Origin of the sequence: Paraburkholderia mimosarum LMG 23256 = NBRC 106338 (assembly GCF_000739815.1) — a bacterium.
Classification (GTDB): domain Bacteria; phylum Pseudomonadota; class Gammaproteobacteria; order Burkholderiales; family Burkholderiaceae; genus Paraburkholderia; species Paraburkholderia mimosarum.
Window position 1 is genome coordinate 113,013 of record NZ_BBJJ01000006.1, and the last position, 111,941, is coordinate 224,953.

108 protein-coding genes and 2 tRNA genes (2 of these 110 cut by a window edge) are annotated in these 111,941 nt (G+C 65.0%); 44 read left to right on the forward strand and 66 right to left on the reverse strand.

What is annotated here, in order from left to right:
• Positions 1–224, forward strand: the 3' end of a protein-coding gene (locus tag BMI01S_RS06905) for a hypothetical protein (RefSeq protein WP_028230503.1). The gene continues 277 nt to the left of window position 1, outside the view; only the last 224 of its 501 coding nucleotides appear in the window; the start codon falls outside the window, past its left edge; it ends in the stop codon at positions 222–224.
• Positions 225–252: 28 nt separating this feature from the next.
• Here the strand turns inward: BMI01S_RS06905 and BMI01S_RS38035 are convergent, their stop codons facing one another.
• Complete coding sequence (locus BMI01S_RS38035) at positions 253–984, reverse strand: HNH endonuclease (protein WP_051381366.1); 732 nt, start codon at positions 982–984, stop codon at positions 253–255.
• A gap of 736 nt (positions 985–1,720) precedes the next feature.
• Between BMI01S_RS38035 and BMI01S_RS06915 the strand changes: the two genes are divergently transcribed.
• The gene (locus tag BMI01S_RS06915) at positions 1,721–2,176 is read left to right on the forward strand and encodes a hypothetical protein (RefSeq protein WP_028230502.1); all 456 of its coding nucleotides are present in this window, start codon (positions 1,721–1,723) and stop codon (positions 2,174–2,176) included.
• 32 nt (positions 2,177–2,208) lie between these two features.
• Here BMI01S_RS06915 and BMI01S_RS06920 read toward each other — a convergent pair whose 3' ends face one another.
• Complete coding sequence (locus BMI01S_RS06920) at positions 2,209–3,372, reverse strand: DUF4062 domain-containing protein (RefSeq protein ID WP_028230501.1); 1,164 nt, start codon at positions 3,370–3,372, stop codon at positions 2,209–2,211.
• Between the two features lie 80 nt (positions 3,373–3,452).
• Between BMI01S_RS06920 and BMI01S_RS06925 the strand changes: the two genes are divergently transcribed.
• Positions 3,453–3,761, forward strand: a complete 309-nt coding sequence (locus BMI01S_RS06925) for a hypothetical protein (RefSeq protein ID WP_154671181.1) — start codon at positions 3,453–3,455, stop codon at positions 3,759–3,761.
• Positions 3,762–4,005: 244 nt separating this feature from the next.
• Here the strand turns inward: BMI01S_RS06925 and BMI01S_RS06930 are convergent, their stop codons facing one another.
• The 19 genes from BMI01S_RS06930 to mnmE all read right to left on the reverse strand — a co-directional run bounded on the left by BMI01S_RS06930 (position 4,006) and on the right by mnmE (position 17,832).
• The gene (locus BMI01S_RS06930) at positions 4,006–4,317 is read right to left on the reverse strand and encodes a DUF4148 domain-containing protein (RefSeq protein WP_028230499.1); all 312 of its coding nucleotides are present in this window, start codon (positions 4,315–4,317) and stop codon (positions 4,006–4,008) included.
• 236 nt (positions 4,318–4,553) lie between these two features.
• Positions 4,554–6,650 carry a hypothetical protein gene (locus tag BMI01S_RS06935; RefSeq protein ID WP_028230498.1) on the reverse strand — a complete coding sequence of 699 codons (2,097 nt, stop codon included), beginning with the start codon at positions 6,648–6,650 and terminating at the stop codon, positions 4,554–4,556.
• 9 nt (positions 6,651–6,659) lie between these two features.
• Positions 6,660–6,893 carry a hypothetical protein gene (locus tag BMI01S_RS06940; RefSeq protein ID WP_156123870.1) on the reverse strand — a complete coding sequence of 78 codons (234 nt, stop codon included), beginning with the start codon at positions 6,891–6,893 and terminating at the stop codon, positions 6,660–6,662.
• A 68-nt stretch (positions 6,894–6,961) separates the two neighbouring features.
• Positions 6,962–7,264, reverse strand: a complete 303-nt coding sequence (locus tag BMI01S_RS06945) for a hypothetical protein (RefSeq protein WP_154671180.1) — start codon at positions 7,262–7,264, stop codon at positions 6,962–6,964.
• Positions 7,265–7,281: 17 nt separating this feature from the next.
• The gene (locus tag BMI01S_RS06950) at positions 7,282–8,115 is read right to left on the reverse strand and encodes a phosphoadenosine phosphosulfate reductase domain-containing protein (RefSeq protein ID WP_028230495.1); all 834 of its coding nucleotides are present in this window, start codon (positions 8,113–8,115) and stop codon (positions 7,282–7,284) included.
• Positions 8,112–8,375 carry a hypothetical protein gene (locus BMI01S_RS06955; protein ID WP_154671179.1) on the reverse strand — a complete coding sequence of 88 codons (264 nt, stop codon included), beginning with the start codon at positions 8,373–8,375 and terminating at the stop codon, positions 8,112–8,114. The genes BMI01S_RS06950 and BMI01S_RS06955 overlap by 4 nt, the downstream gene beginning before the upstream one ends.
• Entirely contained in the window at positions 8,344–8,766 is a 423-nt protein-coding gene (locus tag BMI01S_RS06960) for a DUF5681 domain-containing protein (RefSeq protein WP_042288715.1), read from the reverse strand. The genes BMI01S_RS06955 and BMI01S_RS06960 overlap by 32 nt, the downstream gene beginning before the upstream one ends.
• A 38-nt stretch (positions 8,767–8,804) precedes the next feature.
• Entirely contained in the window at positions 8,805–9,197 is a 393-nt protein-coding gene (locus BMI01S_RS06965; protein ID WP_036044559.1) for a single-stranded DNA-binding protein, read from the reverse strand.
• Positions 9,194–9,700 (reverse strand): hypothetical protein, encoded by a 507-nt coding sequence (locus BMI01S_RS40690; RefSeq protein ID WP_154671178.1) that lies wholly within the window; start codon positions 9,698–9,700, stop codon positions 9,194–9,196. Before BMI01S_RS40690 ends, BMI01S_RS06965 begins: the two co-directional genes overlap by 4 nt.
• Entirely contained in the window at positions 9,697–10,821 is a 1,125-nt protein-coding gene (locus BMI01S_RS06975) for a helicase RepA family protein (RefSeq protein ID WP_028230493.1), read from the reverse strand. The genes BMI01S_RS40690 and BMI01S_RS06975 overlap by 4 nt, the downstream gene beginning before the upstream one ends.
• Positions 10,811–11,710 carry a PriCT-2 domain-containing protein gene (locus BMI01S_RS38040; protein WP_244145324.1) on the reverse strand — a complete coding sequence of 300 codons (900 nt, stop codon included), beginning with the start codon at positions 11,708–11,710 and terminating at the stop codon, positions 10,811–10,813. The genes BMI01S_RS06975 and BMI01S_RS38040 overlap by 11 nt, the downstream gene beginning before the upstream one ends.
• Entirely contained in the window at positions 11,710–12,006 is a 297-nt protein-coding gene (locus tag BMI01S_RS06985) for a helix-turn-helix domain-containing protein (RefSeq protein ID WP_081723352.1), read from the reverse strand. The genes BMI01S_RS38040 and BMI01S_RS06985 overlap by 1 nt, the downstream gene beginning before the upstream one ends.
• 9 nt (positions 12,007–12,015) lie before the next feature.
• Complete coding sequence (locus BMI01S_RS06990; protein ID WP_028230492.1) at positions 12,016–12,225, reverse strand: helix-turn-helix transcriptional regulator; 210 nt, start codon at positions 12,223–12,225, stop codon at positions 12,016–12,018.
• A 97-nt stretch (positions 12,226–12,322) separates the two neighbouring features.
• Positions 12,323–12,712, reverse strand: a complete 390-nt coding sequence (locus tag BMI01S_RS40695; RefSeq protein WP_154671177.1) for a hypothetical protein — start codon at positions 12,710–12,712, stop codon at positions 12,323–12,325.
• A 394-nt stretch (positions 12,713–13,106) separates the two neighbouring features.
• A complete protein-coding gene (locus tag BMI01S_RS07000) occupies positions 13,107–13,577 on the reverse strand; it encodes a hypothetical protein (RefSeq protein ID WP_244145323.1) in 471 nt (156 codons plus the stop codon).
• A 357-nt stretch (positions 13,578–13,934) separates the two neighbouring features.
• A complete protein-coding gene (locus BMI01S_RS40700; protein ID WP_154671176.1) occupies positions 13,935–14,495 on the reverse strand; it encodes a hypothetical protein in 561 nt (186 codons plus the stop codon).
• 92 nt (positions 14,496–14,587) lie between these two features.
• Positions 14,588–14,923: a S24 family peptidase gene (locus BMI01S_RS07005; RefSeq protein ID WP_081723351.1), complete on the reverse strand. Its 336-nt coding sequence runs from the start codon at positions 14,921–14,923 to the stop codon at positions 14,588–14,590.
• Between the two features lie 104 nt (positions 14,924–15,027).
• Positions 15,028–16,263 carry a tyrosine-type recombinase/integrase gene (locus tag BMI01S_RS07010; RefSeq protein WP_028230488.1) on the reverse strand — a complete coding sequence of 412 codons (1,236 nt, stop codon included), beginning with the start codon at positions 16,261–16,263 and terminating at the stop codon, positions 15,028–15,030.
• A gap of 168 nt (positions 16,264–16,431) precedes the next feature.
• A complete protein-coding gene (gene mnmE / locus BMI01S_RS07015) occupies positions 16,432–17,832 on the reverse strand; it encodes a tRNA uridine-5-carboxymethylaminomethyl(34) synthesis GTPase MnmE (protein WP_028211947.1) in 1,401 nt (466 codons plus the stop codon).
• Between the two features lie 350 nt (positions 17,833–18,182).
• On the opposite strand from mnmE, the gene BMI01S_RS07020 reads away from it, so the two are divergent.
• Positions 18,183–18,602 (forward strand): transcriptional regulator, encoded by a 420-nt coding sequence (locus BMI01S_RS07020; protein ID WP_028211946.1) that lies wholly within the window; start codon positions 18,183–18,185, stop codon positions 18,600–18,602.
• A 130-nt stretch (positions 18,603–18,732) separates the two neighbouring features.
• Here the strand turns inward: BMI01S_RS07020 and yidC are convergent, their stop codons facing one another.
• From yidC to rpmH, 4 genes are all read right to left on the reverse strand, one after another.
• Entirely contained in the window at positions 18,733–20,409 is a 1,677-nt protein-coding gene (gene yidC, locus BMI01S_RS07025) for a membrane protein insertase YidC (RefSeq protein WP_028211945.1), read from the reverse strand.
• A gap of 30 nt (positions 20,410–20,439) precedes the next feature.
• Positions 20,440–20,670: a membrane protein insertion efficiency factor YidD gene (yidD, locus tag BMI01S_RS07030; RefSeq protein ID WP_028211944.1), complete on the reverse strand. Its 231-nt coding sequence runs from the start codon at positions 20,668–20,670 to the stop codon at positions 20,440–20,442.
• A gap of 92 nt (positions 20,671–20,762) precedes the next feature.
• Complete coding sequence (gene rnpA, locus BMI01S_RS07035) at positions 20,763–21,311, reverse strand: ribonuclease P protein component (protein ID WP_081715989.1); 549 nt, start codon at positions 21,309–21,311, stop codon at positions 20,763–20,765.
• Between the two features lie 91 nt (positions 21,312–21,402).
• The gene (gene rpmH / locus BMI01S_RS38830; RefSeq protein ID WP_026120950.1) at positions 21,403–21,537 is read right to left on the reverse strand and encodes a 50S ribosomal protein L34; all 135 of its coding nucleotides are present in this window, start codon (positions 21,535–21,537) and stop codon (positions 21,403–21,405) included.
• 456 nt (positions 21,538–21,993) lie between these two features.
• Between rpmH and dnaA the strand changes: the two genes are divergently transcribed.
• From dnaA to gyrB, 3 genes are all read left to right on the forward strand, one after another.
• Complete coding sequence (dnaA, locus tag BMI01S_RS07045; protein WP_028211943.1) at positions 21,994–23,553, forward strand: chromosomal replication initiator protein DnaA; 1,560 nt, start codon at positions 21,994–21,996, stop codon at positions 23,551–23,553.
• Positions 23,554–23,841: 288 nt separating this feature from the next.
• On the forward strand, positions 23,842–24,945 hold the full coding sequence (dnaN, locus tag BMI01S_RS07050; RefSeq protein WP_028211942.1) for a DNA polymerase III subunit beta: 1,104 nt from the start codon (positions 23,842–23,844) through the stop codon (positions 24,943–24,945).
• 113 nt (positions 24,946–25,058) lie between these two features.
• The gene (gyrB, locus tag BMI01S_RS07055; RefSeq protein WP_028211941.1) at positions 25,059–27,533 is read left to right on the forward strand and encodes a DNA topoisomerase (ATP-hydrolyzing) subunit B; all 2,475 of its coding nucleotides are present in this window, start codon (positions 25,059–25,061) and stop codon (positions 27,531–27,533) included.
• 402 nt (positions 27,534–27,935) lie between these two features.
• Here gyrB and BMI01S_RS07060 read toward each other — a convergent pair whose 3' ends face one another.
• The 3 genes from BMI01S_RS07060 to adh form a co-directional block, all read right to left on the reverse strand.
• Positions 27,936–28,415, reverse strand: a complete 480-nt coding sequence (locus BMI01S_RS07060) for an AraC family transcriptional regulator (protein ID WP_028211940.1) — start codon at positions 28,413–28,415, stop codon at positions 27,936–27,938.
• Between the two features lie 99 nt (positions 28,416–28,514).
• The gene (locus BMI01S_RS07065) at positions 28,515–28,895 is read right to left on the reverse strand and encodes a DUF779 domain-containing protein (protein ID WP_028211939.1); all 381 of its coding nucleotides are present in this window, start codon (positions 28,893–28,895) and stop codon (positions 28,515–28,517) included.
• A 78-nt stretch (positions 28,896–28,973) separates the two neighbouring features.
• Positions 28,974–30,494, reverse strand: a complete 1,521-nt coding sequence (gene adh, locus BMI01S_RS07070) for an aldehyde dehydrogenase (RefSeq protein WP_028211938.1) — start codon at positions 30,492–30,494, stop codon at positions 28,974–28,976.
• Positions 30,495–30,823: 329 nt separating this feature from the next.
• On the opposite strand from adh, the gene BMI01S_RS07075 reads away from it, so the two are divergent.
• Together BMI01S_RS07075 and BMI01S_RS07080 are read left to right on the forward strand one after the other, a co-directional pair.
• The gene (locus BMI01S_RS07075) at positions 30,824–31,021 is read left to right on the forward strand and encodes a hypothetical protein (RefSeq protein ID WP_028211937.1); all 198 of its coding nucleotides are present in this window, start codon (positions 30,824–30,826) and stop codon (positions 31,019–31,021) included.
• Positions 31,022–31,456: 435 nt separating this feature from the next.
• Entirely contained in the window at positions 31,457–31,714 is a 258-nt protein-coding gene (locus BMI01S_RS07080) for a hypothetical protein (protein WP_042288721.1), read from the forward strand.
• 83 nt (positions 31,715–31,797) lie between these two features.
• Here BMI01S_RS07080 and BMI01S_RS07085 read toward each other — a convergent pair.
• Positions 31,798–31,873: transfer RNA gene (locus BMI01S_RS07085), tRNA-Lys, on the reverse strand.
• 265 nt (positions 31,874–32,138) lie between these two features.
• On the opposite strand from BMI01S_RS07085, the gene BMI01S_RS07090 reads away from it, so the two are divergent.
• Together BMI01S_RS07090 and BMI01S_RS07095 are read left to right on the forward strand one after the other, a co-directional pair.
• A complete protein-coding gene (locus BMI01S_RS07090; protein WP_028211935.1) occupies positions 32,139–32,543 on the forward strand; it encodes a PaaI family thioesterase in 405 nt (134 codons plus the stop codon).
• Positions 32,544–32,591: 48 nt separating this feature from the next.
• Complete coding sequence (locus BMI01S_RS07095) at positions 32,592–33,470, forward strand: patatin-like phospholipase family protein (protein ID WP_028211934.1); 879 nt, start codon at positions 32,592–32,594, stop codon at positions 33,468–33,470.
• Positions 33,471–33,536: 66 nt separating this feature from the next.
• On the opposite strand, the gene BMI01S_RS07100 is transcribed toward BMI01S_RS07095, so the two are convergent.
• A complete protein-coding gene (locus BMI01S_RS07100) occupies positions 33,537–34,550 on the reverse strand; it encodes a D-2-hydroxyacid dehydrogenase family protein (RefSeq protein ID WP_028211933.1) in 1,014 nt (337 codons plus the stop codon).
• A 428-nt stretch (positions 34,551–34,978) separates the two neighbouring features.
• Here BMI01S_RS07100 and BMI01S_RS07105 point away from each other — a divergent pair, with 428 nt between their 5' ends.
• Positions 34,979–36,829, forward strand: a complete 1,851-nt coding sequence (locus BMI01S_RS07105; RefSeq protein WP_028211932.1) for a phosphoenolpyruvate carboxykinase (GTP) — start codon at positions 34,979–34,981, stop codon at positions 36,827–36,829.
• A 314-nt stretch (positions 36,830–37,143) separates the two neighbouring features.
• A complete protein-coding gene (locus BMI01S_RS07110; protein ID WP_028211931.1) occupies positions 37,144–38,262 on the forward strand; it encodes a LysR family transcriptional regulator in 1,119 nt (372 codons plus the stop codon).
• A gap of 110 nt (positions 38,263–38,372) precedes the next feature.
• Here BMI01S_RS07110 and BMI01S_RS07115 read toward each other — a convergent pair whose 3' ends face one another.
• From BMI01S_RS07115 to dprA, 3 genes are all read right to left on the reverse strand, one after another.
• Positions 38,373–41,027: a DNA topoisomerase III gene (locus tag BMI01S_RS07115; protein ID WP_028211930.1), complete on the reverse strand. Its 2,655-nt coding sequence runs from the start codon at positions 41,025–41,027 to the stop codon at positions 38,373–38,375.
• Positions 41,028–41,306: 279 nt separating this feature from the next.
• Positions 41,307–41,684 carry a thioredoxin family protein gene (locus BMI01S_RS07120; RefSeq protein WP_028211929.1) on the reverse strand — a complete coding sequence of 126 codons (378 nt, stop codon included), beginning with the start codon at positions 41,682–41,684 and terminating at the stop codon, positions 41,307–41,309.
• A 92-nt stretch (positions 41,685–41,776) separates the two neighbouring features.
• A complete protein-coding gene (dprA, locus tag BMI01S_RS07125; RefSeq protein ID WP_028211928.1) occupies positions 41,777–43,045 on the reverse strand; it encodes a DNA-processing protein DprA in 1,269 nt (422 codons plus the stop codon).
• A gap of 285 nt (positions 43,046–43,330) precedes the next feature.
• Between dprA and def the strand changes: the two genes are divergently transcribed.
• From def to BMI01S_RS07195, 14 genes are all read left to right on the forward strand, one after another.
• Positions 43,331–43,834 carry a peptide deformylase gene (gene def / locus BMI01S_RS07130; RefSeq protein ID WP_028230487.1) on the forward strand — a complete coding sequence of 168 codons (504 nt, stop codon included), beginning with the start codon at positions 43,331–43,333 and terminating at the stop codon, positions 43,832–43,834.
• A 67-nt stretch (positions 43,835–43,901) separates the two neighbouring features.
• Entirely contained in the window at positions 43,902–44,897 is a 996-nt protein-coding gene (fmt, locus tag BMI01S_RS07135; protein ID WP_028211926.1) for a methionyl-tRNA formyltransferase, read from the forward strand.
• A 114-nt stretch (positions 44,898–45,011) separates the two neighbouring features.
• Positions 45,012–45,662 (forward strand): LysE family translocator, encoded by a 651-nt coding sequence (locus BMI01S_RS07140; protein WP_028211925.1) that lies wholly within the window; start codon positions 45,012–45,014, stop codon positions 45,660–45,662.
• Between the two features lie 142 nt (positions 45,663–45,804).
• Positions 45,805–46,656 carry a zinc metalloprotease HtpX gene (htpX, locus tag BMI01S_RS07145; protein ID WP_028211924.1) on the forward strand — a complete coding sequence of 284 codons (852 nt, stop codon included), beginning with the start codon at positions 45,805–45,807 and terminating at the stop codon, positions 46,654–46,656.
• A gap of 377 nt (positions 46,657–47,033) precedes the next feature.
• Complete coding sequence (gene rsmB, locus BMI01S_RS07150; protein ID WP_028230486.1) at positions 47,034–48,566, forward strand: 16S rRNA (cytosine(967)-C(5))-methyltransferase RsmB; 1,533 nt, start codon at positions 47,034–47,036, stop codon at positions 48,564–48,566.
• Entirely contained in the window at positions 48,563–49,156 is a 594-nt protein-coding gene (locus tag BMI01S_RS07155; protein ID WP_028211922.1) for a DUF4390 domain-containing protein, read from the forward strand. Before rsmB ends, BMI01S_RS07155 begins: the two co-directional genes overlap by 4 nt.
• A complete protein-coding gene (locus tag BMI01S_RS07160; RefSeq protein ID WP_028211921.1) occupies positions 49,146–51,584 on the forward strand; it encodes a sensor histidine kinase in 2,439 nt (812 codons plus the stop codon). Before BMI01S_RS07155 ends, BMI01S_RS07160 begins: the two co-directional genes overlap by 11 nt.
• Positions 51,585–52,289 carry a response regulator transcription factor EsaR gene (esaR, locus tag BMI01S_RS07165; protein WP_028211920.1) on the forward strand — a complete coding sequence of 235 codons (705 nt, stop codon included), beginning with the start codon at positions 51,585–51,587 and terminating at the stop codon, positions 52,287–52,289.
• A 96-nt stretch (positions 52,290–52,385) separates the two neighbouring features.
• Positions 52,386–52,461, forward strand: a tRNA-Phe gene (locus BMI01S_RS07170).
• Between the two features lie 269 nt (positions 52,462–52,730).
• Positions 52,731–53,462, forward strand: coding sequence for a 7-cyano-7-deazaguanine synthase QueC (gene queC, locus BMI01S_RS07175; protein ID WP_028211919.1), 732 nt, complete (start codon positions 52,731–52,733; stop codon positions 53,460–53,462).
• 177 nt (positions 53,463–53,639) lie between these two features.
• Positions 53,640–54,272, forward strand: coding sequence for a 7-carboxy-7-deazaguanine synthase (queE, locus tag BMI01S_RS07180; protein ID WP_028211918.1), 633 nt, complete (start codon positions 53,640–53,642; stop codon positions 54,270–54,272).
• A 9-nt stretch (positions 54,273–54,281) separates the two neighbouring features.
• On the forward strand, positions 54,282–54,725 hold the full coding sequence (queD, locus tag BMI01S_RS07185; RefSeq protein ID WP_028211917.1) for a 6-carboxytetrahydropterin synthase QueD: 444 nt from the start codon (positions 54,282–54,284) through the stop codon (positions 54,723–54,725).
• A gap of 268 nt (positions 54,726–54,993) precedes the next feature.
• Positions 54,994–55,776: an HpcH/HpaI aldolase family protein gene (locus BMI01S_RS07190; RefSeq protein WP_028211916.1), complete on the forward strand. Its 783-nt coding sequence runs from the start codon at positions 54,994–54,996 to the stop codon at positions 55,774–55,776.
• Positions 55,773–56,546 carry a tetratricopeptide repeat protein gene (locus BMI01S_RS07195; RefSeq protein WP_238327806.1) on the forward strand — a complete coding sequence of 258 codons (774 nt, stop codon included), beginning with the start codon at positions 55,773–55,775 and terminating at the stop codon, positions 56,544–56,546. Before BMI01S_RS07190 ends, BMI01S_RS07195 begins: the two co-directional genes overlap by 4 nt.
• Positions 56,547–56,662: 116 nt before the next feature.
• Here the strand turns inward: BMI01S_RS07195 and rodA are convergent, their stop codons facing one another.
• From rodA to BMI01S_RS07220, 5 genes are all read right to left on the reverse strand, one after another.
• Positions 56,663–57,829: a rod shape-determining protein RodA gene (rodA, locus tag BMI01S_RS07200; protein WP_036018947.1), complete on the reverse strand. Its 1,167-nt coding sequence runs from the start codon at positions 57,827–57,829 to the stop codon at positions 56,663–56,665.
• A gap of 9 nt (positions 57,830–57,838) precedes the next feature.
• Entirely contained in the window at positions 57,839–60,331 is a 2,493-nt protein-coding gene (gene mrdA, locus BMI01S_RS07205; RefSeq protein WP_028230485.1) for a penicillin-binding protein 2, read from the reverse strand.
• A 103-nt stretch (positions 60,332–60,434) separates the two neighbouring features.
• Positions 60,435–60,947 carry a rod shape-determining protein MreD gene (mreD, locus tag BMI01S_RS07210; protein ID WP_028211913.1) on the reverse strand — a complete coding sequence of 171 codons (513 nt, stop codon included), beginning with the start codon at positions 60,945–60,947 and terminating at the stop codon, positions 60,435–60,437.
• On the reverse strand, positions 60,947–62,083 hold the full coding sequence (gene mreC, locus BMI01S_RS07215) for a rod shape-determining protein MreC (protein ID WP_028211912.1): 1,137 nt from the start codon (positions 62,081–62,083) through the stop codon (positions 60,947–60,949). Before mreC ends, mreD begins: the two co-directional genes overlap by 1 nt.
• 167 nt (positions 62,084–62,250) lie before the next feature.
• The gene (locus tag BMI01S_RS07220) at positions 62,251–63,294 is read right to left on the reverse strand and encodes a rod shape-determining protein (RefSeq protein ID WP_004189550.1); all 1,044 of its coding nucleotides are present in this window, start codon (positions 63,292–63,294) and stop codon (positions 62,251–62,253) included.
• Between the two features lie 447 nt (positions 63,295–63,741).
• On the opposite strand from BMI01S_RS07220, the gene gatC reads away from it, so the two are divergent.
• The 5 genes from gatC (at position 63,742) to BMI01S_RS07245 (ending at position 69,033) form a co-directional block, all read left to right on the forward strand.
• Positions 63,742–64,041, forward strand: a complete 300-nt coding sequence (gene gatC, locus BMI01S_RS07225; protein ID WP_028211911.1) for an Asp-tRNA(Asn)/Glu-tRNA(Gln) amidotransferase subunit GatC — start codon at positions 63,742–63,744, stop codon at positions 64,039–64,041.
• Positions 64,042–64,212: 171 nt separating this feature from the next.
• Complete coding sequence (gene gatA / locus BMI01S_RS07230; RefSeq protein ID WP_028211910.1) at positions 64,213–65,703, forward strand: Asp-tRNA(Asn)/Glu-tRNA(Gln) amidotransferase subunit GatA; 1,491 nt, start codon at positions 64,213–64,215, stop codon at positions 65,701–65,703.
• 2 nt (positions 65,704–65,705) lie between these two features.
• Positions 65,706–67,181: an Asp-tRNA(Asn)/Glu-tRNA(Gln) amidotransferase subunit GatB gene (gene gatB, locus BMI01S_RS07235; protein ID WP_028211909.1), complete on the forward strand. Its 1,476-nt coding sequence runs from the start codon at positions 65,706–65,708 to the stop codon at positions 67,179–67,181.
• A gap of 144 nt (positions 67,182–67,325) precedes the next feature.
• A complete protein-coding gene (locus tag BMI01S_RS07240; protein ID WP_028211908.1) occupies positions 67,326–68,162 on the forward strand; it encodes a PPK2 family polyphosphate kinase in 837 nt (278 codons plus the stop codon).
• A gap of 91 nt (positions 68,163–68,253) precedes the next feature.
• On the forward strand, positions 68,254–69,033 hold the full coding sequence (locus BMI01S_RS07245; RefSeq protein WP_028230484.1) for an exodeoxyribonuclease III: 780 nt from the start codon (positions 68,254–68,256) through the stop codon (positions 69,031–69,033).
• Positions 69,034–69,060: 27 nt separating this feature from the next.
• Here BMI01S_RS07245 and BMI01S_RS07250 read toward each other — a convergent pair whose 3' ends face one another.
• The 8 genes from BMI01S_RS07250 to argB form a co-directional block, all read right to left on the reverse strand.
• Positions 69,061–70,170: a M48 family metallopeptidase gene (locus tag BMI01S_RS07250; protein WP_238327805.1), complete on the reverse strand. Its 1,110-nt coding sequence runs from the start codon at positions 70,168–70,170 to the stop codon at positions 69,061–69,063.
• Positions 70,167–71,561 carry an AmpG family muropeptide MFS transporter gene (locus tag BMI01S_RS07255; RefSeq protein WP_028211905.1) on the reverse strand — a complete coding sequence of 465 codons (1,395 nt, stop codon included), beginning with the start codon at positions 71,559–71,561 and terminating at the stop codon, positions 70,167–70,169. Before BMI01S_RS07255 ends, BMI01S_RS07250 begins: the two co-directional genes overlap by 4 nt.
• Positions 71,562–71,666: 105 nt before the next feature.
• Complete coding sequence (gene metW, locus BMI01S_RS07260) at positions 71,667–72,275, reverse strand: methionine biosynthesis protein MetW (protein WP_028211904.1); 609 nt, start codon at positions 72,273–72,275, stop codon at positions 71,667–71,669.
• Complete coding sequence (metX, locus tag BMI01S_RS07265) at positions 72,272–73,417, reverse strand: homoserine O-succinyltransferase MetX (RefSeq protein ID WP_028211903.1); 1,146 nt, start codon at positions 73,415–73,417, stop codon at positions 72,272–72,274. The genes metW and metX overlap by 4 nt, the downstream gene beginning before the upstream one ends.
• Before the next feature lie 276 nt (positions 73,418–73,693).
• The gene (locus tag BMI01S_RS07270; protein WP_042288731.1) at positions 73,694–74,275 is read right to left on the reverse strand and encodes an HdeD family acid-resistance protein; all 582 of its coding nucleotides are present in this window, start codon (positions 74,273–74,275) and stop codon (positions 73,694–73,696) included.
• A 51-nt stretch (positions 74,276–74,326) separates the two neighbouring features.
• The gene (slmA, locus tag BMI01S_RS07275; RefSeq protein WP_028211901.1) at positions 74,327–75,013 is read right to left on the reverse strand and encodes a nucleoid occlusion factor SlmA; all 687 of its coding nucleotides are present in this window, start codon (positions 75,011–75,013) and stop codon (positions 74,327–74,329) included.
• A gap of 45 nt (positions 75,014–75,058) precedes the next feature.
• Complete coding sequence (locus BMI01S_RS07280) at positions 75,059–75,802, reverse strand: pyrimidine 5'-nucleotidase (protein ID WP_028211900.1); 744 nt, start codon at positions 75,800–75,802, stop codon at positions 75,059–75,061.
• Between the two features lie 53 nt (positions 75,803–75,855).
• Positions 75,856–76,755: an acetylglutamate kinase gene (argB, locus tag BMI01S_RS07285; protein WP_028211899.1), complete on the reverse strand. Its 900-nt coding sequence runs from the start codon at positions 76,753–76,755 to the stop codon at positions 75,856–75,858.
• Between the two features lie 354 nt (positions 76,756–77,109).
• Here argB and BMI01S_RS07290 point away from each other — a divergent pair, with 354 nt between their 5' ends.
• The 5 genes from BMI01S_RS07290 (at position 77,110) to BMI01S_RS07310 (ending at position 80,684) form a co-directional block, all read left to right on the forward strand.
• Positions 77,110–77,346, forward strand: a complete 237-nt coding sequence (locus BMI01S_RS07290) for a cysteine-rich CWC family protein (RefSeq protein WP_028211898.1) — start codon at positions 77,110–77,112, stop codon at positions 77,344–77,346.
• Positions 77,347–77,943: 597 nt separating this feature from the next.
• A complete protein-coding gene (locus BMI01S_RS07295; protein WP_042288735.1) occupies positions 77,944–79,386 on the forward strand; it encodes an ATP-binding protein in 1,443 nt (480 codons plus the stop codon).
• An 18-nt stretch (positions 79,387–79,404) separates the two neighbouring features.
• Positions 79,405–79,947: a response regulator transcription factor gene (locus tag BMI01S_RS07300; RefSeq protein ID WP_028211897.1), complete on the forward strand. Its 543-nt coding sequence runs from the start codon at positions 79,405–79,407 to the stop codon at positions 79,945–79,947.
• A gap of 168 nt (positions 79,948–80,115) precedes the next feature.
• On the forward strand, positions 80,116–80,367 hold the full coding sequence (locus BMI01S_RS07305) for a type II toxin-antitoxin system Phd/YefM family antitoxin (protein WP_028211896.1): 252 nt from the start codon (positions 80,116–80,118) through the stop codon (positions 80,365–80,367).
• Entirely contained in the window at positions 80,367–80,684 is a 318-nt protein-coding gene (locus tag BMI01S_RS07310; protein WP_028211895.1) for a type II toxin-antitoxin system RelE family toxin, read from the forward strand. Before BMI01S_RS07305 ends, BMI01S_RS07310 begins: the two co-directional genes overlap by 1 nt.
• Positions 80,685–80,933: 249 nt before the next feature.
• Here BMI01S_RS07310 and hslU read toward each other — a convergent pair whose 3' ends face one another.
• From hslU to BMI01S_RS07355, 9 genes are all read right to left on the reverse strand, one after another.
• Complete coding sequence (gene hslU / locus BMI01S_RS07315; RefSeq protein ID WP_028211894.1) at positions 80,934–82,283, reverse strand: ATP-dependent protease ATPase subunit HslU; 1,350 nt, start codon at positions 82,281–82,283, stop codon at positions 80,934–80,936.
• 28 nt (positions 82,284–82,311) lie between these two features.
• Positions 82,312–82,848, reverse strand: a complete 537-nt coding sequence (gene hslV, locus BMI01S_RS07320; RefSeq protein ID WP_028211893.1) for an ATP-dependent protease subunit HslV — start codon at positions 82,846–82,848, stop codon at positions 82,312–82,314.
• A 365-nt stretch (positions 82,849–83,213) separates the two neighbouring features.
• Positions 83,214–83,633: an RNA polymerase-binding protein DksA gene (gene dksA / locus BMI01S_RS07325; protein ID WP_028211892.1), complete on the reverse strand. Its 420-nt coding sequence runs from the start codon at positions 83,631–83,633 to the stop codon at positions 83,214–83,216.
• A gap of 607 nt (positions 83,634–84,240) precedes the next feature.
• Positions 84,241–85,329, reverse strand: coding sequence for a CobW family GTP-binding protein (locus BMI01S_RS07330; RefSeq protein ID WP_028211891.1), 1,089 nt, complete (start codon positions 85,327–85,329; stop codon positions 84,241–84,243).
• Positions 85,330–85,586: 257 nt separating this feature from the next.
• Positions 85,587–86,789 (reverse strand): class I SAM-dependent rRNA methyltransferase, encoded by a 1,203-nt coding sequence (locus BMI01S_RS07335; protein ID WP_028211890.1) that lies wholly within the window; start codon positions 86,787–86,789, stop codon positions 85,587–85,589.
• A gap of 76 nt (positions 86,790–86,865) precedes the next feature.
• Positions 86,866–87,804 carry a tyrosine recombinase XerC gene (xerC, locus tag BMI01S_RS07340; protein WP_028211889.1) on the reverse strand — a complete coding sequence of 313 codons (939 nt, stop codon included), beginning with the start codon at positions 87,802–87,804 and terminating at the stop codon, positions 86,866–86,868.
• A 34-nt stretch (positions 87,805–87,838) separates the two neighbouring features.
• Positions 87,839–88,522: a DUF484 family protein gene (locus BMI01S_RS07345; protein WP_028211888.1), complete on the reverse strand. Its 684-nt coding sequence runs from the start codon at positions 88,520–88,522 to the stop codon at positions 87,839–87,841.
• Positions 88,523–88,653: 131 nt separating this feature from the next.
• Entirely contained in the window at positions 88,654–89,520 is an 867-nt protein-coding gene (gene dapF / locus BMI01S_RS07350; protein ID WP_028211887.1) for a diaminopimelate epimerase, read from the reverse strand.
• A 70-nt stretch (positions 89,521–89,590) separates the two neighbouring features.
• Positions 89,591–90,478, reverse strand: a complete 888-nt coding sequence (locus BMI01S_RS07355) for a lipid A biosynthesis lauroyl acyltransferase (protein WP_028211886.1) — start codon at positions 90,476–90,478, stop codon at positions 89,591–89,593.
• A 273-nt stretch (positions 90,479–90,751) separates the two neighbouring features.
• Here BMI01S_RS07355 and metK point away from each other — a divergent pair, with 273 nt between their 5' ends.
• The gene (metK, locus tag BMI01S_RS07360) at positions 90,752–91,939 is read left to right on the forward strand and encodes a methionine adenosyltransferase (RefSeq protein ID WP_028211885.1); all 1,188 of its coding nucleotides are present in this window, start codon (positions 90,752–90,754) and stop codon (positions 91,937–91,939) included.
• A gap of 126 nt (positions 91,940–92,065) precedes the next feature.
• Here metK and BMI01S_RS07365 read toward each other — a convergent pair whose 3' ends face one another.
• Positions 92,066–92,434 carry a hypothetical protein gene (locus tag BMI01S_RS07365; RefSeq protein ID WP_028211884.1) on the reverse strand — a complete coding sequence of 123 codons (369 nt, stop codon included), beginning with the start codon at positions 92,432–92,434 and terminating at the stop codon, positions 92,066–92,068.
• 567 nt (positions 92,435–93,001) lie between these two features.
• On the opposite strand from BMI01S_RS07365, the gene BMI01S_RS07370 reads away from it, so the two are divergent.
• Complete coding sequence (locus tag BMI01S_RS07370; protein ID WP_028211883.1) at positions 93,002–93,763, forward strand: phytanoyl-CoA dioxygenase family protein; 762 nt, start codon at positions 93,002–93,004, stop codon at positions 93,761–93,763.
• 58 nt (positions 93,764–93,821) lie between these two features.
• On the opposite strand, the gene BMI01S_RS07375 is transcribed toward BMI01S_RS07370, so the two are convergent.
• On the reverse strand, positions 93,822–94,028 hold the full coding sequence (locus BMI01S_RS07375) for a DUF3185 family protein (protein ID WP_028211882.1): 207 nt from the start codon (positions 94,026–94,028) through the stop codon (positions 93,822–93,824).
• A gap of 220 nt (positions 94,029–94,248) precedes the next feature.
• On the opposite strand from BMI01S_RS07375, the gene mgrA reads away from it, so the two are divergent.
• The gene (mgrA, locus tag BMI01S_RS07380; RefSeq protein ID WP_028211881.1) at positions 94,249–95,292 is read left to right on the forward strand and encodes an L-glyceraldehyde 3-phosphate reductase; all 1,044 of its coding nucleotides are present in this window, start codon (positions 94,249–94,251) and stop codon (positions 95,290–95,292) included.
• A gap of 191 nt (positions 95,293–95,483) precedes the next feature.
• On the opposite strand, the gene BMI01S_RS07385 is transcribed toward mgrA, so the two are convergent.
• From BMI01S_RS07385 to BMI01S_RS07405, 5 genes are all read right to left on the reverse strand, one after another.
• The gene (locus BMI01S_RS07385; RefSeq protein WP_028211880.1) at positions 95,484–95,669 is read right to left on the reverse strand and encodes a hypothetical protein; all 186 of its coding nucleotides are present in this window, start codon (positions 95,667–95,669) and stop codon (positions 95,484–95,486) included.
• Between the two features lie 332 nt (positions 95,670–96,001).
• Positions 96,002–97,243, reverse strand: coding sequence for an MFS transporter (locus tag BMI01S_RS07390; protein ID WP_036018939.1), 1,242 nt, complete (start codon positions 97,241–97,243; stop codon positions 96,002–96,004).
• Between the two features lie 166 nt (positions 97,244–97,409).
• A complete protein-coding gene (locus BMI01S_RS07395; RefSeq protein WP_407668960.1) occupies positions 97,410–98,969 on the reverse strand; it encodes an efflux transporter outer membrane subunit in 1,560 nt (519 codons plus the stop codon).
• Positions 98,966–100,225 carry an efflux RND transporter periplasmic adaptor subunit gene (locus BMI01S_RS07400; protein WP_042288747.1) on the reverse strand — a complete coding sequence of 420 codons (1,260 nt, stop codon included), beginning with the start codon at positions 100,223–100,225 and terminating at the stop codon, positions 98,966–98,968. Before BMI01S_RS07400 ends, BMI01S_RS07395 begins: the two co-directional genes overlap by 4 nt.
• Positions 100,226–100,235: 10 nt before the next feature.
• Entirely contained in the window at positions 100,236–103,418 is a 3,183-nt protein-coding gene (locus tag BMI01S_RS07405) for an efflux RND transporter permease subunit (RefSeq protein WP_028211877.1), read from the reverse strand.
• A 545-nt stretch (positions 103,419–103,963) separates the two neighbouring features.
• Here BMI01S_RS07405 and BMI01S_RS07410 point away from each other — a divergent pair.
• Together BMI01S_RS07410 and BMI01S_RS07415 are read left to right on the forward strand one after the other, a co-directional pair.
• Positions 103,964–104,176 (forward strand): hypothetical protein, encoded by a 213-nt coding sequence (locus tag BMI01S_RS07410; RefSeq protein WP_028211876.1) that lies wholly within the window; start codon positions 103,964–103,966, stop codon positions 104,174–104,176.
• Positions 104,177–104,299: 123 nt separating this feature from the next.
• Positions 104,300–105,340 carry a serine/threonine protein kinase gene (locus BMI01S_RS07415; protein WP_028211875.1) on the forward strand — a complete coding sequence of 347 codons (1,041 nt, stop codon included), beginning with the start codon at positions 104,300–104,302 and terminating at the stop codon, positions 105,338–105,340.
• Between the two features lie 15 nt (positions 105,341–105,355).
• Here the strand turns inward: BMI01S_RS07415 and BMI01S_RS07420 are convergent, their stop codons facing one another.
• Positions 105,356–107,299: a DUF3857 domain-containing transglutaminase family protein gene (locus tag BMI01S_RS07420; protein ID WP_028230481.1), complete on the reverse strand. Its 1,944-nt coding sequence runs from the start codon at positions 107,297–107,299 to the stop codon at positions 105,356–105,358.
• Positions 107,300–107,754: 455 nt separating this feature from the next.
• Here BMI01S_RS07420 and BMI01S_RS07425 point away from each other — a divergent pair, with 455 nt between their 5' ends.
• Both BMI01S_RS07425 and BMI01S_RS07430 read left to right on the forward strand, forming a co-directional pair.
• Positions 107,755–109,155, forward strand: a complete 1,401-nt coding sequence (locus BMI01S_RS07425; protein WP_028211873.1) for an L-lactate MFS transporter — start codon at positions 107,755–107,757, stop codon at positions 109,153–109,155.
• Positions 109,156–109,168: 13 nt separating this feature from the next.
• The gene (locus BMI01S_RS07430; protein ID WP_028211872.1) at positions 109,169–109,297 is read left to right on the forward strand and encodes an MFS transporter small subunit; all 129 of its coding nucleotides are present in this window, start codon (positions 109,169–109,171) and stop codon (positions 109,295–109,297) included.
• A 159-nt stretch (positions 109,298–109,456) separates the two neighbouring features.
• On the opposite strand, the gene BMI01S_RS07435 is transcribed toward BMI01S_RS07430, so the two are convergent.
• The 3 genes in view from BMI01S_RS07435 to BMI01S_RS07445 are tightly spaced (each overlapping or abutting the next) and all read right to left on the reverse strand, a layout consistent with a single transcriptional unit that may run on beyond the window.
• A complete protein-coding gene (locus tag BMI01S_RS07435) occupies positions 109,457–110,479 on the reverse strand; it encodes an XdhC family protein (RefSeq protein ID WP_028211871.1) in 1,023 nt (340 codons plus the stop codon).
• Entirely contained in the window at positions 110,452–111,033 is a 582-nt protein-coding gene (locus tag BMI01S_RS07440; protein ID WP_028211870.1) for a CoxG family protein, read from the reverse strand. The genes BMI01S_RS07435 and BMI01S_RS07440 overlap by 28 nt, the downstream gene beginning before the upstream one ends.
• A protein-coding gene (locus BMI01S_RS07445; RefSeq protein ID WP_081715988.1) for a vWA domain-containing protein crosses the window boundary here: on the reverse strand, positions 111,024–111,941 show its 3' portion. Its footprint extends 381 nt past the window's final position; the window shows 918 of its 1,299 coding nt (coding positions 382–1,299); its start codon lies beyond the right edge, outside the window; it ends in the stop codon at positions 111,024–111,026. Before BMI01S_RS07445 ends, BMI01S_RS07440 begins: the two co-directional genes overlap by 10 nt.

Genomic DNA, 111,941 nt, shown 5'->3' on the forward strand with positions numbered 1-111,941 from the left:
TGACGGTCAAACTTCACGAGGAAACGCTGAAGGAACTGATCGGCGTTCGGATTGAAGAGTCTGACCTTCCGGCGCCAGAGAAATCTCGGCTGCTCGACCAGCTGAAGTCGCTTCCCGCCGAAGCCGTTAAGCATCTTTCATTGAAGCTGATCGACGCGGGGTTGAGTCACTGGAATTCCGCACTGCCGGTGATAGAGCAATTTGTCCATCGAGTCGGCAGCTAGCCGAACCCTCACGCCGACCTTCGTACGCCTATTCTCGCACCCCATAGTGCATCTCACGGTGGCAGTTCGGGCACAGCGCAATTGCGTTTTCGACCGTGTCTTCGCCGCCATCAGCCAGCTTCATCCGGTGATGCACCTCGAGGTAGGGTGTGCGATTGGAGTGCCGAACGAACGGTGCCGGCTTCGCGCACTGCTCACAAATGCCCTTGGCTCGCTCCAACACCTCTGCAGCAACGTCCGGATTCCGGACGTAGGCCTCGGTCACGACCTGCACCTTCCCTGGCAGCTTCGCCGCTGCCAAAAGGCGGCTTTGGCGTATGGTCGGGGCGTCCGCCCGAGCTCGCTCCACAGCGTCCGCAAATTTCGCCTGCATCAGACCGAGATCGGTGGGCGAAGACCGTTTTGCCGCCCACGCATCGACTATCCGCCGCTTCGCATGTTGAGGGCCGCCCTTCGCTAGCTTTGCGTAGTAGTTCAGATGCGCGTAGTTTGCGGCGATCGCATTCGCGAATTCGGCACTATCTCGTTCTTTTGCAATCCGGCCAAGAAAGTAGTCCGTTGCTTCGACGCTCAGTGTGCGGTGGAACTCTTGCCCCATCATCATTCGGCGGAAGTCCTCAATGAAATCGCCAGCACTTCCCGCGTTTATGTCGTGATCTTCATGAAGCCGCTGTACGCCGTCCGCCCTCGACAGGGTGCCGTCAAACACAGCGCTCGCGACTTCATAGGCGACCTGGATTTGGTCGAATGTGATTTTCATGGTGGTGGTTTGTTGTGACCTTGAGCGCAGGCTAGCACGCCGGCCGAATTACCGGCGTGCCGCCAACTTCCTCGGCTCTAAACCCCAACGGGTGGCTAGGTACGCATGCAATTGGTCATTCCGCCAGACAGTGCAACGTTGCGAAAGTCGGATCGGCTGCAGCGCGCGCCCCTCCAGGCAGCGTTTGCGCCAAGTCTCTCGCGATACGCCAACGAACGGTGCAATCTGCTTCCAGCGCGAGTGGCCGACGAGCGGCAGAAGTGCGCCTATGGGCAAGGTTCCGGGGAATCCCGGAACGCACCCTGGCGCAAAGCGGTGAATCCGCTTCGGTTTCCATCCGCGTTAGCCGACAGCGAAAACTAGAAGCTTCCCCCGAAGCCAACGAAGAAGTTCAGCAGGCTGTGAAACTATTTCTTACAGCTGCCATGAACGTCTGTCGGTATGCTTCCGCCCATCGAATCCTGTCCTCGGCTGAATAGCTATGAAAGCCCTCTTGTTGATAATCGCCGCTGCTACGCTTCTGAGCGGGTGCATCGTTGCGCCATACCCCGGTTACTACGGTGGCGGTTACGGCGGTTACTACGGTGGCTATCATCATCACCATCACGGTGATGACGACTGAGGCGCTGGTGAATTAACCCTTTCGCGTCGGCTGTATCTCGCTCATGCTATCGACGCAACCCCGCTGCCATCCGTTACCATCCCCGTAAAAGACGAATGACGCGAAGGGGCCAACATGGGCGGCTGGACTCGTATCTGGGTTGTCTTGACAGTGGCGGTTAGCGCCTGGGCCGGGTGGTTGTACGTGGACAACGTCCGCTATGCTGAGCGGCGCGCCAATACCGATTACGAGAACGCACTCAACCTCTACGACAATTGCCTTCGGCGTGAGCCTGTCACTCCGAAGGCCGCACCGTCGGACAGTTCACCGTTTGACAAATACCTCGCGCAGCAACCAGCAGGCGCGAATCAGGTTGACCCGTTTGCAGGACTTTGCGCAGGCACCGATAGTCCTCGAGAACAGTTTGCTCAGAAACAGGCTCAACTGCGCGATGATTCGATAGCAACGGCAAAGCGCGCCAATGCCGGGGCGTTGGTTTCGATAATTGGCTGGTTGAGCGGAACAGTCGGCGCGCTTTTCCTCGCGGTCGGATGGGTGCGGAGCGGGTTCCGCAGAAAGGAGCGCACCTAAGCGCCGGGATCAATATGCCGAACCGCCGTCGCCTATAGCATCCTCTCAATCGAAAGCAATACGTTGCCAGTTGTGCTGCTCGTCGTCTTGATCTCATCGATGAGCGCATCCATCTGTCCGACGACGAGTCGCTTTGCCTTGTTCAGCTCGCTTGTCATTCTCGGTAGTCGAGCAGCCACCTCCTTGAAAAGCAACAGTTGTTGCGTCGGTTCGATCAAGTTGCTCTGGAGCGTGCTGAGAGCCAAGTAGAGCGATCGAACATCCGAAGTATCTCCGGCGTTGACCTCTTGGCTCAACGTCAGTGACTTGTCGAGAGCGTCAAACGCAGCCAGCCGATGCGATGCCAAAATCGCCGTCTGGCTTTTGAGAATTCCAGCGAAGGCTTCCATATCATCGGCGCATCGTTTGATGAGCCTCTTCGCGGTTTTTGGTGATGGCGGTGAGCCTGCAGCCATCAAATCCGTGACTGCCGAGTTATGTACCTCGAACTGGCCGCCCATTCGTATAGTTGCCTCCGCGATGATTTCCAATGCTGCCACCATGTCTTCGATTCTCGCATTGCATATCTCAACATAGTCAAGCAAGCCAAGATCATCGTCTTGATCGGATTCAAATGCCATCGCTCCTGTATTCGGAGTAGCCACAGTGGTAGCTGTGTTTGCAATCTGTCGGGCGAACTGTTGTGCGACTGAGGACAGGTGAGCCCGAACCGAAGTGATGAATGCTTCCAAGTCCTCAAAAGTTGAATAGATACCCTTGTCGGAAAGGGAGGATCGGAACCTTTGCACGCTTTCGATTTGCCGAGGATCAATCTTTGCAACGGGTATCGCTGCCTCTTTGAAGTAGAACATGATCCGCGGGGCATTTTGTCCGGCGCCGAGCCTAGCGTAAGCACGTTCGAATTCCTCCTGCGTGCCCGACATGGCGCGCGGCGTTGGCGTTCCAAACTTTGCCCACAAGATTCCGATGAATACATCGTAGTCGTCGCCGATTTGCTCGTTAATCAGCGCTTGCGGATCGCCGCCCATCGCAGGTGCCACGTGCGTTTCCCAACGCACCAACTCGAACATGATGCCCAATCCAACACTCCATGCTCGGTTCAGTTCTGCAATCAGTGTTTCGAGTGCTTCGCGTTCCGGTGCAACATCGGAGGGAGAAGCTACAAACACCTGCACGATGGTCGAGGTTCTTGCCATATATAACTCGGTTGTTTGAATTGATTGCGGCGTATTACGCCGTCGCCTATTCTATGTGGGATCGTTTTGGGACATACCTCATGAGCCTCGTTCCCACCGTCGTCGGTGCCGTTGCTGCCACCAACGCGGCTGACATCGGCATTTCTGGACGCATCCTCATCGCCATTGCAGCGACCGTGCTGTTTGGGCTGATCGGACTCATACCATTACTTGGAGACGAGCCGAATGCCACGCCACGGCCAGAATGGACTGTCGTCGATGGTGCCAAGGAAGCGCGCCAGCCGGTCGATGGATGGTTCCAGAACGATGGACTGACGATAGACGGGGACGTCCGGGAGATCGAGGAGCCGCCGAAACTGGCTGGCGGCGATCTCCGATGGGGGCGATAGACGATCGAGGGCAAAAGCCTTGGATCGATCTCATCGAAAAAACGCCCAGGCCGTTAGGCCCGAGCGAAGCCATCGGATGGCCGACGGCGGAGGTATTCAGAATGGAGCTGGCCCGCTCGCGGATATTGCCGCGCTAGCGAGCCGGTTCTTTAACTAGGAGCGCACAGGGGTACTGCGCGCCCAGACTGCTTTGCTCAGGCCATCTGCTTTTGGCTTTCAGCCCGTGCGCCCGGAAATCTATGCATTAGGGATGGCTGTACATCGCGTTCCAATCGGCCTTCGACACTGCCGGGCGGCCCGCATCAGACGAACCGCTCACAACACCACCGTAACCGCTCGTTGCCACTTGTTGCGCAGCGACCTTCGCTTCGGCGGCCTGGATCGCGTCCGGGTAGTGCGCTTGGTCGCCATCGCCAACGTGATAGCCGGCCTTCTCAAGCTGAACGAGCTCCGCGCGGACCTGGGCGCGGGTCACCGGGCCGTTCGACTGTGCGAACGAAGCAACCGGCACAACAAGGGCAACAGCAACTGCAACGGCTTGGATCAGGGACTTCATGATTACTACCTCCATCGACTTTTGTTAGCGGTGCGACAACTTGTCTGCATCCGATGAGTGAAAGTCTAGGAGCGTTGCGCTCTAGGGTTAACCCCTAGCAATCGAAGGCATTGTTCCAGCCCGCAGCAGAATCCTGGCATCTCCGCGCAAACGCCCGTCGAGCAAGGAGAAGCGGCCCCTACGGGCCGCAACCTGGAAACGCGTATGCCGCAGACCGCAGAAAAGCACTGCTATGGCTAAGGCTGACTCGGTGCGACAAGCTGAGGGGCAACGAGCGCCGGGACGCTCTGAAGGCGCCGCGCCAACGCCTGCCCGAGCATCTGATTTCGCGCCGCGGCCGCGCCACCCGCTCGGGCGTCGAGGTAAGGCAGGAAGCCTTGCGGGTTGAGCAGTAGATCCGAAAGCTGGCCGTTGAGCCGATTCCCCACCATTTGCCCGATCCGACTGCCGCCGCCAAGAATGCCTAGGCCGATCATCGGATGCCCGGTTGCCGCGGCGCCGATCGCTCCCACCGCTCGGCCAAGCCCGGTCGCCCCGCCGAAGTTCGGCCCGTAGATGTTCCGAGCCAGCCAGCCGTTTGCACTGAGGTTATAGGCCGTGTCGCTGCCCGGCGTGCGTACCGAGTTAGAAATCGTCGCGCGTTGCAAGTCCTGCCCGATGCTCTGAAGCGTGCCGAGCGCATTGGCGTCGATCCCGTAGCGTGCTGCGTCGCCGTTGTTCATCGCTTGCGCGAGAGCAGAGCGATAGGGCATCAACCCGATCTCGGGCACGCCGCCAGCGTTCATGGCCCGGGTTCCGAGGCCGTTCGCGATCTGCTGGCCAACCTGCATCGTGTTGACCGGCACGCTCCCCGCGGCATACGCGGCGCGCGCCTGCTGGACGCCGGGGATATACCGCCCCATCCAGTTGTCGACGTTGCCTTTGAGCGCGGCCAGTGCGCCGGCACGGGTATTCGCGCCAGCGCGTTGCGCCTCGCCAATCATGTCGCCGAGTGCACGCGACGTGTAGTCGAGCGCCGCGCCGTTGATGGCGTTGCTGCCACCCTGCTGCGGCCACACAGGCGCCACGCCGCGGCCAACGGCAGCATCGAGAGACGCGAGCTCGTTCGCGCGCTGCATGGCTTCCTGCATCTCGGGAATTTGCGCGTAGCGCATGAATGCCGGGCCAACGTTCGCCGTCGCCTGGTGCGCCTGCTGGTAGAGCGGTGATGCTGCGGCATCGCGCGCCGCCTGAGCTGCCTGCATATCCGCCGGCGTGCCGGCTACGCCCATCAGCGCGCTCCAGCGTGCATCGTTGTTCTCGATCGCTCGCTGCGCCAGAGCCATCTTCAGGTCTGGATAGGAGTTTGACGCCGCTTTTTCGGTTGCCGTCAGCACCGGGTTCCCCGCTGCCTGCGCCGTCGTCGGCATCGAACCCGGTACGAACGCCTGCGCGCCACGGATGTTTGCCGCCACCTGCGCCGCCTCGTCTCCGACCGCGTTTGCGAGCCCAGATCCCACGTAAGCGCGCGGATTCACGACCGGCTGCGCCACGTTGTAGAGCGCTCTGCCGGCGCCCGAGACCGCGCCGATGGCTGCGGGCACACCTGCACCAACCGCTCCGCCCACGAGCGCGTTACGGCCCACCTGCGGCCAATACGGCTGGCTCGGGTCCACCGAAGCCCCGCCAGCGGAAAGCGCTGCCCCAGTGGCCGCATTCCCGAGCACGCCGCCAACCGCGCGTCCGACGGCGCCACTCATCATCGGCAAAGCGGTGACGCCATTGCGGATTGCCGATCCTGCACGCGCGACCCCGCCCATCGGCAGGACCATTGGCGCAACGATGGCCGACGCCTGCTCACCCGGCGAGGCAGTCTCGCGAAACTGTCGATCGGCGGCCGCTTGCGCCGCGACATCGTTATCCGCAGTGCTCGCCAGCCAGTTCCCGAACGCTGAGCCTTGAACGCCGGGAATCGCGTTGACGCCCGCCGAAACGCCTTTCTCTACCAGATTCGCCGCATTGTTCGCGAGACTGCTGACGCCGTGCCACGCGCCAGAGCCGATCTGCTGAAGCGTTCTCCATGTGTCGGGTGACGCGCCGCCAGCCGCGAGATCTGTAGCTAGTCCGATATTTGGCAGCGTCCTTTCCGACTGGGTAACAGCGCCTGCCGGGTTAGCGGACACGGCGCCAGCCCACGCATCAATATTCTGGCGCGGCGCGGACGAAAGTTTCGCCCAATCGTCGATGGTCCGCGGCGCCGGAGGCGTAGTGCCCCTGCCAGCGAGATATTCATCGAATGTCGCCGGCTGAGGCGTTGCGGCCTTCCCAGCAAGGTAGTCATCGAAGGAAGCCATTGCCTACTCCTAGTGGAAGACCGGCGCATCGGCCGATTGGTTGGAATTCGAATTCTCGGCGGCCGGCGCATCGCGGTTTTCGCCTACGATGTCGCCTGGACTGGCCGCCGTGTTGCCCTCGCTTGCCGCGGCAATCTCGCCTTGCAGCCATTCGTAGGTGTTCACGATGTAGCCCAAGACTGCCAGCACGTCGGCGCGCAACGCGCTGTCCTCCTCCAACGTGCTTTGCACCGCGTTGAGCATGACCGCCGCCATTCGCAGTTGGGCGCTCGTGAGGCTGAGCAAAGCTCGAGCTGCTTCCGCGTCCATAGTCAGTCTCCAGTCGTTGGGCTCGCGCCGGTGAGCGCTTCCCACTGCGCGGCGCCGAGGGTGCCGAGGCCTGGTGAGACCTGCCCGCTCAACCGAGCGGCAAGCAGCGCCGATCCGAGCTGTGAAAGCCCTTGGCCCACGGTGTATTGCGGGACAATCGAGTACGGGCCCGAGCCCGTAGCCAAGGGCATTTGCGGCGTGAGCGCGGTTTGCATCAGCGCTTGAGCGAGCGCCTGCTGGCGTTGCAGGTCGTAGACGTCCCCCTGGAATTGCGGGAGAACCGTCAATCCGAAAGGGCTAGGCATGATCGAGTCGGCCATCATCAATCTCCCATTCCCTCTTCACCAACCGGTTCCAGTTCCCCGAGAGCGATCCTCATCAGCCGAACGTGCCGCTCCTGTTCGGACTGGATGAGCCTTAGACGACGCTCGTATTCGTCCGCGGCCTCGGGATGGAAGTCGCGCAGATAGCGGAGCTTGCTACCGGCTTCCACGAGATGAGCCGTGCAGTGCAGGCAGTCGAGCGAACCCATTCCGTAGGTGTATTGCCGTGGGATCTCGACGCCTTCGGTACGCAGATACGCGAAAACATCGTTCTTGGACCAACCCCTGATCGGCATCAATTGCGTGCCACCGTTCTGCGGGTCCACCATTCCGTTAGTGATCGGTGGCCGATGGGCCTCCGTTTCCCGCTCACCCCGAATCACCAGATCCGCGCCCAGTTCCCTGACGGCGTTTTGCATCGGTACCCACACATTCGCAGCGCAGCATTCAAGCGTCGAATGCACCTTGAAGCTGGGGCTGCCGGGTATGCAGGCGCGGCCTATCGGAGTAGCCGTCCAAGGGACCATATCAGCCGGGAAAGTTTGCTCCTTGGCGTGGCCGCGTAGATAACCTGGGCCAGCGACCTCGACGAAATTCGGAACGAGCTTGCAAATGCGCTCCATTTGCTCGACCGTCTCCGGGTACGGATCGCCAGCGTTCGTCCAGAGCACCGTCAGTCGGTCCCACCACGGCCGCAGCAGGTAAAGGCAGGTCAAGGAATCCTTCCCGCCCGAAAACTTGAGCACGGGCTTTTGATGCGTGGCCATCGCCTGGGCGATTTCGTTTTTGGCGGTCTCGACCAGCGTCGAGTCAATGTTGTGCATTTCCATCATTCGAACTCCGCCGGCTCGGCGCGCTGCACGACGATCAGCTTGCGCGAGCGATCGCGATTGACGTCCGCAATTACCTTGCGCTCGAGCTCATCGACGTCGGTGCCGGGAGGGCACGCGTAAAACAGGCCATCGACAAAAACACCCGGGCCCTGCTCGAACTCGCCAAAGTGGCGCATCACTACGATTACCGGGTCTTCGCCGGTTGGACCCTGCTGACGTTCAAGGCGCTCAAGGCGTGCTCTGAGATTGCTGGTTGCCATCGTTCTTTCCCTCCAAAGCTGCGATCCGTTTTTCAAGTTCGTCGGCTTCGACGATCCGTGCCTGTGCCGCTAAGACCTGCATGACTGCGTTCGCCTGATCCGGCGTGATCCTGCCGCCCGCCAAAGCGCGCATGACGGCATCCCCTTGCTCCGCCAGCGAGCCGGTCAGCGCAGGCAACTCGACCGGCTCGTCCTTTGCCTTCATCGCCGGAATGCACCGGTCGATACAGATGCGAAGCGCAGTGGTATCGCCCGCCAGCGCCAGATCGACCGCCTTTTTCACCAGCTTCTCGGCATGCGGCTGCAGCAGCTCGCGCAACGCCGTGCGCTTGTCTGGTGTGCCTCGCTTCCGTCCGGCTGGGTTGCCGGAAACCCCTTTTTTGAACGCCATCTCGTTGTTCTTCCATTGCTGTCAGCAGGCGCGCGTGCTCAAAAATCGAGCGCGTCGTCAGCCATGGCCGGTTCGCGGACGGATCGCCCCTCTGTGGCCGGAGCATCCGCCACGGCCTTGCGCTTGCGAGCCACGTGGTAGGCCGTCAGGACCTTCGAGGCGACCATGCTGACGCTGGGCTTCACCGACCCGTCCCGAGCCTCGTACGTGCCGACCTTGAGGCTGCCCGCCAGCGAGACGCTGTCACCGTCCTCGAGCGCCAGCAGCGCCGCCTTCGCGGAATCGCTGAACGCCACGACATTCACGAATAGGCTCTCGCCTTCGCCGTCGGCGGCGCGCACGTTCGCGATCACGAACGTCTTGCCCGCGTTCGAGCGGCGTTCCTCAGGCGTTTTCCACAACTTGCCCACCACCAGTGCGTCGATGCTCATTTCGGTTCTCCTGCTTGCATGAGGCGCCACAGTTCCCGGCGCTGTGATTCGGCTGCCTTGTCGCCAAACTTTCCGCGTACCCGTTCAACGATTGCGCGCGCTGGGCCGTAGTCGCCGCGCTTGCCGGCGTGCACGGCCTTGATGAAGTCGCTCCAGGACTTGAGCCGTTCATCTGCGGTTGGCATCACAGCCTCCTCCTTGGAATTACACGAAACATCGTCTCGGCCCTGTCTTGTCGCGCTGTCTCCCCTTCTAAAGAAGGGGGAGACGCGACGCGACAAAACCGCAATGGGCTTGTCGCGCTTGTCGCGCCTACCAAATGCGACAGACGCGACACCAGCGCATTCCTTCGTATGCCAATGACGGCGGGCGTTCTGGCTCGTCGTCGGCTTCCGTTGGTTGCCAATTTGTCGCGCTTGTCGCGCGTCGCAAACGCGACAAATTCCGCGTGCTGGGATTTCCCGTGTCGCGTTTGCCAAACGCGACAAAATCAGCGTGTTCATGGCCTGCCTCCCGGGAAGGCGACGATCCCGGCGGTCTCGTGGATTTCTTCGGCATCAGCGAGCGTCTGGAGCGCGCGGTACACCGATCCGCGCGTGTATCGCCCCTCAAAATGCTTAACCACTTCAGCCTTTTTTGCGCCCGTGCCACGGCCTCGGAGGAACTCCAGCACGGCGCCCTCGACGGCCCCGAGCTTCTTTCCTGTCACCGCCCTGACCGGCGCGCTCTCGGGCGCAACAACGCAGGTTGTCGCCGGCGCGCCCCATTTCGTTAGACCAAGCTCCACGACATCGAGCCGAAAGCCGATGCGCTCGCCTTTGGTGCCCAGGTCGCGGACCTTGGTGATTTCGGCGCAGCGGCCAGTGGGCGAGTCCGTGATTTCGATCTCGGCATCGACGGCGGCACGCACACCCGACCATCCGCGCGAGCCTGAAGCCGCGTTTTTCCCCGAGTGGTGGATGAGCATGAAGTGCGCATTGCATTCGGTACGAATGCGGTCGAAGCGCTCGATCACACGGCTCATGTCTTGACCGGCGTTTTCATTTGCGCCGGCGCTCAGCCGTGCGAGCGTGTCGCCGACGATGAGCTGGACCTTTTGCCCGCGCTGGGCCTCGAGGCGCTGGACGGTGGCAATGATCGCGGAGGTATCGGCGTCGTTCTCAAACAGGTTCAGCGGGTTCTGAACGACTGCGAAATTGGGTACACGTACGCCGTGGTGCCGCTGGTAGGCCTGCAGGCGACAGCGCACTGAAGCGGGCGACTCGGCGGCCAGATAGACGACCATGCCGGGCTCCGTGCGCTTGCCCATCCACTCCACGCCACGCGCCACCGCCGCGGCGAGGTCGATCACAAGGAAGGTCTTGCCGCTGTTGGAGTCGCCATAGAGAACGCTGCCACCGCCGACGGTCAGAAGCCCTTGGACCAACTCGTCAGGCGGCGTGAATTCGCCCGGCAGCTCGTCGGCAAAGGTAACGTTCAGTGGTAGATCGTCCGCCAGCACCTGCGCGTGGCCTGGTTGAAGCTTGCGTTCCGAGGCTTTCGCGATGCGCCGGCCGTTCGCCACAGCGAGGCGCATGCCGTCGGCGCCGCCCTCAACAGCGATGTCGTTCAAATCACGCCCCATGGCTGGCCTCCACAAGCGTGACTTCACGATCCGCCAGCGCCCAGCGCTCGCCGCAGGATTCGGCGGCTTGCTCACCTGCGGGGTCGGCATCGACGGCGATCGTGAGAGCGTCAACCGCGGGCAGCACCGGGAGCTTCGCGAGGTTGCCGGCGTCGATCAACGCCCATACCGGCTGGATGACGCACGCGAGGCTCAGCGCGGTTTCTATGCCCTCGGCAACGGCCAGACCGTGCGTGACGGCTTCGTCTGGCCACAGGCGGATCACCCCGCCAGCCTTGCGATGGCCGCCAAGCAGCACCCGCGGCGGGTCGACATCTGCCTTGGTGCCGTCCGCCTTGATCCAGGTGCGATGCAGACTGATGGCAGCGGCCGAGATGGCGTCCGTGACTAGGGCGACCAAGCACGGCCCGGTATAGCCCGCAGGATGACGCGCAGCGGGATCGAACCGGAGATCGCCATCGGAAGGCGGCAGCGCGCAGACGCGAGTCTCAAGATAGGCACGGCCAATGTCGTTCACAGGGCCCAGCGACCGCCAGTAGGTGAGCCACTGCGGGGCGAGCGTCTCGCGGATTTCGCGAGCGGGCTCATGCTGGCGGACAGGGGCAGGGGCGGGCCGCTGGATCGATGAGGATTCTGACCAGCCTGCGTCGAGAGCTTCACGGAACAGCGTTGCGGCGCCAATGCCGCCGGTCGGCTTGAACGAGCGCCAGACGGACCGCGCCTCGGATTCGCCTCCATAATTGCTGCCTGAGGCGCACCAGTCGATCCAGTCCGCGACATCGAGGCCGGCAGCCTTGGCGGCCATGCCGAGGCGAACCCACGTGGCTCGGTCGCAACCAGCGTCGAGGTGGAATAGGGCGGAGCGCGCGCGATCGATATCGTTGAGCATCAGCACACCTCGCTCATGAGGTGATAGCGAGCCACGCGGTGCTTGCCGCCCTCCGGCGTCATTTCATCCGACCAGACGGTAGCGATTTCGTGGCCGACGCGCCGCAATTCCATGACCCGCGCCGCGGGGTGCATCACATCAATCAGGTGGCGCGCGTCGAGCGTCGAGAGCGAACCGTAACGCCGCAGGAAATCGAGGACTCGGCTGCGCTGGGCTGCAGCGTCGTTGCTATACTGCGACTTGAAGATCTCTTTGGCCGCACTCGTTCGAGTCGCGGCTTTTATTTTTTGGGCCATGGCTAGCCCTTACGCAGCAATCGATCCGCGCGACTGAACGATGCACTTCTCGATATACGCGTCGAGTTCGTGCTCGATGAAAACCGTGGTGGCCGGGCCGAGTTTCACCGGCTGCGGGAAGCCTGATTCGCTTTTGGCTTTGGCCCACAGGCTGGACAGGCCGATGCCGAGCTTTTCGGCGGCTTGAGACGGGCGCAGACCTTTGTAGCTGACGGACATTTGACTCTCTCCTGAGTGTCTATCCGCGTCCGAACAAATGCGACGCGGTATGCCCGTAATCTATTTGCTACTTTGTCCCGGAAATAGAGCTCCCGAATTAACGGGATTTTTTCTTTGCAGTCCGCGCTGCGGACAAGCGATTTCTTGTGGTTTTACGCTCTTTTCGGGCTTCCGCGGTGTGGGCACGATAGGTGTCCCCTCGGCCCTGCTTGAGCACCAAAATGAGCGCTTCATCATCGGATAGTTGTCTTCCGCGGAGCGTTTGAAAGTGTTGCTTGAGGGCTTCGAAACTGGCCAGAAGTGATTGATCGCCGTCATTCCCCCGAGTCTTGGGGCGACCAGCTCGTTTGCGGGGCTGTTTGTAGTCGCGCAGGGCAAGCGCAAGGCGCAATCGATGGTTTTCGTTGCGGAGCGTCTCGGCATCTGCGATTGCGCGTTGAGCCGCTTCAACTGCTCGATTGAGCAGCGCGAGTTCTTCTTCGGTCATTGCGTTCCCCAACGCAACCCTGGATCGGGAGCCGCGCCAACGGAGTAGGGTGCTCCGCTTTCGCCCCGTCGAGCTAGGCGCGGCTGTCTCGATGTGCGAGCGTCTACTGGCAAACGCGCTCCCACTGATATTGGCGTGCGTATGGATTCCAAATCTGCCGCATCTGGCAGTTCGACGTCCCGATTGGTGGCACCTGCGGCGTCATGATTGGCGCGACGGATGGTGGCTCAATAGGGCAAACAGTCGGCGGGCAGATCGGGGGTAGTTCCGTTGTCGACGAGCAAAACGGCTGATTGCGGCCGCCCATGCAACGGCATTCACATTCGGCGTGTGCCGCTGTCGCGATCAGCAACCCTAGGCCCACAAGGACGGTTTTGCCAAACATGACGCGCTCCTAAAAACGTTCGTCGTTAGCTGCTTCCCGGACCTCGAACCGCCGCATTTGCCAGCCTCGGATTTGCACGAGCGCGCGGGCCCACTGCGCCGGCGTGAGCACCCGCCAGCCTGCCTCCGGTCGCGGCCACATGCGTCGCACACGGAAGCTCTCGATGTCGTCCCAGTTGGGACTGGAAGGATTGGCCGTCGCTGCGGGCGTGTAGAGCGCCACATAGGCGGGTACGTTCGCGAGTTTCGCGAGGTGTTGCATGACGCCCGCGGGTTTCTCTTGCCCGATATCGCGCGCGACTTCGACGAGAGCAAGTGGCACCTTCCCGCTATGGTCGTATTCGGTGAACAGCACCGAATCGAGGTCGACCATCGTCAATGACTCGGCCTGATCGCGGCAAAGGTAGCGGCTGATCGACTGCGCTCGATGCCAGACCCCGTAGGCGCGGTCTCGGACATCGTATTGTTCGAGCCTCATCATAGGCCCCTCAATTAGGACGGCACCATCGAGCGCCGTGGTGAATGTTATTGCAGACGGCCAAGCCCTGGCGGGTTGGATGAAGTGATATCGATGTCCGCGCAACCAGATTCTTGTCGGCGCCCTCTTTCGAAGGGCAACACATCCGCAGTAGCTGATGGCGAACACTGGCCAGGAGCTATATCTAGGCGATTCAGTTCCATGTATGCCTGCACGAGACATATTTCTATCCGGGCAAGCGCAGCTTTTTGGGCAGCATTGCACATCTTTCCCCGAGCCTCCCTAAGGCTGAGATTCGCGGCACGAAGCATGACCCCAAGACTGCCGAGCGCAAATGCCGCTGCCTCGCCAGAATTACGATTAGTCATGACCGGCTCCTGAAAACTTAGATGCACCGCGCGGCTTGCGCGGCGGAGGAACGAGGCCTGGGATTAGCGCCTTGAACGCCTGGAAGCGTTCGTCGGTGTGTGCCTTTGCAGCTGCCTGCCAAGTCCGAGTAGAACAAGCCTGACCCTCAGCGCTTCGAAAATAAAGTGCCCGGTGAACTTCTCTCAACTTGAGCCGGATTTGTGAGTTGATGACGTCCGCGCAACCTCCTGGGAAAATCCGGAGCATCCAACAATCGTAGTTACCTCTGAGCCAAACACTGTTCGGCCCGCGCAGGCCATCGGGACGACAGCGACACAGCACGTACTCGGTTTGTCCAGACGTCCACTCAGTGTCCCGCCCTCCCTCAGGCCACTCAAGATCCGGCGGGATGATGCCCTCGGCCTCAAGTTGGGCGCGCGTGCCTTTGTATTCGGTGTAGCGCTCGATGTCGATGCGAATCTGAAGTTCGCGATCAGCCGACGGCGTAGATTGCTCTGTGCGAGCAGATGCGTTTGACGCCTCCGCGGCGGCGGTAAAATTGGCCTTAGCCATGATACGAACCTCCATTACAGGTTGTGTTGTGGTCAGGCGGTCTTGGTGCTGCAACACCTCGGCCGCCGCTTCAAACGCGCCTCTCAGCGCAATCAGTTCTGTGGCACGAAACCGAGCGATGCGAGTTCCTGTGCTCTCCGGCAGCCGACCACCGGGTGGATCGCGGCTATTCCCGAAGCGTTAAAAGTTGCCGTAGAGCTCGGGCTGTAAATCGCCACGCGCACGCGCCCATCGGTGCGCTCGATCAGCTTGCGGATCTTTGTCGAGCCGTCATGCATCACGAGCACCACTTCATCGCCCGGCGCAGCATCGTCTGTCTCTTCATACAGGACGTATTCGCCGGCAAGGTACCTCGGAAACATCTCCTGGGATGCGACTCGAAGAGCCACCAGGGCTGGCGGGGGCTCGATAGAATGCTTGGTAGCCATTGCTGAACCTCGCTACAGGTTTTGCGTGGTCAGGTGGCGGATTGTGTTGGCGCACTCTCCGTCACCGCTCTCGCCCGGTAGCCGCCGAGCACCGGTCATGCAATCTACGCGGCCGTCTGGCCGAAATTCCCGATCACAACCTTGCGGCCGCTCTCGATCTGGGCATCGACGAATGTGGCCCACAGCTGCAGGATCTTCCTGCGCTCATCGGCATATTCGGCGCGGTTGTACACGCCCTTGATTCCCTTGATCGTGTGTGCGAGGGCCTTCTCAATCGCGTCCGACGAGTGGCCCATCTCGTGCAGGTGTGTGCTGGCGGTGCGCCGGAAATCGTGCAGGACGAAATGCTGGACGTCGAGGCTGAGCGAACGCACCGCCTGATTCAGGGTGCTCTTCGAAATCGGCTTGTCGCCGCGGCCGCGCGTGGTCGGGAAAACGTGATAGTGATTGCCGCTAAGTTCGTGCAACTCGCGCAGGATGGTAACCGCTTGAGTAGACAGGTACACCCAGTGTTCCTTGTCCTTCTTCATCCGGCCAGAGGGAATGCGCCATATGCCGGCGTCGAGATCGAACTCGCCCCAGGTGGCCTCTGTCAGTTCGCTCTTGCGGACCATCGTCAGCACCAGCAGATGAATCGCTAGCTTGAGCGGACGGCGGATATCGGACGCGTACACGGCCCGTAGAACCGTCCCGATCTCATCTGGCGTCAGGACGCGCGTGCGGCTGTTCTGCGTGGCAATAAAGCGGGCAACGACTGCCTGAGCCGGGTTAGTCAGCGCAAGCTGGCGGGCGATGGCATATTCGTAGAGACGCTTGATGATGTTGCGCGTGGACAGCGCCATCTTCGGGGCGCCACGCGCCTTGATCTTGTCGCAGACAGCGAGCACGTCGCCCGGCGTGACATCGCCGAGCGGCTTGTTGCCGATTGCGGGATAGACGTCCTTCTCCAGCGCGCGCTTGATCGTCCGCTGGTACTCCGTCGACATGTGCGCCACTTGGGTCGTGTACCACTCCTCGGCGAATTCCTTGAGCATGTCGAAGCGCTTCACGGCGCCACGGTCCTTCTTGGCGTCGGCGACGGGCGACACACCTTTGGCCACAATCTCCGTGTACCTACGGGCCTTGTCGCGAGCGTCCAGCAGACTGATGGCGGGGTAGTCGCCAATCGTGACCATCGGCTGTCGCTCGCCGTGCAGCGTGTAACGGAACCGCCAGACCTTGGAGCCGGACGTCATGACCTCCAGCACAAGGCCGCCGCCGTCCGAGACGCGGTAACGCGCCGCCTTCGGCTTCAACGCCTTGATACGGGTATCGGTCAGGGGGACGACGGTCTTTGGCATGTTGGTACACAGTGGGGTTGGTACACGATGGCTCCGTGTACCTAAATGTGTACCATAGATGCCTAGATGTCAATAGACAACCTTAGGCAACGCTAGGCAACGAAGCCTAGTAGTGACGGGGGTTTGGCGGGTAAGGCTAGACGAGGTTGGGCAACCTTGGGCGACCGGTTACTTCCCGATACAAAACCGGCTGAAAATCACGCCCAGCAGGTCGTCGGAAGTGAATTCGCCCGTGATCGAATTCAGCGACTCCTGGGCGAGGCGCAGCTCCTCGGCGAACAGATCGAGCGATTGCGAATCCTGGTCGGCGTGCGCCGCCGCCTGCTCGAGATGCTCGCGCGCGGCGCGCAGCGCGATGAGATGCCGCTCGCGTGCGAGATAGACGCTCTGCGCGTCCGCCTGCCAGCCCGCGATGCGCAGCAGCTCGGCGCGCAACAGCCCCACACCGTCGCCCTGTTTCGCGGACAGACGCAGCTCGCAGACCTCGCTGCCGTCCGCGGCGACACGCTTCGTCACTTCGGGCGCCACGCCGGTCAGGTCGGTCTTGTTGAGCACGCGCACGACCGGCACGCCGGCCGGAAAGCGCGCGGCGATCACATCGTCTTCGGCGTTCATGCCCGTGCGCGCATCGAGCAGATGCAGCACTACATCGGCGCGGCCGATCTCGTTCCACGTGCGCTCGATGCCGATCTTCTCGACTTCGTCTTCGGTATCGCGCAGACCCGCCGTGTCGATCACATGCAGCGGAATGCCTTCGATCTGGATGGTCTGGGAGATCTTGTCGCGCGTCGTGCCGGCCACGGGCGTCACGATCGCGAGCTCCGCGCCTGCCAGTGCATTGAGCAACGACGACTTGCCCACGTTGGGCTGCCCCGCGAGGACGACCGAGAGTCCTTCGCGCAGCAGCGCGCCCTGGCGCGCCTCGGAGAGCACATGGTCGAGCTGCTCGCGAATGCGCGCGAGCTTTCCTCGTGCGTCAGCGGCTTCGAGGAAGTCGATCTCTTCCTCGGGGAAATCGAGCGTGGCTTCCACGAGCATGCGCAGCGTGACGACGTCGTCGACGAGTGCGTGGATGTCGCGCGAAAACGCGCCGTCCAGCGAACGGCCGGCCGAGCGCGCCGCCGCTTCGGTGCTCGCCTCGATCAGGTCGGCTACGGCCTCGGCCTGGGCGAGGTCGAGCTTGTCGTTGAGGAACGCGCGCCGCGTGAACTCGCCCGGTTCGGCGAGGCGCAGGCCGAACGCTCGGCCCGCATCGATGCAACGCTGCAGCACGAGCTGCAGCACGATCGGGCCGCCGTGGCCTTGCAGCTCGAGCACGTGCTCGCCGGTGTACGAGTGCGGAGCCGGGAAGGACAACGCGATGCCGCGGTCGAGCACCGTACCGGCGCCGTCGAGGAAGGGCACATAGCTCGCATGGCGCGCGACGAGCGTCTGGCCGGTGATGGCCTGCATCAGCGCTTCGATGGCCGCCGCGCCAGCACGGCCTGCCGAGACACGCACGACGCCGATCCCGCCGCGACCTGGCGCAGTGGCGATGGCGACGATGGGATCGGAATCGGTGGCGAGCATGGTGGGCGTGGACCGTAGAGCAGGGCAGAAGTAAGCGTTCGCGGCGACCGCGAAGGCGGTCTCGGAACGCGGCATTGTAACGTGCAGGCCTGACGTTCTAGGGCCGGGGAGCCCGCTAAGAACATTCGCAATTTATCTCAAATTAGCTAAGATTGATCTTGGTTTCATCCTTCCAATTTGCGACAAAAAGAGTAATCGCTGTGGCCAAACGTCTTATGGACAAAGGCGTCAACCGGGGACCCGATCGAAGTCATAGTCCGCTCGGATGCAGGCGATTATTCTCTTAATTACGCTAAATATAGCCTAACCAGTTGTCTTCTTCGTCGATTTCGGGCTGCACAATCTGGTCCATGCCGACATCCGAAGAAAAAACCGCTTTTTCCGAACGTCTGAAGTTCGCGATGAAGCGCGCGCCCGAAAAACTGCGTGGCAGCACCGATCTGGCCAACCGGTTCAACCTGCGCCATCACGGCGAGCATCCGGTGTCGCCGCAAACCGCTCACAAGTGGCTGAGCGGCCGCACGATTCCGACGCACGACAAACTGGAAACGCTCGCGAAATGGTTCGACGTCGACCTTCACTGGCTCCATTACGGTCCGCCGGGCAGCGCGGGCTCGGGAGTGCCGCGACCCCGCAAGCCCGACGACAAATACCCGCTTTCCGAGGAAACGCTCGAGCTGGCCTCGAAGATCGAGTTGCTCAGCGCTCATCACCGCTATCTCGTGCAGGAGCTAGTTGCCCAATTCTACGGCGACGCGGACAAGGACTGACCCGCCCGCACGAACGCCGCGCTTTGCGCGATCACGGAAACGGTGCTCCAGCAAGGCAAAAAGCCGTCCGGTTCTTACCGGACGGCTTTTTTTTCGAGGTTCAGGTAGCGGCTTCGCGCCGCCATCCCGATCAGGCTGCCTTCGTCGTCTTGCCTTTGCCCATCATGCGCGTGATGTAGTACTGCTGCGCGATCGAGAGCACGTTGTTCACGACGTAATACAGCACGAGACCGGCCGGGAAGAAGAAGAACATGACCGAGAACGCGATCGGCATGAACATCATCATCTTCGCCTGAACGGGGTCCGGCGGCGTCGGGTTCAGCTTCGTCTGCACGAACATCGAGACGGCCATCAGCACCGGCAGGATGAAGAACGGGTCCTGCTGCGAGAGGTCGTGGATCCAGAGAATCCACGGCGCGCCGCGCATTTCCACCGACGAGAGCAGCACCCAGTACAGCGAGATGAACACCGGAATCTGGATGACCACCGGCAGACAGCCGCCGAACGGATTCACCTTCTCGGTCTTGTAGAGCTCCATGAGCGCCGCGTTCATTTTTTGCGGGTCGCTCTTGAAGCGCTCGCGCAGCGCCTGCATGCGCGGCGTGATTTCCTTCATGCGCGCCATCGACTTGTAGCTGGCGGCGGAAAGCGGGAAGAACACGGCCTTGATGAGCAGCGTGAGCAGCACGATCGACCAGCCCCAGTTGCCCACGTAGCCGTGGATCTTCTCGAGCAGCCAGAAGAGCGGCTTGGCGATGATCGTCACCCAGCCGTAGTCCTTCACGAGCTCCAGACCCGGCGCAATGCCTTCGAGCATGCGCTCTTCCTGCGGACCGGCGAAGAGGCGCGCCTGCACGGTTTGCGTCGCCCCCGGCGCGATCGTGCCGAGCGGCTGCTTCATGCCCACGCGGTACAGTGAGTTGTCGAACTTCTCGACGTAGATGCTGCGTTTGACGCCTTGCTGCGGGATCCACGCGGTGGCGAAGTAGTGCTGCACCATCGCGATCCAGCCGTTGTCGGACTGGGTCACGAAGTCGGCCTTGTTCTTGTCGATGTCACCGAACGTGATCTTCTGGAAATGATGCTCGTTCGAGTACACAGCCGGGCCGATGAACGTGTGCGAGAAGCGCGGCGTTTCGACGGGCTCGCTGTCGCGCACGATTTCCATGTAGAGCGTGGGCGAGACCGGTGCGCCGCTGACGTTCTGCACCTTCCAGTCGACGCCGATCACGTAGCTGCCGCGCGTGAACGTGTAGGTCTTGGTGACCTTCACGCCGCCTTTCTCGGGCGACTGCAGCGCGACCTGGAATGAGTTGGCGTCGCCGGTCAGCTCGCGCGGACCTTCGAGCGCGGTGAACACGTCGTTGTGATTCGGGAAGTCGCCGCCGAGCAGACCCGTACGCGCGAGGTACGTGTGGTCGTTCGTGTGGTCGAACAGCGTGATGTACTGGTCGGGGCCCTTGCCGTCGGCGCTTTCCTTCACGAGCGAAAGCTTCACGAGCGTGCCGCCGCGCGTGTCGATCACGCCGTCGTAGACGTCGGTGCGGAAATGCACGAGTTGCGCCGCGGCGGCGGCGGGCTGGGCGGTGTTCGTCGGCGCCTGGCCTGCGGGCGTGGCCGCCGGCAGGTCGGACGCGCCGTTGGCGGCGCTAGCGGGCGCGGGGCCGCTGGTGGCGGTTTGCGTCTGCGTTTGCGTCGCGTTCGGGAAGAACATCGACTGGCGTCCGTGGTCGCGCTGCCAGTTGTCGTACAGCATGACCGCTGACATGAAGAAAATGACCCATAGGACGGTGCGTTTGATATCCATGCGTTGTCTCAGTGTCGATGCAATGGCGCGTCAGCGCTTTTTCGGAGAGGCGGGTGGGACGAGATCGACGCCGCCCGCCGAAAACGGATGGCAGCGGCACAGCCGCCGTGCGGCGAGGTAAGTCCCGCGCGCGGCGCCATGATACTGGATTGCCTCGCGCGCGTAATCCGAACAGGAAGGATAAAAACGGCAGCGGTTGCCGAGGAGGGGACTCACGGCAAGCTTGTAGAAACGCAGCAGTGCGATCAGTACCGTTTGCATGGCGTTGCGGCCCGACTGCGCCGCGCTCGATGACGAACCACGTGCCGCTTGCGCGGGGTCTACTTCGGAAATGCCGGACTCGCGCGCCCCGCTCATGACGAGCGGGAATTGCCGTGGGCCGGCGGCAAATCGTTACCGGCCTGGTCACGGGCCGGTTCTGCTGGTTCTGCCGGTTCTGCAAGTGGTGCCGCGACCTGCGTCGTGCAAGGGGTGCGCGCGGATGTCGCAGGCGTGGCAGGCAACGCGGCCGCACGCCGCGTGACTTCGCGCGCGGCCTTTTCCAGCAAGGTCTCGATCTCGCCGCGGCACAACGCTTTGAGCCCCGGCGAAGACGCGCAGGGCAGTGCCTTGCGGTCGAATTTCGTATGCAGGCGCAACAGCAGGTCGAAGCCTTCGAACTGCGCGCGACGCACGCGAAACGCCTCGCGCGCGATACGGCGCACCAGATTGCGCGTGACCGCGCGCGGCGCGAACTTCTTGCCGATTACGAGCCCGAGCCGCGCCTCGTTGCCCGTGGGCCGCCCGTACACGACGAAGTGCTCGGTGCGGCGCCAGGGGCGCAAACGAAAAACGGATGAGAACTCATCCGTTTTCAGTAGCCTTGCGGCTTTCGGAAAAGCGGCTTGCGTTCGCGACGGCATGATGCCTTGATCGAATGCCAGGTTTGCCCTGTTCACTGTGTCCGCGACCGGACCGCTACCCGTGATTTCGCTGATAGCGATGCTGCCCGACTTAGACGGCGAGGCGCTTGCGACCCTTCGCACGGCGTGCGTTGATCACTTTGCGGCCACCGGCGGTCTTCATGCGCACGCGGAAACCGTGGGTACGCTTGCGACGGGTAACGGAAGGTTGGAAAGTACGTTTCATGTTGCTCTCACTGTTGAGTTTTGACCGCGGCGAGCATCGCGGAAAAAAGCAATGGCCGGTGGTACTAGGGATTGGTTTTCGCGGAACCCGCTATTTAAGCCGGTTTTTCGTTGGCCGTCAATAGGTTAGGGTATCGAACCGTGTACGACAGTCAGATTGAGGCACCCATTGGCCACGAGCTGACCACCGGTTGGGCACTGGCTGGCCGCTGCACGAGCCGAACGGCCGTGCGTTGATCCGTCCCTGTGGATAACTTCCTGGCGAGGGGATTTCGGCGTTAGAATCTCGCCTATCCTAAGAATCCTGCATGCCGCTCCGGCCAGCCTGCTTGCCGCAAGACCTTTGCCGCACGGGCTTCCGGAGCTATTGCTGTCGCCTCGTCAGGGCCTCGTCGCGTTTGTGCGGCAAGAGCGAAGCGGCGGCAACGCATGCAAACAAAACGACCACAGCAACTCGATGAACGATTTCTGGCAACACTGTTCCGCACTGCTGGAGCGTGAGCTAACGCCCCAGCAGTACGTGACGTGGATTAAACCGTTGGCCCCGGTTGCCTTCGATGCTGCGGCGAACACGCTGCAGATAGCCGCTCCCAACCGCTTCAAGCTCGACTGGGTCAAAAGCCAGTTTTCGGGCCGGATCACCGATCTGGCGCGTGACTTCTGGCAGACCCCCGTCGACGTGCAGTTCGTCCTCGACCCGAAGGCGGGCATGCGCGCGCCTCATGTGGCGCCCGCCGCCGCTCCGCGCGCGCCGCTGGCCGCCGCGCCGGCCGTGGCCGCGGCCGCTCACCAGCCGGCTGCCGTGACCGCCGGCACGGGTCTGGCCGGCATGGTGCAGGCGGCCTCAGTCGCGGCGCACGCCGCCGCCGACGATGCCGCCGATCTCGATCTGCCGAGTCTCGACGCCAACGAAGCCGCCGCCGGCCGCCGCACCTGGCGCCCGGGCCAGGGCGCGGCCGCCGCTGCATCGAGCAGCGAAGCCGATCCGACCTACGAGCGCTCGAAGCTCAACCCGGTGCTCACGTTCGACAACTTCGTGACCGGCAAGGCGAATCAGCTTGCGCGCGCGGCGGCCATCCAGGTGGCGGACAATCCGGGCATCTCGTACAACCCGCTGTTTCTGTATGGCGGCGTGGGCCTCGGCAAGACCCACCTGATTCACGCGATCGGCAACCAGCTCCTGCTCGACAAGCCGGGTGCGCGCATCCGCTACATCCACGCGGAGCAGTACGTGTCCGACGTGGTGAAGGCGTACCAGCGCAAGGCGTTCGACGACTTCAAGCGCTACTACCACTCGCTCGACCTGCTGCTGATCGACGATATCCAGTTCTTCTCGGGCAAGTCGCGCACGCAGGAAGAGTTCTTCTACGCGTTCGAGGCGCTGGTCGCCAACAAGGCGCAGGTGATCATCACGAGCGATACCTATCCGAAGGAAATCTCGGGTATCGACGACCGCCTGATCTCGCGCTTCGACTCGGGCCTGACCGTGGCGATCGAGCCGCCCGAACTGGAAATGCGCGTGGCCATCCTGATGCGCAAGGCGCAGTCGGAAGGCGTGAGCCTGAACGAGGATGTGGCGTTCTTCGTCGCCAAGCATCTGCGCTCGAACGTGCGCGAGCTCGAAGGCGCGCTGCGCAAGATCCTCGCTTATTCGAAGTTCCATGGCCGCGAGATCTCGATCGAGCTCACCAAGGAAGCGCTCAAGGACCTGCTGACGGTGCAGAACCGCCAGATTTCGGTCGAGAACATCCAGAAGACGGTGGCCGACTTCTACAGCATCAAGGTCGCCGACATGTATTCGAAGAAGCGCCCGGCCAATATCGCGCGACCGCGCCAGATCGCCATGTATCTGGCCAAGGAGCTGACGCAGAAGAGCCTGCCGGAAATCGGCGAGCTGTTCGGCGGCCGCGACCACACCACGGTGCTGCACGCCGTGCGCAAGATCGCGGACGAGCGCACCAAGGACGCCCAGCTCAACCACGAGCTGCACGTGCTGGAGCAGACGCTGAAGGGTTGATCGCAGGTCATCAGCAGGTGAATGGCCGGGGTAATGGTCGGATCTTCGACCACCCGCCGGCGGGTTAGGCCTGTTTATTTCGCGGATCGCCCCCAATTTAGGGAAGTGGTCCGTTTTCAGGCACAATATGGGTTTAACCGCCCGGCGGTCCGGGGCGGGAACCACGCCGCGGCCTGTTCTGCATCAACCGTCCTGGCGGCGCCGGTGGTCGCATGACATACGTGGGGTCATGTCGGCAAAAACGGCGCCAGGCGGGCGAGCAGACCGTCACATCAACGAAGGAACTCTATGCAACTGGTCAAGACCGAACGCGATAACCTGCTGAGGCCGCTGCAAACGGTGAGCGGCATTGTCGAACGCCGCCACACGTTGCCGATCCTCGCCAATCTGCTGATCACCAAAACCGGTTCCGACGTCTCGTTCCTGTCGACCGACCTCGAGTTGCAGATCACCACGACCGCCGACTTCGGCGTGGGCAATGACCAGGTGGCCACGACGGTCGCGGCGCGCAAGCTGCTCGACATCCTGCGCGCGATGCCCGACGGCCAGGTCACGCTCACGCTCGCCGACAAGCGCCTCACGGTGCAGTCGGGCAAGAGCCGCTTCGCGCTGCAGACGCTCGCCGCGGACGAGTTCCCCACGGTGGCCCAGGCGAAGGACTTCGGCGCGAGCCTTTCGGTGCCGCAGAAGACCTTCCGCCAGTTGCTCGGCATGGTGTACTTCGCCATGGCGCAGCAGGACATCCGCTACTACCTGAACGGCATGCTGCTCGTCGTGGACGGCGACCAGCTCATGGCCGTGGCGACCGACGGCCACCGCCTCGCGTTCTCGTCGATGAAGATCGAAGGCTCGTTCGCGCGCCAGGAAGTCATCATCCCGCGCAAGACCATTCTCGAACTCCAGCGCCTGCTCGAAGACATCGACGATTCGCTGAAGATCGACATCGGCGCGAGCCAGGTGAAGTTCACGTTCGGCCAGGTCGAACTGGTTTCGAAGCTCGTGGAAGGCAAGTTCCCCGACTTCCAGCGCGTGATTCCGAAGGCGCACAAGAACACCTTCCAGATCGGGCGCGAAGAGCTGCAACGCTCGCTGCAACGCGCGGCGATTCTCACGTCCGACAAGTTCAAGGGCGTGCGCTGCATCATCGAGCCGGGCCAGCTCAAGATCATGTCGACCAACGCCGACCAGGAAGAGGCGCAGGAAGAGCTGGAAATCGCCTACCAGGGCGACACCATCGACATCGGGTTCAACGTCACGTATCTGCTCGACGTCCTCGCGAACCTGAAGGTCGACAACCTGGAAGTGAGCCTCGGCGACGCCAGCTCAAGCGCACTCATCACGATTCCCGAGAACGAGGAATTCAAGTACGTGGTGATGCCAATGCGCATCTAGAAAGCGCGACAGAAGAAGAACACCAGGGGGCGCTGCGCCCCTTTGGCGTTTTTATGGCTTTTTGAAAGAGTCTCGAGCAGCAACACAGGCAGTACGCAGAACCGGAAAATTCCATGACTGATACGAACAACTCGCAACCCGACAACAGCAGCTATGGCGCCTCGTCGATCCAGATCCTCGAAGGACTGGAGGCGGTGCGCAAGCGGCCCGGGATGTACATCGGCGACACGTCGGACGGCACCGGTCTGCACCACCTCGTCTTCGAAGTGCTGGACAACTCGATCGACGAAGCCCTCGCCGGCTATTGCAACGACATCCACGTGGTGATTCACGCGGACAACTCCATCTCGATCACCGACAACGGCCGCGGCATTCCCACGGACGTGAAGATGGACGACAAGCACGACCCGAAGCGCAGCGCCGCCGAAATCGTGATGACCGAGCTGCACGCGGGCGGCAAGTTCGACCAGAACAGCTACAAGGTTTCGGGCGGCCTGCATGGCGTGGGTGTATCGTGCGTGAACGCGCTTTCGAGCTTTCTGCGTCTCACCGTGCGCCGCAACGGCAAGAAGTACTTCATGGAATTCCACCGTGGCGTGCCGCAGAACCGCGTGCTCGAAGAGCGCGACGGCCACACGGTCTCGCCCATGCAACTGCTCGGCGACACCGAAAACCGCGGCACCGAAGTGCACTTCATGGCCGATGAAACGATCTTCGGCAGCGTGGAGTATCACTACGACATTCTCGCCAAGCGTATTCGCGAACTCTCCTTCCTCAACAACGGCGTACGCATTCGCCTCACCGACCAGCGCACCGGCAAGGAAGACGACTTCGCGTTCGCGGGCGGCGTGAAGGGCTTTGTCGAGTACATCAACAAGCAGAAGCAGGTGCTGCACCCGAACATCTTCTACGTGCAGAGCGAGAAGGACGGCGTGGGCGTCGAAGTGGCGATGCAGTGGAACGACAGCTACAACGAGAGCGTGCTCTGCTTCACGAACAACATTCCGCAGCGCGACGGCGGCACGCACCTCACGGGCCTGCGCGCGGCGATGACGCGCGTGATCAACAAGTACATCGCCGACAACGAGATCGCGAAGAAGGCCAAGGTCGAAACCTCGGGCGACGACATGCGCGAAGGTCTTTCGTGCGTGCTCTCCGTGAAGGTGCCGGAGCCGAAGTTCAGCTCGCAGACCAAGGACAAGCTGGTTTCGTCGGAAGTGCGTGCGCCCGTGGAAGAAGTGGTGGCGAAGGCGCTCGAAGAATTCCTGCTGGAAACGCCGAACGACGCCAAGACCATCTGCGGCAAGATCGTCGACGCCGCGCGTGCGCGTGACGCCGCGCGCAAGGCGCGCGAGATGACGCGCCGCAAGGGCGTGCTCGACGGCGTGGGCCTGCCGGGCAAGCTCGCGGACTGCCAGGAGAAGGATCCGGCGAAGTCGGAAGTCTATATCGTCGAGGGCGACTCGGCAGGCGGCTCGGCCAAGCAGGGCCGCGACCGCAAGTTCCAGGCAATCCTGCCGCTGCGCGGCAAGGTGCTGAACGTCGAGAAGGCGCGCTACGACAAGCTGCTTTCGAGCGAGCAGATCGTCACGCTGATCACGGCGCTTGGCTGCGGCATCGGCAAGGACGACTACAACCTCGAGAAGCTGCGCTATCACCGCATCATCATCATGACCGACGCGGACGTGGACGGCGCGCACATCCGCACGCTGCTGCTCACGTTCTTCTACCGCCAGATGCCGGAAATGATCGAGCGTGGCTACGTGTATATCGCGCAGCCGCCGCTCTACAAGCTCAAGGCGGGCAAGGACGAGCGCTACCTGAAGGACGACGCCGACCTCAACGCGCACATGCTGCGGCTCGCGCTGCAAGGCTCGGAACTCGTGCCGAGCGAAGGTGCAACGCCGATCTCGGGCGACGCGCTCGGCGAACTCGCGCGTTCGTATCAGCTTGCGCGCGGCGTGGTGGACCGTTTGAGCCGCCTGTACGACGTGCGCGCGCTCGAAGCGATCATGGACGGCGTGGCGATCGATCTCGCGAGCGAAGAATCGACCGAGGCTTCGGCGCGCGCGCTCGAGGCGCAGCTGCGCGACGATCCCTTGAAGCCCGAAGTGACCGTGGTGCCGATGTACGACCCGGTGCGCGAGCAGCGTTCGCTGCGGGTCGAGCGCCGCCATCACGGCAACGTGAAGGTGTCGGTGATCGACGAGGAGTTCCAGCTCACCGCCGATTATCAGCAGCTCGTGAACACCGCCAACACGTTCAAGGGCTTGATCGGCAAGAACGCGTTCATCAAGCGCGGCGAGCGCAGCATGGCCGTGAACGACTTCAAGAGCGCGATGAAGTGGCTGATTGCCGATGCGGAGCGCAACGTGTCGAAGCAGCGCTATAAAGGCCTCGGCGAGATGAACCCCGGGCAGCTGTGGGAAACGACGATGGATCCGGCTGTGCGCCGTTTGCTGCGCGTGCAGATCGAGGATGCGATTGCCGCCGATGGCATCTTTACGACGCTCATGGGTGATGACGTCGAGCCGCGTCGTGCGTTCATCGAGAGCAATGCGTTGCGGGCGGGGAATATTGACGTTTGAGCGTCTGTGTCTGCGTTGTCGCCCGCGAAAGAGCGCCCTTCGGGGCGCTTTTTTTTCGCCGGCATCCTATCCACAACCCCCAGCGGATAACCCTCGGAAAACCCCTGGAAATCACTGTGCACGAATCGGGGATAACTTCGACGGCGCAAAAAAAGCGGAAAAGTTGCCAGCAGCAGCCTGGCGTTGTCCCGTTAACGCCCGCAAGGTTATGATTTCTCCACAGCCTTGTTTACTCAATGGTTTTCCTCGGTTATCCACAGATTACCCAGGGGCTTGTTAACTATTACTACGTTTACGTATACATAAGTTAAAAAAACCTTAGAACCCTCGCATCGGAAACGGCGATGCCGCCGGAAAACTGCCCAGGCGGCATCGCGGGAACCCTGCTGCGGACAGCGCGCATCAAGCCAGCGGAATATAAAGTTCCGTCTTCAAGTCCTCCGGCGCCGCCTGATCGGGCGTATTCAGATAAATCTCGAACGAAGGCGCCGAATAGTCCGGAGTCCGGCCCAGCCTGTTCAACCCTTCGTTGTAGAACCACATCCACGCCCGCTGCAGCCCCTCGTACGGCCCCGTGTGCAGCATCATTGCGTGCTCGCCGCCGCGCAGCTGAAACTTCTCGACAGGCGCCACGATTTCCACGTCGGTTTCGTGCCCCAGATGCAGCGCCGCCTTCGAGCGCAGCTTCGATGCTTCGACCGTATTGGGATCGTCGTAATAGATGCCGACCATCTTCGCGCCCGATGTCCGCACATTGCGCTCGCCGAGCCATTGCGCGAGCGTGTAGAAAGCGTCACCGATCTTCGTGTACGGGCCCACGTGACTGACGGCGAGCAGATCCATTGGCTCGAGCGTGACGAGCTTCACTTCATGGTTTGGCATGATGGTGCCTCCGATGCGATGGCCACGCGAATGCGCAGCCGCATGCGAACGAAGATAGCACCGCGCCACGGGCGACGTACTTCACGTGCCGCGCGAGCCTCAGAGACTCACGCGCGTTACCGGATGTTCCGCGAGCCACGCGTTCTCCGCGTCGTCGTATAGCCGCGAGCGCGTGAGAAAGCGCAGGCCCGTGGGTCGCTCGAGCGAAAACATGCCGCCGCTGCCCGGCACGGCATCGATGATGAGCTGAGTGTGTTGCCAGTACTCATATTGCGCCTCCGTCATGTAAAACGGCATGCCGCCGATCTCGCCCAGTTGCACGTCGGCGTTGCCGACCATGAACTCGCCGACGGGAAAGCACATGGGTGCGCTGCCGTCGCAGCAGCCGCCCGACTGGTGAAAGAGCACGGGGCCGTGCTCGCGCGCGAGCTGCTCGATCAGCGCGAGTGCGGCCGGTGTGGCGGTAACGCGTTCGACCATGTCGCAACGCTCCCGATGAGGTGATGGACGAAGCGGCGCACCCGTCGCGGGGCGCGCCGCCATGGGCACGCTGCGCGATCAGAAGAACCCGAGCGGCTGCTCGCTATAGCTCACGAGCAGGTTCTTGGTCTGCTGGTAGTGGTCGAGCATCATCCTGTGGTTTTCGCGCCCGATGCCCGACTGCTTGTAGCCGCCAAACGCGGCATGCGCGGGGTAGGCGTGATAGCAGTTCGTCCAGACGCGGCCCGCCTGGATCGCGCGGCCAAAGCGGTAGGCGCGCGTACCGTCGCGCGTCCACACGCCTGCGCCCAGGCCGTAGAGCGAGTCGTTGGCGATTTCCAGCGCTTCTTCTTCGGTCTTGAAGGTCGTGACCGAAACCACCGGCCCGAAGATCTCTTCCTGGAAAATGCGCATCTTGTTGTGGCCGCGGAAGACAGTGGGCTTCACGTAGTAGCCGTCGCTGAGTTCGCCGCTCAGCTGGTTGCGCTCGCCGCCGATCAGGCATTGCGCGCCTTCCTGCTTGCCCAGCTCGATGTACGAAAGGATTTTCTCCAGCTGCTCCTGCGAGGCCTGCGCGCCGATCATGGTCTTCGTGTCGAGCGGGTGGCCTTGCTGGACCGCCGCGACGCGCTTGAGCGCGCGTTCCATGAAGCGGTCATAGATCTTCTCGTCGATGAGCACGCGCGACGGGCAGGTGCAAACTTCGCCCTGATTCAGCGCGAACATGGCGAAGCCTTCGAGCGCCTTGTCGAAATAGCTGTCGTCGTGGTCGAGCACGTCGGCGAAGAAGATGTTCGGGCTCTTGCCGCCCAGCTCGAGCGTCACCGGAATGATGTTCTGGGCCGCGTACTGCATGATGAGGCGGCCCGTCGTCGTCTCGCCCGTGAAGGCGATCTTGGCGATGCGCTTGTTCGAGGCGAGCGGCTTGCCGGCTTCGAGACCGAAGCCGTTCACCACGTTGAGCACGCCCGGCGGCAGGAGGTCCTGGATCAGCTCGGTGAGCACGAGGAACGAGGCGGGCGTCTGCTCGGCCGGCTTGAGCACCACGCAGTTGCCGGCCGCGAGCGCGGGCGCGAGCTTCCAGGCGGCCATCAGGATCGGGAAGTTCCACGGAATGATCTGGCCGACCACGCCGAGCGGCTCGTGGAAGTGATAGGCAACCGTGTCGTGATCGATCTCGGAGATGCCGCCTTCCTGCGCGCGCACGCAGCCCGCGAAGTAGCGGAAGTGGTCGACGGCGAGCGGGATATCGGCGGCCAGCGTTTCGCGCAGCGGCTTGCCGTTGTCGATGGTTTCGGCAACGGCGATCTTGTGCAGGTTCTGCTCGATCCGGTCGGCGATGCGGTTCAGGATGTTGGCGCGCTCGGTGGGCGAGGTCTTGCCCCATGCGGCCTTGGCCTTGTGGGCGGCGTCGAGCGCGAGTTCGATGTCGGCTTCGCGCGAGCGCGGAATGGACGTGAACGCGTGACCGGTAATGGGCGAGATGTCGTCGAAATACTCGCCGCCGAGCGGGGCCACCCACTCGCCGCCGATGAAGTTGCCATACTGCTTCTTGAAGGGGAATTCGGTGGTCAGGAATTGCATCTCAGCGTGATTCATCTCCGTGCTCCTCTGTGTTCTCGATCTCGATATGGATGGACGCAGCGAAGCTGCGCTACCGCGGCATCTAACGCGAGAAGCATGCCAGCGCGGCGGCGCGGCCGCGCCTCGCTTCGTGGCGGTGGGCCGGCGCGTCCGCGCCCGGGAAATGCGCGACCCGGGCCTTGCGGGCGGCGAGCGGATTGTGTCAGGCCGGAACAGAGCGAGCGTCCCGATTGCTCAAGAAGTGAACAGCCTTTGGGGGCGCGTTTCGGCTGGAATCGGAGATTTGCGCGCTCCAGCCACAACATGCGGTAGGCTTTGCACCCTTAACAGTCAGGAGAGTCTGCATGTCGAGTACTTCATTCGTTTGCCGCAACCAGTCTTGCGGCACCCCGTGGGAACAGAGCGAGGTCGTGATCAAGAACGAAGGGCAGGGGCCCTTGTTCCGTTGCCCCCTATGCGGCGCACGCAACTATCTGGAGCAATTCGAAGACGACGAGGGCAACGTCGTCTACGAACAGGTGGACGGCAAACCTTTCCTCTGAGTGCTGGCGGCCAGAGGATCTGGGGTGCAAGCGTGGCACGATAAAAAGCCGCCAACCACATAAGGCGCGGGCGGCGCGAGTTCCGATCTTCGTCCAGCATGAGCGGATCGCGCCTTGCCTCCCGCGGACGATTGAGAGCCCAAGGAAGCGTGCGAAAAGCAAAGATGGCAGTTCGGAATGAAATCATCTGGATTCCGAAATTTCGTGTGCCCTGTGCTCTGTGCTTGTTGCAAGCAAGGTCGGTGCGGGGAGCGAATCGGCGCATGAGCCGCGAGCTGCCCGAGCGATGCTGCCAACCCTGACGCCGGTCTGGTCGATACCCGTTTTAGTCGGACTATTCGTTACCTATCCATACGGGTAGGCTGGCGCGAGCGTCAGAGCGTCCTACAGTACTTCATACGAAAAGAACCTACGGCGGGACCAACGGGGATAGCCATGACATTCGTCGAACAGGAAATCGCGCACATTGCGCGTGTGATGCCGCCGTCGCTGGCTGGTGATTTCGAGATGCCGGTGATGGGCGTCGCCTACTGGCGCAAGCGTCTGCATACGCTGCTCAAGCAAAATCACCTGACTCATGTCCAGCTTTCGACCGTCGATACACTGCTAAGGCAGCTCGACGGCTTCGAGGCGCTCGGCCGCTGGCTGCCGCGCCCGAAGCAGGCGTCCCGCGACGTGCGGCGCGCGAAGTAGGGCCTGCGGCCTGGCAAACCAGCAAAGGGGTGAGAAATGCAAAAAGCCCGATCGCGAGGATCGGGCTTTTTGACTGAATTCGCTGGTGGGGCGTGAGTGACTCGAACACTCGACCTACGGATTAAGAGTCCGCTGCTCTACCAACTGAGCTAACGCCCCCAACAGAAGAAAGATTATGCATCACTTTTCAGGACTTGCCAAGTCCCTTCTGCGAATTTTGTGAAAAAAGTTGACTTCGGCGTCTAACGCCCGTCCCACACGGGGCGTGAGCGCATTCACCGCGGGGTCGCGCTGTCCCGGTATGATGGGCGCCACTTCGTGGCGTCAAAGGGCTTCTCGCCAGTCGCCGCGCGTCGCCGTATCGTTGGAACCGGCGCAAACCGGCTGGAATCGCCGCGCGGCACGCATTTCTCAAAGGCATACGATGGACGACAACGCAATCGACGCGCTGCTGGAGCGCGTGCTGGCCCCGTGGGTCCGCGCGCTCGGGATGAGACCTGTCGAAGTGACTGACGACAGCGCCACCCTGCGCCTGCCGTTCTCCGGCGAGCTGCGCCACTCGGGCGGTGTGATCTGCGGCCAGGTTTTCATGGCGGCGGCCGATACGGCCATGATCGTCGCGATCGCGGCCGCGCTCGGCGGCTTCAAGCCCATGACCACCGTTGCGCTCAACACCAACTTCATGCGCGCCGTGCGCAAGGGCGACGTGCTCGTGACGGCCCGGGTGCTGCGCATGGGCCGCAATCTGGTGTTCGGCGAAATAGAACTCTACGACGAAGACGGCCGGATGGCGGTACACGCGACCTCGACCTACGCGCTGCTCGATTAAGCTTGGCGCTTCCGATCGTTTCCGGTCGTTTCGAGGGACGCACAAGGCATGTTCGATCAAGTGGTTTTCGCGGGCGGCGGCAATCGCTGCTGGTGGCAGGCGGGCTTCTGGGACATCGTCCAGCCTGAGCTGCGCATTCGCCCGCGCGTCATCACGGGCATCTCCGCGGGCGCGGCCACCGCATGCATGCTCTACATGCGCGAGGCCGACTGGGTGATGCGCTATTACGAGGAAGCACTGCGTCACAACAAGCGCAACGCCTACTGGGGCAATCTGCTGCGCGGCGAATCGGTTTTCCCGCATTACCGCATTTATCGCCAGGCGCTGCTAGACATCTACGGAGAGCCGTTCGCGCGGCTTCAGGACGCGCCCGAGATCCGCATCGGCGTTTCGCATGTGCCGCGCTGGCTTGGCGCGCGCAGCGCCGTGGCGGCGGGGCTCATCGCGTACAACATCGAAAAGCACATCCGCAAGACGCTGCATCCCACGCTCGGGCGCAAGCTCGGGTTTCATCCGGAGTTCGTGACGGCGCAGGAGTGCGCGAGCGTGGAGGATCTGGCCGACCTCATCCTGCAGTCGTCGTGCACGCCGCCGTTCACGCCGGTGCTGCGCCGCGACGGTCGCCCGGTGCTCGACGGCGGAATGGTCGACAACGTGCCGGTCGGCGCGCTCGACGAGACGCCCGGCCGCGTGCTGGTGATGGTGACGCGGCTTTATCCGCGTCCGCAGATGTTCGTGGTGCCGCATCAGACGGCGCAGGGCGTGCAGCAACGCCTGTATGTGCAGCCTTCGGCCAGGGTGCCGATTTCGAGCTGGGACTACACGAGCCCGCAGCAGATGCAGCACGCTTACAACCTCGGCCGCGTGGATGGCGAGCGTTTCCTCGCGCGTTTGCCCGAGGTCATGGATGCGGCCGCGCGCGCTTGAGCGCGCGCCGGCCGGCCAAAAGGCGGACGCAAGCAGGGCGGCGCGCGCCACCCCATAACGCCGTGCTTACTTGCGCCGGCCGCCCTTCAGCGCTTCGGGGTTCGCGACGTTCGCGTGATCGCCCGCATCGAAGGCGAGAATGTTGCGGAACGCCGCGCCGAAGTACAGTTCGTAGCTCTCGCGCTCCACGTACCCGATGTGCGGCGTGCAAATCACGTTTTCCATGCGCAGCAGGCTGTAGCCCTGCAGGATCGGCTCGCTTTCGTACACGTCGATTGCGACCATGCCCGGCCGGTTGTGCGCGAGGGCGCCGAGCAGCGCGTTCTCTTCCATCAGTTCCGCGCGGCTCGTGTTGACGAGCAGCGACGTGGGCTTCATGCGCAGCAGGTCTTCCTGCTTCACGATCCCGCGCGTGTCGTCGTGCAGGCGCAGATGCAGCGAAAGCACGTCGCTTTCCTCGAACAGCGCCTCGCGGCTCGCGGCCGCTTCGTAGCCGTCGGCGCGCGCCTGCTCCAGCGAATGCTCGCGGCCCCACACCAGCACGCGCATGCCGAACGCCTTGCCGTACCCGGCCACGAGCCGGCCGATCTTCCCGTAGCCCCAGATGCCGAGCGTCTGGCCGCGCATCACCGTGCCGAGACCGAAGTTCGGCGGCATCGCCGAGGTCTTGAGGCCCGACTGCTGCCACGCGCCCTGCTTGAGGTTGGCGACGTACTGCGGAATGCGGCGCTGGGCGGCCATGATGAGCGCCCACGTGAGCTCGGCGGGCGCGACGGGTGAGCCCGTGCCCTCGAGCACGGCAATGCCGCGCTCGGTGCAGGCGGCGATGTCGATATGCGAACCGGCCTTGCCCGTCTGGCTGATCATGCGCAGATGCGGGAGTTTGTCGAGCAGTTGCGAGCTGATGCGGGTGCGTTCGCGAATCAGCACGAGGGCCTCGACTTCGGCGAGGCGGCTGGCCAGTTGGCCGAGCCCTCGCACAGTGTTGTTGAAAACCTTGACCTCGTGGTCGGCGAGCAGTTGAAAGCAGTCGAGCTTGCGGACGGCGTCCTGGTAGTCGTCAAGGATGGCTATTTTCATGGCAGCGGGTTGTTGTATGTGTTTTGCGCAGCGTCATTCGCGGCGCGACTTCGATGTTTATCTGGTGGTTGTCCCACTATGCAGCGCCAGGAAGACTGGTATGAATATGGGGAGCTTTCAGGTCGCTCGCCGCGTGCGGCGGCGGGCATTTCGCTTGCGCAGCCCCTCGGCTACGCAGGCAGGTTTTGTTGACGCGGCCGTCGGCCGCGAATTTGCAATTTTTAACAGCTTGTCGGGCTCCGATGCAAGCCGCTTTACAGACGGTTTCGAACCCCAGGCTAAAGGACCTTGACGACCTGCCCAACTGTCCGATTCGAACCGCCTGTTGACCTGCCATCAACGTTGGGTTCGCAACGGTTGCGCCTCTCGCGTGCAGCGTCTAAAAGGGCCGATTCCCTTTTTACAGCCCTAAAAATGGAGACAGCTCGATGAACCATCCCGATTACCAAGCCCAGGCCGCCGCGCAGGTGCCCGCCTGGGTCCGGCACCGGAAACTGATCGACTGGGTGCAGAAGATCGCGGCGCATACGCAGCCCGATCGTATCGTGTGGTGCGACGGCTCGCAGGAGGAATATGACCGCCTGTGCGCGCAGATGGTCGAGGCCGGCACGATGCGCCGCCTCAATCCGCAGAAGCGCCCGAATTCCTGGCTCGCGTGCTCCGACCCATCGGATGTCGCGCGTGTGGAAGACCGCACCTTCATCTGCTCGCCGCGCAAGGAGGATGTCGGTCCCACCAATAACTGGATCGCGCCCGCCGAGATGCGCGCGACGCTCGACGGCCTGTTCGCGGGCGCGATGCGCGGCCGCACCCTGTACGTCGTGCCGTTTTCGATGGGCCCGCTCGGCTCGCCCATCGCCCATATCGGCGTGGAGCTTTCGGATAGCCCGTATGTGGTCGCGAACATGCGCATCATGACGCGCATGGGCCGCGCCGTGTACGACGTGCTCGGCGAAGACGGCCCGTTCGTCCCGTGCGTGCACAGCGTTGGCGCGCCGCTCGCTGCGGGCGAAAAGGATGTGGCGTGGCCGTGCAACAAGACCAAGTACATCGTCCACTTTCCCGAATCGCGCGAGATCTGGAGCTACGGCTCGGGCTATGGCGGCAATGCGCTGCTGGGCAAGAAGTGCTTCGCGCTGCGTATCGCCTCGACCATGGGCCGGGACGAGGGCTGGCTCGCCGAGCACATGCTGATTCTCGGCGTGCGCTCGCCCGAGGGCCGCAAATACCACGTCGCGGCGGCGTTTCCATCCGCGTGCGGCAAAACCAACTTCGCCATGCTGATTCCGCCGCCCACCATGAACGGCTGGGAAGTCACCACGATCGGCGACGATATTGCCTGGATCAAGCCCGGCGCCGACGGCCGTCTCTACGCGATCAACCCGGAAGCGGGCTACTTCGGCGTGGCGCCGGGCACGGGCGAAAAGACGAATTTCAATGCGATGGCGACGCTCAAGGAGAACGTGATCTTCACGAACGTCGCGCTCACCGATGACGGCGACGTCTGGTGGGAAGGCATGACCGACGAGCCGCCCGCGCACCTGATCGACTGGCAGGGCAACGACTGGACACCGGCCATTGCGAAGGAGACCGGCCGCAAGGCCGCGCACCCGAACGCGCGCTTCACGGCGCCGGCTTCTCAGTGCCCGTCGATCGACCCCGAATGGGAGAACCCGAAGGGCGTGGCCATCGACGCCTTCGTCTTCGGCGGCCGCCGTTCGACCACGGTGCCGCTCGTGACCGAGGCGCGCGACTGGACCGAGGGTGTCTACATGGCGGCGACCATGGGCTCGGAAACGACCGCCGCAGCGGCGGGACAGCAAGGCGTGGTGCGTCGCGACCCGTTCGCGATGCTGCCGTTCTGCGGCTACAACATGGCGGACTACTTCCGGCACTGGCTCGACGTGGGCGATCGCCTGGCGAGGCTCGGCGCGACGCTGCCGCGTATTTTCTGCGTGAACTGGTTCCGCAAGGGCCCGGACGGCAAGTTCGTCTGGCCGGGCTTCGGGGAGAACATGCGCGTGCTCGAGTGGATGGTGCGCCGCATCGAGGGCAACGCGAGCGGTGGCGAACATGCGTTCGGCGTGTCGCCGCGTTACGACGATCTCAACTGGAGCGGCCTGAACTTCACGCAGGCGCAATTCGAACAGGTGATTTCTGTCGACCCCGACGCCTGGCGCGCCGAACTCGCACTGCACGCTGAATTGTTCGAAACACTCGCGCATGGCCTGCCGAAAGTGCTCAAGGACGCTTGCGAAGCGCTGGAAACACGCCTGTAATCGGCTGAAGTGAGCGCTCGCTAACAGAATGGCCGCCGACGGGCGGCCATTTTCCATTCCGGCGCCGACTCAGGTGATGCAGTGCGCAAGGCTGTCTATTCGGCGGTTGGCCGGTCTTTTCGCTGCGTCGCGCAAAATTGTTTCTATCCCAGAAACAATACGTCAGCGGTTGATGCATTTTGGGGCGCAGTCGAAGAATTCGTAAAGAAAATAGGGGCTTGGGAGGCAACTTCTGCACGTTTTCCGCTGTCGTAGGAGAATTCGCGATCTCCTCCGCTGATTAACGGCGGGGGCAGTACAGCAGGAGTTGTCACATGGATCATTTGCAGTCGATGCGAGTCTTCGTCAAAGTCGCCGACCTCGGCAGTTTCGCCCGGGCCGCTTCCGCGATGGATATCTCCAATGCGGTTGCGACGCGGCATGTCGCCGACCTCGAAGGCCGGCTCGGCACGCGTTTGCTCAATCGCACGACCCGCAGTCTTTCCCTGACCGAATCGGGCCAGGTCTATCTCGAGCGCGCCCGGCAGATTCTCGATGAGCTCGAGGATGTCGAGCAGATGGTCGTCGCGCGCAATCACGAGCCGGTAGGCACCCTGCGCATCGTCGCGCCGGTGGTGTTCGGTCTCCACAATCTTGCCCCTGTGCTGCAGACGTACACGCAGCGTTATCCGCAGGTCATTCCCGACGTCACGCTGGTCGACCGCCAGGTCGATCTCGTGGAGGAGGGTTTCGACCTGGGCGTCGTGACGGCGCGCCAGATGCGCAGCGCAAGCATCGTCACCCGTCGCCTCACGACGGGCTGCATGACCGTATGCGCGACGCCGGCTTACCTCGAAAAACACGGCACCCCCACGCGCCCCGAGCAGCTCATGGAACACCCGAGCCTCTCGCTGCCCTCGGAGTACTGGGGCGACGAGCGCGTTTTTACGGGCCCCGATGGCGAAGTTCGCGTGCGCCCGGTCAATGTGATCGTGGCGAACAACACGGAGATGCTGCGCCAGTTCGCGCTGCTGGGCATGGGCATCGCGATTCTCCCGAGCTACCTGATCGGCCGTGACATGACGCGCGGGCGCCTCGTGCGGCTGCTGGGCGACTATCGCCTGCCGCAGGTGGAGATCAACGTCGCGTATCCTAGCCGCCGCCATCTGCCGGCCAAGGTGCGTACCTTCATCGACCACCTCGTCGAGCACTTCAGCCAGACGCCGAACAGCCAGCTCGGTGAGCAGTGGGTCAAGGATGGCCTCGCACGGCCCGCCGGCGCCTCCGCGGCGGCGCGTGACGGCGTCGTGCCTGAATCCTTCGACGAAGCGCAGTCTTCGGGGGCTTCGAACCGGCGCGACGGCGAGCACACCGGCATGGACGCCGAGCGCGCGCGCAAGGTCGGACGCCCGTCGGCGGCACGCACCCGGACTTCGGCGATTTCGCCGCTATAAGCGCGGTATGGCCGTTCATCGGTCGATAAAAAAGGCGCAGCTTCGAGGGAAGCTGCGCCTTTTTGCACAATCGCGCCTGGGGCGGCGACGGCCCGCGAAGAGGCGGCGGCCTACGAGCCCGTCTTGCGCGCCGGCGTCTTGCGAGCGGCGGTCTTGCGCGCCGGTGCGGCCTTGGCGGCCGCCGTCTTGCGTGCGGGTTTCTTCGCTTCTGCCGCTGCTTCGTCTGCATCGTTCACGGCATCGCCCGGGGCCTCGGTCGTTGCGGCCGACTTCTTCGCTGCCGTCTTTGCGGCCGTCTTCGCGCTCGGCTCCTTCTTCTCGAACTCGAAGCCGATCTTGCCGTCCGGCTGTTTGACGAGGAAGGCCTTGAAGTTGCGGCCCGTGCGCGACGACTTGAAGTTCGTCAGCAAGTCGGTGCGGCCCTCTGCCAGCAGCTTCGCCATCTGGTCGCGCGTGATTTCCTGCTGGAGGATCACCTTGCCCGAGCGGAAGTCGCAGGACTTCGGATTCGCGACCGAATGCTCGCAGACATAGCTCATGCCGTGCTCAAACACGCGGCCTTTGCACTTCGGGCACGCGCCTACGGGCTCCTGCTGCGAGAAGTCGGGCGCTTCGCCATCCTCGGCGCCGGCGTCCTGGCCGAAATCGAACTCCAGCTTGTAGTTCTTGATCTCGTCGTCGAACGAGAGCTTGAGGATGGCCGAGAAGGGCCGCCCCATCTTGCTGCGGAAGCCCGAGAGCGGGCCGATCGTCTTGTTCTGCAGCAGCTCTTCCACTTCCGGGATTTCGAACTGGCGTCCGCCCGGAATCTTCGAGATCGAGAACTCGCACTTCGTGCATGCGAAGCGGCGATAGTTTTCCTTCACCTGGCCGCCACAGTTCGGGCACGGCGTTTCCAGCGTCGCATAGTCGCCGGGAATGGTGTCGGAGTCGTATTCCTTCGCGCGCTTCACGATGGTCTGCGTCATGCGGGCGATTTCCTGCATGAACGCATCGCGCGGGAGCTTGCCGCGCTCCATCTGCGAAAGCTTGTACTCCCACTCGCCGGTCAGTTCCGGCGCGGTGAGTTCTTCCACGCCGAGACCGCGCAGCAGCGTCATGAGCTGGAACGCCTTGGCCGTGGGAATCAGCTCGCGCCCTTCGCGCACGAGATACTTTTCGCCGAGCAGGCCTTCGATGATGGCCGCGCGCGTGGCCGGCGTGCCCAACCCCTTGGCGGCCATCGCCTCGCGCAGCTCTTCGTCGTCCACGAGCTTGCCGGCGCCTTCCATGGCCGAGAGCAGCGTCGCTTCGTTGTAGCGTGCGGGCGGCTTGGTCACGAGCTGGTGCGCGGCGATCTTGTCGGTCTTCACCTTCTCGTCCTTCTTTACCGGCACGAGATTGGCGTCGTCGCCGCCCGCGTCGCGGCCGTAGACCTGCAGCCAGCCCGGCTCGACCAGCACCTTGCCTTCCGTCTTGAAGTGATGGCCGGCGACTTCGGTGATGCGCGTCGTGACGCGATACTCGGCTGCCGGAAAGAACACGGCGAGGAAGCGCTTCACGACCAGGTCGTAAAGCTTCTGCTCCGGCTCCGAGAGCGACTTCGGCGCCTGCAGCGTGGGGATGATGGCGAAGTGGTCGCTGATCTTCGAGTTGTCGAAGATGCGCTTGTTCGGCTTCACCCAGCCCTTGTCGAGCACCTGCTTGGCGTGCGGCAGGTAGTTGTTGCTCTCCTTGAGCATCTCGAGCGTCTCTTTCACGGTGCCGAGGTAGTCCTCCGGCAGCGCGCGCGAATCGGTACGCGGGTAGGTGAGCACCTTGTGCTTTTCATACAGCGCCTGGGCGAGGCCGAGTGTGTTCTTGGCCGAAAAGCCGAAGCGGCCATTGGCTTCGCGCTGGAGGCTCGTCAGGTCGAAGAGCGCGGGCGAGAGCTGGGTGGACGGCTTCGATTCCTCGCTTACCGTGCCTTCGCGGCCATGACAGGCCGCCACGATGCTTTCGGCGGCCGGCAGGCTCCAGAGGCGCGAGTCGCGTTTTTCCGGATCGAACTCGTCTTTCTTGAATTTCGGGTCGAACCAGCGGCCCTCGTAGAAACCGCTCGCACAGACGAACTCCGCACGCACTTCCCAATAGTCACGCGGGATGAAACGGCGGATTTTCTCCTCACGTTCCACGACGATCGACAAAGTTGGCGTCTGAACGCGGCCGACGGTCGTGAGGAAGAAGCCGCCGCCCTTGCTGTTGAACGCGGTCATCGCGCGCGTGCCGTTGATGCCGACGAGCCAGTCGGCCTCCGAGCGGCAACGCGCGGCGTCGGCGAGCGGCTGCATGTCGTCGTCGCTGCGCAGGTTCGCGAAGCCCTCGCGGATGGCCTGGGGCGTCATCGACTGGAGCCACAGGCGCTGGACTGGCTGCTTCGCCTTCGCGTGCTGCGCGATCAGGCGGAAGATCAGTTCGCCCTCGCGCCCCGCGTCGCAGGCGTTGATCAGTTTGGTGACGTCCTTGCGCTTCATCAGCTTGTTGAGCACCTTGAGCCGCGATTCGCTCTTGGCGATCGGGTTCAGGTCGAAGTGCGGCGGGATCACGGGCAGGTGGGCGAAGCTCCACTTGCCGCGCTTGACCTCGTATTCTTCGGGCGCGGCGATTTCCAGCAGATGGCCGACTGCCGACGAGAGCACGTAGTCGTCGCTCTCGTAGTACTCGTCATGCTTGGTAAAACCGCCCAGAGCGCGCGCGATGTCGTTCGCGACGGATGGCTTCTCGGCGATGATCAGAGCTTTGGACATGACTGGTTGCTTGTGGTGTATCCGGTTGGCGCCCCCGGGGCCGATGCCGCTCGAATGGGCGCTTGGGCGCGATGCCCGGCTATGCTGCCCCGCTTCGGGGGTCTTTCTCGACCGCTTTATAGCACATGGCGCGACGGCGTCGATTTTTGTGTCATCTCGTGGCGACGCCTGCGCACCTGCCCGGAACCTGCCGGACACCTCCTGGGGCGCCCAATCATAAGGGCGCGCGAAGCCGCGCGGCAAGCGGCGCGGCCGATCGGACTCCGACGCGAGTTGCGCTCAGACGGCAGTTAGCGCGGGCCGCAGTTTTGGGGCATCGGCCACGCCAGGCAGCGCAGTGAGGTCCGCGAGCATGCGCTCGACCACGGCGGCGTGCGGCAGCACCGTGCCGAAGAATCGCGTAGCATGGCCGTCTTCGATCAGGATGGTCGGGAAGTTCTCGACATCGAGGTCGTCGAAGCGGTCGGCATGGGTTTCGATATCGATGTACGCGAAGCAGATCTCGGGATGCGCATCGGCGATGCGGTCGAACGTGGCCCGGTAGTCGCGGCACGTCCCGCACCACTGCGCGCACAGACACGCGACGAACAGCGTGTCCGGGTTGCTGACGCGCTCGGCGATCTGTTCGGCGTCGGTGTCGAGGTTTAGCGCGGGCATGGTCGTTCCTTGCGTTCTCTTATATATAGAGCGGGGTGTTTGGCGCGAATGTATCACGGCGGCACGGCCGCGGCGGCACTCCCCGGTGCGGCTCACTGGCAGCCGTCCTGGCTGCGGGAAGCGCGCACGAACCAGCCGCCCGGCAGTGCATCGAGGTGTCCCGCGAGTTCCAGTTGCAATAGCGTGCCTTGCAATGCCGCTTCCGGCATATCGGTGCGCTGGGCGAGGATTTCAACCGTGGCGGGGGCGTGACCCAGCGCTTCCAGCAGTCGCAGGGCGTCTGCGCTCAGGCCGGTGCGCGAAGAAATGCCTTCTTTTCGTGCTACGTCAGGCAGCGGTGGAGAGGATTGGAGCGGTAGCGGCACCGTTTCGTTGGCGTTGCGCTGCATACGATCGAAGGGCACCGAGACTTTCGGGCCGAGGTGACCTCGTTGCGCCCCGCGAGACCCACGGGTGGCCGCCGGTTGCCCGAGGTTCAGCGCATCGAGCACCTCTTCCGGCGTTTCGACCAGTTGCGCGCCCTGCTTGATGAGGCCATGGCAGCCGCGCGTGAGCGGCGCGTGAATCGAACCGGGCAGCGCGAAGACGTCGCGCCCCATTTCGTTGGCGAGGCGTGCCGTGATGAGCGAGCCCGAACGCTCCGCGGCCTCGACCACGACCACGCCTTCCACGAGCGCGGCAATCACGCGGTTGCGTTGCGGAAAGTTCGCCGAGCGCGCCGGCGTGCCAAGCGGCCACTCGGAGACGATCGCTCCGCGCGCGGCAATCTGCGTGGCGAGCGCGTGATGCACCGCCGGATAGACGAGATCCGCGCCCGTGCCGATCACGGCGACGGTGCCCGCCCGTTCGTCGAGCGCCCCGCGATGGGCGGCGCCGTCCACGCCCTGGGCGAGCCCCGAGACCACGGTGAGGCCCGAAGCGGCCAGCGAGCGCGCGAAGCGCGCCGCGTCTTCCATGGCCTGCGGTGTGGCGTTGCGGCTGCCCACGACGGCCACCGCGCGAGCATGGAGCAGATCGAGCCGGCCCTTCGCGTAAAGCAGGGCGGGTGGATCGGGCATCGCGAGCAAGCGCGGCGGATAGGCCGGGTCGGCGAGCGTGACGAGCGCGTTGCCGGGCGCAGCGCACCATGCCCGCAACGCTTCGACCTGCGGCGCGAAGTCCGTGCCGGGCTCGGCCAGTGCGGCGCGAGCGGCTTGCGCGCCGGCCACGGCGGCGAGTGCGGTGAAAGGCTGCGCCAGTATGTTCTGCGGCAGCCCGAATGCACCGAGCAGCGCCCGCAGCGCCGCCGGCCTCAGACCGCGCGCGAGTGCAAGGCGCAGCCAGGCGGCCAGTTCTTCGGGAGACAACGGCAAGGTCGTCAGCATCGCGTCCTCCGCGCGCGGACCGTTTGCCGCACATCGTGATAAAATTTTCACTATCCGAAATACACCGTGGCGCCCTCATCCCTGGTCGCGGGCGCACGCCTTCAGGCGTGAGCGCGCGGGCGACAGCGCATGCAACGTTGAATTGCGGTCCCTGCATCCGTATATGCGTGCATATCCTCCGTATCCGGCATGAGACCTGCAAGCTGGCCGAATGGCCAGTCCGCGTGGCGTCGCCTCGATCCTGGCTTTTTGCTGGGCGCCTAACGAGAAACCCGTCAAGTCATGGCTCTACTGAACATTCTTCATTACCCGGACAAGCGCCTGCACAAGGTCGCAAAGCCAGTCGACGTGGTCGACGACCGCATCCGCAAGCTCGTCGCCGACATGGCCGAAACCATGTACGCCGCGCCTGGCGTGGGCCTCGCGGCGACCCAGGTCGACGTCCACGAGCGCGTGGTGGTGATCGACGTATCCGACACGCACAACGAACTGCGCGTGTTCATCAACCCGGAAATCGTCTGGTCGAGCGACGAGCGCGAAGTGCACGAGGAAGGCTGCCTCTCCGTGCCCGGCATTTACGACGAAGTCGAGCGCGCGGAAAGGGTGCGCGTGCGCGCGATCAACGAAAAGGGCGAGAGCTACGAGGTGGACTACGAAGGATTGCTCGCGGTGTGCATCCAGCACGAGATGGATCACCTGATGGGCAAGGTGTTCGTCGAGTACCTGTCGCCGCTCAAGCAGACGCGCATCAAGAGCAAGATGAAGAAGCTCGAGCGCGCGATGTGATCGTCTTGCGCCGCGCCGTTTCTTCCCTTCATCCCCCTGCTTCGAGCCAACCGGGCAGCGAGCGCCTATGAGCCATACCCTTCGCGTCATCTTTGCCGGCACGCCGGAATTCGCCGCCGCCGCACTCGCGGCGATCCACGAAGCGGGCTTTGCCGTGCCGCTCGTCCTCACCCAGCCCGATCGCCCCGCTGGCCGCGGAATGAAGCTGCAGGCGAGCCCCGTCAAGCGCTACGCGCACGAGCATGGCATCGCCGTTGCGCAGCCGCCGTCGCTGCGCCGCACGGGCAAGTATCCGCAGGAAGCTGCCGCGGCGCTGGACCTGCTGCGCGCGACGCCGCACGACGTGATGGTGGTCGCCGCGTACGGACTGCTGTTGCCGCAGGAAGTGCTCGATATACCGCCGCACGGCTGCATCAACATTCACGGATCGATCCTGCCGCGCTGGCGCGGCGCCGCGCCGATTCATCGCGCGATCGAAGCCGGTGACACGGAAACCGGCATCACGCTCATGCAGATGGACGCGGGGCTCGACACCGGTCCGATGATCTCCGAGGTCCGCACCGCGATTGCCCCCCACGACACCACGGCGACACTGCACGACCGCCTCGCGCAACTCGGCGCCAAGCTGATCGTCGATGGGCTCGTCGCGCTCGAGCGCGACGGCGCGCTGCCTGCCACGCCGCAGCCGGCCGAGGGCGCGACTTACGCCGAAAAGATCGGCAAGCACGAGGCCGCGCTCGACTGGCGCCGGCCGGCTGTGGCGCTCGCGCGCCAGATTCGCGCGTTCGACCCGTTTCCGGGCGGCGCGGGCACCCTGGATGGCGCGCAGCTCAAGCTGTGGGCCGCCGAACCGGTGGAGCACCGGGCCGGCTCGGCCGCCCAGCCCGGCGAGATTCTGGAGGCAGGGCCGGCGGGCGTGGTGGTAGCGTGCGGCGAGGGCGCGCTGCGCCTCATGCAACTGCAAAAGCCGGGCGGCAAGCGCCTCCCCGCGCGCGAATTCCTTGCCGGCATGCCGCTCGCGGCGGGGCAGCGTTTCCAGCTGCCGGAAGCGTCCGCAGCCTGAGCCCGGCACGGCATCGGGCGCGCCCTGACGACGACTCGCGCGCCCGATGCCATGCCGCGAGCCGCGCGCTAAAATCGATGGCGCTTCGGCGCGTTTCATGGTCCAGAGGTCGTCATGCCCGGCATCACCCATTTCGGTTTTTTCCTCGTCGCCGTTTTCCTCCTGAACGTGACGCCGGGCCCCGACACGGCCTATATCGTCGGCCGCAGCGTCGCGCAGGGCCGCGGCGCCGGTCTCGTTTCCGCACTCGGCATCTCGGCGGGTTGCTGCGTGCACGTGGTTGCCTGCGCCTTCGGTCTGACGGCGCTGCTCGCGGCCTCGGCCACGGCGTTCACGGTCATCAAGATCGTCGGCGCCGTCTATCTCGTGTACCTGGGCGTGCGGCTCATCCTGACAAGGCACGAACCCAGCCCGGTAGGCGAAGGCGCACCGCGCGCCGCGTCGGACGCCGCGCCGCGCCCGTTGCGCAAGCTCTTTGTTTCGGGCTTCTGCACCAACGTGCTCAATCCGAAGGTCGTGCTGTTCTTCGTCTCGTTCTTCCCCCAATTCGTGAGCACGGGCAGCGCGCACAAGGCCCTCGCTTTCCTGATGCTCGGGGCGGTGTTCGTCGCGATGAGCACCGTCTGGAACAGCTTTGTCGCGTGGGTGGCGGGCAGCGTCACGCAGCGCTTTTCTGGCAAACCCGGCGTGAAGAAGTGGCTCGACCGCACGGTTGGCTCGGCCTTCGTCGGCCTTGGCGTGAAGCTCGCCACCGCCACGCGCTGAGGTCGCGCTGAGATTGAATTTTTCGCGCCCGCCCATATCTAACAAATCACTTACAATGCGTTCGCGCCAGCACGGCTGACCGGGCTGGGCGGCGGGCGTCCAACGAACGATTCGATCCCTGGCGGGTGAAGGAGCACAGCACATGTTCAACTGGGTCAAAACCGCGATGTTGATGGCCGCGATTACGGCCCTTTTCATCGTGATCGGCGGGCTGATCGGCGGGCAGCGCGGGATGATGCTGGCGCTGTTCTTCGCGCTCGCCATGAACTTCTTTTCGTACTGGTATTCGGACAAGATGGTCCTGCGCATGTACAACGCGCAGGAAGTCGACGAGACCACGGCGCCGCAGTTCTATCGCATGGTCCGCGATCTGGCCACGCGTGCGGAACTGCCGATGCCGCGCGTCTACCTCATCAACGAGGACGCGCCCAACGCCTTCGCGACGGGCCGCAACCCCGAGCACGCGGCGGTCGCGGCGACCAGGGGCATTCTGCGCGTATTGTCCGAGCGCGAAATGCGCGGCGTGATGGCGCACGAGCTGGCGCACGTGAAGCACCGCGACATTCTCATCTCGACGATCTCGGCCACCATGGCCGGCGCGATCTCGGCGCTCGCCAACTTCGCGATGATCTTCGGCGGACGCGACGAGAACGGCCGTCCGGCGAATCCGATCGCGAGCATCGCCGTGGCGCTGCTCGCGCCGATCGCGGGCGCCCTGATCCAGATGGCGATCTCGCGGGCGCGCGAGTTCGAGGCGGACCGCGGCGGCGCCCAGATTTCCGGCGATCCGCAAGCGCTCGCCACGGCGCTCGACAAGATTCATCGCTACGCGCAGGGCATTCCGTTCGCGACGGCCGAAGCGCATCCCGCCACGGCGCAGATGATGATCATGAACCCGCTCTCGGGCGGCGGTTTGCAGAACCTCTTCAGCACCCACCCGTCCACCGAGGAGCGCATCCGCCGGTTGATGGACATGGCCGCCGGCAGACGCTAAGTGGCAAGCCGAGTAGAAAGAGCGCCTCTTTGGAGGCGCTTTTTTTTATTCAACCGGTGACTGCGGCATCGCCGGGCGCATGCCGCGCGCTGGCAAGAGCCGAAACCCGCAACGACCGCTGGCGCGCGAGAATCGACGATGAACGCGAAATGGACGCCGGTGAGCCAGGACGCATGGCGCACGTCATATAGGCGCCCAAACTTCGCGACGATGCACGCGGCAATATTCCGCCGCTTTCCTCATCCGCGCGCCTTGCGAGAATCGCGCGGCTAACGGCGTCGTGCGCCGCTGGCAGTGTTGCGCGCTCACCACGCTACAATGGCTCGCTTGTGCACCCTTGACGCCACGGTTCGCCGCGGCCCGCATCCGGTTTTTTCATGACATCCAGCCCATCCCGGCGAGCTTCGGCGCCTTCCCACGACAAAAAGCGTTCCGCATCGCATGCGCGCCGTCAGGGGCCGGGGACGCCGACAGGCGGCGCCGTACGCCTTGCCCCCGATTCGCTCGGCTTCGCGCTCGATCAGGCCGCTCATGCGCTTGGCGCCGTGCGTGCCGGCGCGGCACTCCCGGCCGCGCTCGCGAGCGCCTTCGCCGCGCTGCCCGCCGATTTCGCGCCGCACGCGCGCGGCGCCGTGCAGGACATCGCCTACCGGACGATGCGGCGGCTCGGCACGGTCGACTGGCTGATCCGGCAGCGCGTGAGCAAGGCACCGCCGCCCCCCGTCGCGAATCTGCTTGCCTGCTCGCTGGCGCTGCTGCTCGACGACGAATCGAGTGCCGCCTACACGCCGTTTACGGTCGTGGATCAGGCCGTGCGCGCCGTCGGGGCGCGCCGCGAGAGCGCCTTCGCGAAGGGCCTGGTGAACGCGGTGCTGCGCGGTTTCCTGCGCGAACGCGATGGGGCGCTGGCGGCGGTTCAGACCGACGAGATCGCGCGCTGGAACTATCCGCGCTGGTGGATCGACGCGGTGCGCACCGCCTGGCCCGCGCAATGGCAGGCGATCCTCGCCGCCGGCAACAGCCAGGGCCCGCTCACGCTGCGCGTGAACGCGCGCCGCTCGAGCGCCGCCGACTACGTGCAGCGCCTCGCCGCCGAAAACATCGCGGCGACACAGATCGGCGAGCACGCTGTGCGCCTTGCTGCCCCGCTGCCCGTCGATCGCATTCCCGGCTTCCTCGCTGGCGATGTGTCGGTGCAGGACGCGGGCGCGCAGCGCGCCGCGGAACTCCTCGGCGTGCGTGACGGCATGCGCGTGCTCGACGCGTGCGCGGCGCCCGGCGGCAAGAGCGGCCATCTGCTCGAACTTGCCGATATCGATCTGATCGCGCTGGAAAGCGACGCGACGCGTGCCGCGCGCATCGGCGAGAACTTCGCGCGCCTGGGTTTTGCGAAGGACGATCCGGCGCATCCCTCGCGTCACGCGAAGATCGTGGTGGGCGACGCGGGCGACCCCGCCGCGTGGCACGACGGCCAACGCTTCGACCGCATTCTCGCCGACGTGCCGTGCTCGGCCTCGGGCATCGTGCGCCGCCACCCGGATATCCGCTGGCTGCGCCGCGAGAGCGACATCGCCGCGCTCGCGCAGGAGCAGCGCCGCATCGCACAGGCGCTGTGGCCGCTCCTCGAGCCGGGCGGCGAACTGCTCTACGTGACCTGCTCGATTTTCCCCGAGGAGGGCGAGGCGCAGGCGCGCTGGTTTGAAACCACCCATGCGGATGCGGTACGATTGGACGCGCCGGGGCAACTGCTGCCCACGGCGGACGGCGCGCCGGCCCGGGGGCCAGAATGCGGCGCAGCCAAAGAGGCGCGGCACGATGCCGATGGACAAGCCGCGGCGACCGCCTGCCCCGTTCCCGATCGCACCGCAGATCACGACGGATTCTTCTACGCGCGCTTTCAGAAACGGTGACCATCAAACGCTTCTTCCCGCTGCGCCTCGCGGCCCTGATCTGGCTCGTGCTCGCCGTGGTCGGCTTGGTGGCCGCCGCGCCGGCGCGCGCCGATTCGATCTCCGTGCAGCGCGCATCGCTGCAGGCCGACGGCAATGGCTGGAGCCTCGACGCCCGCTTCGAGTTCGAGCTCAACAGCAGCCTGGAAGACGCGGTCAACAAGGGCATTCCGCTCTACTTCACCACCGACTTCGAACTCTCGCGAGCGCGGTGGTACTGGTTCGACGAACAGCCGGTGAGCGCTTCGCAAAGCATTCGCCTGTCGTTCCAGCCGCTCACGCGCGAGTACCGCGTGTCGAGCGGCGGCCTCCAGCTCGGCTTCTCGACGCTCGCGGACGCACTCGCCGTCATCAAGCATGTCACGTCGTGGCACGTGATCGATCGCAACGATGTGCGTCCGGGCGAAACCTACACGGCGTCGGTGCGCATGCAGCTCGATGTCGCGCTGATGCCCAAGCCGTTCCAGATCGACGCGGTGAACAACCGCGACTGGAATCTCGCTTCCGACTGGAAGCGCTTTAACTTCACGGTGACCGAACGTGCTAGATAAAGTACGCCGCGCCACCAGCTTCAGCAGCGTCGTCGTCAAGCTGCTCGTCTCCACCGTCGCGTTCACCGCGACGTTGCTGCTCGTCCTGCTCGCCGCCGCGAGCGCGAACACCGAGTTCTTCGACCGCTACTACGGCTGGCTCTATGCGGCCAATATCGTCGTCGCGCTGATCTTCCTGCTGGTGGTGACGGCGCTCGTGATCGTGATCGCCGTGCGCCTGAGGCGCGGCAAGTTCGGCACGCGGCTGCTGGCCAAGCTCGCGTTCTTCTTTGCGCTCGTGGGCGTGGTGCCGGGCGGCATCATCTATATCGTCTCGTACCAGTTCGTCTCGCGCTCGATCGAGTCGTGGTTCGACGTGAACGTGGAGACCGCGCTCACCGCCGGCCTGAACCTCGGCCGCGGCATGCTCGACGCCTCGCTCTCCGACCTGCAAACCAAGGGCCGCCTCATGGCCGAGCAGATCGCGAGCGGCGACGCGGCGGGCACGACGCTCACGCTCTTGCGCGCGCGCGACCAGTTCGGCGTGCAGGACGCGACCATCGTCGAGCCGGTGCGCAGCATGTCGGGCGCGGCGCCGGAGATGCACGTGGTGGCGCAGGCGTCGAGCAACTTCTCGTCGCTCGTGCCGGCCGATCTGCCCACGCAGCTCATGATCGATCAGGCGCGAGGGCGCGGCTATGCCGCGATCGAGGGCGAGGTGGACGGCGACCCGCATCAGCATGGACCGAAGGGCGCGCTGCGCTTGCGCGTGGTCACGCGCATTCCCGATGCGAACACAACGGACCTGCAACCGGTGGAGCGCTTCCTGCAACTGGTGCAGCCGGTGCCGGCCGCGCTCGCGCGCAACGCCGACGCCGTGCAGCGCGCCTATCGCGAGTACCAGGAAAAGGCGCTCGGCCGCACGGGCCTGCGCAAGATGTACATCGGCACGCTCACGCTCGCGCTCTTTCTCGCGACCTTCGTCGCGATGATGCTCGCGCTCGCGCTCGGCAACCAGCTTGCACGGCCGCTCTTCCTGCTCGCACAGGGCACGAAGGAAGTGACCGAGGGCGACTACACGCCCAAGCGCGAAATCAAGTCACGCGACGAACTGGGCTTCCTCACGCAGTCGTTCAACGCGATGACGCGCCAGCTTTCCGAAGCGCGCCAGGCCGTCGAAAAGAATCGCGTCGCGCTGGAGCACTCGAAGGCGTATCTCGAAAGCATCCTGGCGAACCTCACGGCGGGCGTGTTCGTGTTCGACCGCCAGTTCCGCCTCACGACGGCGAACCCCGGCGCGGAACGCATTTTCCGTCAGCCGTTCGAGACGCAGCTCGGCGTGGCGCTCGACCATATCGGCGCGCTCACGGAGTTCGGCGCGATGGTGCGCAAGGCGTTCGCCGACCAGGAAGCGTCGCGCACGGATCGCGAAGGCGGCGATCCAGATCGCGGGCACTGGCAGCAGCAGTTCTCGGTGCCGATTCCGGGCGAGACCGATCCGCTCACGCTGCTCGTGCGCGGCGCGCGGCTCGTTTCCGACACGGGACGCGACGCGGGCGACATGCAGACTTCGGGCTATGTCGTGGTGTTCGACGACATCTCCGACGTGATCTCGGCGCAGCGCTCGGTGGCGTGGGGCGAAGTCGCGCGGCGCCTCGCGCACGAGATCAAGAATCCACTCACGCCAATCCAGCTCTCGGCCGAGCGCCTGCAGATGAAGCTCACCGACAAGCTCGCGCCAACGGATGCCGAAGTGCTCAGGCGCGGCGCGACGACGATCGTGAACCAGGTCGCGGCGATGAAGCAGATGGTCGACAACTTCCGCGACTACGCACGCACGCCGCCCGCGGTGCTCGCGAACCTGCAGCTCAACGAGCTCGTGAGCGAGGTGCTCACGCTCTACGGCGCGGAAGAAGGCAAGAGCGCGATCAAGGTCGAGCTTTCGGAGTTGCCCGTGATACGCGGGGACGCGACGCAATTGCGCCAGGTGATCCACAACCTGCTGCAAAACGCGCAGGACGCCGTGGCCGACACCGGGAATCCACGCGTGACGCTCGAGACGCGCGCCGTAGAATACGGTGACCCCGACGCGCAAGGCCGCACGCGCGTGGCGGTGCGTCTCACGGTATCGGACAACGGTCCGGGTTTCCCGGCGCGCATCCTCACGCGCGCTTTCGAACCCTATGTGACGACCAAGGCCAAAGGAACAGGACTCGGGCTTGCGATGGTCAAGAAGATCGTCGACGAGCACGGCGCGCGCATCGACATCCGCAATCGACTGAGAGCGGGCGACGTGATCGAAGGCGCGCAGATCTCGATTCTCTTTCTCCAGCTGGCAGACGATGCCGCCACGCCTGGCCCCGGTGGAACCAGCACATCGGGCGAACGGCAGGCGCATGCCGCGACGGAGCAGGAATCAAAAGCAACAGTGCAGACAAGGGCAGCGTAAATGGCAACCATCCTGGTGGTAGATGATGAAATGGGCATCCGGGAATTGCTCTCGGAGATCCTTAGCGACGAAGGGCACGTGGTGGAGCTCGCGGAAGATGCGCAACAGGCGCGCGACTTCCGGCAGCGCCAGGTGCCCGATCTCGTGCTGCTCGATATCTGGATGCCGGACACCGATGGCGTGACCCTGCTCAAGGAGTGGGCCGCGCAGGGCCAGCTCACGATGCCGGTCATCATGATGTCGGGGCACGCGACCATCGACACCGCCGTCGAGGCGACCAAGATCGGCGCGCTCAACTTTCTCGAAAAGCCGATCGCGCTGCAAAAGCTGCTGAAGGCGGTCGAGCAGGGTCTCGCGCGCGGCACCGCAGCGCCGGTCTCGCCCACTGGGGCGGGCGCAACGGGGAAATCGGCGGCGGGCGGCCCTGCGGTCGTGGCATCGGCGGCGGCGCTGCCGGTGCTGGGCGCCGACGGCGTGCACGGCATGCAGGCCGGCGCAACGGCGACGCAAACCGCTTCGATCTCGTTCGATATTCCGCTGCGCGATGCGCGCGACGCGTTCGAGCGCGCCTACTTCGAGTACCACCTGGCACGCGAGAACGGCAGCATGACGCGCGTGGCCGAAAAGACGGGACTCGAGCGCACGCACCTGTATCGCAAGCTCAAGCAGCTCGGCGTGGACCTCGGCAAGAGCAAGGGCGAATGAAGCGCCAAGGCGAGGCGAGCGAAACCGCTGGCGAACGGATTTTGCCAAAACACTTGCGCAAGCCCGTATAGCACGCTATACTCTTCTTTCTTCGTTGGCCCGGTAGCTCAGTTGGTAGAGCAGCGGATTGAAAATCCGCGTGTCGGTGGTTCGATTCCGCCCCAGGCCACCAGAATGCAGCCCCAGGAGATCGTACGATTCCTGGGGCTTTTTCGTTGTTTTTCGTGATCCGGCCGGTTGAAACTGCGTCCGAAGATGCGGCAGGCAGATTCCGGCAATGGCCGCACATCGACGGTATTCGGGCTATAAGGGTGCGCCGATGCCCGGCCGAGGGCCCCGGCCTATACTGCATGAGCCGGCGCGCCTGATCCGCGGCGGTCCGCCCGGGTGTATCGAGCAACGAAAGCATTCGCGCGGAAACCTCATACACGGAGTTTCACGGTGACTCGAACAGAAGCCAAGGGCGCGCTCGTACTGTTTTCCGGCGGCCAGGATTCGGCCACGTGCCTCGCATGGGCGCTCGACCGCTACGAGACCGTCGAGACGCTCGGCTTCGACTACGGCCAGCGTCATCGCGTCGAACTGGAATGCCGCGAGGGTTTCCGCGCGGCGATTGCGCGTACGTTCCCCGCGTGGGGCGAGCGCCTCGGCGACGATCACATGATCGATCTCTCGGTGCTCGGCTCGATCAGCGACACGGCCATGACGCGCGAGATCGAGATCGAAACGGCCGCGAGCGGCCTGCCGAACACCTTCGTGCCGGGCCGCAATCTGATGTTCATGCAGATCGCCGCGGCGATCGCTTACCGTCGTGGGCTCAGGGTACTCGTGGGCGGCATGTGCGAGACCGACTTTTCGGGCTACCCCGATTGCCGCGACGACACGATGAAGGCGCTGCAAGTCACGCTCAATCTCGGCATGGACACGCGCTTTCTGCTGGAAACGCCGCTCATGTGGCTCGACAAGGCCGACACGTGGCGGCTCGCCGAAAAGCTGGGCGGCGAGGCGCTGGTGGACATGGTGCGCGTCGAGACGCATACCTGCTATCTGGGCGAGCGCGCCGAGCTTCACGCGTGGGGCTTCGGCTGCGGCGAGTGCCCGGCGTGCAAGTTGCGCAAGCGTGGCTACGAAGCGTATCTCGCCGGCGAACACGTGACGGAAGCGCCGGTCTGAGCCACAAGTCCGGGCGTCCAGAGTGACGATGGAAGCGGGCGGCGCACGGGCGGCGCGCCCTGCCAAACGCGATGAACCCGCGCCCGAAGATCAACCGGCTTCGCACGAGCCGCTTTGCTCGTGAGCCGGATTCGTGGCCGACGCGGGCCACATCATGAGCCACAATCAGGCAGCAGCATGACTTACGCGGTAAAAGAAATTTTCTACACATTGCAGGGCGAGGGCGCGAACGCCGGGCGTCCGGCCGTGTTCTGCCGGTTCGCCGGCTGCAACCTCTGGTCGGGCCGCGAGGAGGATCGCGCTGAAGCCGTCTGCCGATTCTGCGACACCGACTTCGTGGGCACCGATGGCGAGAATGGCGGCAAGTTCCGCACCCCGGAGGAACTCGTCGCGAAGATTGCGTCGCTGTGGCCCGCAGGCGAAGGCAACCGCTTCGTGGTCTGCACGGGCGGCGAACCGATGCTGCAGATCGATCAGCCGTTCGTCGATGCGCTGCATGCGGCCGGCTTCGAGATCGCCATCGAAACGAACGGCTCGCTGCCGGTGCTCGAAACGATCGACTGGATCTGCGTGAGCCCGAAGGCCGACGCGCCGCTCGTCGTCACGAAGGGCAACGAGCTCAAGGTCGTCGTGCCGCAGGAAAACCAGCGCCTTGCCGACTACGCGAAGCTCGATTTCGAGTATTTTCTCGTGCAGCCCATGGACGGCCCGTCGCGAGACCTGAACACGAAGCTCGCCATCGACTGGTGCAAGCGCCATCCGCAGTGGCGCCTGTCGATGCAAACCCACAAGTACCTGAACATTCCCTGATTCGCCGTGCTGACGATCACCCGAAAACTCGAATTCGACGCGGGCCACCGCATCCCTGACCACCGCAGCCAGTGCCGCAACCTGCACGGCCATCGATACGTGCTCGAAATCACGCTGCAAGGCGATCTCGTCGAGACCGAGGGTGCGCCCGACCGCGGCATGGTGATGGACTTCGCAGATGTGAAGTCGCTCGCGAACCAGCATCTCGTCGATCTGTGGGATCACGCGTTTCTCGTGTTCGAGGGCGATACGCAGGTGCGCGGCTTCCTCGAAACGCTGCCGGGCCACAAGACGGTCGTGATCGACCGCATCCCGACCGTTGAGAACCTCGCGGCCATCGCGTTCGACATACTCGCGAACGTGTACGACGCGCACTACGGCGTGAATCTGCGTCTCTACAAGCTGCGCCTGTACGAGACGCCGAACTGCTGGGCCGAAGTCACGCGCGACTGAGGCGCAACCGAAGTGCAATTGAGGCGTAACTGAGGCGTAACTGAGGCGCGCAAGGCCCGCCTCACCCTCGCTCCGACGCCCCGCGCAACGCGGGTTTTCCGTGCCGGCCCGCGGACTTTTGTCGCGGTATGATCGTGGCGGCAAGGCCTGCGCATCCCCGCGCGCGGCCCGACAAACACATAACGGAGCGAGACCTGCCGGCTGCGCGTCGCCGGGCGCAAGCGCCCGCGCGTCCCGCGCGCCTCGCAGCCTCGCCGGGAGCACGGCGATGAGCACCTTCACCAATCCTCTCAAGGAGCGCCTCAAGGAGGCGGAGCCGCTGTTCGGCCTATGGCTTTCCATGGGCAGCGAAACCGCCGCAGAAGCGCTTGCGCACGCGGGTTTCGACTGGCTCCTGATCGACATGGAGCACGCGCCCAACGATAGCGCCGACACCATCGCGCAACTGCGCGCCATTGCCGCCGCGCATCTGCCCACCGAGCCCGTGGTGCGGTTGCCCGACAGCGAGCCGTGGCTCGTGAAGCATGTGCTCGACGCGGGCGCGCGCACGGTGATGTTCCCCAACGTGACCTCGGCCGAAGAGGCCGCGCGCGCCGTGAGCCTCACGCAGTATCCGGACGCACGCACGCCCAACGGCCAGCGCGGGGTGGCGGGCGTGGTGCGTGCGGCGGCTTATGGCATGCGGCGCGACTATCTGCAGGGCGCGAATGCGCAGATCGCATCGATCGTGCAGATCGAGTCGGCGGCGGCGCTCGCCGAAGTCGAGAAGATCGCGGCGGTGCCGGGCGTCGATTGCCTGTTCGTCGGTCCCGCCGACCTGGCCGCGAGCCTTGGTCATCTCGGCGACTCGAAGCACCCGGACGTGCTTGCCGCCATCCGGCGCATCGTGGCCGCCGCGCGCGAGGCGGGCGTGGCATCGGGCATCTTCGCGATGGACGCCGCCGCCGCCAGGCAGTATCGCGAAATGGGATTCACCTTCATCGCTCTCGCCGCCGATGTGATGTGGCTCGTGCGCGCGACACGCCAGGCACTTCAGGAGGCGAGATCATGAAGCGGACGCGAACGCTCGAGCGAGCGATACACGCGACGGCTGTTGGCTGCTTCGCGGGCGCGTTGCTCTGCATGAGCGGCGTGGCCGCGGCAGCCGATGCTGGCAGCGCCGCTTCGGGTGCCATCCCGAGCGCCGCTTCGACTACCACCCCAGGCGCGGTCCCGGGCGCGGAATCCGATCCGCAAACGGCCAACGCCGTGGCCGACTACAACGCCGGCAACCTGAGCCAGGCGCGCTCCGAATTCAAGGCGGCGGCCGGGCGCGGCAACCGGCTGGCGGAGTTCAACTACGCGATGATGCTCGTGAACGGCGAAGGCGGCGTCGCCGACGTGGGCGAGGGCCGCAAGTGGCTGCGCAAGGCGGCGGATGCGAACATGTCGCATGCGCAGTACGTGTACGGCAAGATGTACGACGACGGCGATTTCGTGGAGCGCGATCCCGCGCAGGCGCACCAGTGGTTCCTGAAGGCGGCGAAGCAGGGCCACGTGCAAGCCGAGCTTGCGCTCGCGAACCAGTACCTGGACGGGCGCGGCACCACGCGCGACAACAAGCAGGCGTTCTACTGGTACAAGAAGGCCGCCGAGGGCGGCGACATGACGGCGCAATACGTGACCGGCTCGTTCTATGAGCGTGGCGGCGACGGCGTGCCGAAGAATCTGAACGTCGCGCGCGCGTACTATGCGGCGGCGGCGGCGCAGGGCGATCCTGTGGCGCGCCTCAAATACCAGCAACTCAGCGCGCAGTTGATGAAGTCGGGGCCGGGACAGTAAGCGCTCGCTGTAAGCGTGATCAAGCAGCCGCTGAAACGAGAACGCGCCGGACGATGCCGGCGCGTTTTCGTTGGCGCATCGCGATCTGGCGGGCGTCGTCACCGCCCGCTGCACCTTTAGCTCTGCATCAACCGCTTCTGGCGCCCCACGCTCATGATGAGCCCGATCGCCACGCCGAGCGTGGTGAGCGCGGTGCCGCCATAGCTCATGAACGGCAGCGGCACGCCCACCACGGGCAGAATGCCGCTCACCATGCCGATATTGACGAATGCGTAGGTGAAGAACGCCATCGTGAGCGAGCCGGCCAGCAATCGCCCGAAGAGCGTTGCGCCGTTCGCGGCGATATAGAGCCCGCGCGCGATGAGGCACATGTAGAGCGTGAGCAGCACGAGACCGCCCGCCATGCCGAACTCCTCCGAAAACACGGCGAAGATGAAGTCGGTGTGCTTCTCGGGGATGAATTCCAGATGCGACTGCGTGCCCTTGAGCCAGCCCTTGCCGAGCGGGCCGCCCGAGCCGATCGCGATCACGGCCTGGATGGTGTGGAAGCCCTTGCCGAGCGGGTCGGAGGTCGGGTCGAGCAGCGTGCAGATGCGGTGCTTCTGGTAGTCGTGCATGAGCGGCCAGTTCACCTGCGGCTGGCAGATCTTGTCCTGGAACGCCGCGATCGAGGCCACGGCGATCACGCCCGCGATCAGCACCGGCACGATCAGCTTGAACGAGAGCCCCGCGAAATAGATGACGAAGAGCCCCGAAGCGAACACGAGCACGGCGGTGCCGAGGTCGGGCTGCTTGGCGATCAGGCCCACGGGCACGAGCAGGATGATGAAACCCATGACGAAGTCGTACCAGCGCACCACGCCTTCGCGGCGCTGGTAGTACCACGCGAGCATCAGCGGCGTGGCGATCTTGAGGATCTCCGAAGGCTGGATCACGACGCCCACGTTGATCCAGCGCTTCGCGCCCTTGCGCGTGAGGCCGAATAGCGCCACGGCAACGAGCAACGCGATGCCGAAGGTATAGACCGGCACCGCGAAGCGCATCAGTGTGTTGGGCGGCACGTTGGCGAGACCCCACATCAGCACGAAGGTGAGCATGATGTTGCGCAGCTGGTCTTCCACACGGCCGGGCACGTCGAGGCTCGCGCTGTACAGCGTGACGATGCCCACGCACAGCAGCAGGAACACGGTGAGCGCGAGCGGGCGGTCGAAGCCGAGGAACATCTTGCGCAGCGTGTCGAGCACCGCGCGCTTGTCGATCTTGTCGAACTGGAAGAAGGGCATGGTGATTCCTTACTCGTCGATGCCGCCGGTCGCGGGCTTGGGCGGCGGCGCGAGCGTGGCCGCGTCGGGTGCGCTGGCGGGGCGGCGCGGACGATGGGGACCGGGGCCGAAGTGGCGGGGCACGGAGACGGGCGCGGGACGGGCGGCACCCGCGTCGGACGCGCCATCGGCGCTGGCGGTGCCGCCGTTCACGGCGTCGATCGCAGCGCTCGCATCGGGGCTGACCGGCTGGCGGGGTTTGCCGCTCTTGCCTTTTGCCGCGGCGGCGCTGGCAGGCGTCGGCCGCGCGGCCGCGCCGGAAGACGGCACAGCACTCGAGGCAGCCGTCGCAGCGGCCGCGCCCGAGGCGTTCGAAGCTGCCGCCGCAGCGGAAGCTGCCGAAGCCGCCTCGGCGGCCGATGCCGCACGGGGAATCGGCAGCGGCGTGAAGCCGGCGGCGACCCGCACGGGCTGCGGCGCAGCGGGGAGCGCGGGCGCGGCCGAGGCGGGCGCGGCGCCTGAAGCGGCCGCGGCGCCTGAAGCTTCTGCGGGCGCGCCGATCTCGGGTGCCGACGCGTCTTCGGTGGCCGAAGCCGCAGCACTGACGGCCGCTTGTTCGGCGCCAGGCTTCAGGCGGTCGACGAGATAGTAGTCGAGCACGCGGCGCGCAATCGGGCCAGCGGCCTGCGCGCCCCAGCCGCCGTTCTCGACGATCAGCGCGAGCGCGATCTGCGGCTTCTCGGCCGGCGCGAACGCGATGAAGAGCGCGTGGTCGCGCAGGTTTTCGGCGAGCGCGTGCGCCTTGTACTTGCCGCCCTGCAGCGAGAACACCTGCGCCGTGCCGGTCTTGCCCGCCGACGTGTAGGGCGCGTTGCGGAACACCTGGTAGGCCGTGCCCGACTGATTCATCGTCACGTTTTCCATGCCTTGCTTCACGACGTCGATGTCGGCCTGGCTCACGTTCAGACGCCCGCTTTCGCTCGGCACCGTGAGGCGCTGCTGCTTCGTGATCGGATTCTCGATTTCCTTCACGAGGTGCGGCTTCATGAGCACGCCGTTGTCGGCGAGCGTGGCCGTGGCGTGCGCGAGCTGCAGGATCGTGAACGAGTTGTAGCCCTGGCCGATGCCGAGGCTGATCGTCTCGCCTTCATACCACCTTTGCTGCTCGGGCTTGCGGTACGCCTTGCGCTTCCATTCGGTGGACGGCAGGATGCCGCGCGCTTCGCCCGCGATGTCGATGCCGGTGAGCTGGCCGAAACCGAGCGGCTTCATGAAGTTGGCGATGTTATCCACGCCAAGATCGTGCGCGAGCATGAAGAAGTAGGTGTCGTTCGACACCATGATCGCGCGGTTCATGTCGATCCAGCCCTGGCCGGAGCGCACGTCGTTGTTGAAGCGGTGGCCGCCGAACATGTAGAAGCCGGGGTCCGAGAAGCCCCACTGTGGCGTGCGCTTGTGCAGCGTGAGCGCGGCGAGCGCCATGAACGGCTTGTAGGTCGAGCCCGGCGGATACGTGCCGTGCAGCGGGCGATTGAGCAGCGGGTGATCGGGCGAGTTGTTGAGCTCGTCCCAGGTCTGCTGGTCGATGCCGTCCACGAACGAATTCGGATCGAAGCTCGGCGCCGAGACGAAAGCGAGAATGTCGCCCGTGGCAGGCTCGATCGCGACGAGCGCGCCGCGCTTGCCCGCGAACGCCTGCTCGGCCACCTGCTGCAGGCCGATGTCGATCGACAGCACGAGGTTGTTGCCGGGCGTGGCCTGCGTGCGCGAGAGCGTGCGCACGGGGCGGCCGCCCGCCGTCACTTCCACTTCCTCGAAGCCCGTCAGGCCGTGCAGCTCGGTTTCATAGCTCTGCTCGACGCCGATCTTGCCGATGTAGTCGGTGCCGTTGTAGTTGTTCGCGTCGAGACGCGGATCGAAGTGCTCGGGATCGCTGTCGTTCTTGTCGGAGAGGTCGTCGATGCGCTCCTGGTCGCGCTGCGAAATCCGGCCGATATAGCCGATCACGTGCGCGGCCGTGGGCCCGAGCGGATACTGGCGGAAAAGGCGCGCGCGCACCTCGACGCCGGGGAAGCGGAAGCGCTGCGCCGTGAAGCGCGCGACTTCGTCGTCGGTGAGGCGCGTGCGGATCGGCAGGCTCTCGAAGTTCTTCGAGTCTTCGAGGAGCTTCTTGAAGCGGCGGCGGTCGCGCGCGTCGATGGGGATCACGGTCGAGAGCTGGTCGATCGTGTCGTCGAGCGTGCCGGTGAGCTTCGAGGGCGTGATTTCGAGCGTGTACGCCGAGTAGTTCTTGGCGAGCACGACGCCGTTGCGGTCGGTGATGATGCCGCGGTTCGGCACGATCGGCGCGACGGAAATGCGGTTTTCGTCGGCTTGCAGCGAGTACTTGCTGTGGTTCCAGACCTGCAGATAGAGGAAGCGCAGCGCAATCAGCCCGAAGCAGACGAACACGAACAGCCCCGCCGCCGCGACGCGTACGCGGAACTTCGAGAGCTGCTGCTGGGTGTCCTTGAATTCGGTCATGCTGTCAGGCGCAGGCCCCGCTGTTCCGCGTGCGGGGAACAGCGAGCCGGGGTGCGTAAGGATTAGTCAAGCGAGTCTTCCAGCGGCGAGCGGCGCGCGCCGCTCAAATGGGCCGGGTATCGTCGGGATCGACGGGACGCCGCTGCGGCAGCAGCAGCAGCAGGCTCGCGACCGGCCAGAGGATGGCCTCGGCGAAGCCGCTGACGAGATAACCCCAGCCGGGAAACGAAGCGCCCATCAGCAGACGGATCACGAACGGCACGACCTGCGCGCCGACCAGCATGGGCATGACGGCGAACGTTTGCAGTCCGATCGGCATCCACAGCACGCGGCGGTGAATGGTGATCGCGCCGAACGAAAGCAGCGTGTACGCGAGCGCGTGTTCGCCGAGCAGGCTCGCGTTGTGGACATCCATGAGGAGTCCGAGCAAGAACGCGACGCCCATGCCGACCTTGCGCGGCTGGTGAATGTTCCAGAACAGCAGCACGAGCGCGACGAAGTCCGGCACGCCGGGCAGCTTGCCCCAGGGCAGCAGGTTCAGCAGGAAGGCCGCCGCAAGGCTGAAAGCGATGAAGTACGGATTGACCGGCTGCAGGATGTATTGCGGACGCGGCATCAATGTCCCCCTTGCTCGACGGCCTTCGCCGCCTCTTCCCGGAGGCTCTTTCCGGACTTTCTCTCGGGCTGCTGTTGCTGCGCCGGTTGCTTCTCCGCCGCGGCCGCTTGTGCGCCATTCGTCGCCGGTTTGGCCGGCGAGGGGGCGACGGCGGGTGCGGCACCCGATGCGGCGGCGGGTTTCCCCTTCGCGTCATCGGCTTTCTTGTCGCTCTTCTTGTCCGCGCCCTTGGCGGCCTTCTTCTTCGCGTCCTTCGCCTCGGCGGCCGCGGCCTCTTCGGCTGCGATCGGGTTGGGCGGCACCTGCGGAACATAGTGGAGCACGAGCACCTGGCGCGCCCCGCGCACGGCGGCGAGCGGCAGGCAGACCACGCGTGCGAATGCGGTGTCGGCCTGCTTGTCCACACGCAACACCTTCGCGACCGGCAGACCTTGCGGATAGATGCCGTCGAGCCCGCTCGTCACGAGTTCGTCGCCTACCTGCAGATCGGCGCTGATCGGCACGAAGCGCAGATCGAGCAGGTCGCCCTTCGCCGTGCCATAGATCACGCTGCGCAGGCCCGTGCGCACGACCTCGACCGGCACGGCCTGGTCCTTGTCGGTGACGAGCGTGACTTCGGACTGCATGGGAAACACGCGCGTGACCTGGCCGATCACGCCGTCCTCGGTCAGCACCGGCGAGCCATTCTGGATACTTTGCTGCGAGCCGACACCGATCACGACCTTCTGCGTGAACGGGTCGCGCGTGTCGTACTGGATGTCGGCCGGCGTGGTATGCGCGCCAATGCGTTGCGAGAGTTGCAGCAGGGCGCGCAGATGCGCGTTTTCGGCGGCGAGCGAAGCGGCCTCGTTGGCCTGCTGCGAAAGCTGGAGATTGCGTGCGTGCAACTGCGTGTTTTCGGTGCGCAGCGTGGAGCTCGTGACGGCCAGATCGGCGGCGCCCATAAAGAAGTCGCGCGGCACGAGGGCCGCGCGTTGCAGCGGGTACAGACCCGCGCCGAGCACCCCGCGCACGATATCGAGCGTCTTGAAGCGCGCGTCGGAGACCAACAGCGTGAGCGACAGCACGACGAAGAAGATCAGCCGTGCGAGTGCCGATGGGCCCTGCTTAAAGAGGGGCGGCGGACTGTATTCCATGGTCGGCGCCGGGGGCGTGTGCGGTTCGGTGAAACGGAGGGTAAAACTGTGGCGCCCCGAAGGGCGCCTCGTTGCGGACGGCGCGGCGGCGCGTGTGCCGCCCTGCCGTCAGTTGCGCAGCGGCGCCGAAACCGCGCCGCGCGCGGGCGCGGCGGTGCGCGAAGCGCTTACTCGTACGAGAAGATGCTGCCAAGCTTGTCCATGCGCTCGAGCGCCATGCCCGAGCCACGCACGACGCAGGTGAGCGGGTCTTCGGCCACCAGCACCGGCAGGCCGGTTTCTTCGGCGAGCAGGCGGTCCAGGTCGCGCAGCAGCGCGCCGCCGCCCGTGAGCATCATGCCGCGCTCGGCGATGTCGGCGCCCAGTTCCGGCGGCGTTTGCTCGAGCGCGATCTTCACCGAAGAGACGATCTGGTTCAGCGGGTCGGTCAGCGCTTCGAGAATTTCGTTGCTCGAGATCGTGAAGCTGCGCGGGATACCTTCGGAAAGGTTGCGGCCCTTCACTTCCATTTCCTTGACCTCGGAACCCGGGAAGGCCGAGCCGATTTCCTTCTTGATCGCTTCGGCGGTTTGCTCGCCGATCAGCATGCCGTAGTTGCGGCGGATGTAGTTGACGATCGCTTCGTCGAACTTGTCGCCGCCCACGCGCACCGAGCCCTTGTAGACGATGCCGCCGAGCGAGATCACGCCCACTTCGGTCGTGCCGCCGCCGATGTCGACGACCATCGAGCCCGTGGCCTCCGAAACCGGCAGGCCCGCGCCGATTGCGGCCGCCATCGGCTCTTCGATCAGGTAGACCTGCGAGGCGCCCGCGCCGTGCGCGGCTTCCTTGATCGCGCGGCGCTCGACCTGGGTCGAGCCGCACGGCACGCAGATGATGATGCGCGGCGACGGCGAGAACATGCGCGACTCGTGCGCCGTCTTGATGAACTGCTTGATCATCTGCTCGGTGACCGTGAAGTCGGCGATCACGCCGTCCTTCATCGGGCGGATGGCTTCGATGTTGCCCGGCACCTTGCCGAGCATTTGCTTGGCTTCCTTGCCGACGGCCTGGATCGTCTTCTTGCCGTTCGGGCCGCCTTCCTGGCGGATGGAAACGACCGAGGGTTCGTCGAGGACGATGCCCTTGCCGCGCATGTAGATCAGGGTGTTGGCGGTGCCGAGGTCGATCGCCAGGTCGTTGGAGAAGTAGCTACGCAGAAAACCGAACATTCAAAAATCCTGTCTCGCTTGTGGCCGTCCTTCCAGCTTCATGGGCGAGGGCGGCAGCGGATAATTAAACAGCCCCAGGGCGCCATGCGCCGCCACGAAAGCACCTCGAACGCACTGCGGAGGGCGTCACGGAGGGCCTAACCAGCGGCGCCACGAGGGGCCTGAAACTGCGGGGATGGTTACCGGAGGCAGCCTGGCTGCGCCGCCCGTTTTATCTCGTCCGGCCGCATCGTGCTGCGGTCGGAGCTGAAAGGCGTATGCAAGGCGGTCCGGGTTTGGGTCGAACGCGTAATGATACCTTATAATTTTGCCTGTTTTGCAGGATCCGGAAGTCAGTTTTTGACCTCATCGAAGCTTTCCTCCAGAGCCGGATCCGGCGCGATAAACCGCTGTTGCAGCACCGATTTTTCCGCACCGCCGCAGCAGCCTCTTTTTTCCGGTGACCGCATGGCCCTGACCCTGAACGATGTGAAGCGCATCGCGCATCTCGCGCGCCTCGAACTGGCCGACGCCGAAGCCGGCAACACGCTCGAACGCCTGAACGGCTTCTTCGGCCTCGTCGAGCAGATGCAGGCCGTGGACACGACCGGCATCGCACCGCTCGCCCACCCGATCGAGCAGATCGAGGATGTCGCGCTGCGCCTGCGCGAAGACGCCGTGACCGAAATCGTCGACCGCGAGGCGCTGCAACGTCCCGCGCCCGCGGTGCAGGACGGACTGTACCTCGTACCGCGCGTGATCGAGTAAGCGCGCAGCTTTTTTTTGCCATTTTCGAAATCCTTCGAGTTGTCCGAACAGTTCGAAAAGGCACGGACTCCCGGGTTTTCGCGGGTTTTCCGGGAAGCGGCCCGGCCGCTTTCCGGACGGCGCATCGATCTGACTTCGACCGCGCCGTGACGTTCTTCCAGGAATCACGCAATGCATGACAAAAGCTTGACCGAACTGCGCGCCGCGCTGGCTGCGAAGGAGTGCTCCGCAGTCGAGCTGGCCCAGCACTTTCTCGGCCGGATCGAGGCGCATCGAGATCTGAACGCGTTCGTCGACGTCAATCCCGAATTGACGCTCGCCCAGGCCAAGGCCGCCGACGCGCTCCTGCACTCGGGCCACGCGGGCCCGCTCGCGGGCGTTCCGCTCGCGCACAAGGACGTATTCGTCACGCGCGGCTGGCGCTCGACGGCCGGCTCGAAGATGCTCGCGAACTATGTGAGCCCGTTCGACGCCACCGTCGTCGAGCGCCTCGAGCGCGCGGGCATGGTCTGCCTCGGCAAGACCAACATGGACGAATTCGCGATGGGCTCGTCCAACGAGAACTCGCATTTCGGCGCCGTGAAGAACCCGTGGGACAAGAAGGCCGTGCCCGGCGGCTCGTCGGGCGGTTCCGCCGCGGCCGTCGCCGCGCGCCTCGCACCCGCCGCCACCGGCACCGACACGGGCGGCTCGATTCGCCAGCCGGCGTCGTTCACGGGCGTGACGGGCATCAAGCCCACGTATGGCCGCGTGTCGCGCTACGGCATGATCGCGTTCGCCTCGTCGCTCGACCAGGGCGGCCCGTTCGCGCTGAATGCCGCGGACTGCGCGTTGCTGCTGAACGCCATGGGCGGTTTCGACGAGCGCGACTCGACGAGCCTCACGCACGAGCACGAGGACTACACGCGCTTCCTCGGCCAGCAGTGGAGCGCCGACGCGTCGGCCGACAAGCCGCTCGCGGGTCTGCGCATCGGCCTGCCGAAGGAGTACTTCGGCGCGGGCCTCGCCGACGACGTGCGGGCTGCCATCGACGCCGCGCTCAAGACGTACGAGTCGCTTGGCGCGTCGCTCGTGGAAGTCACGCTGCCGAAAACCGAGCTGTCGATCCCCGTGTACTACGTGATCGCCCCGGCGGAAGCCTCGTCGAATCTCTCGCGCTTCGACGGCGTGCGCTTCGGCCATCGTGCGGCCGAATACCGCGATCTGCTCGACATGTACAAGAAGTCGCGCGCCGAGGGCTTCGGCCCCGAAGTGAAGCGCCGCATTCTGGTGGGCACCTACGTGCTCTCGCACGGCTACTACGACGCGTACTACCTGCAGGCGCAGAAGATCCGCCGCATCATCGCGCAGGATTTCCAGCAAGCGTTCAGGCAGTGCGACGTCATCATGGGACCGGTCGCGCCGAGCGTGGCCTGGGACCTGGGCGCGAAGGGCGACGATCCGCTGCAGATGTACCTCGCGGACATCTACACGCTGTCGACCAGCCTCGCGGGCCTGCCCGGCATGAGCGTGCCGTGCGGCTTCGGCGCGGGCGCGAACGCGCAGCGGCCCGTCGGTCTGCAGATCGTCGGCAACTATTTCAACGAGGCCCGCATGCTGCAGGTCGCCGACGCTTTCCAGCGCGCGACCGACTGGCATCGCAAGGCGCCGGCAGAGGTGTGAACATGGCAACACAGTGGGAAGTCGTTATCGGTCTCGAAACGCACGCGCAATTGTCCACCGCGTCGAAGATCTTCTCGGGCGCCTCGACGCAGTTCGGCGCGGCGCCCAACTCGCAGGCCTGCCCCGTCGATCTCGCGCTGCCGGGCGTGCTGCCGGTGATGAACCGCGGCGCCGTGGAGCGCGCGATCCAGTTCGGCCTCGCGATCAACGCGACGGTCGCGCCGCGCAGCATCTTCGCGCGCAAGAACTACTTCTATCCGGACCTGCCGAAGGGCTATCAGATCAGCCAGTACGAGATTCCGGTCGTGCAGGGCGGTCAGATCACCATTCAGGTTCCTGCCAACGAAAAGGCCGGCAAGGAAGCGTACGAGAAGACCATCAATCTCACCCGCGCGCACCTCGAAGAGGACGCCGGCAAGTCGCTGCACGAAGACTTCGCGGGCATGACGGGCATCGACCTGAACCGCGCCGGCACGCCGCTGCTCGAAATCGTCACGGAGCCCGAAATGCGCAGCGCGGCGGAAGCGGTCGCGTACGCCAAGTCGCTGCACACGCTCGTCGTGTGGCTCGGCATCTGCGACGGCAACATGCAGGAAGGCTCGTTCCGTTGCGACGCCAACGTTTCGGTGCGCCCGGTCGGCCAGAAGGAGTTCGGCACGCGCGCCGAGATCAAGAACCTGAACTCGTTCCGCTTCCTCGAAGAGGCGATCCAGTACGAAGTGCGCCGCCAGATCGAGCTGATCGAAGACGGCGGCACGGTGGTGCAGGAAACGCGTCTCTACGATCCGGACAAGCGCGAAACGCGCTCGATGCGCAGCAAGGAAGACGCGCACGACTACCGCTACTTCCCCGACCCCGACCTCATGCCGCTCGTGATCGACGCGGCGTGGATCGAGCGCGTGAAGGGCGAGATGCCCGAGCTGCCAGCGACGATGCAAAAGCGTTTCGTCGAGCAGTACGGCGTGACGCCGTACGATGCGAACGTGCTCACGTCTTCGAAGGCGATGGCCGCGTACTTCGAAGCGGTCGTCGCGAAAGCCGGCGCCGCACAAGCAAAGGCCGCCGCGAACTGGCTGATGGGCGAGGTCTCGTCGCAGCTGAACCGCGAAGGCCTGGAAATCGACGCTTCGCCGGTCTCGGCCGCGCAGTTCGCGCTGCTGCTCGCGCGCATCGCCGACGGCACGATCTCGAACAAGATCGCCAAGGAAGTCTTCCAGGCGATGTGGGACGAGAAAGCCGTGGACGAGGCCGCCGTCGACCGCATCATCGAAGCGAAGGGCCTCAAGCAGATCTCCGACACCGGCGCGCTGGAAGCGATCATCGACGAGGTGCTCGCGGCGAACGCGAAGTCGGTCGAGGAATTCCGCGCGGGCAAGGAAAAGGCGTTCAACGCGCTGATCGGCCAGGCGATGAAGGCCACGAAGGGCAAGGCGAATCCGCAGCAGGTCAACGAACTGCTGAAGAAGAAGCTCGGCTGAGTCGGGGCGAGTGCGGCCCGATTCGGGCATGCTGCAAGGCGGCGTCGTGCGTAGCAGTGCGGCGCCGCCTTGCCGCTTCAGGCGTCTTGCCACGGCGAGCGCTCGCTTCACCGCCGCTCGAATCACGAGAAAGGAGAACAACATATGTCCAAAGTCCCGAGTCTCGACGATTACCGCGTGCCGTACTTCAGCAGCAAGAAGTCGGAGACGTTCTCGCTGTCGGCGCTCGACGCGGCTGCAAGGCCATTCTCGACCGGCACCAAGGAAGGCGATCGCAACCGCCTCGCCGAGATCGGCAACAAGCTCGACCTGCTGCAGGAGCGTTTGCACGCGCAGCGCCATCAGCGCGTGCTGCTCGTGCTGCAGGGCATGGACACGAGCGGCAAGGACGGCACGATCCGCGGCGTGTTTCACGAGGTGGATCCGCTCGGCCTGCGCATCGTGCCGTTTCGCGCGCCCACGCCCATCGAGACGGCGCGCGACTTTCTCTGGCGCGTGCATCTGCAGGTGCCCGGAGCGGGCGAGCTGGCGATCTTCAACCGCAGTCACTATGAAGACGTGCTCGTGCCGCGCGTGCTCGGCCAGCTCGGCGCGGCCGAGTGCGAGCGCCGCTACCGGCAGATCCGCGATTTCGAGGCGCTGCTTGCCGAAAACGGCACGTCGATCATCAAGTGCATGCTGCACATCTCGAAGGACGAGCAGCGAAGCCGCATCCAGGCGCGCATCGACGATCCCACCAAGCACTGGAAGTTCGACGTATCGGATCTGGAGGCGCGCAAGCATTGGGACGCTTATCAGGCCTCGTACCATGATGCGCTCGTGGCCACCTCCACCGAGTACGCGCCATGGTACGTGATTCCCGCCAATTCGAAGTCGCATCGCAATCTCATGGTGGCCGAATTGCTGCTGCGCCTCATGGAAAGCTTGAAGCTCGAATATCCGCCGGCCAAGGCCGAGCTCAAGGGTCTCAAGATCGAGTGAGGCCGACCGTATCCCTTCGCGCCGCGCAGTGCAGACCGCGGTCAGACTTTGGCGCGGCGCGAGGCAACGCAAAATCAAGAGGAAAGAAGACATGTTGCGTGTGATCACCGCGAATCTGAACGGCATCCGCTCGGCGGCGAAGAAGGGCTTTTTCGAATGGTTCGGCGAACAGAAGGCCGACGTGCTCTGCGTGCAGGAAATCAAGTGCTCGCAGGACGACATGACACCCGAGTTCCTCGCGCCGCACGACTTCACCGGCTACTTCCAGCATGCGGTGAAGAAGGGCTATAGCGGCGCGGGCGTCTACTCGCGCCACGAGCCCGACGAAGTCATCATCGGCTTTGGCAGCGAGGAGTTCGATCCGGAGGGGCGCTATGTGGAAACGCGCTTCGGCAAGCTTTCCGTCATTTCGGTCTACATACCATCTGGCTCGAGCGGCGACGAGCGCCAGGCCGCGAAGTACCGTTTCATGGACGAGTTCATGCCGCACCTCGAGGCGCTCAAGCGCGAGCGCGAAGTGATCCTGTGCGGCGACGTGAACATCGTCCACAAGGAAATCGACATCAAGAACTGGAAGGGCAACCAGAAGAACTCCGGCTGCCTGCCCGAAGAGCGCGCGTGGCTCACGAAGCTGTTCGACGACGTGGGCTACGTGGACGTCTTCCGCACGCTCGACCCGCGCCCCGAGCAGTACACGTGGTGGAGCAACCGCGGCCAGGCGTATGCGAAGAACGTGGGGTGGCGCATCGACTATCAGATCGCGACGCCGGGCATTGCGCACGAGGCGAAGAAGACGTCGATCTTCAGGGATATCAAGTTCAGCGACCACGCGCCGCTGACCGTCGACTACGACTACAAGGTCAAAGGCTGACGATCAGCCTGGCGTGAGGCGCCCGGTTCAGGGCGCCGATACGACCTTGCGTTTCTGGATAGCCGCGATGCCCTCGTAGTCGGGCAGCTCGGCGAGCGGCTTGCCGATGGCCTTTGCGTAAAGCGGCATCATGTCGACGAGGCGCTTGACGATATCGGCGCGGCGCGCCGGCGTGTAGGGATGCACGTAGATGAAGCCCTGATCGCGGTCGGCGCGCGTCGCCACCGCGAGCTTGTCCCAGGCCGTGATCGCGGCGCGTGGATCGAAGCCCGCGCGCGCGGCGATATCGCTGCCGATCACGTCGGCTTCGGTTTCGTCGGGGCGGCCGTAGTGCATCTCCACGAGCTGCGAGCCGATGCCGAGCGGAAACACGCCGAGATCCGCGAGACCGAAGAGTTGCGGCACGCTGCCCGATTCGATCTGCGCGGCCTCCTGTTCGCCGAGGCGCTCGCGCACGTGCTCGCGCACCGCGTGGGCTATCTCGTGGCCGAGCAGCACGCCGAACTCGTTGTCGTTGAGCTTCACGCGGTCGAGCAGGCCGCCGTACACGACGATCTTGCCGCCCGGCAGCGCGTACATGCGGATATCGGTCGAGCGGATGACCGCCACTTCCCACTTCCAGTTCTTGACGCGATCGCTCCACTTCTGCGCATAAGGTGCGAGACGGTCGACGAAGGCGCGCACACGCTGCACGTGCGGATCGCTTTCGGCGTAGAGGCGGTTCGAATGCGCCGCGCCGCGCACGATCTCGTTGAACTCGGCGGTGGCCTGCGCTTCGAGCATCGGCGAGGGAATCAGATTGCGGTAGACGGCTGCGTTGCCGAAGCGCACCACGCGGCCCGTGTTCGGCGCGCCGGGGGAGAGGTTGGCCGCCGCGACGTTCGCGCCCGCACCGCCATTTGCAGCGCCGTTCGCGTTGTTCGTCGGGTTCGTTGCGACATTGCCGGCGTTCGCAGCGCTGCTCCCCGGTGCCAATGCGGTGTTGGCCGGTGCGGCCGGCGCATTGTCGGCGGCCCACGCATGGCCTGCAGAAAAAGCGGCTAAGGCCGAGGCGACGAGCAGCGCGAGCGTCCGGGCGCGCATGCCGCGGCGCAGCGGCGCGCGCGGGCTTTGCACGGCGGTCTCAGGCGTGCTCACGGCCGGATTCTCCAGGGGGCGATACGAATGAGCAGGAGCATACCGGGTACCGCGAGCAACGTGCAGACGATGAAGTAGTCGAACCAGCCGATCTGCGCGACCACGTAGCCGCTCGCGGCGGAAGCCAGCGTGCGCGGCACGGAGGCGAGGCTCGTGAAGAGCGCGAACTGCGTGGCGGTGTAGCGCGGATCGGTCGTGCTTGCAATATAGGCGGTGAACGCGGCGAGCGTGAGGCCCGTGGCGAAGGTCTCGAATCCATAGACGAGTGCCAGCGCCACGGCGCGCGGGTCGAGCGTGAACTGCACGCTCGCGCCAACCAGCCCCGCGGCCCACGAAACCGCGTGGCTCACGGCGAGCACGGCGTCATAGATGGCCGCGAGCGAGGGCGAGCCCGGGCCGAGCTGCGCGAGCCACGCGAAGCCGAGCGTCGAAATCATCTGCAGGAAACCGAAGATCCACAGCCCGCGCCCGATGCCGATCTTCACGAGCGCCACGCCGCCGATGATGCCGCCCGCGAGACTCGCGCCGAACGCCGTCATCTTGGCGATCACGCCGATCTCGGTGCGCGAGTAGCCGATGTCGAGGAAGAACGATGTGGACAGCGTGGTCGCCATCGTATCGCCGAGCTTGTAGAGAAAGATGAAGGCAAGCACGAATAGTGCCGCGGCGAGGCCGTCGCGCTGCACGAACTCGGCGAACGGCTGCACGATCGCTTCGCGCAGGTTCTTCGGCGGCGCGCCATGCACCTGGGGCTCGCTCACCATGAGCGTCATGATCATGCCGGGAATCATGAACACCGCCGTGACGACGAACACGGTGCTCCACGGCAGGTGGTCGGAGAGGATCAGCGCGAGCGAGCCGGGCACGAGCGCCGCGATCTTGTACGCGTTCACGTGCACGGCGTTGCCGAGGCCCTGCTGGGTATCCGTGAGCAGCTCGCGCCGGTAGGCGTCGATGGCGATGTCCTGGCTCGCGCCGAAGAACGCCACGAGCGCCGTCAGTGCGGCCACGGTCCAGATCGAATCTTTCGGCGAGACGTAGCCGAGCGTGCCGATGGCGAGCGCCACGAGAATTTGCGTGACCAGCATCCAGCCGCGCCGCCGCCCCGGTTTCCAGCCCGGCAGGCGGGGCACGTAGCGGTCCATGAGCGGCGCCCAGACGAACTTCCACGTGTACGGGAACTGGATCAGCGCGAAGAGGCCGATTTCCTTGAGATTGACGCCCTCGGAGCGCAGCCACGCCTGCACGAGATAGACGAGCGTGAAGAGCGGCAGCCCCGAGGTGAAGCCGAGGAACACGCAGATCAGCATGTGCGTATTCAGATACGCACGCCAGCCGGGGTGGGATTCGTGAGCGGTAAGAGCGGGTGCCTCGTGGGGCGGATTCTGCATGTCGTCGTTAGCGGCGGCGATGTTGGGTTCGATCCTCGGTGCGATCTTGTGTGCGGTCCCAAGGGAACCGGACGGGCGGAAAACCACGCGACGCCGCGCACGGCGTCATTTTTTTCTCACGCGATAGACCGCAAGACTACCACGCCAGTTCACACCCCAACGAACGGTCTGGCCCCCATGGAGCACGGCGCGGTCGAGAATTTCGATGCCGACCTCGGGCGCGAGCGCCTCGAAATCCTTCACCGTGAGAACCCGCACGTTCGGCGTGTTGTGCCACTGGTAGGGCAGCGACTTCGAAACCGGCATGCGTCCGCGCAGCACCGAAAGCCGGTGCGGCCAGTAGCCGAAGTTCGGGAACGAGACGATGCATTCCTTGCCCACGCGGGCCGTCTCGCGCAGGATCGCGGCGGTCTGGTGGATGGTCTGCAGCGTTTGCGACAGGATCGCGAAGTCGAAGCTCGCGTCCTCGAAGAGGCGCAGGCCGTCTTCGAGATTCTGCTGGATCACGTTGATGCCGTTCTTCACCGAGGCGAGCACGCCCGCGTCGTTGATCTCGATACCGTAGCCCGTGCACTCCAGTTCTTCGCACAGGAGCGAGAGCAGCGCGCCGTCGCCGCAGCCCAGATCGAGCACCGTGGCGCGCGGCTCGACCCAGCGCGCGATGGTGCGAAAGTCGGGACGGGCGGAAAGACTGTCGAAAGCGCTCTGGTTCATGCGCCCACCTCAGCAGCAATACGTTCGTAGTAGGCGCGCACCACGTTGTGATAGCGCGCGTCGTCGAGCAGGAATGCGTCGTGGCCGTGCGGCGCGTCGATCTCCGCGTAGCTCACCTGGCGCTTGTGATCGAGCAGCGCCTTCACGAGTTCGCGCGAGCGCGCGGGCGCGAAACGCCAGTCGGTCGCGAAGCTCGCCACGAGATATTTCGCCTTCGTGTGCGCGAGCGCGTGCGTGAGGTCGCCGTCATACGCCTTGGCGGGATCGAAATAATCGAGTGCGCGCGTGATCAGCAAATATGTGTTCGCGTCGAAGTAGTCGGCGAACTTGTCGCCCTGATAGCGCAGATACGACTCCACCTCGAACTCCACGTCGAAGCTGAAGTTGTACTCGTTCACGGCGCCTTCCGGGCGGCGCAGCGCACGGCCGAATTTCTCGGCCATGTCGTCGTCGGAGAGATAGGTGATGTGGCCGATCATGCGCGCCACGCGCAGGCCGCGGCGCGGCTTCACGTTGTGCGCGTAGTAGTCGCCGCCGTGGAAGTCGGGGTCCGAGAGGATCGCGGAGCGCGCGACCTCGTTGAACGCGATGTTCTGCGCCGAGAGCTTGGGCGTGGAAGCGATCACGATGCAATGGCCGAGCCGGTCGGGATAGCGCAGGCTCCAGGCGAGCGCCTGCATGCCGCCGAGGCTGCCGCCCATCACCGCCGCGAACTTTTCGATGCCGAAGCGATCGGCCACGCGCGCCTGGGCATCCACCCAGTCCTCGACGGTCACGACCGGAAATTTCGCGCCGTAGGGCCGGCCGGTGGCGGGATCGATGCTCATCGGGCCGGTCGAGCCGAAACACGAGCCCAGGTTGTTCACGCCGATCACGAAGAAGCGATTGGTGTCGAGCGGCTTGCCCGGGCCGACCATGTTGTCCCACCAGCCGACGTTCTTCGGGTCGCTTTCGTAGACGCCCGCCACGTGGTGCGAGGCATTGAGCGCGTGACAGACGAGCACCGCATTGCTGCGCGCGGCGTTGAGCGTGCCATAGGTCTCGACCACGAGGTCGTACCCGGCCAGCGCCGTGCCGTTCTGCAGTTGCAGGGGCTCGTCGAAATGCAGTGTTTGAGGAGCGACGATGCCGATCGATTCCATTCGTTCCGCCTTGGTTTTTCGGGCGGCTAAACGGTGTCGGCGGGCGCGGAGTGCGAAAGGAGTGGCGCAGCTGACGACCTCTTTAGCCGCATTTATATCGAACTCCGGGCTCAGGCCCTGGAGTTCACGCGCCCGCAATCGAGTCAGCAAATCGGCGCGTGGGTATTGCAGAAGGAACGCAGAGTATATCGGAAAAAGTGCAAAGCAATGCGGCTCGCCAGGGGCGCGCCGCCTTCCTTCACGCGCCCGCGCGCCGCGCGAGGCCGCAAGGCGTTATCACTTCGGCGGATGGGCGTCGCGCCAGCGTTTGAGCTGGAAGGCCGCGACGATCATCAGGATGCCGTAGAGGATCGCATAGGCGGCGATCACCCAGATCAGCGAGAGCGCGCCCGCGCCGGGGAAGACCGCGAAGAAAAAGCCGACCGTGGCCGACAGCAGCCCCGAAATCCCCACGGCCCACGGATGCGCGATGGCATGCCGGTACTGGATCGCGTAAATGATCTCGAAGATGCCCGTGAAGAACGCCCAGACGCCGATGATCATCACGAGGACGATGGCGGTCTCGCCGGGCCAGAAAAACGCCACGAGCCCGGCGATCACGCCGATCAGACCGATGACGATGTGGGTCCAGCGCCGCTTGCCGCCGCCGCGCGCGCCGTAGATGAGCGCGAAGGCGCCATCGACGATCGCGTAGGCGCCCCAGATGATGGCGAGCGTGAGCACCGTGAGGCCGGGCATCATGACGGCGAGGATGCCGAACACGATGGCGGCGATGCCGCGCGCGATGAGCCAGCCCCAATGCGCGGAAAGGCTGGCAAGGATGGGAGGCAGGCCGGCGGGAGGAACGGGACGGTTCATGTGGCGGTTCTCCTTATCGTCGCCGCCCGGGCAACACCCCGCGCGGCCGCGCTATTGAAGAAGGATGCGGATCTGCTCGTCGGCGTGCTCGCTCGGCGAACGCGTGAAGCCGCTTTGCGCATAGCGATGCCAGCAACCGATCACATAGCGGACGACCAGATTTGCACGGACCGTTGGATCGTAGCCTCTCGCCGCAGGCTTTGCATTGACGTGGTCGGACCCCGAAACAGATTTGCGCTCGGCCTCCTGTGCCAGATCGACGCGCAGGCATTGGCGCAGCGACGCCTCGACGCGATCGAGCATCTGGTTCACCCGGTCGGCGAGCCGCTCGTGCTCGCCCACGAGGGCTTCGCAGGTCAACACGCGCGTCATGCCGGCGTTGCGCGTGGAAAAGTTGACGAGCATGAGCGCGATGGCGCGCGCCTGCATGACGCCGCTCGGCTCTTTCTCGACGATCTGGTTGATTAGCCCGAAGAGCGTCTGCTCGATGAAGTCGATGAGGCCCTCGTACATCTGGGCCTTGCTCGCGAAGTGGCGATACAGCGCCGCCTCGGAAACGCCAAGGCGCGCGGCCAGCGCTGCGGTGGTGATCCTCTCGCCGCGCGGCGCCTCGAGCATGGTGGCGAGCGTCTGGAGAATGTGTATGCGGCGTTCGCCCGGTTTCGGGCGGGGGGCGCGGCGGGCCGCGCCCGGCGATTCTGCTGCTTCGACTGCTTCGCGCGTTTCTGTCGGCTGCATGGATATCGTCCCTGGCTTTGGCCTCTGGGTGTGCGCTCCCCCGTTTTACTTCGAGCGTCCCGAATGCAGGCCTGGTTTCAGGGATTTTAGCGAACGAATGCGACGATCGACATAGTGGGGCCGTCCGGTGCCCGGCAGGTGCGCCGGCAGATGCCCCGTAATCCATACGGTGCCGATGCCAAGGCCCCGGTAGCGCTTGAGATGGCTGCGGGTGTCTTCGATCAGGATCGCATCCGCGAGCGCCACGCGCGCCTGGCGCAGCGTGCGGCGCAGCATCGCGCGATCGGGCTTGGCGCGCCAGTGACCGCGGGCGCGCATGCCCTCGATGGCGATCACGCGCTCGAACGCGCGATCGATGCCGAGCGCCGCGAGTACCGCGTGCGCATAGTCTTCGGGGCCGTTGGTGAGCACGATCTTGCGGCCGGGCAGCGCGGCGAGCGTGCGGGCGAGGCCGCGCTCGGCATGCAGCATGGCGTGCAGGTCGGGGAACGTGTGCACGACCTTGAGGAAGTCGTGCGGATCGATCCGGTGGTGGCGCGTGAGACCGAGGAGCGCGGCGCCGTAGCGGTGCGTGTAGCTCGTGCGCAGGTGATCGGCCTCGGCGCGGCTCACGCCGAGCGCGTCGATGATGTACTGCGTCATCGCCGCGTTGATGGCCGGAAAGATCGCGCGCGACGCGCAATGCAACGTGTTGTCGAGATCGAATAGCCAGACTGGCGTGCCCGGCGCAGGGGCGACGCGTCGCGGAAGGCGCCGGGCGCCCCTGGCAGTGTGGCGGGAGTCGGTCATTGCGGGGCGTGAGGCGCGGCGGCAGCGAGGCGCTGCCGCCGGGGGGAAGGCGCTCAGTGCGAGCGGATCATCGTGCCGAACGGCTGTTCGGTCAGGATTTCGAGCAGCACCGAGTGCTCGATGCGGCCGTCGATGATGTGCACCGAGCGCACGCCGCTCTTGGCGGCGTCGAGCGCGGACGAGATCTTCGGCAGCATGCCGCCCGAGATCGTGCCGTCTTCGAACAGCGCGTCGATCTCGCGTGCCGAAAGGTCGGTGAGCAGGTTGCCCGCCTTGTCCATGACGCCGGGAATGTTCGTCATCATCACGAGCTTTTCGGCGTTGAGCACCACCGCGAGCTTGCCCGCCACGAGGTCGGCGTTGATGTTGTACGAGAGGCCGTCTTCGCCGAAGCCGATCGGCGAGATCACCGGAATGAATGCGTCGTCCTGGAGCGCCTTCACGACCGCCGGATTGATCGCCTCGACCTCGCCCACCTGGCCGATGTCGATGTACTGACCGGGGTTGTCGCGGTCCGGCATCATCAGCTTGCGTGCGTGGATCAGGCCGCCGTCCTTGCCGGTCAGGCCAACCGCATGGCCGCCGAAGTGGTTGATGAGCGTGACGATGTCCTGCTGCACCTCGCCGCCGAGCACCCACTCGACGACTTCCATGGTTTCTTCATCGGTTACGCGCATGCCCTGGATGAAGGTGCCCTGCTTGCCGATCTTCTTGAGCGCCGTGTCGATCTGCGGGCCGCCGCCGTGCACGATGACCGGATTGATGCCCACGAGCTTGAGCAGGATCACGTCGCGTGCGAAGCCCTGCTTGAGCCGCTCCTCGGTCATGGCGTTGCCGCCGTACTTGATGACGATGGTCTTGCCGTGGTACTGGCGAATGTAAGGCAGCGCTTCGGCCAGGATTTCGGCTTTCAGGGTGGGTGCGATCTGCGAAAGGTCGAGGGGCTCGGACATGGCGGCGGGGACAGGACGTGAATCGGATAGAACTCGCGGACGCAACTCGCGGATGAAATCCGCGAACGAAAAGCGCGGCCGCAAAACGGTCGAAACAGGCCGGATTGTACAGGACTGGCGCGGTGCAGCAGCCAAAACGGCGGGGAAAAACGGCGCGAAAAACGCGGCGAACAGCGGACGAATCGCGGCGCGTGGCAACCCCGGGGGCGAACGCGGCGCGGCTCAGTGGAAGCGGGCGGAACGGGGTAGCGAGGAGGTCGCAGACTCGGGGTGGGGAAGGCGAGGCGGCAGCCACGCGGCCCGGCTGTGGCATCATCTTCGTGTCGCCGACGCATGGTTCGAGAGGAGTGCGCCATGACCGCTTCAGCCGTCCCCGCCGCTGGCATGAAAAGCGCCCGCTGCCCGCGCTGCGGCAACAGCTTCGACTGCGGCAGGAACACCGAACCGTTCGATTGCTGGTGCAAGTCGCTGCCCGCGTTGCCTGCGAACGAACTCGACCCGCGCGGGCGCTGCCTGTGCCCCGAATGCCTGGTGGCGGCGATGGCCCCTGCGCCGGGCGGCGCGCCCAAGGGCGGGCTTTCGATGCCCTGAGTTGCGGCTCGAGCGCGACTTTCGCGAGACCGGCGCCCGGAAGCGGGACGCGTCCCTGTCCGGCCCACACAGGCAGCGTGCGGCCGACGAGCGGTTCGCCTCCTCGCCACTCGGGTATCAGGAAGGCGGGACGGGCTGCGGCCAATTCGCCCCTTCCAGGTAAGGTTCATCCGGGCCGGGCCTGCCTCCCTCCCACATAATCGCCCCTTGCTTGCAGACGCTGGGTCGTCGACAGGTTCGCGCGTAACCATGCGTCGTTGAGCGCATACTGGCATGCGGCGCGCGCCGCGCGCTCGATTTCGTCGCACGGCTGCGCGGCGTTGCAGCTCATCCCCTTTCGCTCCCGTAAAATTTGATTTACATCAAAATGTTTGCAAGATTCTTGCGCAGATCTGGAAACGTTCGCGCGATTTCCTGCGCTCGGCGGTAAGGTGCTACCGCTTTGGCGTGGCGGTTTGCAAACGGCAACGCGAGCCCCGAGCGAACGAGACGGCGGGCGGCAATTCGTGTGCGGGCGCATCGGTCGCGGATTACCCAGGTTGAAGCAAACCTTTCAAGATGATGAATCAGACAAGTTTTAGCCGGTAAACTGACATCATGCATCGCATAACCGTCAGTGCTCGTGTCAATCTCAGCCATCTGTTCTGGCTGCGCAGTCTTGCCATCATCGGCCAGCTCTGCACGATCGCGTTCGTGCAGCTCTTCATTGGCGTGCAATTGCCGTTGCCGGCCATGCTGTTCGTGATCGCGCTGGAAGTCGCGTTCAATGGCGTCACCTGGCTGCGCGTCACACAGGATCGCCCGGAGTCGAATCTCGAACTGTTCGGCCAGCTTTGGGTCGATCTGGGTGCGCTTTCCGCACTGCTCTTTCTTTCGGGCGGCACGACCAATCCGTTCGTCTCGCTCTATCTGCCTTCGCTCGCCATCGCGGCCGCCGTGCTGCCCTGGTATCTCACCGGATGGCTCGCGGCCTTCAGCGTCGCCTGCTACGTGCTGCTCGGCTTCGACAGCGTGCCGCTCAATCTCGACAATCCCGCCAACCTGTTCGATTACTATCGCGCGGGCATGTGGGTGAACTTCATGGTGAGCGTGTGCCTGATCGTGTGGTTCGTCGCGCGCATGTCGCGTGCGCTGCGTCAGCGCGATACGGCGCTCGGCGACGCCCAGCAGCGCCTCCTGCGCGACGAGCGCGCCGTGGCGCTCGGCGTGCAGGCGGCCACCGTGGCGCACGAGATCGGCACGCCGCTCTCGACCATCGCCATGCTGACCGAGGAGCTGCGCGACATCGCGCGCACGGACAAGGGTCTCGCGCCCTATACGGCCGACCTCGACCTGCTCGACAAGCAGATCTCGCTCTGCACTTCGGCGCTTGCGCGGCTGAGGAGCCGCGCCTCGTCCACGGGCAGCCGCCAAGTCGTGAGCGAATGGCTCGGGCCGTTCGTCGAGCAATGGCGCCTGCGCCATCCGCACGTGAAGTTCGAACTCCTGGACGACGCACCGGACGACCTCGCCCTCGACGACACCGTCGCGGTCGGCCAGATTCTCACTATCCTGCTCGACAACGCCGCGCGCGCGAGCCGCGATTTCGTGACGTTGCGCGCGTTCCACGCAGCGCGCGCCGGTTACGCTGATTTCGAAGTCTGCGATGCGGGGCCCGGCATTCCCGCATCGCTGCGCGCCTCGCTCGGCGCCGCGCCCGTGGACAGCACGCAAGGCGGTCACGGCGTGGGGCTCTATCTGGCGTTTTCGTCGGCGGCGCGGCTCGGCGGGTCGATCGAGCTCAATGACGTCTCGCCGCCCGGCAGCGCATCGGGCGAAGTGAGCGGCGCGGACGACGAGGCGTCGCCAGGCGCCGCGGCCGGCGGGGGCGCGCGCACCCGCAAGGCGCGCGGCACCCGCGCGGTGCTGCGCTTGCCGGCGAAGCAGGTCAAGGCGGGCGAGGCGGGTCAGGCGAATTCTGCGGCAACGCGCGGGGGTGCAGCGTCCGCGGTTTCGGAGATTGGTTCAGGCGAGGGGCCGGCCCGGCCCGGCGCCGCCTAACAACACGGAGAAATAGGCATGAGCGATATGAGTTTTCTGGTCATCGACGACGACGAAGTGTTCTCCGACATCCTCGCACGCGGGCTCACGCGGCGCGGCTTCGAGGTGAAGCAGGCACACAACGCGGAGGAGGCGATCCGCTTCGCCAATCAGGAGAAGTTCGCGCAGATCACCGTGGACCTGCATCTCGGCAACGATTCGGGCCTGTCGCTCATCGCCCCGCTGCGCGAACTGCAGCCTGACGCGCGCATGCTCGTCCTCACCGGCTACGCAAGCATCGCCACCGCGGTGCAGGCGGTGAAGGACGGCGCGGACAACTATCTGGCCAAGCCCGCGAACGTCGAGATGATTCTCTCCGCACTGCAAAGCGATGCGAGCGCACTGCAGGCCGAGGAAGCCATCGAGCATCCGGCGCCGCTCTCGGTCGCGCGCCTTGAGTGGGAGCACATCCAGCGCGTGCTGGCCGAGCACAATGGCAACATCTCGGCCACGGCGCGCGCGCTCAACATGCACCGCCGCACGCTGCAGCGCAAGCTCGCGAAGCGCCCGGTGCGCCAGTAAGCACGCCCTGCGGGGCAAGCCGGTCGACTAAGCAGGTGAAAAGCTAGTCGGCGGTTTCGTTTTGAACGCAATGCCGCCTCCTCCGTGAGGCGGTTTTTCGTCCTGCAGCGGCATAGGCAAGAATCGACGTAAAATAGGTCTAAATTTCGACCTAATTTGGGAGTCGATATGGAAAATATCTACAGCTTGCTGACGGTCAGCATCTCGGAGTTCAAGCAAAACCCCGGAAAAGTGATAGAGGAGGCGCAGGGCCAGCCGGTCGCAGTGCTAAACCATAACCGCCCCGCCTTCTACACCGTTTCGCCAGAGCTGATGGCCCAGATGGCTGAGCTGTACGACGAGCGCCAGCTCTCAACGTTGGCGGAGTCTCGCCTGAAGTCGGTGGACCGTTCGGTCAAGGTCGACCTCGATGAGCTGTGATGACGCACGACCTGCGGTTCGTCCCCGAGGCGCTTGAGGAATGGGCGGCCCTCGATGGTTCGGTCAAGGCACATTTCAAGACGGCGCTCAAAAAGCGGTTGGAGACGCCACGGGTGCCGGGCGCTGAGCTGCGCGCGCCACTCAGGGATTGCTACACAATCAAGCTGCGCGGCGTCGGCTACCGTCTGGTCTACCTGGTCCGTGACGGAGAAAGCCCGCCCGACATCGTCGTACTTGCGGTCGGCCGCCGCGACGGCGGCATCTATGAAGCCGCGGCTACCGCCTGGGAAGAAGGTCAAAACCTTTCCAAAAAGTAGCCGGGGGTGGATAAACTCCGGCTGCATATTGAGCCAGGGTTGCTTTCCTGGGTCGTCGACTCGATCTTCCTGGGTTCCAGGCACCGGTGCTTCGTGAGAACGAGAACAGACCGGTCATGGAAAAGCCCCTGTAAGTCGTTGACCAACAGGGGCCATTTGTGGAATCAGGTGCCGGTTTCAACAGCTCAAGCGATCAGCTTGCCTGCGGGGTCCCTTTTCCATGCGTTGCGCCGCAATTCGGGCCCGCAGTTACAGCACATACCGCGACAAATCTTCGTCCTGCGCCACTTCGCCGAGCGCCTTATCGACATACGCCGCGTCGATGGTCACGCTCTTGCCCGCGTGATTGCCGGCCGCGAACGACACATCTTCCAGCAACTTTTCGATCACCGTATAGAGACGGCGCGCGCCGATGTTCTCGGTCTTCTCGTTCACGGAGAAGGCGATTTCCGCGAGGCGGCGAATGCCGTCTTCGGCGAAATCGAGCTGCACGTCTTCGGTGGCGAGCAGCGCCTGGTATTGCTTGACGAGGCTCGCGTCGGTGGCGACCAGAATCGCTTCGAAGTCCTTCACGGAGAGCGAGTCCAGTTCCACGCGAATCGGGAAACGGCCTTGCAGTTCCGGAATCAGATCGCTCGGCTTCGAAAGATGGAACGCGCCGCTCGCGATGAACAGGATGTGGTCGGTCTTGACCATCCCGAACTTCGTGTTGATGGTCGTGCCTTCCACGAGCGGGAGCAGGTCGCGCTGCACGCCCTGGCGCGAGACTTCGCCGCCGCCGCTGCCTTCGGTGTTGCGCGAGGCGATCTTGTCGATTTCGTCGAGGAACACGATGCCGTTCTGCTCGACGTTCTGCACGGCCTTTTGCTTGACCTCTTCGTCGTTGAGCATCTTGCCCGCTTCCTCGTCGGTCAGGAGTTTCAGCGCTTCCTTGACCTTCACCTTGCGGCGCGTCTTCTTGCCGCCGCCGAGGTTGGCGAACATCGAGCGGATCTGCTCGGTCATGTCTTCCATGCCCGGCGGCCCCATGATGTCCATGCCCACTTGCGGCAGTTCGACGTCGAACTCGATTTCCTTGTCGTCGAGCTGGCCTTCGCGCAGGCGCTTGCGGAAGGTTTGGCGCGTGACATTGTCGCCTTCGCCGTGGCTCGCTGCATCGGACGAACCGAAGCCTACCGGACGCGCGCTCGGCAGCAGGATGTCGAGGATGCGGTCTTCGGCCTGGTCGGTGGCCTTGCTGCGCACTTTGCGCATTTCCGTTTCGCGCGTCTGCTTCACGGAAATTTCGATGAGGTCGCGCACGATGCTGTCCACGTCGCGGCCCACGTAGCCCACTTCGGTGAACTTCGTTGCTTCGATCTTGATGAAGGGCGCGTCTGCGAGCTTGGCGAGACGCCGTGCGATTTCGGTCTTGCCGACGCCCGTCGGCCCGATCATGAGGATGTTCTTCGGCGTGATTTCCTGGCGCAGCGGCTCGGCCACCTGCTGGCGGCGCCAGCGGTTACGCAGCGCGACGGCCACGGCCTTTTTCGCGTTTGACTGGCCGATGATGTGCTTGTCGAGTTCCGAGACGATCTCGGCGGGGGTCATGGTGCTCATCCTGATTCCTTCTCGTCTGTCCGGCGGGTTACTCGATGGTTTCGATCACGCGGTTGTGATTCGTGTAGATGCACATGTCGCCCGCGATCTCGAGCGATTTTTCGACGATCTCGCGCGGCGAAAGCTCGGTGTTCTCGATGAGCGCACGGGCCGCGGCCTGCGCATACGCGCCGCCCGAGCCGATCGCGCAAATGCCGCCTTCGGGATCGAGCACGTCGCCGTTGCCGGTGATGACGAGCGTGGTTTGCGCGTCGGCGGCGATCAGCATCGCTTCGAGGCGGCGCAGCATCCGGTCGGTGCGCCAGTCTTTCGCCAGTTCGACGGCCGCGCGCGTGAGATTGCCCTGATGCTTTTCGAGCTTGGCTTCGAAGCGGTCGAGCAGCGAGAACGCGTCGGCGGTGCCGCCGGCGAAGCCGACCATGACCTTGCCGCCGTAAATGCGCCGGACCTTCTTCGCGCCACCCTTCATGACGATGTTGCCGAGGGTGACCTGGCCGTCGCCGCCGAGCGCGACCTTGTCGCCGCGCCGCACGGATACGATCGTCGTGCCGTGAAATTGCTCCATATGCGTTCCTTTTTGCCGTTGATGCCGGGGTTGGGTGCGAAAGTGGATTGCCTGCCGCTTTCGGGTGGGCGAGGCGGCGCACGACGTGAGGGGCGCCGCTGCCCGGAATTCCGGTGCGTTGCGCGCGCCAGCGGCGCGCTGCGAGCGCATATCAACTCGATTTTAGGGCGACGCCGGGCATATCAAGGCCCGCGGGATCAAGAAAAACGGCAACCGGGCTAGCCGGGAAGCAGCGCTCGGGCCCGCATGAATTCCGACGATGCGCGAGGGGCGCACAAAAGAAAAAAGCGCACGGTGCTCCGTGCGCTTCGACAAGGAAGGCAAATCGTCCGCCGCGAGAACCGGTCTCGCGGCTGGAAAAAAGCTCAATCGCCGAACAGCTTCTGGCGCAGCTCGCGGCGCTCCTGCGCTTCGAGCGAGAGCGTGGCGGTCGGACGTGCGAGCAGACGCGGGATGCCGATCGGCTCGCCCGTTTCTTCGCACCAGCCGTATTCGCCGGACTCGATGCGCGCGAGCGACTGCTGCACCTTCTTGAGCAGCTTGCGCTCGCGATCGCGCGTGCGCAGTTCGAGCGCATGCTCTTCTTCGATCGTCGCGCGGTCGGCCGGATCGGGAACGATCACGGTTTCGCGCAGATTCTCGGTTGTCTGGCCCGCATTGCGGAGAATTTCCGCCTGCAGCTGTTCGAGCCGGTTCTTGAAGAAGGCGAGCTGATCCTCGTTCATGTAATCCTTGTCGCTCATCTTCAGGATTTCGGCTTCGGTCAAGAGTCGTGTCGTCGTCATCTGGCTTGCTTCTTCAATGAGTGAGGCAAAACTGGCACATCTTGCCTGCACTTTTGTGTTGCCCGCAGTGGCCGCGGTGGCCCTTTACCACATTCAACCTTTGCCACCTTGCCAGGCGCATTCACCGCGCCGTCATGCGCGCTGGCGGGCACGGACGATGAACTGTCGTGACGCCGAAGCGCCGCTGCGGGGCCGAACTCCTCTGGAAACCGTTCTTCAGATGCTCCTGAGGCATATATCGTACCGACTGCGCGCTGCGACGCGATGCGCTGCCGGTGAAGCGAACCCTCGTCATTCCGGGGCGCCTTCTTCCAGTGGGGCCGTATTGTAACCGAACCGCAAACTCGAACCGCAAGCGGGAAATCCCTGCGGCGGCCGGCCTTTATTCAACGGGTTTGCGAACCGGACGATATCCAGAAAATATAACGCGCCAATCGTGAAAAAGCGATGGTCGGGTACGTTATTTGGCGTGTAAAAGGGGGAGGACCGTGTTGGGAGGCACGCCGGGACTTGGCCGGCGGTCCCGCTGGCGCGCGGAAAGGGCAGACGAAAACGCCCGGCAGCGCTCCGGGCATCTCTCAAAATAGGCGCGAAAGCGGCGAAATCCTCAGGCGAGGCAGGCGTCCAGCCCGTCGGTGATGAGATCCTGCGGCAGTTCGATGCCGATGAACACCATCTTGCTGCCCTTCTTCTCGATCGGCAGCCACTTGGCGGCAAGATCGCTCCCCATCATCTGGTGCACGCCCTGGAACACCACCTTGCGGTCCACGCCCTTCATATAGAGCACGCCCTTATAGCGCAGCAGGCGCTCGCCGTAGATCTGCAGGATGCCGCCGAGGAAGTCCTCGAGGCGGTTCGGGTCGAAGGGGCGGTCGCTGCGGTAGACGAACGACTTGATCTTGTCGTCGTGGTGCGCATGGTGGTGATGGCCGTGCTCGTGGCCTTCGTGGTTGCACTGGCCGTGATCGTGGTCGCAACTGGCGTGATCATGATCATGCGCGTGGGCGTGCGCGTGGTCATGATCGTGGTCGTGCGCATGATCGTCTTCCGCGAGGAAGTCCGGGTCGATCTCGAGCTTGGCATTCAGGTTGAAGCCGCGCAGGTCGAATACTTCCTTGATGTCGGCCTCGCCGAAATTGACCTGGCGGACCTGCGCTCTCGGGTTCATGTGCAGCACGCGGTGACGCAGGTCGGCGAGTTCGTCCTCGTCGACGAGGTCCGCCTTCGTGATGAACAGGCGATCGGCGAAACCCACCTGGCGCTGCACGACTTCGTGTTCGTCGAGCTGACGGTTGCCGTGCTTGGCGTCCACGAGCGTGATGATCGCGTCGAGCAGGAATTCGTCGGCGATCTCGTTATCCATGAAGAACGTCTGCGCAACCGGACCCGGATTCGCGAGACCCGTGGTCTCGATCACCACGCGGTCGAAGTCCAGCTTGCCGTCGCGCTTTTGCTGCGCGAGGTCGCCCAGCACCCGGGCGAGGTCGCCGCGAATCGTGCAGCAGATGCAGCCGTTGCTCATCTGGATGATCTGCTCGTTGCTGTCCTGCACGAGGATCTCGTTGTCGATGTTCTCTTCGCCGAACTCGTTCTCGATCACGGCGATCTTCATGCCGTGCTTCTCGTTCAGGATGCGCTTGAGCAGCGTGGTTTTGCCGCTGCCGAGAAAGCCGGTCAGGATGGTGACGGGGATCATGCTGGTTGCCATGCTGTCTGCCTGGTAGATGTTCGGGTGTCGGTTCAGGCGCGCCGTGCTGAGTTCCGGTGCGCCGAAGCATCGGGCCGTGCGGCGGCGGGGCGCCGGGCCCCGATGCCTTCGAGTGTTACAACATAACTTCGTATTGAATCACATCCGGGCCGCGCTCGCATGCGAGGGCCTGGCACGAGATCGAATCGGGGTTCGAACGGGCGACCGGAAACGCGTGCCGCTGGGAGACTCCAGATAAGGCCGCCTCAGGCGATTTGCAACAACAAGCCCTTCAGATATTCGCCTTCGGGGAACGCCGTGAGCAGCGGGTGATCGACGCCCGCGCCGAGGCGCTTGAGGATGCGCGCGTCGACCTTGGCGTCGGCGGCGGCGCCCGCCACGATCTTCTGGAACAGCGCCGAATCGATCGCGCCCGAGCACGAGTACGTGAACAGCAGGCCGCCCGGACGCAGCAGTTTGAAACCCGTGAGGTTGATGTCCTTGTAGGCGCGCGCGGCGCGGTCCACGTGCTCGCGCGAGGCCGCGAACTTGGGGGGATCGAGCACCACGAGGTCGAAGCGCTCGCCTTCGTCGTAGAGGCGGCGCAGCGTCTTGAAGGCATCGGCGTCGAGCCAGGTGGCGAGCGCCGCGTCGAAGCCGTTCGCCTGAACGTTCTTCTGTGCCGTGGCGAGCGCCTCGCCCGACGAGTCGATCGACACGACGCGCTTCGCGCCCCCCTTCATGGCCGCGAGCGAGAAGCCGCCCGTATAGCAGAAGCAGTTGAGCACCTCGCGCCCGGCAGCGTAGGTCTGCACGAGCGCGCGGTTGTCGCGCTGGTCGACGTAGAAGCCCGTTTTGTGGCCGTTGCGCACGTCCACGTGATAGCGCACGCCGTTCTCGCTCGTGATGATCGTTTCGGGCGGCTCGTCGCCGGCGAGCAGGCCGGTGATCTGTTCGAGCCCTTCCTTTTCGCGGATCGAGACGTCCGAGCGCTCGTACACGTTCGGGCAGCCCGTTGCCGACGTGAGCGCCGCGACGATCGCTTCCTTCCACGCCTCGACGCCCGCGGCCATGAACTGGCACACGATCTGGCTGCGGCCCTCGCCTCCGTCTTCGGTGTATTGGTCGACGACGAGGCCGGGCAGTCCGTCGGCCTCGCCGAAGATGAGGCGCACCGCGCCCGTGCCGCTCACCATCGCGCGGCGATCGGCGACGGCGCGCTGCACGCGGCGCTTGAAGAACGCATGGTCGATCGGCTCGTTCTCGTCGAAGCTCCACACGCGCGCGCGGATCTGCGAATGCGGGCTATACGCGGCGCGCGCGAGAAAACGGCCGTCCGCCGAGCGCACGATGACGGTCGCGCCGGGGGCGGGCTTGCCGTCCACGCGGTCGATCGCGTTGGCGTAGATCCACGGATGGCGGCGCAGCAGGGATTTTTCTTTCGACGGCTTGAGGGTGACGATATTCATGATGGGTTCGATGCTGGGTAACTGCGCGCGCGGCACGCGGCGTTGCCTGTCGCCGACGGGCTCGCGCCGCTGCGCTTCAGTCGCGCTTTTTGGCGCGCGGATGCGCGGTGTCGTAGACCTTCGCGAGATGCTGAAAGTCGAGCGACGTATAGACCTGGGTGGCCGAAATGCTCGCGTGGCCGAGCAGCTCCTGCACGGCGCGCAGATCGCCGCTCGATTGCAGCAGGTGGGTGGCGAACGAGTGCCGCAGCACGTGCGGGTGCACGTTCGCCGGAATGCCCGCCGCGATGGCCGCGCGCTTCACGCGCTCGCGCACCACACCGGGCGCCATGCGGTTGCCGCGCACGGAGAGAAAGAGCGGGGCGTCGTCGTGCTTCACGAACGCGCCGCGGGCCGCGATCCACGCGTCGAGCGCGTCGAGCGCCTTGCGCCCGACCGGCACGGCGCGGTGGCGGTTGCCCTTGCCGTGCACCTCCACTTCGGCGGCGTCGCGCTTGAGCCAGCCCGCCGATTCGTAGCCCTCGCGCTTCACGTAGCGCACGTCGAGCCCGACCAGTTCCGCGAGCCGCAGCCCCGACGAGTAGAACAGTTCGAGCATCGCGCGGTCACGCAGCGCTTCGGGACCGCCTTCCTGCGCACCGGCAATCGCGGGGGCTTCCATGAGTTGCGCGGCGTCGTCCACGGAAAGCGCCTTCGGCAGCGTCTTCGCGCGCTTGGGCGCCCGCACGGCGGCCACCGGATTCGCCTCGAGTTCGACGCGCCCCGCGAGCCAGCGGTAAAAGGCGCGCCACGCCGAGAGCCGGTGCGCGATCGAGCGCGCGGAGAGGCCCCCGGCGTGCGCGCGCGCCACCGCCCCGCGCACCTGCGCGGCCGTGACCGTTTCGAGGGGCTTGCCGTTGGCAAGCTTCACAAGCTCGCCGAGTTCGTGCGTGTAGCCGCGCAGCGTGTGCTCCGAGAGCCGCCGCTCGTGTTCGAGCATCGCGAGGTATTCGGCGATCGGATCGGTGGAGTTCACGGTTGGCGGCTTCGTTCGGGGCGGTCGGTGAGCGTCAGTGGGGCAGCAGGCGCGTAAGCGCCGCGCTCGCGAGTGCGCCGATCTGCGTGAGGAAATCGGTGGCCATGCCTTCGTGGAAGCGGCGCGCGTCGGGCGAGCCCATCACCAGCAGGCCGAAGGCGTTGCCTTCGGGCGCATCGTTCGAGGCTTGCGCGGGCGCGCGCAGCGCGATGATCGCGACCGATTCGGCGGTGCCCTCGCTCGAATCGAGCCATTGCGCGGCCTCGAAGCCCGTGTTCGCGCCGCAGTACGGTGTGTCGAGACTGTTCGCGAAGATCCGCACTTCCTCACCGGTATGGCGCGCGAAATCGGCCTGGCCGTAAGCCTCGGCGACGTCCCACAGGCGCAGGGCGGCCTGCGGCATGTCGAATACGTCGCGCAGGTTCTGCGTGATCGTGCGCGGCAGCGCGTACGGATCGCGCTCGGCGATCATCCGCGTGGTCCAGCGGTTGAACTTCGACGCGATCGAATCGTTCTCGTGCCCGTAGCGCAGCAGCTCCGAAAGACGGCGCTCGAGATGCTTGTTCTTCTCGCGCAGCATCTCCATCTGGCGCTCCTGCAGCGACACGGCAGCCTTGCCGTGCGGATTGCCCAGCTTGATCGACGCGAGCAGTTCGGCATGCTCGACGAAAAAATCGGGGTGGGCGAGCAGGTAGTCGGCAACTTCGCGATCGTTCATGTTGTGGACGCGTTGTAGTTGTGAGGCGCGCGCATCGCATTGGGAGGCGCGCAGTCTGTCATGCAGTCGAGTCGTTGGGGGGCGCGACGTTCTCTCGTCGCGCTGCGCCGCCAGGGTCCAGAGCGCTCGCGCTAGTCGGCCAGCTCGATCTCGCCTTCGAATACCGTCGTGGCCGGCCCCGCCATGGTGAGCGCTGCCGATTCGTCGCGCGCGCCGTCCCAGGCGATGGTCAGCAGGCCGCCGTGCGTATGCACCTTCACGGGCGAGTCGAGCAGCCCGCGGCGAATGCCTGCCGCCACGGCCGCGCAGGCGCCCGTGCCGCACGCGAGCGTTTCGCCCGCGCCGCGCTCGAAAACGCGCAGCTTCACTTCGTTGCGCGAAACGATCTGCATGAAACCGGCATTCACCTTGTTGGGAAAGCGCGCGTGCGTTTCGATGACGGCGCCTTCGGTCTTCACCGGGTACGCCTCGACGTCGTCCACGACCTGCACGGCGTGGGGATTGCCCATCGAGACCACCGACACCCAGCGTCTCGCGCCATTCACGTCGAGCGGCCAGAGCGTGTCGTTGCCTTCGCGGCGGCCTTCGAGGCCGTTGGCGTTGAACGGCACGAGCGCCGGCTCGAACTCGGGGCGGTCCATGTCGACGACGACTTCACCGTTCTCCTGCACGACGAGCGTGATCGTGCCCTTCTGCACTTGCACGCGCACGCGGTTCGAATCGGTGAGCTTGCGCTCGCGCACGAATTTCACGAAGCAGCGCGCGCCGTTGCCACAGTGCTCGACCTCGCCGCCGTCGCAATTGAAGATGCGATAGCGGAAATCCACGCCTTCCACGGTGGGCTTTTCGACGAGCAGCAACTGGTCCGCGCCGATGCCGAAGTGGCGGTCGGCGAGTTCGCGCACGCGCTCCGGCGTGAGCCGGATGTCCTGGCTGTAGCCGTCGAGCACGACGAAGTCGTTGCCCGCGCCATGCATCTTGGTGAATTTGAGTTTCATGCCGGTATTGTAAGCGAGGCGCCGATGAAAACCCGGGCCTCGGCAGTCGTGTTGGGCGCGTGAGCCACCTCTAGGTGTACACGCCCGGCTCGCCGGGCGGCCGCGTCTTGAAGCGCTTGTGCACCCAGTAATACTGCTCGGGAATGCGCGGAATCTGCTCTTCGAGGAATTCGTTCATGCGACGCGCGTCGAGGTCGTCGTCGCCGGTCGGATAGTTTTCCCAAGGTTTGAAGACTTTCAGCCGATAACCCTTGTAATTGGGCAACACCTCACCGATGAACGGCACGACCTGGGCATGACCGACTTTCGCAAGACGCGCCACGGCCGTGAGCGTACACGCGGGCACGCCGAAGAAGGGCACGAACGTGGAGTTGCGCATGCCGTAATCCATGTCCGCGCCGAGCATGACGGGCTTGCGGTCGCGCAGCCAGCGCAGCACGGCGCGCGCGCTGTCCGCGCGGCTCACCATCTCCGCGCCGAAACGGCTGCGGCCCGCCTTGGCCGCGGCTTCGAACTCGGGGTTCGAGAACGGCTGGTAGAGCGAGCCGCACGGCCGGTGCAGCGAGTAGTTGAGGAACATCGAGCCTGCCTCGATGCCCACGAAATGCAGCCCGAGGAACAGCGTGGGCGGCAAGTCGGGATCGGTGAGATCGATCTCGCTGTCGAGTTCGACGATTTTTTCGAGCTTCTTCGCCGAGGCGAACCATTGCACGCTGCGCTCCATGTAGCTGCGAATCGCGTGGCGGAAGTGCAGGCCCGCGACTTCCTCGCGCTTTTCGTCGCTCCATTCTGGGAAGCAAAGGCGCAGGTTGGTATGAACGACGCGCTTGCGGCGGCTCGGGATCTGGTAGAGCAGCCAGCCCAGACCGTCGCCCAGACGCGCGACGAAACCATAGGGCAGGATCGCGAACAGCTTGAGCAAGCCGATGGCGAAACGGGAGCCGAGTTTGCCTAGCATGCGGCGGCTCCGCTGCGAGACTTGCGAAGTGTGGGGAAGGCGACGAACGGCACGCGTGGGTACTCTGCGACAATTTAAGGAAGTCGCTATAATACGGGCTTCGCCGAGTTAATAGACAACTTGCGGGGCGAAGCCGGGTGTCGGTCAAAACCCGTTCAATGAACGGGGCTATGACTGCAGCCGGGCAGCAATTCCGCTAAAGCGTCGCCGCTTCAATGCTCCCGAAGCTGGCTACGTGAAATTCAACCGTCACCAGCTACAGGAGCCTGACACGTGGCAAACGATTATTTCTTCACTTCCGAATCCGTCTCCGAAGGCCATCCCGACAAGGTCGCCGACCAGATCTCGGACGCGATCCTCGACGCCATCCTGACGCAAGACAAGTACTCGCGCGTTGCCGCGGAAACGCTGTGCAACACGGGTCTCGTCGTGCTCGCCGGTGAGATCACCACGACCGCGAACGTCGACTACATCCAGGTCGCGCGCGACACCATCAAGCGCATCGGCTACGACAACACCGACTACGGCATCGACTACCGCGGCTGCGCGGTGCTCGTCGCCTACGACAAGCAGTCGCCGGACATCGCCCAGGGCGTGGACCGCGCACACGACAACAACCTCGACCAGGGCGCCGGCGACCAGGGCCTGATGTTCGGTTATGCGTGCGACGAAACGCCCGAGCTGATGCCGCTGCCGATCCACCTTTCGCACCGTCTGGTCGAGCGCCAGTCGAACCTGCGCCGCGACGGCCGTCTGCCCTGGCTGCGCCCGGACGCGAAGTCGCAGGTCACGATCCGCTACGTCGACGGCAAGCCGCACGCCATCGACACCGTCGTGCTCTCCACGCAGCACTCGCCCGACATCGACCTCGGCACGCTGCGCGAAGCCGTGATCGAAGAGGTCATCAAGCCGGTGCTGCCGTCCGAGCTCATCAAGGGCGAGATCAAGTTCCTCGTGAACCCGACCGGTCGCTTCGTGATCGGCGGCCCGCAGGGCGATTGCGGTCTCACGGGCCGCAAGATCATCGTCGATACGTACGGCGGCGCCGCCCCGCACGGCGGCGGTGCGTTCTCGGGCAAGGACCCGTCGAAGGTCGATCGCTCGGCCGCGTACGCCGGCCGTTACGTCGCGAAGAACATCGTGGCCGCCGGTCTCGCGTCGCGCTGCCTGATCCAGGTCTCGTACGCGATCGGCGTGGCCCAGCCCACCTCGGTCATGGTCAACACGTTCGGCACCGGCAAGGTTTCGGACGCGACCATCACGAAGCTCGTGCGCGAGCACTTCGATCTGCGTCCGAAGGGCATCATCCAGATGCTCGACCTGCTGCGCCCGGTCTACGAGAAGACCGCTGCTTACGGCCACTTCGGCCGCGAAGAGCCGGAATTCTCGTGGGAAGCGACCGACCGCGCGCTCGCGCTGGCCGAAGCCGCCGGCACGGAGCCGGTGAGCGCGGTGGCCTGAGCCTCGCAACCCCGCATCGCGCTGGCTGGCGGCAACGCCCGTGAGCGCGAAGAAAAACCCCGCAGGGCGTAAGCCCTTGCGGGGTTTTTCGTCTGGGCGCCGCGCCGTGCGCGAAACGGGCAGGCTTTAGCGCATCGCGAAGCCGAACCAGCCCGCGCTGGTCGCGCCCATGCGGCGCGGCTTGCGCGAGTTGCGCGCCGTGTGGACCGTGGCGGGCGCGGCGAGCGTGCGCAGCGGCGCATTCGGGCGATAGAGGAGGGTGCGCAGCGAGAAGTGGCGCGTGCCCGCGCGCATGCGCAGCACGGCGAAGAACGAATGGAACCAGGTGCGCATGCTGTCGACGGGCTTTGCCTCGCGCACCGTTGTGCCAAGCGCGCGCGTGCGGGCCGCGTGATGGCGCAGTGCCCGCACGACGTGGCGGCGGGCAGGGCGGGCCGCTTTGAGGACTGTGTGAGCGGCGTGGGTCATGCGTTGGGAATCGAAAAGGGTATGCATGGCGGTTGCGAAATCGGTTCGAAGTGCGCCTTGCGCGACGCTGAACAAAGAGCAGTAAACGTGCCTGTCTGCCAGGGCGTCACGATATGGGTGGACAGGAAACGGGCCGCAGGACGCAGCGCGGGACGCGACGTGACGGATTCTTCTCTTTGAGCGCCTTGTGGGACAAGGGGTTCACGGCGATCCGTCCGCGCGCTGATAGTTGGGCGAATGGCAACAACATGCGCGAAAGGCTACACGCGAATCGTGACGTCAAAAAGTCGGTTAATACCCGCCCCCGCGCGTCTTTGATGCAGACGATCGCACCCTTTGTCCTCATGGCGGTGCGTGCGCGCCATTCGCGTGCGCAGTGAGACGCGCAGTGAGACGCGCAGTGAGACGCGCAGTGAGACGTCGCCGCATGGAGCCACCGTGCGCGGCGGCGTGGCGCTTCCCCCCGTGCCGCCACGCTTTACAATCGATACGTCGGCAGGACGCCGCGGCGGTGTCATCGAAGGTCGCGACGCACAGCGCTACGAACACAGGCTGCGGCCCTTGCCCGGATCGAGATCGCATAACGGAAGTCCCATGTCAGTCCATTCAAAGAAAGAACAGGTGCAGGCGCTACGCGAACGCGGCTTCGTGGTCGTGCCGGGGCTCGTCTCACCCGAGCGCTGCGAGGCGATCAAGCGGGTGGGCGAGGAGCAGTTGCACGCGGCTGCCGCGCCGCTCGAATTCGAAGCCGATTTGCGCTATCCCGGCGCGCCCGAGTCGAAGGAGGCACCCGGAGGCCATACGGTGCGGCGCCTGCTCGACGCCTACTCGCGCCATGCCCTGTTTCGCGAATGGGCGACGTCGCCGGAAATCGCGGGATGGATGGAGCTGTATTTCGGCGAGGAGCCGGTCCTTTCGCGCGCGCATCATAACTGCATGATGACGAAGCACCCGCACTACGGCAGTCTCACGGGCTGGCATCGCGACGTGCGCTACTGGTCGTTCGAGCGCGACGACCTCGTGTCGGTCTGGCTCGCGCTCGGACCGGAGACGATGGAAAACGGCGGACTGTGGTTCGTGCCCGGTTCTCACGAAGCGCCGTTCACGTCGGAATGCTTCGACGCCGCGAAGTTCTTCCGCGCGGACCTGCCGCAGAACAAGGCGTGGATCGACCGCGCCATCTCACCGACGCTCGCCGCCGGCGACGTCGTGTTCTTCCACTGCAACACGCTGCATTCGGCGGGGCAGAACCAGAGTGACAGGGTGAAGTTTTCGCTCGTGTACACCTATCACGGCGCGAGCAATGTGCCGCTGCCGGGCACGCGGTCGGCGTCGAAGCCCGAAGTGAAGCTCTGAGTCGAAGCGGGGTTGGCCGCGCGCCGGGCGGCTTGCTAGTGCGCGGCTGCGTGAAGGCCTAGCGCCGCCGCCCCGACATCGCAAGCCCGGTGATGCCCGCGAGCGTCGCGGCCACGCCGCCTCCGATCAGCAGGATCGTGCGGTTCGTGGGCGCGCCGGTGAAGAGGCGCGACATGTCGTTCGCGAATGAATGAAGCGACTGGCCGCCGAAGTACAGCAGGACGACGCCGCAGGCGATGAGCGCGATCGAAACCGCTTTGGCCATGAGCAACCTCTCGCAAAGGATGGACGTCGCAGTGTAGGCGAGCGGCCGCAGCGCGTCCAGGATGTGTGTCTTCTTCCCGCGGCACGCGACTTGCCACAGCATTTCCCGCATAGTGGGCATCTGCGCTAGCCGAGCGGATTGGCTAACATAGCTGCCTCGCCGGGGGCGGCGCGCCGCGCGCCCCTTCGCTTACTACCCGTTTTTGCCGAGGATCCAGACCATGGCCTACGAAGCAGCCTCAGAACGCTATTCGGAAATGCAGTACCGCTTTTGCGGCAAATCGGGGCTCAAGCTGCCCGCGCTCTCGCTCGGTCTGTGGCACAACTTCGGCGACACCACGCCGATCTCGACCCAGCGCGACATCCTGCGCACCGCGTTCGATCTCGGCATCACGCACTTCGACCTCGCGAACAATTACGGGCCGCCGTACGGCAGCGCCGAGACCAATTTCGGCCGCATTTTCAAGGACGATTTCCGTCCGTACCGCGACGAACTGCTGATCTCCTCGAAGGCCGGCTGGGACATGTGGCCGGGCCCGTATGGCCAGGGCGGCGGCTCGCGAAAGTATGTGCTCGCGAGCCTCGACCAGAGTCTGCAGCGCATGGGTCTCGATTACGTCGACATCTTCTATTCGCACCGCTTCGACGTGGATACGCCGCTCGAGGAAACGGCGGGCGCGCTCGCCACGGCCGTGCAGCAGGGCAAGGCGCTCTACGTGGGCATCTCGTCGTATTCGCCCGGGAAGACGCGCGAAATGGCCGCGCTGCTCGCCGAGCACAAAGTGCCGCTGCTCATTCACCAGCCGTCGTACAACATGCTCAATCGCTGGGTCGAGGAGGAACTGCTCGACACGCTCGACGACCTCGGCACGGGCAGCATTGCGTTCACGCCGCTCGCGCAGGGCGTGCTCACGAACAAGTACCTGAACGGCGTGCCCGAGGATGCGCGCGTGAACCGTCCGGGCGGCGGCTCGCTCAAGAGCGAGCACCTGAGCGCGACGAACCTCGAGCACGTGCGCAAGCTCAACGACCTCGCACTGCGCCGCGGCCAGAGCCTCGCGCAGATGGCGATCGCCTGGACGCTGCGCGGCGGCCGCGTGACCTCGGCGCTGATCGGCGCGAGCCGTGCGGAGCAGGTGCGCGAGAACGTCGCCGCGCTGAAGAACCTCGAGTTCTCGAAGGAAGAGCTCGCGGAGATCGACCGCTATGCGACCGAAGGCGGCGTGAATCTGTGGGAGAAGCCGTCTACGGATCAGGCCATCTGAGCGGAGTGCTTCTGTCTCGCGCACGACCCGATCGAGCGACGAAACCGCCTCCTTGCGAGGCGGTTTTTTTTCCTCGTCCAACACGACGCCTGGTACTTCCTTTGCCGCGCGCCGAAACGCCAGGACGCCGCTTCGCGCCGGCGGCTCGCCAGCCGCGGCGCGTGTCGAACGGAAGGTGCGAAGAAAATCCGCTACATCAGCGCAGGCAGCGTCTCGACGAGCGCCACTGCAGCGAGCACACCGAGCAGCGCGCCGATCACGCGCAGCGTGTTGTGTCTGAACTCCGTCGCGCACGGCACCGCGCCAAGAAAGAGCGCGCCAGCGAGGGCCATCGGGATGATCATCACGAAATCGCCGATCGTGAAATAACCTTCCATGCTCGTCTCCTTTTCGACAAGAGTTAGCGCTATAGCGCTTAGTCTGGTCCCATGCAGAGCTATCGTAGGTGCGACAAAGGCTCGCAATGGTTGTCGTCCGGGTCGTCATGCGGACGGCATGCGCTGCGGCCTCGGGCCTCAAATCGAGTATAGGTGAGGACGGCGAGCCAGGCGGCGCGCGCATGGGCCGCCTGGCTGCCCCGTGAGGCGCGTGCCCCGCCGCCAAGGCCCGCCTGAGGCGGCGCCCCGTAGCGCTGCCATGCACGCAGCGCTCGAAGCGCGAGTTGTCTGAATATTACGGATGCCTTTCGAGTGCGGTGGCGCACGCCCCTTCAGGCCGCTCCGGCGCGCTCGCGCGCGCGCAGCTTCATCGCAAGCGCAAGCCCCGCGACCAGCAGAACGATCACGAGCCCGGCCACCCCGCCCCAGCCGGCCGCGGCCCAGAAATGACCGCCGATCGACCCCATCACACTCGAGCCGAGGTAATAGGCGAGCAGGTAGACCGCGGCGGCCTGGCCCTTCGCTTCGCGCGCGAGCCGGCCTACCCAGCCGCTCGCCACCGCGTGGCCCGCGAAAAAGCCGATGGTGAGGCAGGCGATCCCTGCGGCAATGGCGGTGAGCGGCGCGAACAGCGTGAGCACCACGCCCGTGAGCATCACCGCGAGACTCGCGATCAGCACGCGGCCGCGCCCGAAAGTGTCGGCCATGCGGCCCGACCACGGCGAGGCGACCACGCCTGTCAGATAGACGAGAAAAATCGCGCCGATGGCTGCCTGGCTCATGTGATAAGGCGGGGCAATCAGCCGGTAGCCGATGTAGTTATAGAGTGTCACGAAGCTGCCCATGAGCACGAATCCCATGGCGAACAGCATGGGCAGGCCCGGCCGCGCGAAGTGGCGCAGCAGCGCCGCGCGGTGATGCGCGAAGCCTAGGCCGCGCTTGGGCATGAAGTGGCGCGAGGGCGGCAGGAGCGAGCGGAACGCGAGGGTGGAGAGCAGCCCGAGCACGCCGATCACGGCGACCGCCGCGCGCCAGCCGAACAGATCCGTGAGGATCCCCGTGATCACGCGCCCCGCCATGCCGCCAATGGCCGTGCCGCCCACATAGAGGCCCATCGAAAGGCCGAGCCCGTCCGGATGCATTTCCTCGGCGAGCCAGGCCATCGCCACCGCCGGCACGCCGCCAAGCGCGATGCCTTCGAGCGTGCGCAGCACGAGCAACTGATGCCAGTGCGGCACGAAGGCCGAGGCGAGCGTGAGCAGCGACGAGGCGCACAGCGAGGCGGTCATCATGCCGCGCCGGCTCCAGCCTTCGGAGACGAAACCCGCGACGAAAATCGCGATGGCGAGCGCGGCCGTGGTGAACGAGAGGGAGAGGCTGCTCTGCGCGGGGCTTACGCCGAACGTCTCGGAGAACGCGGGCAGGAGCGGCTGCACGCAGTAGAGAAGCGAAAACGTGGCGTAGCCCGCGAAGAGCAGTGCGAGGCTCGCGCGCCAGAATTCGCGGGTGCCTCGTTCGATATACGGAACGGCGGCGCGCGCGCCATTGCGCGTGGTGGCCGATGTTGCAGTCACGACGACGACTCCTGTCGATGCGGAGCGAACGCTTCAGCGCTAGCTCCGGTCCCACGCAAGGCGCGGATAGTGCAAAGGCGCAACGATACCCCTGATACGTGATGTGTGTCGGTGAGGGCTGCACGAGCGAGGCAAGCCGCGCTCGCGTCGAGGTAGACGCGGCCGATCAACCCGGCGCGGGCGAGGCAGCCGACTGCGCGCCGCGAGCGGCGCCCGGCGCGCTGGCGGCGCTCGCGGGCTGCGCCTTCTGCGCATTCTGCGGATGGAGGAGCGCGGCATTGCCGGGCAAATCGGCCGCGGTCCAGCCGCCGCCCAGCGCCTTCACGAGCGCGACGCTCGCCGCCATGCGCCGCCGCGAAATCGCCACGGCCTGGCGCTCGTTGGTGAGCGCCGTGGTTTGCGCGACCACGACGTCGAGGTAGGTGATCGCGCCGCTGCGGTAGCGATTGCTGATGGTCGCGAGCGTGCGCTGTGCGGCCTCCACCGCGCGGTCCTGGGCGGCCGCCTCCTGCTCCAGCACGCGCAGCGCGGCGAGGTTGTCCTCGACCTCGCCGAAGGCGTCGAGCACGGTCTCCCGGTACTGCGCGACGCTCGCGTCGTATTGGGCGCGCGCCTCGTCGCGCACCGACTCGCGGCCGCCGAAATCGAGCAGCGTGCCCGCAAGCGTCGGCCCCAGCGACCAGAAGCGTGCGGGCGCAACGAGCCATTGGCTGAAGTTGGTCGCCTCGAGTCCGCCCGTCACCGCGAGCATGAGGCTCGGGAAAAACGCCGCCGTCGCCACGCCCACCTGCGCGTTCGCTGCCGCAATGCGCCGCTCGGCGGCTGCGATGTCGGGACGCCGCTCCAGCAAGGTCGAGGGAAGGCCCGGCGGGCTCGCGATCGCGCGCACCGTGTAGACCGCTTTCGGTGCGACCGGCAGCGAGAACGTCGACGGCGACTGCCCGACGAGGATCGCAATCGCATGCTCGAGCTGTGCGCGCTGCACGCCGAGATCGATGGCCTGCGCCTCGGTGGTCTGCAGTTGCGTTTGCGCCTGGCCCACGTCGGCGTCGGTCGCGATGCCCCCCGCGTAGCGGTTCTGCGTGAGTTCGAGCGACTCGCGGTACGCCTTGATCGTGTCGTCGAGCAACTGGCGTTCGCGGTCGATGCCGCGCAGCTCGAAGTAGTCGGTCGCGAGTTCGGCCTGCATGGAGAGCAGCACGGCCTGCATGTCGGCGGCGCTCGCCTGCGCGTTGGCCCGGGCGGCCTCGACGTTGCGCGCGACGCGGCCCCAGATGTCCGGCTCCCATGTCGCGTCGATGCGCAGAGAGTAATCGTTGATCGTGCGTCCCGCTTTCGACGTGAATGCGAGGTTTTCGGAGGTGCGGTAGCGCGAGAAGTCGCCGCTCGCCGTCACGAGCGGAAAGAAGCCCGAGCGCTGCTGCGCGACGTTCGCGCGCGCCGCGCGAAAGTGCGCCTGAGCAGCCTGCACGTTCTGGTTCGCGCCTTCGACCTGGGTCACGAGCGCGTCGAGCGTCGCGTCCTCGTAGATCGTCCACCACGCGCCGCGCGGTGCGTTGTCGGCGGGCTGTGCGATCGTCCAGCCCGTGCCCTCGAGTTCCTTGAATGTCGCGGCCACCGGCATCGCAGGGCGCACGTAGTCGGGCCCGACCGTGCAGCCGCCCAGCGCTGCTAACGCGGCGAGCGCGGTGAACGCGAGAAGTCGGGCGCGGGCGGCCGTCATCATTCACCCTGCGCCTGTGCGCTTGTACCGTGCGCGCCATGCGCGCCGCTCGCACCATGCGCCGCACCGGCCTCATGCGCGCCGCGCGGCTGCACGATGCGCACCGGCGTGCCTTCCACGATCGCGTCCTGCGGATTGATGATCACGCGCTCGTCGCCAGAGAGGCCCGCTACCACCGCGACGCGCGTGCCGAAATCGGTGCCGAGCGTGACCTTCACGAGCTTCACGCGGTCTTGCCCATCGACGGTCGCCACCACGACGCCATCGGGGCGGAACAGGAAGGTGTTGCCGGGCAACGTGATCGGCGTGGCCGAGCCGTCGAGCGCGAAATGCACCTGCGCGTACGCGCCGGGCAGCAACTCGCCGCTGCGGTTGTCGACATCGACTTCGACGAGCATCGTCCGCTGCTGCTGATCGACCGCGCCCGCCGTGCGCGCGACGACGCCCGCAAAGCGCTTGCCCTGCGCTTCATTGAGCGTGAGATACGCGTGCTGCTGCACGCGGATCTGCTGCGCGTAAGCCTGCGGCACGTTGGCGTAGACACGCAGCCGGTCGGCCTGCGCGAGATGGAACAACTCCTTTTGCGAGGTGCCGCCATTGCCTGCGTCGATGAGCGCGCCGACGTCCACGTTGCGCGCCGTGACGATGCCGTCAAACGGTGCCGTCACGCGCTCGTACGACTGCAGTTGCGAGAGCCGCGAGACGTTGAAGCGCGCGGATTCGAGCGTCGCCTTCTTCGCGAGCATGTCGCCGACTTTTTCGTCAGCGTCCTGTTTCGCCACGGAGCGCGTTTGCAGCATCTGCGTCCAGCGGTCGGCCGTCGTTTTGGCGAGCGCGTAGTTCGCTTCGGCGTTGGCGAGGTCGGCGCGCGCGGCGCGTAGCTGGTCGTCCACTTCGGGCGCGTCGATTTCGGCGAGGAGCTGGCCTGCCTTCACGTGCGCGCCGATGTCGAAGTACCACTTGCGCAGATAGCCGCTGGTGCGCGCGTAGATCGGCGTGTCGAGAAACGCCTGCACGTTGCCGGGCAGCACGAGGTCGAGCGCGCGCGCCGAGCGCTGCGGCGTGACCACCTGCACGGCGAGCGTGCTGGCGGTCTTCGCGTCGCGTTCGAGTGCGGCATGCGCGCTATGGCGCGACCAGATGCCCTGCGCCGCGAGCCCCAGCACGACGAGCGCGGCGAGCACGAGGGGCCAGCGGCGCGATCGGCGTGGGGCCGGGTGCGGCTCGTGCGGCGAAGGCGTTTGCGAATGATTCGTCATGAGAGGGTAGTCATGATTTGGGCACCACGTTCTCACTGGCGCGCTGGCGGCGCTCGCCGAGCTTGCGGTAGATGAGCGAGAACACTACGGGGACGAAGATCAGCGTGGCGAGCGTGCCCACTGCGAGGCCGCCGATCACGGCGCGCCCGAGCGGCGCGTTCTGCTCGCCGCCTTCGCCAAGACCAATGGCCATCGGCACCATGCCGATCACCATGGCGAGCGCCGTCATGAGCACCGGCCGAAAGCGTGTGTAGCCCGCTTCGATCGCGGCGCGCGCCGCGTCGCCGTGCAGGCGCAACTGCTCGCGCGCGAAGCTGATGACGAGAATGGAATTGGCCGTGGCGATGCCGATACACATGATCGCGCCCGTGAGCGCGGGAATGGAAAGCGTGGTGTGCGTGAGGAACAGCATCCAGACGATACCCGCGAGCGCGCCCGGCAGCGCCGTGATGATGATGAACGGATCGAGCCACGACTGGAAGTTCACGACGATCAGCAGATACACGAGCACGATCGCAAATACGAGCCCACCGAATAGTCCGGAGAACGAATCGTTCATCGTCTGCACCTGGCCGCGCAGCACGATGCTCGATGTCTTCGGCAGTTCGCTGCGCGTTGCGTCGACGATCTTCGCGATGTCGTCGGACACGGCGCCGAGGTCGCGGCCGTCTGCGGTGCCGTAGATGTCGACCGTGGTCTGCGCGTTGTAGTGCGTGATGACGGCGTTGCTCGAAACGCGCTGCATGCTCGCGAGCGAGCCGAGAATGTTGCTGCGGCCGTTCGCGGTGAGCGGAATGTTGGCGAGCGACTGCAGCGAATCGATCGTGTATTGCGGCGCTTCGGTCACGACGTTGTAGCTCACCCCGTTGACCGGATTGAGCCAGAACGTGGGCGTGGTCTGCTGGCTGCCCGAGAGCGTGATGAGCAGGTCGCTCGCCACGTCCTTCTGCGTGAAGCCCGCCTGCTGCGCGCGCGTGCGGTCCACGTCGATGAAGATGCGCGGAAGGTCCGCGGGCTGCTGGATGCGCGCATCGGTGAAACCGGGCACGCCGCGCAGCCGCGCAAGCAGCTTCGCTGCGAACGCGCGGTTGCCGGCCACGTCACGGCCCACGATCTGCACGTCGATGGGCGAGGGCATGCCGAAGTTCAGCGTCTGGCTCACGATGTCGGCGGGCAGGAAGGCGAACTGGACGCCCGGGAATTCGTCGTTGAGCGTGTGGCGCAAAAGGCGCACGTAACCCGCGGTGGCGTGATGGTCCTCGTTCAGCGAGATCAGCACGTCGGCGTCGGAGGTGCCGATGGTGCCCGTGTTGCTGTACGAGAGATTGATGCCCGAGACCGGCAGGCCGATGTTGTCGATGATCGAATGCAGTTCGCCGCGCGGGATCAGCTCGCGAACGCGCTGGTCGATGCGGTCGACGAGCACGGCGCTTTCTTCCACGCGCATGCCGGTTTTCGCGCGCACGTGCAGCGCGATGGTGCCGGCGTCGACCTGCGGAAAGAAGTCGCGCCCGAGGAACGGCATCAGCAGCAGCGAGGCGCCGCAGCAAGCGAGAAACGCCACGACGAACCAAACGGGATGCGTCACGCGCGCTTCGAGAAACACACGATAGCGCTCGCGCAGCCCCTCGAAGCCGCGCTCGAACGCGAGGTGAATGCGCATGAACGGATTGCGCGTCGCGCCATGCATGTGATGCAGGTCGGCGGCCTTGTGATGATGGCGCATCAGGTACTTCGCGAGCGTGGGCACGAGCGTTCGCGAGAAGAAGTACGACGCCAGCATCGCGAACACCACGGCCTCTGCGAGCGGGATGAACAGATAGTGCGCCACGCCCGTGAGCAGGAACATCGGCACGAACACGATGCAGATGGAGAGCGTCGAGACGAGCGTGGGAATCGCGATCTGATGCGCGCCGTCCAGAATCGCCTGTTCGAGCGTCTTGCCCTGTTCCAGCTGCTGGCTGATGTTCTCGATCGCGACCGTTGCGTCGTCAACGAGAATGCCGACCGCCAACGCGAGGCCGCCCAGCGTCATGATGTTGATGGTTTCGCCAAGCGCCGCGAGCACGATGACCGACGTGATCATCGAAAGCGGAATCGAGATCGCGATGATGAGCGTGGCGCGCCAGTTGCCCAGAAAGAGCAGGATCATGAGCGCCGTGAGCGCGGCCGCGATGAGCGCCTCGCGCAGCACGCCTTGCACGGAGGCGCGCACGAACAGCGACTGGTCGGCGACCGGGTCGATATTGAGCGACGGCGGCACGAGGTTGCGCAGCGCCGGCATCATGTCCTTGATGCGATCGACGATTTCGAGCGTCGACGTGTTGCCGCTCTTGTTGATGGTGAGGAGCGAGGCGCGCTGCCCGTCCACGCGCACGATGTTGGTCTGCGGCACGTAGCCGTCGCGCACGTGCGCGACGTCGCGGATGTAGATCGTGCCGCTGTCCGTGGTTTTCACGGGAATGTCATTCAGGCCCGCCAGGCTATCGGGGCTTGCATTCATCGTCACTGAATATTCGGTCGCGCCGATTTTTGCCGTGCCCGAGGGCAGGATGAGGTTCTGCGCGCTGATCGCATTCACCACGTCCATGGGCGAGAGATTGTGCTGCTGCAGCGCGCGCTGGTCGATGTCGACCATGATCTGCCGCTGCTTGCCCCCATAGGGCAGCGGTGCGGATGCGCCCGGCACGGTCGCGAGCTGCGTCTTCAGGAAGTTGTTGCCGTAGTCGAACAGCTCCTGCTCGGTGAGCTGCGGCGAGGAAAGCGACAGGCGCAGGATCGGCACCGTCGAGGCGTTGTAGCGCAGGATGAACGGCGGCTGAATGCCGGGCGGCAGCGAGCGCAACTGCGCCTGCGAAAGCGCCGTGACCTCGGCGAGCGCTTCCTGGATATTGGCATGCGGCTGGAAGAAGATCTTGACGACCGCAATGCCGTTGAGCGAAGTGGATTCGGTGTGCTCGATATCGTTCACGGCCACCGAAAGGCCGCGCTCGTAGTTGAGCACGATACGCTTTTCCATCTCGTCGGCGGGCAGCCCCGTGTAGGTCCAGATCACCGAAAGCACCGGAATGTCGATGTTCGGGAAAATGTCCGTAGGCGTGCGCAAGATCGTCAGTGGCCCGACGATCAAGAGCAGCAACGCGAGCACGACGAACGTGTACGGGCGCTTGAGCGCGAGTCGAACGATCCACATGGAACGGCAGGTTCCTTAGCTGGTGTCGGAGTGTGGCTCGCGAGGCGGGTCGGGCCGGAGGGGCGAGCGTTTCGGTTATCGGTATCATGACCGGCGCGTGTGGGCGCGCGTGAGGTCTGTGCCCCGGCTGCGCCGCAGCATGGATGGTGCCCGGTTCGGACAGGACTATAGCGCCTGTCACCCTGCATCAGCGTACTTTTTCAGGGACTGCCCTGGCAAGCGCGCGAAGCGCCGGGTTTACCATCTGTTACAGACAGCCTTTCGTAAGGCGCGCGGGCAAACCTGAGCGAGAAGGGCGGCGCGGGGTGCAGCGCCGCTGCAGTCGTTGATACACCCCCCTATTTTTTCGCTTTGCGTGCGCGCTCAAACAGGCAACAATGGGGATGCCAAGGGTCCGGCCGTGCCTCGTGCGCGCAGAGACCGGGTCGCCCGAGGCGGGGTTTGGATGCGCGCGCAACCAGTGCGCGTCGGTCTTTTTAGTCAGCATGCCGACCGGTCTTTCTTCGAGAGAGCCGGCGTAGGTAGCGAGGTAACGGGGAAACATCATGCAAATCGGTTCTATCGTCCGTTCCGTTCATATCGCCGTGCCACAAGGCGCGCGCGGCATCGTGATGCGCATTCTCGGCGACATGGCGATGGTGACCTGGTATGCCGGGGAGCCCGGGTCGTCGGCACAACTCAACACCGAGCCCTTTTTTCTGGAAGATCTGATCGATACGGGCGAGCACGTCATGCCCGCCGGCGCGCAAATTCACTGAGCCGAGGCCCCGCGCCACGCGCAAACACGCTGACGAGGCGCGCCGCGTCTCGTCGCATCAGCGCTGCGCCGGTTGTGCGCGCCGCGCTCGCCGGCTCCGCCCGCAAGAGGCACAATTGCGGGTATGAATCACGATCCCTCTTTACCGGGCGAGCCCACCGGCCCCGGCGACCAGCAGGGCGCGCCCTACGCGCGCCTGACACCCGAGTGCGTGCTCGACGCGGTCGACGCCGTGCTGATGCCGGCCAACCGCCGCACCGACGGCCGCATGCTCGCGCTCAACAGTTACGAGAACCGCGTCTACCAGGTGGGCCTGGAAGATGGCCCGCCGCTCGTCGCCAAGTTCTATCGTCCCGAACGCTGGAGCGACGAGGCGATTCTCGAAGAGCACGCATTCGTTGCCGAACTGGCCGCGCGCGAGATTCCCGCGGTGCCCGCGCTCGTTTTCGAAGGGCGCACGCTGCACGAGTACGATGGCTTTCGCTTCTCGCTTTTCGAGCGGCGCGGCGGCCGCGCGCCCGACCTCGACCGCAGCGACACGCTCGAATGGCTCGGGCGCTTCATCGGGCGCATTCACGCCGTGGGCGCGACCGAGCCCTATCGCGCGCGGCCGACGCTCGACATCGAGACCTACGGCTACGAGCCGCGCACCTACCTGCTCGAACATGGCTTCGTGCCGGCGGACGTGCGCGAAGCGTGGCAGACCGCGGTGACGCTCGCGCTCGAAGGCGTGGAAGCGGCGTTCGAGCGCGCGGGCGACGTTCGCTCGCTGCGCCTGCACGGCGACTGTCATCCGAGCAACGTGCTCTGGACCGATGCCGGCCCGCATTTCGTGGACTTCGACGACAGCCGCATGGGTCCCGCTATCCAGGATTTGTGGCTGCTGCTGCCCGGCGATCGCGCTGGCGCCTCGCGCGCGCTCGCGGATCTGCTCGCCGGTTATGAGGACTTCTGCGATTTCGAGCCGCGCGAACTGCATCTGGTCGAAGCGCTGCGCACGCTGCGCCTCATTCACTACTCGGCCTGGCTCGCGCGCCGCTGGCACGATCCCGCGTTTCCGGCGGCCTTTCCGTGGTTCAACACGCAGCGCTACTGGGAAGAACGCATTCTCGAACTGCGCGAGCAGATCGGCGCAATGCAGGAAGGGCCGCTCTGGCCCGTATGAACGCCGCGCGCAGGCTCACTGCGCGTTCGTCGCGCTCTCTCGCGTTGCGCCCAGCGCCGAGGGCTTGACGATCAGTTGTGCGCGCAGGTCACGCGCCATGGTCTCGAACGCCGGGCGCATCTGCGTGAAATCTTCGGCATTGCAAACGTCTCTTTCGAAATGCGTGCGCCCCATGCGCGTGACGCGCAGCACGTTTGCGGCCGTATCCAGCGTGTACTGCGAACGGAAATCGACGAAACGGTTCTCGGCGTGCAGCGGCATCGGCACGTCGAGCACGCGCATGCCCGTCGGCAGCACGATGCGCGCGCGTTCGGTCACCACGACGTTGCGGCATACGAACGGCTGCGTGCGGCGCGATTCGCCCAGCCAGTAATGCAGATTCGCATCGAGGCCGCCCACGAAACTCGTGAGCGTGGGCACGGGCGTGGTCATCTCCGGATCGACGAAACCTTCGAAGGTGCCCGTGAGCGTGAGCACGAGCGGGCCGGCCGTGGCGTCGAGCGGACTGGAGGCGAGCATGGCGCTGCCGCGCAAGTTGGCATTGCGCAGCTCCCATTGCAGCGATTCCTCGCGCTGCGCGGGCGTTTGCAGCCGCAGCGCGCTGCGCGTCTGCTCGGCGGACCAGCCGTCGGCCTGCAATCGGTAGATGAAGCGCGCCGAGCCGTCGGGCGCGACCGTGATGTCGAGATCGCTCTCGCGCGTCGTCGTGGCCGTGGCGGGCGTGCGGACCTGCGTGCCGTCGCCGGCGAGGACGGCGGTGCGGTCCATGTCCGTGGACGGCAGATAGCCGAATTCGACGTTGCTCGCCGTGGAATCGGCGAACATCTGCAAATCGGGCAGCCACGTGATGACGTGGTTGATCACGCCGAAGCCGGGCACGGCGGGCAGCGTGTAGACCGTGCCGCTATTCACGAGCGCGGGCGTGCTGCGGATGCCGACCGCGCCGAGCAGCGCACCGTAGAGCGCGACGTGGTCCTTGCAGTCGCCGTAGCGGTTCGCGAGCACGTCGGTTGCGCGATGCGGCACGACCTCGCCGCGGCCGATGTTGATCGCCACGTAGCGGATGTTGCGACGTACCCAGTCGTAGAGCGTTTGCGCCTTCGCGCGCGGGGTGTCGTCGTGCGCGGTCAGTGTCTGTGCGAGGCGCACGATGGCCGCGTCGTGCGCGCCCGGGTCGTCGGCGGCTTCGCGGTAGACCTTCGCGAGCGCCGCGTAGTCGGGGAAGGTGGACACCATCAACCGGTCGCCGTAGCTCACGTAAGCGACCGAGCCATGCTCGAGGCGCTCGAAGTTCGACTTGTCGTAGCGGTACTCGTAGCGTGTGCGGCCGTTGAGCGTGGCGGGCGGCAGGACGGTGAAGCCGCGCGTGTCGGCATAGAGCGGCACGTTCGCGGGCAGGTCGTAGATCACCCGGAAGTTGTGCGTGGGCGCGAGGTCGGGTGGCGTGAAATCGCTGAACCAGCCGGGCACCAGGGGCACGCGCTGGATCTTGCGCCATGTGAGATGCACGCGCGCGCCCGGCTCGACGGCGGGAAACACGATCACTTTGTCCTGCACGTCCTGGAACATGGGAGCGTCGAACGAGCGGACTTCCTGGACGTCGCGGATCTGCTCTTGACGCACGTCGTGACGGCCGCCACGGGGGTCTTCGGTCCATGCTTCGAGCACGTCCACGTGGGCCATTTCGCGGTTGAACCACACGTAGTACTGGCCCACGCGCGCGATGCCGGCCTCCGTGTTCACGCGCAGCGTGAGCGAGTCGAGCTTCGTGTACGAGCCGTCCGCGTTGACCGTGAAGGTCTGCGTTTCCGATTCGTTGGTGTAGGGCGCCTGCGTGGCGCTGCCCGCCGGGTTGGGCGCGCCCGTCGTGAGCTGCGGCACTCCCGCGCGCAGTTCAGCGGCGAATGTTTCCGTGACGGAGCCGAGCACGGCTAGGCAAAGAACGAGAGCGAGGCGCATGGGAGGCTCGGCGGGTGTCGGATCACGGATCAGCGCTAGTTCCGTCACTTAAAAGTCATGTGCGGGCCTTGTCAAGCGGCTGGCGCGCAAAGCGCCGGCGTTGAGCCGTGTATCGAGCATTGATTCTAGATATTGGATCACGCAACGAAAATGCCAGCCCGGCCGCTTGCGTCGTTCTCCGTGGCGTCACACGCGCCGCCGTCGAATTCGCTGCGCGCGCAACGATCGGCGCCGATCGCCTGCGCGCGCGCCTCCCCGCCGCATATGCATGTTCGTCTCATATTGCCAAGGCAGCGCCAGGGGACTAAGGTTCGTGCAGCCGTCAAGCGGCAATCAAGTGTTTCGTGCGTTAGCGCACAAAAGAACACAGAAACCACGCCTACCAACAGCCATTTTGGATGGGACCGGAGCGAACGTTTTCTCGCTCTCAACCTCCGGCCGACTCAGGAGACCCCATGAGCAGCGTTGCAGATTCGACGCGCGGTGCGCAGTCCGCACCATTCTTTTCCAAGGAGGCGACGGTCGCCCCGCCGGGCTTTTCGCGCTGGATGGTGCCGCCCGCAGCGCTCGCCGTGCACCTGTGCATCGGCCAGGCCTACGCATTTTCCGTATTCAATGCGCCGCTCACCAAGGTGATCGGCATTACGCAGTCCGCCGCCGACGACTGGTCGCTCACCACGCTGGGCTGGATCTTCTCGATCGCCATCGTGTTTCTCGGCCTCTCGGCCGCGTTTGCCGGCAAGTGGCTCGAACGCGTCGGCCCGCGCCGCACGATGTTTACCGCCGCGTGCTGCTTTGGCGGCGGTTTCCTCGTTTCCGCGCTCGGCGTGTATCTGCACCAGATCGTGCTGCTCTATCTCGGCTATGGCGTGATTGGCGGCATCGGCCTCGGGCTTGGCTATGTGTCGCCGGTTTCCACGCTGATCCGCTGGTTCCCCGACCGTCGCGGCATGGCCACGGGCCTCGCCATCATGGGCTTCGGCGGCGGCGCGATGATCGCAGCGCCCCTCTCGGTCATGCTGATGAAGCATTTCGCGAGCGAAACGAGCGTGGGCGTCGCGCAGACCTTCGTGGTGCTCGGCATCGCATACTTCATTTCGATGACGATCGGCGCGATCGCCATCCGCGTGCCCGCGCCCAACTGGAAGCCGGCGGGCTGGACGCCGCCCGTCGTGGCGAAAAAGCTCGTCTCGAGCCAGCACGTGCACATCGACCAGGCGCTCAAGACGCCGCAGTTCTACCTGATCTGGCTCGTGCTGTTCCTCAACGTGACGGCCGGCATCGGCATTCTCGGCCAGGCTTCGGTCATGATCCAGGAGAGCTTCAAGGACACCGTGAGCGCGGCAGCGGCCGCGGGCTTCGTCGGTCTGCTTTCGCTTTTCAACATGGGCGGGCGCTTCGTATGGGCCTCGGCGTCGGACTGGGTGGGCCGCAAGAACACGTACTTCATTTTCTTCGTGCTCGGCGCGGTGCTGTATTACGCGGTGCCGCAGTTCGCGCAGAGCGGCAACATCGTGCTCTTCGTGCTCGCCTACTGCCTGATCCTCTCGATGTACGGCGGCGGCTTCTCGACCGTGCCCGCATATCTCGCGGACATGTTCGGCACGGCGTTCGTCGGCGGGATTCACGGCCGGTTGCTGACGGCATGGGCCGCGGCGGGCGTGGCGGGTCCGGTGCTCGTGAACTACGTGCGCGCGTACCAGGTCGCGCACGGCGTGGCGAAGGCCGATGCGTACACGATGACCGTGCAGATCATGGCCTCGCTGCTCGTGATCGGCTTCATCTGCAATCTGCTCGTGCGCCGCGTGGATGCGAAGCACCACATGAGCGAGACGCAACTCGCTGCCGGCAAATAAGGAGGAATACACCATGACCACCCAGGCTGCCGAAAAAGCGTCGAACAAGCCGCTGATGGCGATCTTCTGGCTCTACGTGCTGGTGCCGCTCGCGTGGGGCGTGACCAATACGCTCACGCAGGCCATGAAACTGTTCGGCTGATGCCTCGCGCTGAAGCCGGAGCGCGGCGGCGTTAGCCGCCCGCCTGGAAGCATCCCGTGCTGCGGGCCGCCGACGCCGAGTCGCGGCCCGCAGTTCATTTGGGGTTCGTAACAATGCGAGGAACGCGGCCTTCGATGCGAGAAGCACCCGAGGCTCGCTTCACGCGTCGCACGTCGATCCCGCGCCCGCTGCCTGCTCGCGTGCCGCCTTCGCCCCTTCGACCTGAAGGATCGTGGGCAGCGAGACACCGTTCTTCGCCGCCGTCACCTCCGCGAGTATCGACACGGCGATCTCGGGCGGCGTGCGACTGCCAATGTAGATGCCCACCGGTCCGTGCAGCCGCGCAAGCTCCGCTTCGCTCAGGTCGAACTCCTTGAGCCGCTCGCGCCGCGCCGCGTTGTTGCGCCGCGAGCCCAGCGCGCCCACGTAGAACGCGCGCGTCTTGAGCGCCTCCATCAGTGCGAGGTCGTCGAGCTTCGGGTCGTGCGTGAGCGCGATAACGGCGCAGCGCTCGTCGAGCTTCATGTCGAGCACGGTGTCGTCTGGCATGGTGCGCACGAGCGTCGTGCCGGGCACATCCCACGTGTCGGTGTATTCCTCGCGCGGGTCGCACACCGTCACCTGGTAGTCGAGGCCCGCCGCGATCTGGCAGAGATACCGCGAAAGCTGCCCCGCGCCGATCACCAGCATGCGGTAGCGGGGGCCGTGGATGGTGAGCAGGCGCGCGCCGTCGAAATCCACGCCGTCGGTCGCGCTCGCGGGGCCGAGCGTGGCCTGGCCCGTCGCCATATCGAGTGTGCGCGCAACGAGTTCGCCGCGCTCGACGGTTTCGAGCAGCGCGCGAAGGTTCGACGCCTCGCTCAACGGTTCGAGCACGAGCTGGATGGTGCCGCCGCATGGGAGTCCGAAACGATGCGCTTCTTCGGCCGTGATGCCGTATTTCACCGCTTCGGGCCTCGCGATCGTCACGCCTTCGCGGCGCACGCGGTCGATGAGATCGTCCTCGATGCAGCCGCCCGAAACGGAGCCGACGACCAGGCCGTCGTCGCGCACCACGAGCATCGCGCCCTGGGGGCGCGGCGACGAGCCCCATGTCTTCACGACGGTCACCAGCAACGCGCGGTGCCCCGCATCGAGCCAGCGTACGCTGGATTTCAGGACTTCGAGATCCACGCTGTCCATGATCGTTTCCTCTTTGGTGTTTCCTCGGTGCCTTCGCTTTCCGGCTGGCCTTCGGCCGTCTCCCCGGCTTGCGCGGCCGCTTCCCCAGCATCCTGCTGTTCCTCGGCGCCCCCGGGACTCAGCTGCGCGCCAAAGCGCTTGAAGAACTCGCCGGCGATCTTGCGCGCCGCGGCGTCCACGAGGCGTGAGCCGATCTGTGCGAGCTTGCCGCCCACCTGGGCGTTCGCAGTGTAGATGAGTGTGGTCGTCTCGTCGCTGGCGGGCTCGAGCTTCACATGTGCGTCGCCCTTGCCGAAGCCGGCCGCGCCGCCCTGGCCCTCGAACACGATCCTGTAGCTGTTCGGAGCGTCGACATCGGAGAGCTCCATGCGGCCCTTGAAGCGTGCCTTCACCGGACCCACGGCGGCGACCAGCGCGACGGCGTAGGTGTTCTCGCCATCGGCTTCGAGGCTCTCGCAGCCCGGTATGCACGCCTTGAGGATCACCGTGTCGTTGAGCGCCTCCCAGGCGCGCTGTTGCGGCACGGGCAGCGTGTGGCTTTCGGTCAGCTCCATCGTGTTTCTCCTTGTTCCGGGCGCACCTGCAACGCGTGCAATGCGCGTGCCGGTCGAGTTGCAGGGCTCGCATGCGCCATCGGCGCGGCTTCGCACAGGCTGCGCGCGAACGCCTCCAGGCTGTCGAGGTTGTGGACGGGGTAATGCGCATCGACGTGGGGCAGCATCGCCTGCACGCCGCGCGCCCTGGGTGCGAAATCGCGGTAACGCAGCAGCGGATTGAGCCACACCACCCGATGCGCGAACCGGTGCAGGCGCCCCATCTCCTCGCCGAGCAGGCCGCAGTCGTCGTGATCGAGTCCATCGGTGACGATCAGCACGGTCGCGCGGCCGCCGAGCATGCGGCGCGCCCAGCGGCGATTGAATTCCGCGAGCGCCGCGCCGATGCGCGTGCCGCCCGACCAGTCCGCAACGTGGGTCGCGAGCTGCGCGAGCGCGATGTCGGGATCGCGTTCGCGCAGCGCGCGCGTGGCGTGCGTGAGGCGGGTGCCGAACAGGAACACCTGCAGGCGTTCCCGCGATTGCAGCAGCGCGTGGCAAAAGTAGAGCACCGCGCGCGAATAGCTGCTCATCGAGCCGGAGATGTCGAGCAGCAGCACGAGCGGCAGTTTGCGCTCCACCGGCGCGCGATATTTCCACACGGTCCAGTCACCGCCCGCGCGCACCGCGTGGCGCGCGCTCGCGCGCAGGTCGGCGTGCGTGCCATGCGAGGCGGCCTTCAGGCGGCGCGTGCGCTCGGTGGCGAGCGGCAGGCGGCGCGCGCGGATGAGGTGGCGCAGCGTGCGCCATTCGTCGGCGGAAAGCGTGTCGAAGTCGCGATGGCGCAGACGCTCTTCGGCACTGAAGGTGGCATGGGCGCGCAACTCATGTTCTTCGTGCGAGGGCGGCGGCCTCGCACCGGGGCGCGT

Excerpts from the sequence above, each read along its gene's own strand:
- BMI01S_RS07000 (WP_244145323.1), bottom strand. The coding sequence starts at position 13,577 with ATGATGAGGCTCGAACAATACGATGTCCGAGACCGCGCCTACGGGGTC.
- BMI01S_RS07425 (WP_028211873.1), top strand. The coding sequence starts at position 107,755 with ATGAGCAGCGTTGCAGATTCGACGCGCGGTGCGCAGTCCGCACCATTC.
- gyrB (WP_028211941.1), top strand. The coding sequence starts at position 25,059 with ATGACTGATACGAACAACTCGCAACCCGACAACAGCAGCTATGGCGCC.
- BMI01S_RS07410 (WP_028211876.1), top strand. The coding sequence starts at position 103,964 with ATGCAAATCGGTTCTATCGTCCGTTCCGTTCATATCGCCGTGCCACAA.
- mreC (WP_028211912.1), bottom strand. The coding sequence starts at position 62,083 with ATGGAATACAGTCCGCCGCCCCTCTTTAAGCAGGGCCCATCGGCACTC.
- rsmB (WP_028230486.1), top strand. The coding sequence starts at position 47,034 with ATGACATCCAGCCCATCCCGGCGAGCTTCGGCGCCTTCCCACGACAAA.
- BMI01S_RS07010 (WP_028230488.1), bottom strand. The coding sequence starts at position 16,263 with ATGCCAAAGACCGTCGTCCCCCTGACCGATACCCGTATCAAGGCGTTG.
- BMI01S_RS07365 (WP_028211884.1), bottom strand. The coding sequence starts at position 92,434 with ATGCATACCCTTTTCGATTCCCAACGCATGACCCACGCCGCTCACACA.
- BMI01S_RS07065 (WP_028211939.1), bottom strand. The coding sequence starts at position 28,895 with ATGGTCGAACGCGTTACCGCCACACCGGCCGCACTCGCGCTGATCGAG.
- BMI01S_RS07370 (WP_028211883.1), top strand. The coding sequence starts at position 93,002 with ATGTCAGTCCATTCAAAGAAAGAACAGGTGCAGGCGCTACGCGAACGC.
- BMI01S_RS06920 (WP_028230501.1), bottom strand. The coding sequence starts at position 3,372 with ATGGCAAGAACCTCGACCATCGTGCAGGTGTTTGTAGCTTCTCCCTCC.
- BMI01S_RS07335 (WP_028211890.1), bottom strand. The coding sequence starts at position 86,789 with ATGAATATCGTCACCCTCAAGCCGTCGAAAGAAAAATCCCTGCTGCGC.
- mgrA (WP_028211881.1), top strand. The coding sequence starts at position 94,249 with ATGGCCTACGAAGCAGCCTCAGAACGCTATTCGGAAATGCAGTACCGC.
- gatA (WP_028211910.1), top strand. The coding sequence starts at position 64,213 with ATGCATGACAAAAGCTTGACCGAACTGCGCGCCGCGCTGGCTGCGAAG.
- BMI01S_RS07420 (WP_028230481.1), bottom strand. The coding sequence starts at position 107,299 with ATGCGCCTCGCTCTCGTTCTTTGCCTAGCCGTGCTCGGCTCCGTCACG.
- BMI01S_RS07245 (WP_028230484.1), top strand. The coding sequence starts at position 68,254 with ATGTTGCGTGTGATCACCGCGAATCTGAACGGCATCCGCTCGGCGGCG.
- BMI01S_RS38040 (WP_244145324.1), bottom strand. The coding sequence starts at position 11,710 with ATGCTCAACGATATCGATCGCGCGCGCTCCGCCCTATTCCACCTCGAC.
- BMI01S_RS06955 (WP_154671179.1), bottom strand. The coding sequence starts at position 8,375 with ATGGCAACCAGCAATCTCAGAGCACGCCTTGAGCGCCTTGAACGTCAG.
- argB (WP_028211899.1), bottom strand. The coding sequence starts at position 76,755 with ATGTCCGAGCCCCTCGACCTTTCGCAGATCGCACCCACCCTGAAAGCC.
- rodA (WP_036018947.1), bottom strand. The coding sequence starts at position 57,829 with ATGCCCTTCTTCCAGTTCGACAAGATCGACAAGCGCGCGGTGCTCGAC.
- def (WP_028230487.1), top strand. The coding sequence starts at position 43,331 with ATGGCTCTACTGAACATTCTTCATTACCCGGACAAGCGCCTGCACAAG.
- yidC (WP_028211945.1), bottom strand. The coding sequence starts at position 20,409 with ATGGATATCAAACGCACCGTCCTATGGGTCATTTTCTTCATGTCAGCG.
- BMI01S_RS06915 (WP_028230502.1), top strand. The coding sequence starts at position 1,721 with ATGGGCGGCTGGACTCGTATCTGGGTTGTCTTGACAGTGGCGGTTAGC.
- BMI01S_RS07440 (WP_028211870.1), bottom strand. The coding sequence starts at position 111,033 with ATGGAGCTGACCGAAAGCCACACGCTGCCCGTGCCGCAACAGCGCGCC.
- BMI01S_RS06950 (WP_028230495.1), bottom strand. The coding sequence starts at position 8,115 with ATGATGGAAATGCACAACATTGACTCGACGCTGGTCGAGACCGCCAAA.
- adh (WP_028211938.1), bottom strand. The coding sequence starts at position 30,494 with ATGAATCACGCTGAGATGCAATTCCTGACCACCGAATTCCCCTTCAAG.
- dksA (WP_028211892.1), bottom strand. The coding sequence starts at position 83,633 with ATGACGACGACACGACTCTTGACCGAAGCCGAAATCCTGAAGATGAGC.
- BMI01S_RS07255 (WP_028211905.1), bottom strand. The coding sequence starts at position 71,561 with ATGCAGAATCCGCCCCACGAGGCACCCGCTCTTACCGCTCACGAATCC.
- BMI01S_RS07060 (WP_028211940.1), bottom strand. The coding sequence starts at position 28,415 with ATGCCAAACCATGAAGTGAAGCTCGTCACGCTCGAGCCAATGGATCTG.
- BMI01S_RS07195 (WP_238327806.1), top strand. The coding sequence starts at position 55,773 with ATGAAGCGGACGCGAACGCTCGAGCGAGCGATACACGCGACGGCTGTT.
- BMI01S_RS07140 (WP_028211925.1), top strand. The coding sequence starts at position 45,012 with ATGCCCGGCATCACCCATTTCGGTTTTTTCCTCGTCGCCGTTTTCCTC.
- BMI01S_RS07005 (WP_081723351.1), bottom strand. The coding sequence starts at position 14,923 with ATGGCTACCAAGCATTCTATCGAGCCCCCGCCAGCCCTGGTGGCTCTT.
- BMI01S_RS07075 (WP_028211937.1), top strand. The coding sequence starts at position 30,824 with ATGTCGAGTACTTCATTCGTTTGCCGCAACCAGTCTTGCGGCACCCCG.
- dnaN (WP_028211942.1), top strand. The coding sequence starts at position 23,842 with ATGCAACTGGTCAAGACCGAACGCGATAACCTGCTGAGGCCGCTGCAA.
- htpX (WP_028211924.1), top strand. The coding sequence starts at position 45,805 with ATGTTCAACTGGGTCAAAACCGCGATGTTGATGGCCGCGATTACGGCC.
- dapF (WP_028211887.1), bottom strand. The coding sequence starts at position 89,520 with ATGAAACTCAAATTCACCAAGATGCATGGCGCGGGCAACGACTTCGTC.
- BMI01S_RS40700 (WP_154671176.1), bottom strand. The coding sequence starts at position 14,495 with ATGGCTAAGGCCAATTTTACCGCCGCCGCGGAGGCGTCAAACGCATCT.
- queE (WP_028211918.1), top strand. The coding sequence starts at position 53,640 with ATGACTTACGCGGTAAAAGAAATTTTCTACACATTGCAGGGCGAGGGC.
- BMI01S_RS07400 (WP_042288747.1), bottom strand. The coding sequence starts at position 100,225 with ATGACGAATCATTCGCAAACGCCTTCGCCGCACGAGCCGCACCCGGCC.
- BMI01S_RS07395 (WP_407668960.1), bottom strand. The coding sequence starts at position 98,969 with ATGATGACGGCCGCCCGCGCCCGACTTCTCGCGTTCACCGCGCTCGCC.
- BMI01S_RS07120 (WP_028211929.1), bottom strand. The coding sequence starts at position 41,684 with ATGCCCGCGCTAAACCTCGACACCGACGCCGAACAGATCGCCGAGCGC.
- mnmE (WP_028211947.1), bottom strand. The coding sequence starts at position 17,832 with ATGCTCGCCACCGATTCCGATCCCATCGTCGCCATCGCCACTGCGCCA.
- BMI01S_RS07240 (WP_028211908.1), top strand. The coding sequence starts at position 67,326 with ATGTCCAAAGTCCCGAGTCTCGACGATTACCGCGTGCCGTACTTCAGC.
- BMI01S_RS07345 (WP_028211888.1), bottom strand. The coding sequence starts at position 88,522 with ATGAACGATCGCGAAGTTGCCGACTACCTGCTCGCCCACCCCGATTTT.
- fmt (WP_028211926.1), top strand. The coding sequence starts at position 43,902 with ATGAGCCATACCCTTCGCGTCATCTTTGCCGGCACGCCGGAATTCGCC.
- BMI01S_RS07115 (WP_028211930.1), bottom strand. The coding sequence starts at position 41,027 with ATGTCCAAAGCTCTGATCATCGCCGAGAAGCCATCCGTCGCGAACGAC.
- BMI01S_RS07190 (WP_028211916.1), top strand. The coding sequence starts at position 54,994 with ATGAGCACCTTCACCAATCCTCTCAAGGAGCGCCTCAAGGAGGCGGAG.
- hslV (WP_028211893.1), bottom strand. The coding sequence starts at position 82,848 with ATGGAGCAATTTCACGGCACGACGATCGTATCCGTGCGGCGCGGCGAC.
- BMI01S_RS06965 (WP_036044559.1), bottom strand. The coding sequence starts at position 9,197 with ATGAGCATCGACGCACTGGTGGTGGGCAAGTTGTGGAAAACGCCTGAG.
- BMI01S_RS07375 (WP_028211882.1), bottom strand. The coding sequence starts at position 94,028 with ATGGCCAAAGCGGTTTCGATCGCGCTCATCGCCTGCGGCGTCGTCCTG.
- BMI01S_RS06940 (WP_156123870.1), bottom strand. The coding sequence starts at position 6,893 with ATGCTCAACGCGGTGCAAAGCACGTTGGAGGAGGACAGCGCGTTGCGC.
- BMI01S_RS06960 (WP_042288715.1), bottom strand. The coding sequence starts at position 8,766 with ATGGCGTTCAAAAAAGGGGTTTCCGGCAACCCAGCCGGACGGAAGCGA.
- mrdA (WP_028230485.1), bottom strand. The coding sequence starts at position 60,331 with ATGACCGAATTCAAGGACACCCAGCAGCAGCTCTCGAAGTTCCGCGTA.
- BMI01S_RS07080 (WP_042288721.1), top strand. The coding sequence starts at position 31,457 with ATGACATTCGTCGAACAGGAAATCGCGCACATTGCGCGTGTGATGCCG.
- esaR (WP_028211920.1), top strand. The coding sequence starts at position 51,585 with ATGGCAACCATCCTGGTGGTAGATGATGAAATGGGCATCCGGGAATTG.
- hslU (WP_028211894.1), bottom strand. The coding sequence starts at position 82,283 with ATGAGCACCATGACCCCCGCCGAGATCGTCTCGGAACTCGACAAGCAC.
- BMI01S_RS40695 (WP_154671177.1), bottom strand. The coding sequence starts at position 12,712 with ATGACCGAAGAAGAACTCGCGCTGCTCAATCGAGCAGTTGAAGCGGCT.
- rnpA (WP_081715989.1), bottom strand. The coding sequence starts at position 21,311 with ATGCCGTCGCGAACGCAAGCCGCTTTTCCGAAAGCCGCAAGGCTACTG.
- BMI01S_RS07405 (WP_028211877.1), bottom strand. The coding sequence starts at position 103,418 with ATGTGGATCGTTCGACTCGCGCTCAAGCGCCCGTACACGTTCGTCGTG.
- BMI01S_RS06925 (WP_154671181.1), top strand. The coding sequence starts at position 3,453 with ATGAGCCTCGTTCCCACCGTCGTCGGTGCCGTTGCTGCCACCAACGCG.
- BMI01S_RS07020 (WP_028211946.1), top strand. The coding sequence starts at position 18,183 with ATGCCGACATCCGAAGAAAAAACCGCTTTTTCCGAACGTCTGAAGTTC.
- BMI01S_RS07355 (WP_028211886.1), bottom strand. The coding sequence starts at position 90,478 with ATGCTAGGCAAACTCGGCTCCCGTTTCGCCATCGGCTTGCTCAAGCTG.
- yidD (WP_028211944.1), bottom strand. The coding sequence starts at position 20,670 with ATGCAAACGGTACTGATCGCACTGCTGCGTTTCTACAAGCTTGCCGTG.
- BMI01S_RS38035 (WP_051381366.1), bottom strand. The coding sequence starts at position 984 with ATGAAAATCACATTCGACCAAATCCAGGTCGCCTATGAAGTCGCGAGC.
- slmA (WP_028211901.1), bottom strand. The coding sequence starts at position 75,013 with ATGCAGCCGACAGAAACGCGCGAAGCAGTCGAAGCAGCAGAATCGCCG.
- BMI01S_RS07305 (WP_028211896.1), top strand. The coding sequence starts at position 80,116 with ATGGAAAATATCTACAGCTTGCTGACGGTCAGCATCTCGGAGTTCAAG.
- BMI01S_RS07330 (WP_028211891.1), bottom strand. The coding sequence starts at position 85,329 with ATGATCCCCGTCACCATCCTGACCGGCTTTCTCGGCAGCGGCAAAACC.
- BMI01S_RS07110 (WP_028211931.1), top strand. The coding sequence starts at position 37,144 with ATGGATCATTTGCAGTCGATGCGAGTCTTCGTCAAAGTCGCCGACCTC.
- BMI01S_RS07220 (WP_004189550.1), bottom strand. The coding sequence starts at position 63,294 with ATGTTCGGTTTTCTGCGTAGCTACTTCTCCAACGACCTGGCGATCGAC.
- BMI01S_RS06930 (WP_028230499.1), bottom strand. The coding sequence starts at position 4,317 with ATGAAGTCCCTGATCCAAGCCGTTGCAGTTGCTGTTGCCCTTGTTGTG.
- BMI01S_RS07300 (WP_028211897.1), top strand. The coding sequence starts at position 79,405 with ATGAGCGATATGAGTTTTCTGGTCATCGACGACGACGAAGTGTTCTCC.
- BMI01S_RS06935 (WP_028230498.1), bottom strand. The coding sequence starts at position 6,650 with ATGGCTTCCTTCGATGACTACCTTGCTGGGAAGGCCGCAACGCCTCAG.
- BMI01S_RS06985 (WP_081723352.1), bottom strand. The coding sequence starts at position 12,006 with ATGGCCCAAAAAATAAAAGCCGCGACTCGAACGAGTGCGGCCAAAGAG.
- BMI01S_RS07430 (WP_028211872.1), top strand. The coding sequence starts at position 109,169 with ATGACCACCCAGGCTGCCGAAAAAGCGTCGAACAAGCCGCTGATGGCG.
- BMI01S_RS07415 (WP_028211875.1), top strand. The coding sequence starts at position 104,300 with ATGAATCACGATCCCTCTTTACCGGGCGAGCCCACCGGCCCCGGCGAC.
- BMI01S_RS06975 (WP_028230493.1), bottom strand. The coding sequence starts at position 10,821 with ATGGGGCGTGATTTGAACGACATCGCTGTTGAGGGCGGCGCCGACGGC.
- BMI01S_RS06945 (WP_154671180.1), bottom strand. The coding sequence starts at position 7,264 with ATGCCTAGCCCTTTCGGATTGACGGTTCTCCCGCAATTCCAGGGGGAC.
- BMI01S_RS07090 (WP_028211935.1), top strand. The coding sequence starts at position 32,139 with ATGGACGACAACGCAATCGACGCGCTGCTGGAGCGCGTGCTGGCCCCG.
- BMI01S_RS07290 (WP_028211898.1), top strand. The coding sequence starts at position 77,110 with ATGACCGCTTCAGCCGTCCCCGCCGCTGGCATGAAAAGCGCCCGCTGC.
- metW (WP_028211904.1), bottom strand. The coding sequence starts at position 72,275 with ATGAACCAGAGCGCTTTCGACAGTCTTTCCGCCCGTCCCGACTTTCGC.
- gatC (WP_028211911.1), top strand. The coding sequence starts at position 63,742 with ATGGCCCTGACCCTGAACGATGTGAAGCGCATCGCGCATCTCGCGCGC.
- BMI01S_RS07100 (WP_028211933.1), bottom strand. The coding sequence starts at position 34,550 with ATGAAAATAGCCATCCTTGACGACTACCAGGACGCCGTCCGCAAGCTC.
- BMI01S_RS07385 (WP_028211880.1), bottom strand. The coding sequence starts at position 95,669 with ATGGAAGGTTATTTCACGATCGGCGATTTCGTGATGATCATCCCGATG.
- BMI01S_RS07435 (WP_028211871.1), bottom strand. The coding sequence starts at position 110,479 with ATGGACAGCGTGGATCTCGAAGTCCTGAAATCCAGCGTACGCTGGCTC.
- BMI01S_RS07270 (WP_042288731.1), bottom strand. The coding sequence starts at position 74,275 with ATGAACCGTCCCGTTCCTCCCGCCGGCCTGCCTCCCATCCTTGCCAGC.
- BMI01S_RS07280 (WP_028211900.1), bottom strand. The coding sequence starts at position 75,802 with ATGACCGACTCCCGCCACACTGCCAGGGGCGCCCGGCGCCTTCCGCGA.
- rpmH (WP_026120950.1), bottom strand. The coding sequence starts at position 21,537 with ATGAAACGTACTTTCCAACCTTCCGTTACCCGTCGCAAGCGTACCCAC.
- BMI01S_RS06990 (WP_028230492.1), bottom strand. The coding sequence starts at position 12,225 with ATGTCCGTCAGCTACAAAGGTCTGCGCCCGTCTCAAGCCGCCGAAAAG.
- dnaA (WP_028211943.1), top strand. The coding sequence starts at position 21,994 with ATGAACGATTTCTGGCAACACTGTTCCGCACTGCTGGAGCGTGAGCTA.
- BMI01S_RS07105 (WP_028211932.1), top strand. The coding sequence starts at position 34,979 with ATGAACCATCCCGATTACCAAGCCCAGGCCGCCGCGCAGGTGCCCGCC.
- BMI01S_RS40690 (WP_154671178.1), bottom strand. The coding sequence starts at position 9,700 with ATGAACACGCTGATTTTGTCGCGTTTGGCAAACGCGACACGGGAAATC.
- mreD (WP_028211913.1), bottom strand. The coding sequence starts at position 60,947 with ATGCCGCGTCCGCAATACATCCTGCAGCCGGTCAATCCGTACTTCATC.
- gatB (WP_028211909.1), top strand. The coding sequence starts at position 65,706 with ATGGCAACACAGTGGGAAGTCGTTATCGGTCTCGAAACGCACGCGCAA.
- metX (WP_028211903.1), bottom strand. The coding sequence starts at position 73,417 with ATGGAATCGATCGGCATCGTCGCTCCTCAAACACTGCATTTCGACGAG.
- BMI01S_RS07310 (WP_028211895.1), top strand. The coding sequence starts at position 80,367 with ATGACGCACGACCTGCGGTTCGTCCCCGAGGCGCTTGAGGAATGGGCG.
- BMI01S_RS07295 (WP_042288735.1), top strand. The coding sequence starts at position 77,944 with ATGCATCGCATAACCGTCAGTGCTCGTGTCAATCTCAGCCATCTGTTC.
- BMI01S_RS07095 (WP_028211934.1), top strand. The coding sequence starts at position 32,592 with ATGTTCGATCAAGTGGTTTTCGCGGGCGGCGGCAATCGCTGCTGGTGG.